The sequence below is a fragment of the Pseudomonas brassicacearum genome, assembly GCF_003732265.1.
In the GTDB taxonomy this organism is placed as follows: domain Bacteria; phylum Pseudomonadota; class Gammaproteobacteria; order Pseudomonadales; family Pseudomonadaceae; genus Aquipseudomonas; species Aquipseudomonas brassicacearum_D.
Window position 1 is genome coordinate 457,535 of sequence record NZ_MOBK01000006.1, and the last position, 115,343, is coordinate 572,877.

100 protein-coding genes and 2 pseudogenes (2 of these 102 running past the window's edge) are annotated in these 115,343 nt (G+C 60.1%); 49 read left to right on the top strand and 53 right to left on the bottom strand.

Features of this window, described 5'->3' with window-relative positions:
- The 4 genes from BK660_RS14850 to BK660_RS14865 form a co-directional block, all read left to right on the top strand.
- Positions 1-130: the 3' end of a class I SAM-dependent methyltransferase gene (locus BK660_RS14850; RefSeq protein ID WP_123433907.1), read on the top strand. Its footprint begins 533 nt before the window's first position; the window shows 130 of its 663 coding nt (coding positions 534-663); its start codon lies beyond the left edge, outside the window; it ends in the stop codon at positions 128-130.
- Positions 131-252: 122 nt separating this feature from the next.
- Complete coding sequence (gene rnd, locus BK660_RS14855) at positions 253-1,386, top strand: ribonuclease D (protein ID WP_123433908.1); 1,134 nt, start codon at positions 253-255, stop codon at positions 1,384-1,386.
- Complete coding sequence (locus BK660_RS14860; RefSeq protein ID WP_007898694.1) at positions 1,383-1,676, top strand: YcgL domain-containing protein; 294 nt, start codon at positions 1,383-1,385, stop codon at positions 1,674-1,676. Before rnd ends, BK660_RS14860 begins: the two co-directional genes overlap by 4 nt.
- 121 nt (positions 1,677-1,797) lie before the next feature.
- Positions 1,798-2,730: a D-2-hydroxyacid dehydrogenase gene (locus BK660_RS14865; protein ID WP_059181438.1), complete on the top strand. Its 933-nt coding sequence runs from the start codon at positions 1,798-1,800 to the stop codon at positions 2,728-2,730.
- Positions 2,731-2,855: 125 nt separating this feature from the next.
- Here BK660_RS14865 and BK660_RS14870 read toward each other — a convergent pair whose 3' ends face one another.
- The gene (locus BK660_RS14870) at positions 2,856-3,449 is read right to left on the bottom strand and encodes a nitroreductase family protein (protein WP_123433909.1); all 594 of its coding nucleotides are present in this window, start codon (positions 3,447-3,449) and stop codon (positions 2,856-2,858) included.
- A gap of 167 nt (positions 3,450-3,616) precedes the next feature.
- Between BK660_RS14870 and BK660_RS14875 the strand changes: the two genes are divergently transcribed.
- Together BK660_RS14875 and BK660_RS14880 are read left to right on the top strand one after the other, a co-directional pair.
- A complete protein-coding gene (locus BK660_RS14875; RefSeq protein ID WP_123433910.1) occupies positions 3,617-4,066 on the top strand; it encodes a YcgN family cysteine cluster protein in 450 nt (149 codons plus the stop codon).
- A gap of 142 nt (positions 4,067-4,208) precedes the next feature.
- Positions 4,209-5,438 (top strand): hypothetical protein, encoded by a 1,230-nt coding sequence (locus tag BK660_RS14880; RefSeq protein WP_123433911.1) that lies wholly within the window; start codon positions 4,209-4,211, stop codon positions 5,436-5,438.
- 133 nt (positions 5,439-5,571) lie between these two features.
- On the opposite strand, the gene BK660_RS14885 is transcribed toward BK660_RS14880, so the two are convergent.
- The 4 genes from BK660_RS14885 to BK660_RS14900 form a co-directional block, all read right to left on the bottom strand.
- Positions 5,572-5,949: a YgaP family membrane protein gene (locus BK660_RS14885; RefSeq protein ID WP_123433912.1), complete on the bottom strand. Its 378-nt coding sequence runs from the start codon at positions 5,947-5,949 to the stop codon at positions 5,572-5,574.
- Positions 5,950-6,041: 92 nt separating this feature from the next.
- The gene (locus BK660_RS14890) at positions 6,042-6,512 is read right to left on the bottom strand and encodes an RNA methyltransferase (RefSeq protein ID WP_008153126.1); all 471 of its coding nucleotides are present in this window, start codon (positions 6,510-6,512) and stop codon (positions 6,042-6,044) included.
- A 199-nt stretch (positions 6,513-6,711) separates the two neighbouring features.
- A complete protein-coding gene (locus tag BK660_RS14895) occupies positions 6,712-7,083 on the bottom strand; it encodes a YajD family HNH nuclease (RefSeq protein WP_007898702.1) in 372 nt (123 codons plus the stop codon).
- A gap of 49 nt (positions 7,084-7,132) precedes the next feature.
- Positions 7,133-7,819, bottom strand: a complete 687-nt coding sequence (locus BK660_RS14900; RefSeq protein ID WP_027925870.1) for a spermidine synthase — start codon at positions 7,817-7,819, stop codon at positions 7,133-7,135.
- A gap of 95 nt (positions 7,820-7,914) precedes the next feature.
- On the opposite strand from BK660_RS14900, the gene BK660_RS14905 reads away from it, so the two are divergent.
- Complete coding sequence (locus tag BK660_RS14905; RefSeq protein ID WP_123433913.1) at positions 7,915-8,205, top strand: hypothetical protein; 291 nt, start codon at positions 7,915-7,917, stop codon at positions 8,203-8,205.
- Here the strand turns inward: BK660_RS14905 and BK660_RS14910 are convergent.
- Entirely contained in the window at positions 8,202-8,675 is a 474-nt protein-coding gene (locus tag BK660_RS14910) for a cyclic nucleotide-binding domain-containing protein (RefSeq protein ID WP_007944003.1), read from the bottom strand. The genes BK660_RS14905 and BK660_RS14910 overlap by 4 nt on opposite strands.
- 210 nt (positions 8,676-8,885) lie before the next feature.
- Positions 8,886-10,940 (bottom strand): S9 family peptidase, encoded by a 2,055-nt coding sequence (locus BK660_RS14920; RefSeq protein WP_123433914.1) that lies wholly within the window; start codon positions 10,938-10,940, stop codon positions 8,886-8,888.
- Positions 10,941-11,188: 248 nt separating this feature from the next.
- Between BK660_RS14920 and BK660_RS14930 the strand changes: the two genes are divergently transcribed.
- Genes BK660_RS14930 through BK660_RS14940 form a run of 3 tightly spaced genes read left to right on the top strand, consistent with a single transcriptional unit; the run spans position 11,189 to position 13,051 of the window.
- A complete protein-coding gene (locus BK660_RS14930) occupies positions 11,189-11,686 on the top strand; it encodes an MFS transporter (RefSeq protein ID WP_123433916.1) in 498 nt (165 codons plus the stop codon).
- Between the two features lie 33 nt (positions 11,687-11,719).
- The gene (locus BK660_RS14935; protein WP_123433917.1) at positions 11,720-12,496 is read left to right on the top strand and encodes a class II glutamine amidotransferase; all 777 of its coding nucleotides are present in this window, start codon (positions 11,720-11,722) and stop codon (positions 12,494-12,496) included.
- Positions 12,497-12,508: 12 nt separating this feature from the next.
- Entirely contained in the window at positions 12,509-13,051 is a 543-nt protein-coding gene (locus tag BK660_RS14940; RefSeq protein WP_123433918.1) for a DUF2937 family protein, read from the top strand.
- Positions 13,052-13,130: 79 nt separating this feature from the next.
- Here the strand turns inward: BK660_RS14940 and BK660_RS14945 are convergent, their stop codons facing one another.
- The 4 genes from BK660_RS14945 to BK660_RS14960 all read right to left on the bottom strand — a co-directional run bounded on the left by BK660_RS14945 (position 13,131) and on the right by BK660_RS14960 (position 19,420).
- Complete coding sequence (locus BK660_RS14945; protein ID WP_123433919.1) at positions 13,131-15,242, bottom strand: TonB-dependent receptor; 2,112 nt, start codon at positions 15,240-15,242, stop codon at positions 13,131-13,133.
- Positions 15,243-15,255: 13 nt separating this feature from the next.
- On the bottom strand, positions 15,256-16,467 hold the full coding sequence (locus tag BK660_RS14950) for an MFS transporter (RefSeq protein ID WP_123433920.1): 1,212 nt from the start codon (positions 16,465-16,467) through the stop codon (positions 15,256-15,258).
- On the bottom strand, positions 16,457-18,379 hold the full coding sequence (locus BK660_RS14955; protein ID WP_123433921.1) for an IucA/IucC family protein: 1,923 nt from the start codon (positions 18,377-18,379) through the stop codon (positions 16,457-16,459). The genes BK660_RS14950 and BK660_RS14955 overlap by 11 nt, the downstream gene beginning before the upstream one ends.
- 111 nt (positions 18,380-18,490) lie before the next feature.
- On the bottom strand, positions 18,491-19,420 hold the full coding sequence (locus BK660_RS14960; RefSeq protein WP_123433922.1) for a LysR family transcriptional regulator: 930 nt from the start codon (positions 19,418-19,420) through the stop codon (positions 18,491-18,493).
- 148 nt (positions 19,421-19,568) lie between these two features.
- Between BK660_RS14960 and BK660_RS14965 the strand changes: the two genes are divergently transcribed.
- From BK660_RS14965 to BK660_RS14980, 4 genes are read left to right on the top strand one after another with little or no spacing between them, the layout of a single operon-like run.
- Positions 19,569-20,855: an MFS transporter gene (locus BK660_RS14965; RefSeq protein ID WP_027925862.1), complete on the top strand. Its 1,287-nt coding sequence runs from the start codon at positions 19,569-19,571 to the stop codon at positions 20,853-20,855.
- Positions 20,856-20,899: 44 nt separating this feature from the next.
- Positions 20,900-21,652: a 5-oxoprolinase subunit PxpA gene (locus BK660_RS14970; protein WP_123433923.1), complete on the top strand. Its 753-nt coding sequence runs from the start codon at positions 20,900-20,902 to the stop codon at positions 21,650-21,652.
- Positions 21,649-22,353: a 5-oxoprolinase subunit B family protein gene (locus BK660_RS14975; protein WP_123433924.1), complete on the top strand. Its 705-nt coding sequence runs from the start codon at positions 21,649-21,651 to the stop codon at positions 22,351-22,353. Before BK660_RS14970 ends, BK660_RS14975 begins: the two co-directional genes overlap by 4 nt.
- Entirely contained in the window at positions 22,350-23,276 is a 927-nt protein-coding gene (locus BK660_RS14980; RefSeq protein WP_123433925.1) for a 5-oxoprolinase subunit C family protein, read from the top strand. The genes BK660_RS14975 and BK660_RS14980 overlap by 4 nt, the downstream gene beginning before the upstream one ends.
- Before the next feature lie 119 nt (positions 23,277-23,395).
- Here the strand turns inward: BK660_RS14980 and BK660_RS14985 are convergent, their stop codons facing one another.
- Both BK660_RS14985 and BK660_RS14990 read right to left on the bottom strand, forming a co-directional pair.
- On the bottom strand, positions 23,396-24,574 hold the full coding sequence (locus BK660_RS14985; protein WP_027925858.1) for a vWA domain-containing protein: 1,179 nt from the start codon (positions 24,572-24,574) through the stop codon (positions 23,396-23,398).
- A gap of 12 nt (positions 24,575-24,586) precedes the next feature.
- Positions 24,587-25,432: an AAA family ATPase gene (locus BK660_RS14990; protein WP_028620815.1), complete on the bottom strand. Its 846-nt coding sequence runs from the start codon at positions 25,430-25,432 to the stop codon at positions 24,587-24,589.
- A gap of 202 nt (positions 25,433-25,634) precedes the next feature.
- Here BK660_RS14990 and BK660_RS14995 point away from each other — a divergent pair.
- A pseudogene (locus tag BK660_RS14995) lies at positions 25,635-25,864 on the top strand (DUF4160 domain-containing protein).
- Positions 25,852-26,355 carry a DUF2442 domain-containing protein gene (locus tag BK660_RS15000; RefSeq protein WP_123433926.1) on the top strand — a complete coding sequence of 168 codons (504 nt, stop codon included), beginning with the start codon at positions 25,852-25,854 and terminating at the stop codon, positions 26,353-26,355. Before BK660_RS14995 ends, BK660_RS15000 begins: the two are co-directional and overlap by 13 nt.
- Here BK660_RS15000 and BK660_RS15005 read toward each other — a convergent pair.
- The gene (locus BK660_RS15005) at positions 26,352-27,458 is read right to left on the bottom strand and encodes a DUF748 domain-containing protein (protein WP_473087012.1); all 1,107 of its coding nucleotides are present in this window, start codon (positions 27,456-27,458) and stop codon (positions 26,352-26,354) included. The two genes, BK660_RS15000 and BK660_RS15005, sit on opposite strands and share 4 nt — an antisense overlap.
- A 97-nt stretch (positions 27,459-27,555) precedes the next feature.
- Here BK660_RS15005 and cysK point away from each other — a divergent pair, with 97 nt between their 5' ends.
- Together cysK and BK660_RS15015 are read left to right on the top strand one after the other, a co-directional pair.
- Positions 27,556-28,530 carry a cysteine synthase A gene (cysK, locus tag BK660_RS15010; protein ID WP_123433928.1) on the top strand — a complete coding sequence of 325 codons (975 nt, stop codon included), beginning with the start codon at positions 27,556-27,558 and terminating at the stop codon, positions 28,528-28,530.
- 220 nt (positions 28,531-28,750) lie between these two features.
- A complete protein-coding gene (locus BK660_RS15015; protein WP_123433929.1) occupies positions 28,751-29,689 on the top strand; it encodes an aspartyl/asparaginyl beta-hydroxylase domain-containing protein in 939 nt (312 codons plus the stop codon).
- Between the two features lie 53 nt (positions 29,690-29,742).
- Here BK660_RS15015 and BK660_RS32595 read toward each other — a convergent pair whose 3' ends face one another.
- Together BK660_RS32595 and BK660_RS15020 are read right to left on the bottom strand one after the other, a co-directional pair.
- On the bottom strand, positions 29,743-29,904 hold the full coding sequence (locus tag BK660_RS32595; protein WP_185045088.1) for a hypothetical protein: 162 nt from the start codon (positions 29,902-29,904) through the stop codon (positions 29,743-29,745).
- Positions 29,905-29,939: 35 nt separating this feature from the next.
- A complete protein-coding gene (locus BK660_RS15020) occupies positions 29,940-30,485 on the bottom strand; it encodes a hypothetical protein (protein WP_123433930.1) in 546 nt (181 codons plus the stop codon).
- A 446-nt stretch (positions 30,486-30,931) separates the two neighbouring features.
- Here BK660_RS15020 and BK660_RS15025 point away from each other — a divergent pair, with 446 nt between their 5' ends.
- Entirely contained in the window at positions 30,932-31,795 is an 864-nt protein-coding gene (locus BK660_RS15025) for a DMT family transporter (RefSeq protein WP_123433931.1), read from the top strand.
- Between the two features lie 40 nt (positions 31,796-31,835).
- On the opposite strand, the gene BK660_RS15030 is transcribed toward BK660_RS15025, so the two are convergent.
- The 4 genes from BK660_RS15030 to BK660_RS15045 all read right to left on the bottom strand — a co-directional run bounded on the left by BK660_RS15030 (position 31,836) and on the right by BK660_RS15045 (position 35,976).
- A complete protein-coding gene (locus BK660_RS15030) occupies positions 31,836-32,777 on the bottom strand; it encodes a LysR family transcriptional regulator (RefSeq protein ID WP_123433932.1) in 942 nt (313 codons plus the stop codon).
- A gap of 70 nt (positions 32,778-32,847) precedes the next feature.
- The gene (locus BK660_RS15035) at positions 32,848-34,377 is read right to left on the bottom strand and encodes a tripartite tricarboxylate transporter permease (protein ID WP_123433933.1); all 1,530 of its coding nucleotides are present in this window, start codon (positions 34,375-34,377) and stop codon (positions 32,848-32,850) included.
- Positions 34,374-34,907: a tripartite tricarboxylate transporter TctB family protein gene (locus tag BK660_RS15040; protein ID WP_123433934.1), complete on the bottom strand. Its 534-nt coding sequence runs from the start codon at positions 34,905-34,907 to the stop codon at positions 34,374-34,376. Before BK660_RS15040 ends, BK660_RS15035 begins: the two co-directional genes overlap by 4 nt.
- Before the next feature lie 52 nt (positions 34,908-34,959).
- Entirely contained in the window at positions 34,960-35,976 is a 1,017-nt protein-coding gene (locus BK660_RS15045) for a Bug family tripartite tricarboxylate transporter substrate binding protein (RefSeq protein WP_123433935.1), read from the bottom strand.
- Positions 35,977-36,355: 379 nt separating this feature from the next.
- On the opposite strand from BK660_RS15045, the gene BK660_RS15050 reads away from it, so the two are divergent.
- The 6 genes from BK660_RS15050 to BK660_RS15075 all read left to right on the top strand — a co-directional run bounded on the left by BK660_RS15050 (position 36,356) and on the right by BK660_RS15075 (position 43,803).
- On the top strand, positions 36,356-37,696 hold the full coding sequence (locus BK660_RS15050; RefSeq protein WP_123433936.1) for an MFS transporter: 1,341 nt from the start codon (positions 36,356-36,358) through the stop codon (positions 37,694-37,696).
- Positions 37,689-38,645, top strand: a complete 957-nt coding sequence (locus BK660_RS15055; RefSeq protein WP_123433937.1) for an amidohydrolase family protein — start codon at positions 37,689-37,691, stop codon at positions 38,643-38,645. Before BK660_RS15050 ends, BK660_RS15055 begins: the two co-directional genes overlap by 8 nt.
- On the top strand, positions 38,642-39,646 hold the full coding sequence (locus BK660_RS15060; RefSeq protein WP_123433938.1) for a 4-hydroxythreonine-4-phosphate dehydrogenase PdxA: 1,005 nt from the start codon (positions 38,642-38,644) through the stop codon (positions 39,644-39,646). Before BK660_RS15055 ends, BK660_RS15060 begins: the two co-directional genes overlap by 4 nt.
- A gap of 330 nt (positions 39,647-39,976) precedes the next feature.
- Complete coding sequence (locus tag BK660_RS15065; protein ID WP_007943924.1) at positions 39,977-41,152, top strand: L-rhamnonate dehydratase; 1,176 nt, start codon at positions 39,977-39,979, stop codon at positions 41,150-41,152.
- A 53-nt stretch (positions 41,153-41,205) separates the two neighbouring features.
- Entirely contained in the window at positions 41,206-42,201 is a 996-nt protein-coding gene (gene araD1, locus BK660_RS15070) for an AraD1 family protein (RefSeq protein ID WP_123433939.1), read from the top strand.
- 21 nt (positions 42,202-42,222) lie between these two features.
- Entirely contained in the window at positions 42,223-43,803 is a 1,581-nt protein-coding gene (locus tag BK660_RS15075; RefSeq protein ID WP_123433940.1) for an aldehyde dehydrogenase (NADP(+)), read from the top strand.
- A gap of 122 nt (positions 43,804-43,925) precedes the next feature.
- Here BK660_RS15075 and BK660_RS15080 read toward each other — a convergent pair whose 3' ends face one another.
- Positions 43,926-44,834, bottom strand: coding sequence for a DMT family transporter (locus tag BK660_RS15080; RefSeq protein WP_123433941.1), 909 nt, complete (start codon positions 44,832-44,834; stop codon positions 43,926-43,928).
- A gap of 157 nt (positions 44,835-44,991) precedes the next feature.
- Here BK660_RS15080 and aceK point away from each other — a divergent pair, with 157 nt between their 5' ends.
- From aceK to BK660_RS15110, 5 genes are all read left to right on the top strand, one after another.
- Positions 44,992-46,710 carry a bifunctional isocitrate dehydrogenase kinase/phosphatase gene (gene aceK / locus BK660_RS15085; protein ID WP_123433942.1) on the top strand — a complete coding sequence of 573 codons (1,719 nt, stop codon included), beginning with the start codon at positions 44,992-44,994 and terminating at the stop codon, positions 46,708-46,710.
- Positions 46,711-46,926: 216 nt separating this feature from the next.
- Positions 46,927-50,838, top strand: coding sequence for an ATP-dependent RNA helicase HrpA (gene hrpA, locus BK660_RS15095; protein WP_123433943.1), 3,912 nt, complete (start codon positions 46,927-46,929; stop codon positions 50,836-50,838).
- A 331-nt stretch (positions 50,839-51,169) separates the two neighbouring features.
- A complete protein-coding gene (locus BK660_RS15100; RefSeq protein WP_123433944.1) occupies positions 51,170-52,291 on the top strand; it encodes a beta-ketoacyl-ACP synthase III in 1,122 nt (373 codons plus the stop codon).
- A gap of 144 nt (positions 52,292-52,435) precedes the next feature.
- A complete protein-coding gene (locus BK660_RS15105; RefSeq protein ID WP_123433945.1) occupies positions 52,436-53,050 on the top strand; it encodes an RNA polymerase sigma factor in 615 nt (204 codons plus the stop codon).
- The gene (locus BK660_RS15110; protein WP_123433946.1) at positions 53,044-53,280 is read left to right on the top strand and encodes an anti-sigma factor family protein; all 237 of its coding nucleotides are present in this window, start codon (positions 53,044-53,046) and stop codon (positions 53,278-53,280) included. The genes BK660_RS15105 and BK660_RS15110 overlap by 7 nt, the downstream gene beginning before the upstream one ends.
- Before the next feature lie 133 nt (positions 53,281-53,413).
- Here the strand turns inward: BK660_RS15110 and BK660_RS15115 are convergent, their stop codons facing one another.
- Positions 53,414-54,745, bottom strand: coding sequence for a putative porin (locus BK660_RS15115; protein ID WP_123433947.1), 1,332 nt, complete (start codon positions 54,743-54,745; stop codon positions 53,414-53,416).
- Positions 54,746-55,027: 282 nt separating this feature from the next.
- On the opposite strand from BK660_RS15115, the gene BK660_RS15120 reads away from it, so the two are divergent.
- A complete protein-coding gene (locus BK660_RS15120; RefSeq protein ID WP_123433948.1) occupies positions 55,028-56,152 on the top strand; it encodes a GNAT family N-acetyltransferase in 1,125 nt (374 codons plus the stop codon).
- Positions 56,153-56,167: 15 nt separating this feature from the next.
- Here the strand turns inward: BK660_RS15120 and aqpZ are convergent, their stop codons facing one another.
- The 5 genes and pseudogenes from aqpZ to BK660_RS15145 all read right to left on the bottom strand — a co-directional run bounded on the left by aqpZ (position 56,168) and on the right by BK660_RS15145 (position 61,377).
- Positions 56,168-56,866 (bottom strand): aquaporin Z, encoded by a 699-nt coding sequence (gene aqpZ / locus BK660_RS15125; RefSeq protein ID WP_123433949.1) that lies wholly within the window; start codon positions 56,864-56,866, stop codon positions 56,168-56,170.
- A gap of 288 nt (positions 56,867-57,154) precedes the next feature.
- Positions 57,155-58,987, bottom strand: a complete 1,833-nt coding sequence (locus tag BK660_RS15130; RefSeq protein WP_123433950.1) for an ABC transporter ATP-binding protein — start codon at positions 58,985-58,987, stop codon at positions 57,155-57,157.
- Between the two features lie 85 nt (positions 58,988-59,072).
- On the bottom strand, positions 59,073-59,630 hold the full coding sequence (locus BK660_RS15135; protein WP_123433951.1) for a peptidylprolyl isomerase: 558 nt from the start codon (positions 59,628-59,630) through the stop codon (positions 59,073-59,075).
- Positions 59,631-59,633: 3 nt separating this feature from the next.
- Positions 59,634-60,439 (bottom strand): annotated as a pseudogene (locus tag BK660_RS15140) (alpha/beta fold hydrolase).
- A gap of 14 nt (positions 60,440-60,453) precedes the next feature.
- On the bottom strand, positions 60,454-61,377 hold the full coding sequence (locus BK660_RS15145; protein WP_123433953.1) for a PA3225 family LysR-type transcriptional regulator: 924 nt from the start codon (positions 61,375-61,377) through the stop codon (positions 60,454-60,456).
- A 49-nt stretch (positions 61,378-61,426) separates the two neighbouring features.
- Here BK660_RS15145 and BK660_RS15150 point away from each other — a divergent pair, with 49 nt between their 5' ends.
- The 3 genes from BK660_RS15150 (at position 61,427) to BK660_RS15165 (ending at position 63,682) form a co-directional block, all read left to right on the top strand.
- Positions 61,427-61,741: a 3-phosphoglycerate kinase gene (locus tag BK660_RS15150; protein ID WP_123433954.1), complete on the top strand. Its 315-nt coding sequence runs from the start codon at positions 61,427-61,429 to the stop codon at positions 61,739-61,741.
- A gap of 163 nt (positions 61,742-61,904) precedes the next feature.
- The gene (locus BK660_RS15155) at positions 61,905-62,504 is read left to right on the top strand and encodes an FMN-dependent NADH-azoreductase (RefSeq protein WP_027925829.1); all 600 of its coding nucleotides are present in this window, start codon (positions 61,905-61,907) and stop codon (positions 62,502-62,504) included.
- Between the two features lie 311 nt (positions 62,505-62,815).
- Entirely contained in the window at positions 62,816-63,682 is an 867-nt protein-coding gene (locus tag BK660_RS15165) for a carboxylate/amino acid/amine transporter (protein ID WP_123433955.1), read from the top strand.
- A gap of 105 nt (positions 63,683-63,787) precedes the next feature.
- On the opposite strand, the gene BK660_RS15175 is transcribed toward BK660_RS15165, so the two are convergent.
- On the bottom strand, positions 63,788-64,675 hold the full coding sequence (locus tag BK660_RS15175) for a LysR family transcriptional regulator (protein WP_123433957.1): 888 nt from the start codon (positions 64,673-64,675) through the stop codon (positions 63,788-63,790).
- A 159-nt stretch (positions 64,676-64,834) separates the two neighbouring features.
- On the opposite strand from BK660_RS15175, the gene BK660_RS15180 reads away from it, so the two are divergent.
- Positions 64,835-65,479 (top strand): hydrolase, encoded by a 645-nt coding sequence (locus BK660_RS15180; RefSeq protein ID WP_027925826.1) that lies wholly within the window; start codon positions 64,835-64,837, stop codon positions 65,477-65,479.
- 137 nt (positions 65,480-65,616) lie between these two features.
- On the opposite strand, the gene BK660_RS15185 is transcribed toward BK660_RS15180, so the two are convergent.
- Positions 65,617-66,915: a mechanosensitive ion channel family protein gene (locus tag BK660_RS15185; protein WP_123433958.1), complete on the bottom strand. Its 1,299-nt coding sequence runs from the start codon at positions 66,913-66,915 to the stop codon at positions 65,617-65,619.
- 192 nt (positions 66,916-67,107) lie between these two features.
- On the opposite strand from BK660_RS15185, the gene BK660_RS15190 reads away from it, so the two are divergent.
- The gene (locus BK660_RS15190) at positions 67,108-68,454 is read left to right on the top strand and encodes a DEAD/DEAH box helicase (RefSeq protein ID WP_123433959.1); all 1,347 of its coding nucleotides are present in this window, start codon (positions 67,108-67,110) and stop codon (positions 68,452-68,454) included.
- A 68-nt stretch (positions 68,455-68,522) separates the two neighbouring features.
- Here the strand turns inward: BK660_RS15190 and BK660_RS15195 are convergent, their stop codons facing one another.
- The 3 genes from BK660_RS15195 to BK660_RS15210 form a co-directional block, all read right to left on the bottom strand.
- A complete protein-coding gene (locus BK660_RS15195) occupies positions 68,523-68,798 on the bottom strand; it encodes a hypothetical protein (protein ID WP_123433960.1) in 276 nt (91 codons plus the stop codon).
- A gap of 91 nt (positions 68,799-68,889) precedes the next feature.
- Positions 68,890-69,360 (bottom strand): AraC family transcriptional regulator, encoded by a 471-nt coding sequence (locus tag BK660_RS15200; RefSeq protein ID WP_123433961.1) that lies wholly within the window; start codon positions 69,358-69,360, stop codon positions 68,890-68,892.
- A 150-nt stretch (positions 69,361-69,510) separates the two neighbouring features.
- A complete protein-coding gene (locus BK660_RS15210; RefSeq protein ID WP_123433963.1) occupies positions 69,511-70,245 on the bottom strand; it encodes a DUF899 domain-containing protein in 735 nt (244 codons plus the stop codon).
- Between the two features lie 178 nt (positions 70,246-70,423).
- Between BK660_RS15210 and BK660_RS15215 the strand changes: the two genes are divergently transcribed.
- Positions 70,424-70,813 carry a transcriptional regulator gene (locus BK660_RS15215; RefSeq protein ID WP_123433964.1) on the top strand — a complete coding sequence of 130 codons (390 nt, stop codon included), beginning with the start codon at positions 70,424-70,426 and terminating at the stop codon, positions 70,811-70,813.
- A gap of 123 nt (positions 70,814-70,936) precedes the next feature.
- Here the strand turns inward: BK660_RS15215 and BK660_RS15220 are convergent, their stop codons facing one another.
- The 3 genes from BK660_RS15220 to BK660_RS15230 form a co-directional block, all read right to left on the bottom strand.
- Positions 70,937-71,806 (bottom strand): DUF6279 family lipoprotein, encoded by an 870-nt coding sequence (locus BK660_RS15220; protein ID WP_123433965.1) that lies wholly within the window; start codon positions 71,804-71,806, stop codon positions 70,937-70,939.
- A gap of 65 nt (positions 71,807-71,871) precedes the next feature.
- Entirely contained in the window at positions 71,872-72,588 is a 717-nt protein-coding gene (locus BK660_RS15225) for a TorF family putative porin (RefSeq protein WP_123433966.1), read from the bottom strand.
- Positions 72,589-72,796: 208 nt separating this feature from the next.
- Positions 72,797-72,985: a hypothetical protein gene (locus BK660_RS15230; RefSeq protein WP_017337097.1), complete on the bottom strand. Its 189-nt coding sequence runs from the start codon at positions 72,983-72,985 to the stop codon at positions 72,797-72,799.
- 353 nt (positions 72,986-73,338) lie between these two features.
- On the opposite strand from BK660_RS15230, the gene BK660_RS15235 reads away from it, so the two are divergent.
- Both BK660_RS15235 and BK660_RS15240 read left to right on the top strand, forming a co-directional pair.
- Positions 73,339-74,175, top strand: a complete 837-nt coding sequence (locus BK660_RS15235) for a CvfB family protein (RefSeq protein ID WP_123433967.1) — start codon at positions 73,339-73,341, stop codon at positions 74,173-74,175.
- Between the two features lie 97 nt (positions 74,176-74,272).
- Positions 74,273-75,205 (top strand): DMT family transporter, encoded by a 933-nt coding sequence (locus BK660_RS15240; RefSeq protein WP_123433968.1) that lies wholly within the window; start codon positions 74,273-74,275, stop codon positions 75,203-75,205.
- Here BK660_RS15240 and BK660_RS15245 read toward each other — a convergent pair.
- On the bottom strand, positions 75,150-76,331 hold the full coding sequence (locus tag BK660_RS15245) for an MFS transporter (RefSeq protein ID WP_123433969.1): 1,182 nt from the start codon (positions 76,329-76,331) through the stop codon (positions 75,150-75,152). The two genes, BK660_RS15240 and BK660_RS15245, sit on opposite strands and share 56 nt — an antisense overlap.
- A gap of 103 nt (positions 76,332-76,434) precedes the next feature.
- On the opposite strand from BK660_RS15245, the gene ptrR reads away from it, so the two are divergent.
- Both ptrR and BK660_RS33025 read left to right on the top strand, forming a co-directional pair.
- Complete coding sequence (gene ptrR / locus BK660_RS15250) at positions 76,435-77,328, top strand: putrescine utilization regulator PtrR (protein ID WP_123433970.1); 894 nt, start codon at positions 76,435-76,437, stop codon at positions 77,326-77,328.
- Between the two features lie 139 nt (positions 77,329-77,467).
- A complete protein-coding gene (locus BK660_RS33025; protein WP_007914492.1) occupies positions 77,468-77,596 on the top strand; it encodes a PA1414 family protein in 129 nt (42 codons plus the stop codon).
- Positions 77,597-77,853: 257 nt separating this feature from the next.
- Here the strand turns inward: BK660_RS33025 and BK660_RS15255 are convergent, their stop codons facing one another.
- The 4 genes from BK660_RS15255 to speB form a co-directional block, all read right to left on the bottom strand.
- Positions 77,854-78,105, bottom strand: a complete 252-nt coding sequence (locus BK660_RS15255) for an acyl carrier protein (RefSeq protein ID WP_123433971.1) — start codon at positions 78,103-78,105, stop codon at positions 77,854-77,856.
- Positions 78,106-78,160: 55 nt separating this feature from the next.
- A complete protein-coding gene (locus BK660_RS15260) occupies positions 78,161-78,886 on the bottom strand; it encodes an MBL fold metallo-hydrolase (protein WP_123433972.1) in 726 nt (241 codons plus the stop codon).
- Between the two features lie 85 nt (positions 78,887-78,971).
- Positions 78,972-80,351, bottom strand: a complete 1,380-nt coding sequence (locus tag BK660_RS15265; protein WP_123433973.1) for a sodium:solute symporter family protein — start codon at positions 80,349-80,351, stop codon at positions 78,972-78,974.
- A 223-nt stretch (positions 80,352-80,574) separates the two neighbouring features.
- On the bottom strand, positions 80,575-81,525 hold the full coding sequence (gene speB / locus BK660_RS15270) for an agmatinase (protein WP_027925808.1): 951 nt from the start codon (positions 81,523-81,525) through the stop codon (positions 80,575-80,577).
- A 356-nt stretch (positions 81,526-81,881) separates the two neighbouring features.
- Between speB and BK660_RS15275 the strand changes: the two genes are divergently transcribed.
- Together BK660_RS15275 and BK660_RS15280 are read left to right on the top strand one after the other, a co-directional pair.
- Positions 81,882-82,775 carry a LysR family transcriptional regulator gene (locus BK660_RS15275; protein WP_007945995.1) on the top strand — a complete coding sequence of 298 codons (894 nt, stop codon included), beginning with the start codon at positions 81,882-81,884 and terminating at the stop codon, positions 82,773-82,775.
- Between the two features lie 3 nt (positions 82,776-82,778).
- Positions 82,779-83,375: a tRNA-uridine aminocarboxypropyltransferase gene (locus tag BK660_RS15280; RefSeq protein ID WP_123433974.1), complete on the top strand. Its 597-nt coding sequence runs from the start codon at positions 82,779-82,781 to the stop codon at positions 83,373-83,375.
- A 139-nt stretch (positions 83,376-83,514) separates the two neighbouring features.
- Here the strand turns inward: BK660_RS15280 and BK660_RS15285 are convergent, their stop codons facing one another.
- From BK660_RS15285 to BK660_RS15295, 3 genes are read right to left on the bottom strand one after another with little or no spacing between them, the layout of a single operon-like run.
- Positions 83,515-84,882 (bottom strand): HlyD family type I secretion periplasmic adaptor subunit, encoded by a 1,368-nt coding sequence (locus BK660_RS15285; RefSeq protein ID WP_123433975.1) that lies wholly within the window; start codon positions 84,880-84,882, stop codon positions 83,515-83,517.
- Positions 84,883-84,891: 9 nt separating this feature from the next.
- On the bottom strand, positions 84,892-87,051 hold the full coding sequence (locus BK660_RS15290) for a type I secretion system permease/ATPase (protein WP_123433976.1): 2,160 nt from the start codon (positions 87,049-87,051) through the stop codon (positions 84,892-84,894).
- Positions 87,052-87,069: 18 nt separating this feature from the next.
- Positions 87,070-88,428 carry a TolC family outer membrane protein gene (locus tag BK660_RS15295; protein WP_123434613.1) on the bottom strand — a complete coding sequence of 453 codons (1,359 nt, stop codon included), beginning with the start codon at positions 88,426-88,428 and terminating at the stop codon, positions 87,070-87,072.
- 595 nt (positions 88,429-89,023) lie between these two features.
- On the opposite strand from BK660_RS15295, the gene BK660_RS15300 reads away from it, so the two are divergent.
- Positions 89,024-98,440: a retention module-containing protein gene (locus BK660_RS15300; RefSeq protein WP_123433977.1), complete on the top strand. Its 9,417-nt coding sequence runs from the start codon at positions 89,024-89,026 to the stop codon at positions 98,438-98,440.
- A 402-nt stretch (positions 98,441-98,842) separates the two neighbouring features.
- Here BK660_RS15300 and BK660_RS15310 read toward each other — a convergent pair whose 3' ends face one another.
- From BK660_RS15310 to BK660_RS15350, 7 genes are all read right to left on the bottom strand, one after another.
- On the bottom strand, positions 98,843-99,202 hold the full coding sequence (locus BK660_RS15310) for a DUF6124 family protein (RefSeq protein WP_123433978.1): 360 nt from the start codon (positions 99,200-99,202) through the stop codon (positions 98,843-98,845).
- Between the two features lie 403 nt (positions 99,203-99,605).
- Positions 99,606-101,528, bottom strand: a complete 1,923-nt coding sequence (locus tag BK660_RS15315; protein ID WP_185045093.1) for a hypothetical protein — start codon at positions 101,526-101,528, stop codon at positions 99,606-99,608.
- Between the two features lie 577 nt (positions 101,529-102,105).
- Complete coding sequence (locus BK660_RS15325) at positions 102,106-102,471, bottom strand: DUF6124 family protein (RefSeq protein ID WP_123433979.1); 366 nt, start codon at positions 102,469-102,471, stop codon at positions 102,106-102,108.
- A gap of 379 nt (positions 102,472-102,850) precedes the next feature.
- Positions 102,851-104,791: a cyclic di-GMP receptor LapD gene (gene lapD, locus BK660_RS15330; RefSeq protein ID WP_123433980.1), complete on the bottom strand. Its 1,941-nt coding sequence runs from the start codon at positions 104,789-104,791 to the stop codon at positions 102,851-102,853.
- A gap of 22 nt (positions 104,792-104,813) precedes the next feature.
- Positions 104,814-105,521 (bottom strand): cysteine protease LapG, encoded by a 708-nt coding sequence (lapG, locus tag BK660_RS15335; RefSeq protein ID WP_123433981.1) that lies wholly within the window; start codon positions 105,519-105,521, stop codon positions 104,814-104,816.
- Positions 105,522-105,823: 302 nt separating this feature from the next.
- Positions 105,824-106,219, bottom strand: a complete 396-nt coding sequence (locus BK660_RS15345; RefSeq protein WP_123433983.1) for a YbaN family protein — start codon at positions 106,217-106,219, stop codon at positions 105,824-105,826.
- A 10-nt stretch (positions 106,220-106,229) separates the two neighbouring features.
- Complete coding sequence (locus BK660_RS15350; RefSeq protein WP_123433984.1) at positions 106,230-106,817, bottom strand: UPF0149 family protein; 588 nt, start codon at positions 106,815-106,817, stop codon at positions 106,230-106,232.
- A 404-nt stretch (positions 106,818-107,221) separates the two neighbouring features.
- On the opposite strand from BK660_RS15350, the gene recQ reads away from it, so the two are divergent.
- The 4 genes from recQ to BK660_RS15375 all read left to right on the top strand — a co-directional run bounded on the left by recQ (position 107,222) and on the right by BK660_RS15375 (position 112,104).
- The gene (recQ, locus tag BK660_RS15360) at positions 107,222-109,348 is read left to right on the top strand and encodes a DNA helicase RecQ (protein ID WP_123433986.1); all 2,127 of its coding nucleotides are present in this window, start codon (positions 107,222-107,224) and stop codon (positions 109,346-109,348) included.
- 119 nt (positions 109,349-109,467) lie between these two features.
- Positions 109,468-109,902 carry a MarR family transcriptional regulator gene (locus tag BK660_RS15365; protein ID WP_123433987.1) on the top strand — a complete coding sequence of 145 codons (435 nt, stop codon included), beginning with the start codon at positions 109,468-109,470 and terminating at the stop codon, positions 109,900-109,902.
- Positions 109,903-110,029: 127 nt separating this feature from the next.
- On the top strand, positions 110,030-111,772 hold the full coding sequence (locus BK660_RS15370) for a motility hub landmark protein FimV (RefSeq protein WP_123433988.1): 1,743 nt from the start codon (positions 110,030-110,032) through the stop codon (positions 111,770-111,772).
- Positions 111,773-111,816: 44 nt separating this feature from the next.
- Positions 111,817-112,104, top strand: coding sequence for an Rdx family protein (locus BK660_RS15375; protein WP_123433989.1), 288 nt, complete (start codon positions 111,817-111,819; stop codon positions 112,102-112,104).
- On the opposite strand, the gene BK660_RS15380 is transcribed toward BK660_RS15375, so the two are convergent.
- Entirely contained in the window at positions 112,098-112,991 is an 894-nt protein-coding gene (locus BK660_RS15380) for a DMT family transporter (RefSeq protein ID WP_123433990.1), read from the bottom strand. The genes BK660_RS15375 and BK660_RS15380 overlap by 7 nt on opposite strands.
- Positions 112,992-113,069: 78 nt before the next feature.
- Positions 113,070-113,828, bottom strand: a complete 759-nt coding sequence (locus BK660_RS15385; protein WP_123433991.1) for a helix-turn-helix transcriptional regulator — start codon at positions 113,826-113,828, stop codon at positions 113,070-113,072.
- A gap of 129 nt (positions 113,829-113,957) precedes the next feature.
- Here BK660_RS15385 and BK660_RS15390 point away from each other — a divergent pair, with 129 nt between their 5' ends.
- Positions 113,958-114,773 carry a UDP-2,3-diacylglucosamine diphosphatase gene (locus tag BK660_RS15390; protein WP_027922292.1) on the top strand — a complete coding sequence of 272 codons (816 nt, stop codon included), beginning with the start codon at positions 113,958-113,960 and terminating at the stop codon, positions 114,771-114,773.
- A gap of 175 nt (positions 114,774-114,948) precedes the next feature.
- On the opposite strand, the gene BK660_RS15395 is transcribed toward BK660_RS15390, so the two are convergent.
- Positions 114,949-115,343, bottom strand: the 3' portion of a protein-coding gene (locus tag BK660_RS15395) for an HD domain-containing protein (RefSeq protein WP_123433992.1). 196 nt of this gene lie beyond the right edge of the window; the window shows 395 of its 591 coding nt (coding positions 197-591); its start codon lies beyond the right edge, outside the window; its stop codon occupies positions 114,949-114,951.

The window sequence follows — 115,343 nt, forward strand, 5'->3', positions numbered from 1 at the left end:
CCCGCAGCCGGTCAGCAAGGCTGAGATTGAAGCGGACTTCAAGCAAGCCGGTTTCCGGGTGCTGAGCCAGCAGGACGTCCTGCCGGGCTGTACGTGGATGCGGGTCTACGTACTCAGTAAGACCAGTTAGTCCCCGCTTGTCAGACATTTCTTGCTGTCGGGCAGGTCTTTTCGCTAAAGCTCTTGTTCAGTGATGCGCGGAAATCGCCGGGGGCGATATATACTGCGCGCCATTCTTCAAGGGAGAGCCGTGTGGCCATCGATATTCACTGGATTCGCGACAACGATAGCCTCGGTCAGTTTTGCGCCGAGTGGCAGCAGCTGCCATTCGTTGCCCTCGACACCGAATTCATGCGGGTCGACACCTTTTACCCGATTGCCGGCCTGCTGCAGATCGGCGATGGCGTACGCGCTTACCTGATAGATCCGCTGACCATCGACAACTGGCAGCCCTTGGCCGCATTGCTGGAAAACCCGGCGGTGGTCAAAGTCGTCCATGCATGCAGTGAGGACCTCGAGGTCCTGCTGCGTCTGACCGGTAGCCTGCCGGCGCCGCTGTTCGACACGCAACTGGCGGCGGCCTACCTGAACCTGGGTTTCTCCATGGGTTACTCGCGACTGGTGCAAGAGGTGCTGGGTATCGACCTGCCCAAGGGCGAAACCCGTTCCGACTGGTTGCAACGTCCGCTGTCCGACACCCAGATCAGCTATGCCGCCGAAGATGCTCTGCACTTGGCGGAAGTTTTCGTACAGCTTCGTCCGAAGCTGTCTGACGACAAATACAACTGGGTCCTGGACGACGGCGCCGAGCTGGTGGCCAACCTGCGCCGCGAGGTCGACCCGTACGAGGTCTATCGCGATGCCAAGCTGGCCTGGAAGCTGTCCCGCGCCCAACTCGCCGTGTTGCGTGAACTGTGCGCCTGGCGTGAGCGCGAGGCCCGTGCCCGTGATCTGCCGCGCAACCGCATTGTCCGTGAGCACTCCTTGTGGCCGCTGGCCCGGACTCAGCCGGACAACCTCGGCGCGCTGGCGAAAATCGAAGACATGCACCCGCGTACCGTGCGTCAGGATGGCGAGTTTCTGCTGGATCTGATCAAACGTGCCGCTAGTGTGTCGCCCGATCAATGGCCGCCCGCCGTGCCGGAGCCGTTGCCGGTGGATGCCGCCGTGCTGATCAAACAGCTGCGCGCCATTGGCCAGGCTGAAGCCGAACGCCTGAACATCGCGCCGGAACTGATGCTGCGCAAGAAAACCCTGGAAGCGCTGCTCAAGAGCGGCTTCCCCAATGGTCCTTACCAATTGCCTGATTCGCTGCGTGGCTGGCGCCGCGAATTGATGGGCCAGGCGTTGCTCGACAGCCTGGCCACCGCCGGAGAACAGCCTTGAAACGTATTTGCTCGATCTACCGAAGCCTGAAGAAAAACGAGATGTACCTCTATGTGCTCAAAAGCGATGCACTGGAGCGCGTCCCGGAATCATTGATGGCAGCCTTCGGCAAACCGCACCACGCCTTCGATCTGGTGCTGACCCCCGAGCGCAAGCTGTCGCGCGAGGACATCACCGTAGTTCTGGAAAACCTCGAAAAGCAGGGCTACCACCTGCAGATGCCACCGGCCGAAGACGAATACATCGAACACTTGCCGGAAGAATTGCTGCGCCGCAACGACCCGATGTAAGCAGCAGACAGGCTCTGTTCAGAGTCGGTGTGAAACACTGGAACGATTTTTGGCGATGACCGCGACGAGGGAGCCATACTCGCTCGGCGGTCGTCTGCACGGCTTTTGAAAGGTTTGAAACATGCGCGTTCTGATTGCTGAACACGACCACCCGGTGTATGCACAATTGCTGCGTCAGGCGGCGCCTGAGCTGGAAGTGCTCACCAGTGGCGACTCCGCTGAACTGGCCCGTCTGGCGGCTGATTGCCCGGTCTGGCTGGGTCAACCGGATCTGCTGGCCACCCTGTTGCGTCAGGGCCATGAGCCGCAATGGCTGCAATCGACTTGGGCAGGCATCACGCCGCTGCTGGTCGATGGCTTGCCGCGTCACTATCGCCTGACCCGCGCGGTCGGCATTTTTGGCCAGGTCATGGCCGAATACGTGCTGACCTACATGCTCGGCCACGAACGCGAAGTGCTGGCGCGACTGGTCAGTCAGGTCGAGCGCAAATGGGACAGCCGCCAGGGCCAAAGCCTGGCGGGTCGCAAAGTGTTGATCGTCGGCACCGGCGACATCGGCCAGACCGTGGCGAAGTTTCTGCTGCCGTTTGGCGTCGAGTTGTACGGCATTGCCAGCGAAGCCCGCGAGCAGGCACCGTTTATCGAAGTCGGCGCACTGGCGGACTTGCCGCGCCTGGTCGGCGAAGTGGATTACGTGATCAATCTGCTGCCGAACACCCCGAACACCCACGACCTGTACGACGCGGCACTGTTCAAGCAGTTCAAGCCGACCGGGTTGTTCATCAACGTCGGTCGTGGTGTGGCGGTGGTCGACGCCGATCTGGTCGAAGCCTTGAAAGAAGGGCATCTGGCGGGCGCGGTGATCGATGTCTGCCGTCAGGAGCCGCTGCCGCAACGTCATCCGTTCTGGACGGCCTGGGGCTTGCTGCTGACCGGCCACAGCTCGGCACCGACCTCGCCATCGATGATGGTGAATCTGTTTGTCGAGAACCTGCGGGCGTATGAGGCGGGTGAAGCGTTGCGCGGGGAAGTGGATTTCGAGCGCGGTTACTAAATCCAGCCTCAATCTAATGTGGGAGCGGGCTTGCTCGCGAAGGCGGTATGTCAGTCAGTGTTTGTATTGACTGATACACAGCCTTCGCGAGCAAGCCCGCTCCCACATTGGTTTTGCGGTGTTGATTAGAGGGTGAAGTCGCCTTCAGCCGCCAGTTCGCTCAACGGGCGACGCGGGCTCGGCTCTTCACGCGCTTGCAGGTAATCCGCCAGCGTCGCCTTATCCCCCAGTTTGCCCACCGCCACGGCCGCGTGCAGGGCATAACCCTCGGGAATGTTCAGCGCCTTGCGGGTCAGCTCCTGATCGAAACCGGCCATGCCGTGGGTGTGCCAGCCGCTGAGGCTCGCCTGCAACGCCAGGTGACCCCACGCCGAACCGGTGTCGAAGGTGTGCCACAACGCCGGGGTTTCTTCGGTCGCGCCCGGCACGGCGAAGGTGGTTTTCGAGATCACGATCACCAGCGCCGAGGCGTGTTGTGCCCAGCTGCGATTGAATTCGTTGAGCAGCCCCAGGTAACGCTCCCAGTTCGGCGTGTCGCGACGCGCGTAGAGAAACCGCCAAGGCTGCGAGTTGTAGGCCGACGGTGCCCAGCGCGCGGCTTCAAAGAAGCTCAACAGGGTCTCTTCAGGAATCGCTTCGCCGGTGAACGCGCGGGGCGACCAACGATCGGTGAACTGCGGGTGAATGGCATAGTCGGCAACGCGTGGATTAGCACTCATCAAGAGATTCCTTGCTACGTTTGAAAGTGAGGGGCGAGACGCGAAACCCTACTGGGCGGCGCAAAAACTGACAAGTCCGTTCTACCGGCAGTCGCCAATGCTTGGCCCGCAAGGGCCTTGGCACTAGACTGGCGGCCTTTTCACCACCTGATGTTGATGCTTGAGCCATGGCCGCCAAAGTCGAACCGTTCTGGATACGCAAAACCCTCGATCAACTGGATCAAGTGGAATGGGAGTCGCTGTGCGACGGCTGTGGCCTGTGCTGCCTGCAAAAACTCGAAGATGAAGACGACAACAGCGTCTATTACACGCGTATCGCCTGCAAACTGCTCGACCTGAAAACCTGCCAGTGCACCGATTACCCCAACCGGCGAGACTTCGTCCCGGACTGCATCCAGCTCACGCCGGGCAAGGCCGACGAGTTCAAATGGCTGCCACCGACCTGCGGCTATCGCCTGGTCAGCGAAGGCAAGGACCTGCCGCTCTGGCACCATCTGGTATGCGGTGATCGCGATGAGGTGCACCGCCAACGAATTTCACAATCCGGGCGCATGCTGGCCGAAGGCAGCGTGCCTGAAGATGACTGGGAAGATCACCTGATATTCCGCGCAGGTTAACTCTGGTGGGTGTTTTACCCTGTGGCGAGGGAGCTTGCTCCCGTTTGGGTGCGTAGCACCCACAAAACAGGTGATGATGACAAAAATCCAGGGCTGCCATGCAGCCCAGCGCGAGCAAGCTCGCTCGCCACAAGGAGTGTGTATGGCTGTGGGATTGCGGCTGGCGTTGGCAGTGGGGCTACTGGCCCTGAGTTCCTCCGTGTGGGCGGCGAAGAAAGTCGATCTGGATTACCTCGTGCGCCTGTTGCCGCAAAGCGATCAGGCGGAAATACGCTTGACGCTGGCCCAGGGTTCGGCGGTGCGCAGCCTGGATTTTGACCTGGGCGATGGCAGCCATTACAGCGACTTCAAGGCCGACGGCCAATGGCAACTCACCCCGGGCAAAGCCGCGCGGGGTGTCTGGCATCCATCCGCCGACAAGGCCAGCCTGACCTACCGCGTGCGCATCAGCCACGGGCGCAAAAACGGCAATTTCGACACGCGCATGACGCCAACCTGGGCGCTGATGCGCGGTGACGACCTGGTGCCGCCCGCCAGACTCGATCAAGAGGACGGTATCGAACTGGTTTCACGCCTTGAATTCGAGTTGCCCAGTGGCTGGAAAAGTGTCGAAACCGCCTGGCCGCGAATCGGCAAGAACAAATTCCGCATCGACAATGTGTCCCGACTGTTCGATCGGCCCACCGGCTGGATGCTCGCCGGCCACCTCGGCAGCCGTCGCACGCGGCTGGGGGAAACCGAAGTCACCGTTGCTTCGCCTCAGGGCCAGGGCATGCGCCGCATGGACGTGCTGACCTTGTTGACCTTCGTCTGGCCACAAGTGCAGGCCGTGTTCCCGCGTCATCCGGGCAAATTGTTGATTGTCGGCGCCAATGACCCGATGTGGCGCGGCAGCCAGGGCGCGCACGAATCGATTTACCTGAATACGCGTCTGCCGCTGGTCAGCGAAAACGGTAGCAGCGCGCTGGTGCGTGAACTGGCGCAGGTGTTCGCACGGATCAACGACACACAGCGCAGCGAATGGATCAGCGAAGGGTTTGCCGAGTATTACGCCATCGAACTGGTGCGCCGAGCCGGCGGCATGAGCGATGAGCGGTATGAAAGCCTGCACGGCAAGCTGATCAAGGACAGCCAGAAGGTCACGACCTTACGCGGTGATCAGATCAGCCCGGCGCAGGTGTCGAAAGCAGTGGTGTTGCTACAGGAGCTGGACCGCGAAATCCGCTTGAAGACGCGCAACAAGCGTTCGCTGGATGATGTGCTGCGCGGGGCGATGCCTCTGGAGAGTGTCGATACCAAGGCGTTTGTTCAGCTTGCCGAGAGCGTCATTGGCGAGCCTTCCAAAGTACTCGATAGCGAGTTGCTTCAGTAACACCGCCTTCGTCGGAACGCCGCCCGGACCAAGCCCGCTCCTACATTCGACCCCATTCTTTTGAAGGGACTCGGTCGAATGTGGGAGCGGGCTTGCTCGCGAAGAGGCCCTAAGTCCCGCTACAACTCTCGGATCAAACGCCAGTCTTCGGCGACTTCAACGAATCATTCCCCGTCACCGTAGCCGTGTTGGTCGCCGCCTCGGCATTCGCTTTCAACGTACGCAACTCTTCCCCGGCCCGCTCGATCTTCGCCCGTACGTTGTCCATGTCCTGGCGGCTCTTCTCGATCATGCTTTTGACCGAACTGTGCCCGGTAATCCCGCGGGCCAGTACCACACCGCCGATCGCCACTTGAATCAAGCCGAAAATCCCACCGCGACGCAGGCCCTTGCCCATCATCACCACGCCACCGGCCACGGAGCCGGCGCGCTCCCAACCGTAAACGTTGTGCTCGGAACGGCTCTGGAACGGGGTGGATTCAATACGTTCTACGCGTTTGAGTTCGCTCATGATCTTTCTCCTGGCAGGAAGGGCTGCTTCAATCGTGGATAGTTAAGCTGACTGCCAAGGCGGGCGGCTTGTTCCATCGAATGTGCGTCGAATCAGCGAAATTTCGCCCCGGAACGGGTGTTGAGCCCTTTGGACATGCGGTCGTAAAGCACGACGTTGACGGTGGCCGCCAGGTTCATGCAACCGGTGGTCGGGATGTACACCACGTCTTCGCACCAGTCGCGAATCTCTTTATCCAGCGAGCCGTCTTCCGGGCCGAAGATGTAGAGGGCACGATCGGGATGGGTGTATTCCGGCAGGGAGCGCGCACCTTCGACCAGTTCCACGGCCACCGGCACGCAGCCCAGCGGCAGGATTTTTTTCAGGTCGTCGATGCCGATCAGCGGGATGTCGTAGTGGACGCGCTTGGTGTCGGTGACGAAATCGGCGGCGCGTTCATAACGCTTGCCGGTGTAGAACACGGACGCCACGCCATAGCAGCCGGCGGCGCGCATGACCGAACCGACGTTTTCCGGTGATTTGGGGTTATACAAACCAATGCAGCTGTACCGTTTGTCTGCCACGAGCGGGGTGCCTTCGGGGAAAAAACGGCGATTATACGGGGATTGGGGGAGGGGTGTTCAGTTTGAGATTGGTGGTGCCTGGGCGATCGCCTTCGCGAGCAAGCCCGCTCCCACATTCGACCGAGTTCCGTCATGAAAATACGGTTGAAGGTGGGAGCGGGCTTGCTCGCGAAGGGGCCGGATCAGGCACTGAAAATCTTCAGTCTTCTTTTTTCATCAACCCAGCCAACGCCGCAAACGGGTTATGCGTCGCCTTGGCGATTTTCGGCGTGCTCAGCGAGCCTTCGTCGAAATACTGCTGATCGGTGTACCGCGAGTGTTCATTGTCGTGGCAGTACAGGCACAACAGTTCCCAGTTCGAGCCGTCTTGCGGGTTGTTGTCGTGGTTGTGGTCGCGGTGGTGCACGGTCAGTTCGCTCAGGCGCTTGCCGGAAAACTCACGGGCGCAGCGGCCGCACACGTGGGGGTACATCTTCAGGGCCTTGTCGCGGTAGCCCATTTCCTTGTCGCGCTGGTTGTCGGCGAGGATGCGGTCCAGCTTCGAAGTGTTGGTCGGGGTGGACGAACTCATGGGTTCACCTTTGCAAAAAGACTAATGACGGTTATGACGTGAGTTTAGCTCAGCCCTTGAGCTTCTCGGCAATCCAGATCGTGTGGCGCGTGCCCTTGTTGCCATGCGCGAAGACCTGGACTTCCTCGGCCTTGAAACCGGCCTTCTTCAATTTGTCGGAAAACTGCTTGTCGGCGCTGGCCGACCACACTGCCAGCACGCCTTTTGGCCGCAGGGCCTTGGCGCAGGCGCTCAGGCCACCGGCGGAATAGAGCCAACTGTTGGCTCTTTGGGTCAGGCCTTCAGGGCCGTTGTCGACGTCGAGCATGATCGCGTCGAAGCCTTGGGGCTCGGCTTGCAACACCTTGGCCACGTCTTCCATGCGAATCACGGTGCGCGGGTCAAGCAGCGGGTTACCGGCTTTCTCGCCCAGCGGCCCGCGGTTCCATTCCACCACGCCCGGCACCAGCTCGGCGACCACCACTTCGGCGGTCTTGCCCAAATGCTTGAGCGCCGAGGCGAGGGTGAAGCCCATGCCCAGGCCGCCGATCAGCACCCGCGAATTCGGCCGGCCGGCGACTTTGCGGCACGGAATCTCGGCCAACGCATCTTCGGAGCCGTGCATGCGGGTGTTCATCAGTTGCCCGCCGTCGCCACCCTGGATCTTGATGACGAAATCCTCACCGTATTCGAACAGGCACAGGGCACCGCCGTTTTCAGGGATAGGGGCAGTGTCGAGCAGAACGAAACGTTTCATGGGGCTCTCTTGAGAAGGATTGGCATAAACGGTGAGGGCAAACGGGCGCAGTTGGGAGTAGCCTGAAAGTGACAACAAGGCCAACGGAGCCATTGATGAAGCGCACTATTCTAACGGCCATTGCTCTGGCCGCGCTCTCGATTACTGCAGTGCAGGCGCAAATGCTGCAACCCATCCCTGTCAGCCCCGCGCCTACGTCTGGGGCGCCCGGCACCGCGACCCCGACGCCGTATCCGCAAATCAGCGCGCCGTCCATGCCCAAAGTCGGGCCGGGCAGTGGTGGGCCGCCGCTGGTGCCGATTGAAATGCCCAGCCCGCCGACCAAGGACCAGCCCGTGCCGGGGATCGAGCCAAACCCGTCGAAAGCCAAATCGCCGGGCGGTTAAACCTGCTGCGAAAGCAGTTGCCCGTCGGCCATGCGCAAGCGTTTGGAGAGGGAGACGGCAAGGGCGCGAATGATCTTGGCGGCGATTTTCGGCGCGTCATTGATCATCTTTTCCAGGGAGTCCTTGCCCAGGTTCAGCAGCTGACAGTTGCTCGCGGCCACGCAACTGGCTGAGCGTCGTTCGCCATCCAGCACCGCCATCTCGCCGAACGAACGACCGCTGCGCAACGTGGCCATGGTCACCAGTTGCCCGTCACCGTTGGTTTTTTGCACCGCCACCTGGCCGGTGTGGATGATGCACATGAAGCTGCCGGCATCACCCTCGTGGAAAATTTCCTCGCCCTGGGCCACGGTGCTGATGCTGAAATAGCCCGAGGCCGCCGCGAAGTCGACGGGCAGCAATTGGTCGAACAGGCCGCAGTCCATCAGCCAATCGCGAATTTCGTTGTTCAGTAAGGTCGGTTCTGACATGTCGTCACGGTCTTTTTCTTGTGTCTGATTCCGGTTTTCGGGATGTCCCCAATCCCTTGTGGGAGCGGGCTTGCTCGCGAAGGCGGTGTGACAGTCGGTACAGATGGTGACTGACACGACGCCTTCGCGAGCAAGCCCGCTCCCACATTGAAATTGTGTTGTGCCGGGCCCGGGGTCTGGTCTTAAGACCGGCACACCGGGCCAAGTTCCTCAGGCAATGCCCAAAACCTTGAACAAAAATGCGTATTCGAGCGCTACGTCACGCAATCCCTGATATCGACCGCTCATCCCGCCATGCCCGGCACCCAGTTCGGTCTTGAGCAGCAGGGGGTTGCTGTCGGTTTTGGTCGCGCGCAATTTTGCCACCCACTTGGCCGCTTCCCAGTACTGCACACGGCTGTCGTTGTAGCCGGCAATCACCAGGGTCGCCGGATAGGCTTGCGCGGTGACGTTTTCGTACGGGGCGTAGGCCTTGATCCGATCATAAACGTCCGGCTCCTCAGGATTGCCCCATTCGTCGTATTCCGTGACGGTCAGCGGCAGGTCCGGGTCGAGCATGGTGTTGAGCACGTCGACGAACGGCACTTCGGCAATCGCCGCACCGAACAATTCCGGGCGCTGATTGAGCACCGCGCCAATCAGCAAGCCACCGGCACTGCCGCCGCTGATCGCCAATTGCGGCGCGGTGGTGAAACGGTGGGTAATCAAATGTTCAGCACAGGCAATGAAGTCGCTGAAGGTGTTGTGTTTGTGTTCCTGCTTGCCGGCGCGATACCAGGCCTCGCCCAATTCACCGCCGCCGCGAACGTGTGCGATAGCGAAGGCCATGCCGCGATCCAGCAGGCTCAGGCGGGCGTGGGAGAACCACGGGTCGAGGCTTTCGCCATAAGCGCCGTAGCCGTACAGATACAACGGCACGGGTTGGCCCAGATGTTCGCGCTTGACCACCAGGCTGATCGGCACCTGTGTACCGTCCGGCGCGGTGGCCCACAGGCGCTGGCTGACGTAGGCATCGGCGTCGAACGGGCCGAGCACCGGGGTTTCCTTGAGCACTTTCTGCTCGCCGTTGCTCAGTTCCAGCTGGCGGATTTGTGCCGGACGGTTCAGGGCTTCGTAGCGCAGGCGGATCCTGTCGCTGACGAACTCCAGGCTGTTCTGGACGTGCAGGCTGTAGGCCGCGTCCGGTAATTGCACGCGATAAGGCGCCAGGCCTTGTGGGTGAACTTCGATGATCGGCAAGCCGCCTTCACGCAGGCTCAGGGTCATGGCGCCGGTGTTCAGGCTCATGCCCTCGATCATCACGCTGTCGCTGTGGGGGATCAGGTTCTGCCAGTCGGCTTCGGTCGGCGCCACGCCGGTATCGACGGCGCTGTACAGGGCAAAGTTGATGCCGTCGCGATTGGTGCGAATGAACCAGGCCCATTGGCCGTCGAGGGCGCCGTGATCGACGTCGTACTCATGGTCCTCGACCCGTGGCGCCAGGCAGGTGAAGGCCTGATGTGGCACGGCGGCATCCAGTGCCCAGACCTCACTGGTGGTCTTGCTGCCCAGGGACAGCAGCAGTTGCAGTTCGGAGCTGGAGCGGTAGCAATGCAGGAAAAAGCGTCCGTCCGGTTCATGGAACACTTCTTCGGCGGCTGTACCGTCGAGTCGATAGCGGAACAGTTTGTGCGGGCGATGGGTGTCGTCCAGTTCGCCGAAAAACAGGGTCAGGCTGTCATTGGCCCAGGTCATGCTGCCGTCACAGTCCTGGAACTCCAGTTCGCTGACGCGACCGTTGGAGAGTTCCTTCACGAACAGCGTGTAAATCTCATCGCCCGTGGAGTCGATACTGTAGGCCAGGCGCTGGTGGTCCGGGCTGATGCTGAATGCGCCCAGGGAAAAGAAACCACCGTTGGCCAATTCGTTCGGGTCCAGCAGCAGTTGTTCCTGGCTTTCGTCGAGTTGCAGGCTGTCATCGACCGGGCGCGGGCAGCGGTAGTGCCGGGCGTATTCATCACCGGCGGTGGTCCGCGTGTAATACAGGTACGGGCCCCAGGGGGAGGGCAGCGACAGGTCGGTTTCGAGAATCCGGCCCTTGATTTCTTCGAACAGGGTTTCGCGCAGTCCGGCCTGATCGGCGGTCAACGCCTCTTGATAGCTGTTTTCAGCCTTGAGGTAGTCGAGCACCGCGTCGGTGTCGCGCTCCTGCAGCCAGGCATACGGGTCATCGCCGTCAGCCTTGTGGGCAATCGGAGCGGCGGAAACGTTGGCGGATAAGGGCATGGATGGCTCTCGACAAAGTACGAAATTGGGCGCCTGGCAGCAGGCATGCAAATCTGGAGGCCTCTGCAAATCCTGTGGGAGCGAGCCTGCTCGCGAAGAGGCCATCACCTTCAACATCAATGTTGAATGACACACCGCTATCGCGAGCAGGCTCGCTCCCACAGGTTCTGTATCTTGACCGACAGGTATTGGGGCAAGCCTGATGGGCGAAAAGTCGTTACTATAAGCGCCTCTTTGCCTGCCTTGCCATGGACACCATGACCGAGAACGACTATCTGATCGCTTGGGGCTTCTACGCCTTTGCCGCTTTTGGCTGCCTGTTGGTGTGGATGCGCTTGACCCGCTGGATGTGGCGCTGGCTGCGCGAGCCGCTGCGGCTGCTGGTGGCGGTCTTGCTATTCAGCCCGACCATCATCGATCCAGTGAAAGATAAAGTTGCGCCGGCCATCGCCATCACGGCGCTCGACCTGTTGTTCAAGGTCGGCAACAACGCCTGGCGGGCGATTTCCGATCTGTTGATGTACGGCATGATCGCCTTCGGCCTTTATCTGGTCATGGTGGCGATCCGCTTCCCCATCGAGCGCGCTTCCAACGCTCGCAAGGAACAGGCAGCCGCCGCCAAGGCAGCGGCCAAAGCCGAAGACCCGGACGAAGATCTTCCTTTCGGCGGTGCCGGTGATGATCGCTACGGTCGCCCACCGGTGCCGAGCAATCCTCAGCGATTGCGCGTCGAGCCGCGTTTATAACCTTGCCCCTGCCTTTTCATCGAGAATCCGAGCATGTGTGAGTTATTGGGCATGAGCGCCAATGTGCCGACCGATATCGTGTTCAGCTTCACCGGGCTGATGCAGCGCGGCGGCCGTACCGGTCCGCACCGTGATGGCTGGGGGATCGCGTTCTATGAAGGTCGCGGCCTGCGTCTGTTTCAGGACCCGGCCGCCAGTTGCGAGTCTGAAGTCGCGAACCTGGTGCAGCGCTATCCGATCAAAAGTGAAGTGGTCATCGGGCACATCCGCCAGGCCAATGTCGGCAAGGTCTGCCTGTCCAATACCCACCCGTTCGTGCGCGAACTGTGGGGGCGCAACTGGTGTTTCGCCCATAACGGCCAGCTCGCGGACTTTCAACCGACCGCCAGCTTCTACCGCCCCGTCGGCGATACCGACAGCGAGGCGGCGTTCTGCGATTTGCTCAACCGCGTGCGCGCTGCCTTCCCGGAGCCGGTCGAGGTTGAAAAGCTGCTGCCAGACCTGGTGGCGGCCTGCGCCGAATACCGTAGCAAAGGCGTGTTCAACTGTCTGCTCAGCGACGGTGACTGGCTGTTCTGCTATTGCTCGACCAAATTGGCCCAGATCACCCGCCGGGCGCCTTTCGGCCCGGCGCGCTTGAAGGATGTCGATGTGATCGTCGACTTCCAGGCCGAAACCACGCCCAACGACGTGGTGACGGTGATTGCCACCGAACCCCTGACCGAAAACGAAACCTGGACCCGCTACGAACCGGGCCAATGGAGCCTCTGGCGACGCGGCGAATGCGTCAGCCAGGGCAAGACCGAATAAGGATCTCCCCCGATGTTGCTCAGTTATCTACGGCTGGTGTTGTTTGCGGCGGGCCTGTTGATCGGTGTCCAGGTGCCGGGTTTTATCAATGATTACGCGAAGCGGGTCGAGGCGCACCTGATTGAGGCGCAGACCGGGTTGAGCGGTTTCCAGGGGACGGCCAACGAGTTCTTCAAGGGCGACATGCAGGCGCTGGTCGCCCATTACCGCGCCAGTGAAGACCCGATCTTCCGCAGCGATGCCGACAGCCTGAGCAACCTGCTGACCCGCCAACTGGCGTTGGACAAGCAATTCCAGGCCATGCAGGGCCCGTGGTACATCCGCTTCCTGCAAGTGGTGCTGGCCGCCGACCCGGACATCCGCAAGGAAACCTGGAATGGCTACAGCTACCAGATCCTGTTGACCCCGGAAGCGATGATCTGGGGCATGAGCGGCGCGATGCTGCTGTCGTTCGGTATTGAATGCCTGTTCCGTTTGATCGACTGGGTGGTGCTGGGCGGCAAACGCCTGCGCCAGAGCCGGCCGATCGAAGACCGGGATGTGCGCGGGCTGTAACCCTGTAGCCGGTTTGCCAGCGATTGCTGCGACACGGTATGTCTGGCAGATCGTATCGCTGGCAAGCCGGCCCCAGCTTTTACCAGTCGACTGAGTAGCTCATGCTCAGCGTGCGGCCTTCGGCGTTGGCGAACGGCATTCTGGCGTTGGCCTGGGTGAACAGGTTTACGTAAGTGCGATTAGTCAGATTAAACACTCCGCCTTCAAGACGACCGACCGGCAGTTGCACGGAGCCGAGCAGGTCCACCAGCGTATAACCATCGATGTCGCGTCCGTTGTTGTCCTTGTAGGCGGCGTCATAACTGGACAAATGCATGCCTTGCAGGCGCAGGTTGTAATCGTCTTCGATATAGCCGACGAACAGCGTGGTCTTGGCCGGTGAGATGCGCGTGGCCGGCAGATCGATCCATTTGCCGTTCTGCTCGGTCTCGCCTTTGGCCCAGGCGTAAGTGCCACCCACCGACCACTGATCAGTCACGCGGTAGGTCAGGTTGTTTTCGATGCCGCGAACGCGCTCTTTCTGATTGATCAGACGCAATACGCGATCATTGGCATCGTAGAACTGGGTCACGTCCGAGGTGTTTTCATACACGGTGACGTCGGCCTGCCATTGGTCCCAATTACCGCGCCAGCCCAGCTCGTAACTGTTGACCTTGATGGCCTGGGCGTTGAGGCTCTGAATATCGAAGGTGCTGCTGACATCACGCATGAAGCGCTGGATATCCGGCAGCGAAAACCCCTGGCTGAAATTGGCGAATACATCCTGGTTTTCGCTCAGGTGGTAGACCGCCCCCAGGTTGTACAGCGTGTCATCATATTTCAGGGTGTCGCCGGGCAGTATTGCGCGTATGCCGGTCTGGACGATCTGACCATAAGCAATGCTGTCGGAGACGTCGCTTTCGATCCATTCGCGGCGCACACCACCTCGCAAGGTCCAGTCACCGATGTCCCAGGACATCTGTCCGAACAGCGATTTGGTGGTGGTTTCGATGTCCGGGCCCAGCTCGTAGGTGGTGCCGGTCTTGGTGTAGGTCAGGCCATTGAGCGTGTATTGATCACCTCGTTGGCGGGAGCGCTCATTATCATAGTCGGCGCCCCAGACCAAGTTACCCGTGGCGCTGCCGATGGCCGGCAGCGGCGTGTCGATGGCCGCGCGCAGGCCGTAGACATCCTGCACGCTGTTGTTGTCAGAGATCCCTGCCTTGCCCCGCGACAGGTCCGGGAAGAACAGTGCATCGGCGCGGCGCCAGTAGCTTTCCAATTGCAGGCCTTGGCCGTAGAAGTCGTTGTCGGTGTAGTTGAGGTTGGCCGCCTGGTTATGGGTATAAGGTTGATCATCCAGTTTCAGTCCCTTGACCGCCACGGCTTGCTGCGAGTTTTTCGGGTCTTTGGTGTAGCCAGTGTCCTGCTGATCCTTGTAGTCCTGTAGCGACAGGCTGATTTTTTTGTCGGCATCCAGTTCGTAACCGAAACGACCTTGCAGGTCATAGGTTTCGGTGTCCATGTTGCTGCCCTGAGAGGTGTCCTGAGGGATGCGGTTGCCGTTGCCGTCGTACTGATCGTTGCGCTGGGTCAGGTCGGCGGAGACGTACCAGTCCAGGGCATCCTTGCGCCCGGTCGCACTCTGAAAGGCTTCGTAGGCGAAGCCTTTGCTATTGAGGTTATTACCGCTGGTCAGGCCCAGTTTGCTGCTGTAAGCAATGTCCTGACCCTGATTGCGTTTGGTGATGATGTTGATGATGCCGCCTGAAGCACCGGCCCCATAAATGCTGCTGGCGCCGGAAACCACCTCGATGCGTTCGATACTGGCCGGTGCGATGCTGTTGAGCTGGCGGAAGTTGTCACGGGTGGCGTTCTGCGATACGCCGTCGATCAACACCAGCATGTTGCGCCCGCGCAGGGTTTGGCCAAAATTGCTCATCCCCCCGCTGGACGGCGCAAGACCGGGGACCAATTGCCCGAGTATGTCGGAGACCCGGCGACCTGCGCCGCTCTGCTCGCGGACCTGCTGTTCGTCGATCACCTGGACCGAACCTGGAATCGAGGCGATGGTCGCTTCGCTGCGAGTAGCGGAGACGACGGTGGCTTGCATGTTCAGAGTGCCGGGCTGCTGCTCGGTATCCTCGGCCTGGGACTGGGCGCTGAAGGTACCGAGCAGCGGGATCAGCAGGGAGAGTTTGGTTCGGGTCATGATGAGGACTTTTTTAGTTGTGATAAGTGTGGGTAGATGAGGTCGAGCGGTCAGGTGTGGCGTTGAGTGACCGCACGCAGCGGATCCCGATGGCGGCTATGGCGTAGGTCAGCGCTACCAGCCAGAAACTGTGTGCCAATCCCACCAGCCCCATGCCGACGCCTCCGACAACGGTACCGAGCAGTGCGCCAGCCTTGGCCGCGCTGTTGCCGAGACCGAGTGCAAAGCCCTGTTGGTTTGCGGATACGGTGTTGGCGATCAGTGCATAAGCCACCGGCAGCAGGGCGCCTTGCCAGATGCCCCAGACGAGTCGACTGACGAGAAATCCCATCCATTCGTTGGTCATTGCCGTGGCCGCCAGCGTCAGGGCACACAGCCAGGCCACGCCTTCGATGACGCGCAAGGTATAGGCCGGTTGCCAGCGATCGAACAGGCGTCCCCACAGCGGTGCGGAAACGGCCAGGCTCGCGGCGCTCGCCGCGTAGGTGGCGCCGATCAGCCAGCTTGGGGCGTGCAGAATGTTCGCGACGTACAGCGCGTAGAACGGTTGCGGCATCATCTTCGCGGCCTGAATCAGCACGATCACCAGCAGCATTGCGCCGAGCCAGCTTTTGGGCAGTGCCACGGGTTCAACCGGTTTGTTCTTCGAGGCCCGGGCCTTGTCGGCCGGCAGGAAAAAACTGCCCAGGGCGCACAGCAGGCAAATCGCCGTCGCGCCATAACAGAGCAGGGCAAACCCCGAGACATCCATCAGCCAGCCGCCGAGTACCGGGCCGATCAACGAGCCGATGGCAGTTGCCGACTGCAGGCGGGCCAGGGTGTGACCCCGTCTGGAACTGTCGCAACAGGCCAAGGCATAGGCTTGCGCGGCAGCGAGAAACCCGGCCAACGCGCCTTGCATCACGCGAATACCCACCAGCAGCCATGGGTCGAGGGTGATGGCCGCCAACCCTTGGCACAGTGCGAGTGCCAGCAACGCCCGAACAATCATCGGTTTGTGCCCGGTACGATCACCCAATCGGCCCCACATAGGCGTCAGGAGCATGGCGGCCAGCATTGGACCGGCATACACCATCGCCGATAACAGTCCGGTGTAGCCGGCGCCCTCCGGCCCGAGCAGATGCTGGATCTGCAGGGGCCAGAACGGGCCGCTCATTTCCATGGCACCCATGGAGACAAACTGGATGACGATCAGCAGTCGCAAGGCGCGACCGTCAGCGAGCATGGGTGACGGGACGCAACGGGTTACTCAGACGTCCGACGATGTCGGCATGACTGTCGAGCAAGCGCATGCGCATGAACGATTTGGCCGGCCAATCCTGTTCCAGCAGGGCCTGGCGCTCGCTTTCCCAGCGTGCCGGTTCAACGCGCTCGCGTACGCTCTCAAAGCACTGTTCAACGTACGCAGCCAAGCGCTCCCAAAGGATATTTTCCGGCACGTTCCAGTGGTGGGCACAGAGCAACGTCAATTCACCGAGGTGGCACATGAACGTGGTGTGCAGGAGCTTGTCGCGGACAAAACCGGCGTCGTCGTACAGGGTCATTTCCGGATCGTGCAACTGGATATCCAGGCCCTTGGCGTGCAGGGTTTTGCGATCGATACGAACGTCACCAAAGTCACGCAGTAACAGCCGATTCAACTGCCCGTCATCGCCCATCACCATGAAACTGTTTTGCTGGTGCGCTTCGAACGCCACGCCATACATCAGGTAAATGCCCAACAGACTCGGTACGGCAATCGACAGGTAATCATCGAAGAACGCCAGCATGGCCTCGCTGTCGTCACGACCCTGAGCCAGTCTTACCCAGTCACGCAGCAACGGTTGTTCGTATTCGTTGAAGGCGAACAGGCTGCCGACCGGCACCGCCAACTCGCCTTCTTGCAGTAAGGTCAGCGGGTTGTCGCGATACAGTACGGCGGCATGCCGGGAGCGTTCGTCATCGGCCGGTTGTGGCGCATAGTGCACGCCGATGCGCTCCGGAACGATGTTCAGCAGACGCTGAATCTGCGGCTCCTGATCAAGGATCTTCAGTATCAGTTGGCTGATGCGCGGCCCCATCCGGGCCGAACGCGGCGACACGGTGCGCTGCACACTGGTCAGTCGCAACGCCACCGGCAGTTTGACCATCGGCGCAACGCGGCTGGCGTCCGGCAGGACCGTGCGGAAGGACATGGTCGGGTGGCCGGTAAAAGCGACGATGTCAGTGACGATCAGCAGGTTGTCGGCTATCTCGTTGGCGAACGAATCCGGCAATTCTTCATGGGCTTGCCATGGGTGCGACGGCAGCGGGAGGTAGTCCTTTGCGTCCAGGCCCAGCTGCTGCAAATGGCGCTGCAATCGTGCGGCGGCCTGCGGGAAGTGACCTTGCCACCAATCCCAGTAATCGCCGGTACCCGCCAGCGCTTCGACGTGTGCGTACTGGCGGTGCAGAGCGCACAGCACAACCGGAAAACTCGCTTCGAATTCAGGCGAGAAAGCGATGACCTGAGCGGCGCTCAAACCCAGTTTGGTCTTGTAGTTCGGGTGCCATGGATGGCCAAGAGTGCCCCATTGTTCGAGCAGTGACGTAGGGTTCTGATGACTGGCGCCGGCTTTGAGCCAGGCGAGCAGGTTGTCGTCGTACTCGGTGTCGATCTGCTCTCTCAGGCGTTCGGTCCATCCATGGTGAAACGCCAGGCAAAGGGTGTCGTTGCCGAAGCTGTCATCCAGCTCCTGGGCCAGACGTTCGAGTACCTGAGGTGAGGCTGGCGGGTTGAGCTGAATGCTCAGGTGAGCGAGCAATTCGCTGGGTAGCTGGATTTTATGGGGCAGTCTGTCGGGGGTATGCAGGACGATGCTGCCGCGCATATCCCAGCCGTTCATTCGGGTGCCGGACAGGTGCTCGAAGCACAGGTGCGCGCCATCGCCAAGCGATAGCCAGCAATGGCTATCGTCATCGTATTCACAAGCGTCGGGGTTGATCAGACCTTCACGAAACAGCGCCTGGATCAGGCGTTGGAAACAGCGTTGGGCGGCGGGCTCCAGCGCGTTGCTCAAATGGTCGAGGGTGATGCGGTGGGCCTGGAAAGCCTGAGTGCCGAGGGCTTCGCTCCAGTGAGCGAGCAATAGCTGCTGTTTTTGCGTGTAGGCGCGCATCAAGTCCGGTTCCTTGTGGACAGTTGGTTAGCTGAAAGCGCGCCGAGAATACCTTCTGGAAAAATTAATGCAAATGATAGAGGTTCATATTTAGAATTCAGGAAATTTCCTTCAGATCCTGACTGGGGTTTTGCTCAAGACGATGTAGTGCTCGCCCACTTCCTGCGCATAGCGCTCCACGACGTGCTGACACAACGCCACAATCTCCTCGACCCACTCAACGCCCGTGCGCCACGACACCACCACCTGTAAATCCGGTGGCCGTTGATCGATGGCCAGTAGCGTCAACTCCCCGCGTGCCAGTTCCTCGGCCACCAGCACCGGCGGCAGCGCGCCAATGCCGAAACCATCGCGCAACAAACGGGTAATCGCCGACACCGAGTTCACGCAGTTCAGGCGTGGCGTCATCACGCCATTAGCCTGCATCAAGGCCAGCACCTCTTGATGCGGATGCGAGTTTTTCGAGTAGGTGATGACCCGCTCCCGCGCCAGGTCGGCAATGCCGGAATACTCGCGGTTGTAGAGGGAATTGCTCGCTGCGATCCAGCCCATGGGATGGCTGGCCAACTCCAGGCTGCGCACACTTTCCTGGCGCATCAAGTCGGTTTGCAGGATCAGGTCGAGAAAGCCTTTTTGCAGCTGATCGCAGAGGTTGAGCGAGGTATCGGCCACCAGCTCGATTTCCACCAACGGATACAGATCTGTCATCTGCGCCACCAACGGGCTCAGCCAGGTGTGGATCACCGTGTCCATGACGCCGATCCGCAACCGCCCAACCTTGCTAGAACGGGTCTCGATCGACTGTCTGAGCGCCTGCATGGTGTCCATCATCTGCTCGGCATAATCGAGCACTTTCAGGCCTTCTGGCGTCAGGCTGACGCCGCGTGAATCGCGCAAAAACAGTTTCACTCCCAGCTCGCTTTCGAGCACGGCGATGCGGCTGGATATCGAGGCCTGGGTGGTGAAGAGCTTGTCTGCGGTCAGGCGAAAACTCTTGAGTCGGGCGACCCAGACAAAGGTTTCAAGAAACTTCAAATTCATGGGGTCAAATTTTTCTTATGTCTGGAGCGGGTTTTTATTAGTTGGACGCAACAGGGCCAGGAACCCAAAAATCGGCGCATCCGGCTCCCACGATAGGCGTCGTCGGGGCTCAGAACAATACCAATAAAAACTAGCGCGGAGATTTGCCATGAGTGCGCCCGACACGCTCGACATCCCCAAAACCACGGCTCGTCCGGGACCTTTCGACTGGTACCGCAACATCAATCAGCAGGAACGCCGCACCTTCTGGAGCTGCAAGATCGGCTATGGCCTGGACGGCATGGACACCCAGATGCTCAGCTTCGTGGTGCCGACCCTGATTGCCATGTGGGGCATCACCACCGGCGAAGCCGGGCTGATCCATACCAGCACCCTGATCGCCTCGGCCATCGGCGGTTGGGTGGCGGGGATACTCTCGGACCGCATCGGTCGTGTGCGCACCCTGCAACTGACGGTGCTGTGGTTCGCCTTCTTCACCTTCCTCTGCGGCTTCGCGCAAAACTATGAACAACTGCTGATCAGCCGCACCCTGATGGGCTTCGGTTTCGGCGGCGAATGGACCGCCGGGGCGGTGCTGATGGGTGAAGTGATTCGCGCCAAGGACCGTGGCAAAGCGGTGGGCATGGTGCAATCGGGCTGGGCGCTGGGGTGGGGGCTGACGGCGATTCTGTATGCGCTGCTGTTCTCGGTGTTGCCACCGGAAGACGCCTGGCGTGCACTGTTCATTCTCGGCATCGTGCCGGCGATTTTTGTGATCTTCGTCCGTCGCCTGGTCAAGGACCCGGAAATCTATCGCGAGGCCAAGGCCAGGCAGGAACCGAGCAATCCGGCGAAGTTCTACGAGATTTTTGCCCCGGGCATTCTCTTCACCACGATTCGCGCTTCGGTGCTGACCACTGGCGCACTGGGCGGTTACTACGCGATCACTTCGTGGTTGCCGACGTTTTTGAAGAACGAACGGGGCTTGAGCGTACTCGGCACGGGCGGTTATCTGGCGATGGTGATCGTCGGTTCCTACGTCGGTTATGTCATCAGCGCGTATTTGACTGACATCCTCGGGCGCAAGAAGAACTTCATCCTGTTCGCTGTCGGCTCGTTCACCATCGTGCTGCTTTACACCCAACTGCCGGTCAGCAATGGCGTGATGCTCTGGCTGGGTTTCCCGCTGGGCTTCTTCGCTTCGGGCATCTTCAGTGGCATGGGCGCTTTTTTGACTGAGCTGTTCCCGACGCGGATTCGTGGCTCGGGCCAGGGTTTTTGCTACAACATTGGTCGGGCGCTGGCGGCACTGTTTCCGCTGCTGATCGGCTTGCTCAGCCAGAAGGTGCCATTGAGCGTCGGTATCGGGGCGTTTGCGGCAGTGTCCTACGGCGTGGTGATCCTTGCCGCGCTGAGCCTGCCGGAAACCCGTGGCAAACAACTGGATGCGCAGTAATCTGCCTACATCTGACAAGAACAATGCCTACAGGAGTGTTCATCGTGAACCGCCTGCTATTGAACTGCGACATCGGCGAGAGTTTCGGCAACTGGACCATGGGTCTGGACGCCGAGGTCATGCCCTTCATTGATTGCGCCAACATCGCCTGCGGCTTTCATGCTGGCGACCCCAGCATCATGCGCAAGACCGTCAGCCTGGCGCTGAGCAACGGCGTGCAGATCGGCGCGCACCCGGCCTATCAGGATCTGGTCGGTTTCGGCCGGCGCTCCATGGCGTACACCGCCCAGGAACTCCAGGACATCCTGCATTACCAGATCGGCGCCCTCGACGGCATTTGCCGTGCCCAGGGCGGACGTGTCAGCTACGTCAAACCCCACGGCGCGATGTACAACGACATGATGGGCAACCCGGCGCAATTGCGTGCGGTGCTTCAGGCTGTGGCGGCGTACGACCGCAGCTTGCCGCTGATGTTGATGGCCACCCGTGACAACAGCGCCGCGCAGCAACTGGGCGATGAATATGGCGTGACCTTGTGGTTCGAAGCCTTCGCCGATCGTGCCTACGACAGTGCGGGCATGCTGGTTTCGCGGCAACTGCCGGGCGCAGTGCATCATGACCCCGAGAAAATCATCGGGCAGGCACTGACCATCGCCCGTGGCGACCACCTCACTGCCAGCGATGGCAGCGCATTGCATTTGCAGGCCAACACCCTGTGCGTGCACGGCGACAACGCCAGTTCGGTGGCCGCCGTGCGACGGATTCGCGAGGCCCTCGATCAGCAGAGCACACCATGAAACTGCGGGTAGAGGTGGTGGCGCTGGATTGCCTGATGGTGCGTCTGTTCGATGAGATCAGCGAGGCCAACATGCCGTGGATGCTGGCCGCCAGCGAAAATCTGCGGGCCGCGTTCGGCGAACATCTCATCGATCTGGTGCCGTCCTATACGACGTTGATGGTGCATTACGATTTGATCGCGCTGAACCCGGCCCAGGCTCGTGAATTGATCGCTCAAGCGCTGATTGATCTGTCGCCCAATACCCGCACCGGCGGTCAATGCCATGTGCTGCCGGTGTGGTATGACCTGAGTGTCGGCCCGGAGCTGAGTCTGTTGTCGCAGCGCAGCGGGTTGGCGGTGGAGGAGGTGATCCGTCGTCACAGCGGGCGCGAGTATCAGGTGTTTGCCTTAGGGTTTGCGCCGGGTTTCGCTTTCATGGGATTGGTCGAGGAAGTGCTCGCCGCGCCACGTCTGAATACTCCGCGAAAAAAAGTCGCAGCGGGCAGCGTCGGCATTGCGGAGCGCCAGACCGCCGCCTATCCGGTGGTATCCCCGGGCGGCTGGAACCTGATCGGTCGCACCCCGGCCAAACTGTTCGACCGGGAACGCGACGGCTACAGCCTGATGCAGCCGGGCGACACGGTGCGCTTTGAAGCCGTCAGCCATGCTGAATTCATCCATCTGGGCGGTGACGACACGCCATTGGAGGCGCAGGTATGAGCCGCTTATCAATAGAAGCGAGCACGCCGTTGTGCCTGCTGCAGGATGCCGGTCGTTTTGGCGTGCGGCATCTGGGTGTGACCCAGGGCGGCGGGCTGGATTGGCGTTCGATGTCCTGGGCCAATTGGCTGTTGGGCAATGACCTGAATGCGCCGGTGATCGAAATCACCCTCGGCGGGTTCACCGTGGTGGCTGAAGATGATTGCGTGCTGGCGCTGGCTGGGGCGGATCTGGGAGCTCAAATCGACGGCCAGGTGCTGGCGCCATGGCGCAGTTTTCGGCTGCATAAAGGTCAGCGATTGCAATTCACCCAGCCGCTGCTCGGGGCTCGGGCTTATCTCGCGGCGCCGGGTGGATTTGAGGCGCCAAGCGTCTTGGGCAGTCGCTCGACCGTGGTCCGTGAGGAACTGGGCGGTCTGGATGGCCGGGGCCGGGCGTTGGCCAAAGGTGCGCAGCTGAGTTATGCCGGGAGTGCGTTGCTCCTGTTGCGGGAGTTACCGGCGGAACACCGCCCGGACTTCTCCGACGATTCGCCGCTGGATCTGGTGCTGGGCGCACAGATCGGCGAGTTCAGCGGGCAGAGTGCGTTCTACGCGTTCAACAGCGTGTGGACCCTCGACAGCCGCGCGGACCGGATGGGGATCCGCTTGCTAGGCACGGCGTTGCAGTACCAGGGCAAACCGATGATTTCCGAGGGCATCCCGCTCGGCGCGGTGCAGGTGCCGCCGGACGGGCAGCCGATTGTGCTGCTCAATGATCGACAGACCATTGGCGGCTATCCGCGACTGGGGGCGTTGACGCCGCTGGCCCTGGCGCGGCTGGCGCAGTGCTTGCCGGGGGCGAAGGTGCGGTTGCGGCCGGTGGTGCAGGAGGTGGCGCATCGGCAGCAGGTCGAGTATCTGGGTAGGTTTTCAAATAGCTAAAAACTTCGCGAGCAAGCCCGCTCCCACATTTGATCTCCAGTGGACACATACTTGTGTACGACAAAGATAAAGTGTGGGAGCGGGCTTGCTCGCGAAGAGGCCATCACTGGCAGCGAAGATTACTTGGAAAGAAACCGCATCCCTTCCTCCAACCCCCGAAGGGTCAGCGGATACATCTGGTCATCGATCAAGTCCCGCACAATATTGGTCGATGAGGTATAGCCCCACGTATCTTTCGGATACGGGTTGATCCAGATGAGTTTCTTGTACTTCTCCTTGAACCGCTGCATCCACACATAACCGGCTTCTTCGTTCCAGTGCTCGACACTGCCGCCGGCCTGGGTGATTTCATAAGGCGCCATGGCGGCGTCACCAATGAAAATCACTTTGTAGTCGGCGCCGTACTTGTGCAGCAAGTCCTGGGTCGAAGTGCGCTCGGAGGTGCGACGCATGTTGTTTTTCCACACCGATTCATAAATGAAGTTGTGGAAGTAGAAATACTCAAGATGCTTGAACTCGGTCTTGCAGGCCGAGAACAATTCCTCGCAAATCTTCACATGCGCGTCCATCGAACCGCCAATGTCGAACAACAGCAACAGCTTGACGGTGTTGCGCCGTTCCGGCCGCATCTGAATATTCAGCAAACCGGCATCTTTGGCGGTGTGGTCGATGGTGCCATCGATGTCCAGCTCTTCGGCGGCACCCTGACGGGCAAACTTGCGCAAGCGGCGCAGGGCCACCTTGATGTTGCGCGTGCCCAGTTCCACCGAATCGTCGAGGTTCTTGTACTCGCGCTGATCCCAGACTTTAACCGCCTTGCCCTGACGCTTGCCGGCATCGCCGACCCGAATGCCTTCCGGGTTGAAGCCGCCAGAGCCAAACGGGCTGGTACCGCCGGTGCCGATCCACTTGTTGCCACCGGCATGGCGTTCTTTCTGTTCTTCAAGGCGCTTCTTGAACTCTTCGATCAGTTTATCCAGGCCGCCAAGGGACTGGATCGCCGCCCGTTCCTCGTCGGTCAGGGAACGTTCGAATTCCTTGCGCAACCAGTCTTCGGGAATCAGGGCCTGAAGGTGATCGTCGAGTTTCTCCAGGCCATTGAAGTAAGCCCCGAACGCCCGGTCGAACTTGTCGAAATGCTTTTCGTCCTTCACCAGAATCGCCCGGGACAAGTAGTAAAACTCGTCCATGTCGGCGAAGGTCACGCGCTGTTTCAGCGCGTTGATCAGGTCGAGCAGCTCACGCACCGAGACCGGCACCTTGGCGGCGCGCATTTCATTGAACAGGTTGAGCAGCATGGCATCAGCCTCTTAGCGGGTGCCGCGACGGCTCATGAACGCCAGGCGCTCAAGCAGTTGCACGTCCTGTTCATTCTTCACCAGCGCGCCGGCCAGCGGCGGAATGGCCTTGGTCGGATCGCGTTCGCGCAGCACCGCCTCGCCAATGTTGTCGGCCATCAGCAGCTTGAGCCAGTCCACCAGTTCGGAGGTCGATGGCTTTTTCTTCAGCCCCGGCACCTTGCGCACGTCGAAGAACACATCCAGCGCTTCGCTGACCAGGTCTTTCTTGATGTCCGGGTAGTGCACGTCGACGATCTTTTGCAGCGTCGTGCGGTCCGGGAAGGCGATGTAGTGGAAGAAGCAGCGACGCAGGAAGGCGTCCGGCAGCTCTTTCTCGTTGTTGGAGGTAATGATGATGATCGGACGCTTCTTGGCCTTGATGGTCTCGTCGATCTCGTAAACGTAGAACTCCATCTTGTCGAGTTCTTGCAACAAGTCGTTCGGGAACTCGATGTCGGCCTTGTCGATCTCGTCGATCAGCAGAATCACCCGCTCTTCGGATTCGAACGCTTCCCACAGCTTGCCCTTTTTCAGGTAGTTGCGAACGTCGTGGACCTTTTCCGTGCCCAGTTGCGAGTCACGCAGGCGGCTGACCGCGTCGTACTCGTACAGGCCCTGATGCGCCTTGGTGGTGGATTTGATGTGCCAGGTGATCAGCTTGGCGCCGAAGGACTCGGCCAGTTGCTCGGCCAGCATGGTCTTGCCCGTGCCCGGCTCGCCCTTGACCAGCAGCGGACGCTCCAGGGTAATGGCGGCGTTGACCGCCAGCTTCAGGTCATCGGTGGCGACGTAGGCCTGGGTGCCTTCGAACTTCATCTGCTAATCCTCGAACGGTGACGCCGACCTGAACGGGGCAGGGCGGGACGCAATAATGGTGATGCCCGACTATACCGCGCTGCCCGGTCGACTGTGAACGCAGACGACTTATTCAGTCTCTGAATGGAGCGTCACATCTTGACTCAGTCTCGGCGGCTGGCCAGTATTGAGCTATCGCCATATTGGCGATAGCTTGCGGGGCATGTCTACTAAATATCGATTTCGCGATACGTACCGCATTCAGTTGGGCGAGAAGGATCATCCTCCGCCCCATGTCCACCTGACCGGTGGCGGGCTCGACGTGATGCTCAGCCTGGAAACCGTCGAAGTGATGGTCGGTAGGCCCCGCCGCTGATAATCAAGGAAGCGCTGGAATGGGTCAGGGCCAATCAAGTGCAATTGCTGGAGGATTGGAAACGATGTTACCCATGAAACGACCACGGCTCGCGGCCGTACAGGCGTTGCCGGATAACCGCCTGGCGCTGACCTTTATCGATGGTCAGCGATTGACCCTGGATTTGAGTCGAGACTTGCGCACCTATACCGGATTGCGGCCATTGCTGGAGGTGGGTGCATTCGATGGTGCAGCGTTGGGGGACGATGGCTGGACTGTCGAGTGGCCTGAGCAGGATATTCAGATCGGTGCCGACACTTTGTATCTGGATGCTCTCGCGCAAAATGCATCCGACGAAAATACCCGGATGTTCATTGAGTGGCGCGCTCGCACCGGCTTCTCGCTCAATCAAGCCGCAGAGGCGCTTGGGGTCAGCGCCCGCAGCATCACCCGATACAGCAGTGGCCGGGAAGCGGTGCCGCGATCATTGGCATTAGCCTGCCTGGGATGGGATTTTTTGCAGCAGCAATTGACGTCTACACGGGCGGCTGAAGAAACCGGTCGCTATACCGTCACACGCAAACCCTAACCCGCCTCAGGCTTCGGCCGCTCATACCGGGCGTTGAACGCCTGGATGAAACCATTGCGCAAAATCTGCAAAAACGCCTGGAACGCGCTGATGTCCTGGCGATGCACGTTGCCGCTCAGTTCCACTCGGGTTGCGAACTGGTTTTTGCCCTGGTTTTTCAGCACGGTTTCGGAGCCGCCGACGATGGCCTCCCAGATGGAGCGGAAAATCCCTTTGTCCTTGTTTTCCACGTCTTGCTGCCAGTTGAACACGTCGACGTCCTTCAACAGCGGTTTGATGTAGCCCGTCAATCGGGCTTTTTTCGCTTGCGCTTCGATGACCACGTCGCCGTGGCCGGCGTTGAAGTCGAACTTGCCGTAGGCCGAGGCGAAGTCGTTCATGCGTTTGAGTTCGATGTCTTTGGCACGCAGGCGGAATTCAAAGTCTTCAAAGTTGCTTAAAGGATCGAATGTTGCAGTGGTTTCCAGCGGCGCATGCCCAAGCAGCAGGGCCTTGCCTTCGAAACGGGCGTCACGCTTGCCTTCTTTGTCGACCACGTTGGTCAGGTTGTAAATGCTGGCATTGACTTGTGTGGCGTTCATGTTCACGGGAGGTTTGGAATTGAAGTTGCGAAAACTGAGTTTGCCGTCATAGATCCGCACTTCGTCCAGCGTGAAAGGGGCCAACTTACTCAGTTGCGAGCGCCAGTCAGTGCCCTGACCGGTTTGCGAGTTTTGCTTGTTGGCGCCGCCGTCGACGAAGTTCACCTCCGGATTGAAGAATTGCACCCGCGCCACCACCGCATGGTCGTACCACAGCGAATGCCAGCTGACGGAGAGATCGATCAGCGGCGCATTGACGAACGGCACCGGCACCTTGCCGTCGACCTTGACGATTTTCAGTCCGTTGATTTTGTAGGCGCCGCGCCACAGGGCCAGGTCCACATCGGTGACCTGGCCCCGGTAATCACCCATGTTCGCCAGTTTGTCGTTCAGGTAATCGCGCACCATGTAGGGCAGGGCGATGTGCAGGGCTATCAGCAACACAACGAGGCCGGCGAGGGTCCACAGGGGCCAGCTGTATCGACGCTTCATGATGGCAATTCTCCGGCGATGTAAAGCCATTGACTGCGCCTGCTTCAGGACGTTCGGTCGAACTGGACGACTACCGGCAACAGGCATACCTTTGTGGGCTTATTCAATGCTGTACAAGGACCCAGCCATGAGCCGTATTTTCGCTGACAACGCCCACTCCATCGGTAATACACCGCTGGTGCAGATCAACCGCATCGCCCCGCGCGGCGTGACCATCCTGGCCAAGATCGAAGGGCGCAACCCCGGTTATTCGGTCAAGTGCCGGATCGGCGCGAACATGATCTGGGACGCCGAAAGCACCGGCAAACTCAAGCCTGGCATGACCATTGTCGAACCGACCTCGGGCAATACCGGGATCGGCCTGGCGTTTGTCGCCGCTGCCCGTGGTTACAAGTTGATGCTGACCATGCCGGCGTCCATGAGCATCGAACGTCGCAAAGTGCTCAAGGCACTGGGCGCCGAACTGGTGCTGACCGAGCCTGCCAAGGGCATGAAAGGCTCGATTGAAAAAGCCGGTGAAATTGTTGCCAGCGACCCGGCCAAGTACTTCATGCCGGCGCAGTTCGACAACCCGGCCAACCCGGCCATCCACGAAAAAACCACCGGTCCGGAAATCTGGAACGATACCGATGGTGCGGTCGATGTGCTGGTGGCGGGCGTTGGAACAGGTGGAACCATTACCGGCGTTTCGCGGTATATCAAGAATACCCAGGGCAAACCGATTATCTCGGTGGCCGTTGAGCCTGCGGGTTCTCCGGTGATCACCCAGGCCATCGCCGGTGAAGAAATCAAGCCGAGCCCGCACAAGATCCAGGGCATCGGTGCCGGATTTGTACCGAAAAACCTCGATCTGTCGATGGTTGATCGGGTCGAGTTGGTCACTGACGACGAGTCCAAGGCCATGGCCTTGCGCTTGATGCAGGAAGAAGGGATTTTGTGCGGTATCTCGTGTGGCGCGGCCATGGCTGTTGCTGTTCGCCTGGCGGAAACCCCGGAAATGCAGGGCAAGACCATCGTGGTGATCCTGCCGGACTCCGGCGAGCGCTACCTGTCGAGCATGCTGTTCAGCGATCTGTTCACCGAACAGGAGAACCAGCAATAAGCGCGGCAGTGGACTGAGTATTCATTGATGAGTCGACAGGGCTGAATTCAGGTCAGCCCTTGTTCAGGAACCTTATGTTAAGAAGTGCTTTGTTGCGCAATCCTTAATACTGAATGTTGTGTCAGGCGGGTTTTTCCCGAGGTCGGTAATGTTTATCATGGCCGACTGCCACGTCGGGTAAATGGCGTTGTGCGTGAGCCTTAATCTCAAGGAGTCGTTGATGAGCTTTTCCTTTGCCGCGAAAGCGTCGGTGTTGTTGCTGTTTCTGGGCAGCACCCTCTATGTCCATTTGCGCGGCAAGGCGCGATTGCCGGTGTTACGGCAATTCGTCAATCACTCGGCGCTGTTCGCGCCCTACAACGCCTTGATGTACCTGTTCTCCGGTGTCCCGTCCAAACCCTATCTGGATCGCAGCAAGTTTCCGGAACTGGACGTGCTCAAGGACAACTGGGAAGTTATCCGCGACGAAGCGATGCATTTGTTCGACGAGGGCTACATTCGCGCTGCCGAGAAGAATAACGACGCCGGTTTCGGTTCGTTCTTCAAGAAAGGCTGGAAGCGCTTTTACCTCAAGTGGTATGACAAGGCACTGCCCTCGGCAGAAGCCCTGTGCCCGAAGACCGTGGAACTGGTCAACAGCATCCCCAACGTAAAGGGTGCGATGTTTGCGTTACTGCCAGGTGACAGCCACCTCAATCCGCACCGTGATCCGTTTGCCGGTTCCTTGCGTTATCACCTGGGGCTGTCGACACCCAACTCCGATGATTGCCGCATCTTCGTTGACGGCCAGGTCTACGCCTGGCGCGATGGCGAAGACGTGATGTTCGATGAGACCTACGTGCACTGGGTCAAGAACGAAACCGCGACAACCCGGGTAATTCTGTTCTGCGACATTGAGCGTCCGCTGAGTAATCGCATCATGACCCGCATCAACCGCTCGATCAGCGGTTGGCTCGGTCGTGCCACGGCCCCTCAAAACCTTGATGATGAGCGCGTGGGCGGGATTAACCGGGCGTATGCCTGGAGCAAGAATTCAAGCGACAGGGTCAGTGGTGTGGTTAAACGGTGGAAGCGTCGTCATCCCAAGGCCTACCGCGTACTGCGGCCGGTGTTGGCGGTGGTGGTGCTGACGTTGTTGGGGTATTGGTTGTTTGGCTGAGGCTTGTCAGGAAATGAAAAACCGCTCCTTGGAGCGGTTTTTTTTCGCCGTTTTCAAGGGCGCCCGGCGAGCAGGCTCGGTTCGTCGCCTTCGATCCCCGTCGCAATTATTTGCAGAATGCGCCGCTCACTGGCTGTCAGTTCGACAGCAACCTGCTTTCTTTCTGGTGAGGATGAGCGTTTTTTTGTGGGAGATTTCTTAATCAATTTACCCATCTTCCCTCCGTCATTGGTCATATATTGAACAGATTTCAAGATACTAGGCTCTCTACGGCTTTGACAAGTCGACGTTCTGCATCGAAGTAAAAACCGAATTGTTGGTAAATGGAAATGGCACCTTTCAGTGGCTCCTGAACTTCGATGAACCTGCTGCCAATAATTTTTGCGTACTGTTCAACGACCAATAGGGCCAATGGTGCAATACGTTTTTTCAGCGGATGGTCTTCCCCTGGTCTCCCCTCCAGCCTCACGATGCGGATTCGTTGCCGACTATTGTTTGGATTTGAGAAACATAGCCCGCACAGCTCTGCTTCAAACCAGATCGCGAGATCCAGAGCCAAAGGCTCACTTGCTTTCCATCCAGCTACTTCGTTCCATGCAAAGTGTGGATCCTGCCAACGCTCCCAGGCTTTCAGTGCCTGCACGTTGATCGCTTCAAAGCGTACCTTCGATAAATCGAGATCGGTTTGGCCAACCCGTTCAAGCTCATGTTGCAGTTGAGCAGTCTTGAGGCTTGCCAAAGTCCTGGCCCTTGATCTGTACAACTGATACCGCAGACACGTCCGTTCCCTTGGCATGTGATCTCTTGCATTCCCTGTCCTCCCAACGCGGGCGATTCCCTTTCACCCAGAGTAAGCAGCACTTTTCCGAATGTCGTTACTGGCCCTTTGTCCAAGTCATTGCAATCCATGTCACCCGCTGGTTATAGTCGGCCCACGGTGATTTCCACCCCACCGTCAACCTCATCAAAAAAGATCAGCCCATGCCTGCATCCCTCATCAACGCGGTCGTCGATTCAGCGGTCAACGCTGGCGTCATGCCGTGCGGGAATCAGCAGCCTGCGCAGATCAGTCATTACCCCCCACCTGTCCGTAGCACGCCGGTGTACGCAGTTGTATCACCGCCGGGCGTTGGCATTTCGGGCTGATCAGCTTCTTTTTGCTGTTGCCCTTTGCCCGCCAGAAAAAACTACGGAATTTCAGCTTCGGCTGAGTTGGCTTTTGCCTGACTACAGGTGGCATTCATGTTTGTCCTTTCGAAACAATCCGCGCTCGCGGCGGCGTCCACGAGCCTGTTCGTCCTGCTGTGGAGCAGCGGGGCGATCTTCTCCAAATGGGGCCTGGCGCATGCGTCGCCCTTTGCCTTTCTACTGGTGCGCTTCGCCATCGCCTTGTGCGGTCTGGTGTTGTTGGTGCCGTTGCTCAAGCTGAAGTTGCCCAAGGGCGGCAAGCCGATGCTGTATGCGATGGCCACGGGCGTGGTGTTGCTGGGGGCCTATCAGATTTTCTATCTGCTGGCCCTGGACCTGAAAGTCACCCCGGGCGTGATGGCGACGATCATGGGCGTGCAACCGATTCTGACCGTGGTACTGATGGAACGTCAGCGCTCCCTCAGCCGGATGTTCGGTCTGGGCCTGGGTCTGGCTGGATTGATCATGGTGGTGTATCAGGGTATCGGCCTGGCCGGCATGTCGATGGCCGGCATGCTCTTCGGATTGCTGGCGCTGGCGAGCATGACGTTCGGCTCGATCATGCAGAAACGCATCACCGACAATCCCCTCGGCACACTGCCGGTGCAATACCTGGCCGGGTTGTTACTGTGCGGCATTTTTGTGCCGTTCCAGCCGTTTCATTTTGAACACAGCACCGGGTTTATCGTGCCGGTGTTGTGGATGGGGCTGGTGGTTTCGGTGTTGGCGACGTTGCTCTTGTACCGCCTGATTGCCCGGGGCAACCTGGTGAATGTCACCAGCCTGTTCTACCTGGTGCCGGCGGTGACGGCGGTGATGGACTACCTGATCTTCGGCAACAAGCTGGCGGCGTTGAGCCTGCTGGGCATGCTGCTGATCATCGTCGGTCTGGTCTTCGTGTTCCGTAAAAACGCGTAAACCGAAAAAAGGCTCGGAGCACTCAATGCTCCGGGCCTTTTTATTTGGCCAGCGCGTGCTCGGCCCGCACCGAATTCATGAACGCCTGCATCGCCGACGATTGAATGCGATGACGCCGGGTGATCAGCCCATAAGGCGGCAGCCGTGCTTCGAACTTGATTGGCAAAATCGCCAGTAAATCCCGACCGGGATAGTCCTCCACCACCGACACCGGCGTGACGCCGAGCATGTCGGTCTGCTGCACCAACGAGAGCAAGGTCATGATCGAGGTGGTTTCGACAATGCTGCTGGGGATGTCGACCCGCGCGTTGTGGAACACCTGATTGATAATGGCGCGCATCGGGCTGGGATGCTGTTGCAGCACCCAGGTCATGTGCTGCAGTTCCGCCCAGCTCAGCTGCTTCTCCTGCGCCAGCGGATTTTTCGCCCCGGCGATCACGCACAAGGCTTCTTCACCGAGGCTGTCGAACAGCAACTCTTCGGCCCGCGCACCGGCCGGAATCCGCCCCAAGACGATATCCAGTTGATCCTGCAACAGCGCTTGCACCAGCACGTCGCTGGTGTCGACCTGGATGCTCATGGACAACCGCGGATGGCTCTGTTTCAAGGTCGCGATGGTGCGGGTCAACAAGCCCGAGGCCAGTGCCGGAATCGCACCGACCGCGACGCGGCCAAGGTTGCCGGACTCCAGCGCCACCAGTTCTTCACGCATGCCGCTGAGTTCGGCGAACACCATGCGTGCGTAGTAAATGACGGTTTCCCCGAACGGGGTGGCGCGCATGCCCCGGGGCAGGCGCTCGAAGAGTTCGACGCCGAGCAAGTCCTCGGCTTCGTGGAGCATTTTGGTCGCGGCCGGTTGGGTCATGCCGATGTGGTCGGCGGCGCGGCGCAACGAGCCGAATTCCTGCAACGCGAGCATCAACCGCAGTTGGCGCAGACGCAGTCGACTGTGGATCACATTGGCAGCAGGAATTCGGGTCATGGGCCGTGGCTCGCAAGGAAGTCTGCGGCAAGCCTGACAACAAATGTCAGGCGTTGCCAGCATTGCTGTGTCACAGCACCGATTTGGGTTTGGCGACGTGGGATTTGCGCAGGCCCATCAGGCCACCCAGCGCCTTGGAAATCAGCGGCCAGAACAGCATCAATAGCGCCGCCGTGGTCAGGCTGCCCACCAGTGGGTTGGACCAGAAGATCCCCAGATGACCGTCAGAAAACAGCATCGACTGACGGAACGCATCTTCAGCCTTGTCGCCCAACACCGCCGCCAGCACCAGTGGCGCAATCGGATAGCCGAGTTTCTTGAACAGGTAACCCAGCGCGCCGAAGCCGAGCATCAGCACCACGTCGAAGAACGAGTTGTGCACCGAGTAGGCACCGATGGCGCAGACCATGATGATGATCGGCGCGATGATCGAGAACGGAATCCGCAGGATCGAGGCAAACAGCGGCACGGTGGCCAACACCACGATCAGGCTGACCACGTTGCCCAGATACATGCTGGCGATCAGGCCCCAGACAAAATCATGCTGCTCGACGAACAGCGTCGGGCCAGGGTGCAGGCCCCAGATCATCAAGCCGCCGAGCATCACCGCCGCCGTGGCCGAACCGGGAATACCCAGGGTCAGCATCGGCAGCAGGGCGCTGGTGCCGGCGGCGTGGTCGGCGGTTTCCGGGGCGATCACGCCTTCGAGTTCACCTTTGCCGAAGTTCTCGCGGTTCTTCGAGAATCGCCGTGCCAGGCTGTAGCTCATGAACGACGCGGCAGTCGGGCCGCCAGGGGTGATGCCCATCCAGCAACCGACCAGCGTGCTGCGCACAATCGTCCACCAGTAACGTGGCAACTTGGCCCAGGTGCGCAGGATGATCATCGGTGTGATACGCGCATGCTCGCCGCGAAACACCAGGCCTTCCTCGACGGTGCAGAGGATTTCACCGATACCGAACAAACCGATCACCGCCACTTCGAAACTGATGCCAGTCATCAAAGTTGGCTGGTCGAACGTCAGGCGCAGGTTGCCGGACACCGTGTCCATGCCGACCGCCGCCATGGCAAAACCGATCATCATCGCCACCACGGTTTTCAGTGGAGGGTTCTTGCTCATACCGATGAAGGTGCAGAACGCCAACAGGTACACCGCGAAGAACTCCGGCGAGCTGAACGACATGGCAAACGCGGCAATTTTTGTCGACAGAAACGTCAGCAACAATACCCCGGCCAATGCGCCAATCAGCGCGGAACTGAACGCTGCCGTCAGTGCCTCGGCGGCTCGGCCTTCACGGGCCATCGGGTAACCGTCGAACGTCGTCGCCACCGATGAGGGCTCACCGGGAATGTTGAACAGAATCGAGGTGATCGAGCCGCCGAACAGCGCGCCCCAATACATGCACGACAGCAGAATGATCGCCGACACCGGCGACATGGTGAACGTCAGCGGCAGCAGCAACGCCACGCCATTGGGGGCGCCGAGGCCGGGCAACACGCCGACCAGAATGCCCAGCAGCACGCCGATCACCATCAGGCCGATGTGGCCCGGGGTCAGGATCAGGTTCATGCCTTGCAGCAGGGAATCGAACTCGCTCATTTGAAATTTCTCCCGGCCAGGGCAATCCAGTCGCCCATCGGGCCGGCATCCAGCGGGACCTTGAACCACAGCGCGAAAATCAGGTAGCTGGCGAGCACCGCGCCCAGCGACACCGTGCCGATCATCAGCTTGCCGTAGGGTTTGACGCGGACCTTGTCACGCCACATGAACCAGGCGATGAAACAGGCTGAGGCCACATAGATGCCGGTGAACGGCATGGCGCCGACAAATAGCGCAATCGGGATGAACACCGACAACACTTGCTTGAACGCGCTGCGGCTGACGAACGAAACGCTCAGGGCTTGCCAGCGCACCACGGTCAACACACCGTTGCCGACACTGGCGGCGCTCAACAGCAGGCCGATGTAGAAGGGAAAGTAACCCGGCTCGGGGCCGGAATCGCCCCAGCCGATACCTTGTTCGACGCTGCCGAACATCACCACCGCGCCGATCAGCGTGGTGAAGAGTGTCAGACCGAGTTCGACCCAGCGGGTGCCGACCAGCGCCGGTGAATCCGAAGATTGGGACATGAAACACCTCCAGCAGGTGACGGCCGCGCGCGTGCGGACGGCCGTTGGCGACTCAGTTTTTCAGCCAGCCGGCTTCTTTGAACACCGGGGTCACGCGCGCGGTGTCTTTCTCAATGTAGGCGGTCAGCGGCTCGCCTTCGAGGAAGGTCGGAACCAGCGCGTTCTGCTTCACGTACGCCTTGAACTCAGGCGTCTCGGTGACTTTGCGCATCAGCTCGACATAGAACGCGCGCTGTTCGGCCGTGACGTCGCCAGGCATGAACACGGTGCGCGGGAAGCGGTACTGATCGATGCCCAGGCCTTCTTCGTGGCAAGTCGGCACGTCGGCCCAGGATTTATCCCCGGCGACTTTCTCGGTGTAGTTCATGCGCTCTTTACTGAAGACGCACAGTGGCTCGACCTGGTCGCCACGCCATTGGCTGATGCTTTCGCTGGGGTTGTTGACGTTGGCGGCGATGTGTTTGCCGGCCAGTTGGGTCGCGGCTTCACTGCCGCTCTTGAACGGGATGTAGACGAGTTTGGCGTCGTTGGTCTGGTTCAGCAGCAGGGTCAGGGTCTGGTCGACATCCTTGGACTGGCTGCCGCCCATGCGCAGGTTCGACGGGTCAGCCTTGACCGCGGCGTAGAAGCCCTTGGCGTCCTTCCACGGCGCGTCTTTGTAGCTCCAGAGAATGAAGTCATCCTCGGCCACGGCGGCGACGGGCGTCAGTTCCTGCCATTGGTAACCGAGCTTGGACACCAGCGGCAACAGGTAGATGTTGTTGGTGCCGATCACCAGTTTTTCCGCGTCGCCCTTGTTCATTTTCAGGTCGAGAAAGGCTTCGGCACCATTGCCGCCGCCCTTGTTCAGGACGATGGTATTCACATCGAGAAATTTGTGGGTGGTGATGATCGACTGGATCAGGCGACCGAGTTGGTCAGTGCCGCCACCGGGACCACCGGCGACGACGATTTCGACATTCTTGTCCGGCTGCCAGGCAGCGTTGGCGAGAGCGGGAAGGGCGCCTGCGGCGATCAGTGTGCAGCCGAGAAACAAACGGGATGTGCGACGGACGAATGCATTTCGCATGATGGAAGGGCCTCGTTTTTGTAGTTGTTATGAGTGGCTTGTCGATGCTCGATTGCTGCAAGCCTGGCCTGAGTGTGTGAAGCCTCGGGGCCCGCGTCTAGTCAAAACAATACATACACCGATAGCCTGGGGTTATAGGTCTGTCAGTGAAAAGGAGGGCGATGGCTCTAGGCTTTGCTCCAGAGCACTTTACGAGGAAAGTCGAAAGCGCGATATCCGTTGAAAGCCGAGTGAAAGCCGGGCGTGCCATAACTCGAGGCTATCGCCTGATTTCAAGTTTTGATTAGACGGTTATCACTGAGCCTTCGATAGTGCTCATCAATGCCGCCAGTCAGCGGCAATGTCGTCACCACAAAAATAATAAAACGAGGTACGCACCATGGCTCGTCCCAGTGCTTCCCTGCATCTGTCTGACGCAGGTGTTCAATCAACGGCAGCGGTCACCCCGCTTACCGGTGCGACCAAAGCCAGCAGCGTACGCTGGCGGATTTTCGCGATTGTCTTTGCGTTGACCATGGTCAACCTGATCGATCGCGTGTCGCTGTCGATTGCGATGCCAACCATCGCCCATGAATTCTCCCTGTCGCCGAGCCTGCAAGGGCTGATCCTCAGCAGCTTCTTCTGGGCCTATGCGCTGTTGCAGATTCCCGGTGGCTGGCTGATTGACCGTTTCGGTCCGCATCGGGTGATCAGTTGGTCCACGGGGTTGTGGGGGACTTTTCAGGTCATCGCGGCTTTTGCCACGGGCGGCGTGTCACTGCTGTTCGCCCGCGTTGCATTGGGGGCCGCCGAGGCGCCCTTGTTTCCGTCCGGCGGCAAGCTGATTTCCCTGTGGCTGGCGCCGAGCGAGCGCAGTCGCGGCGCGGTGCTGATGGACAGTGGCAGCCCCTTGGGCGTGGCACTGGGCGGATTGATCATTGCGTATCTCATCGCTTCGCTCGATTCGTGGCGTCTGGCGTTCGTGATCGCCGGGATTGCAACGCTGGTGCTGGCCTGGGTGGCGCGGCGTTATCTGCGCGATGACCCGGCCACGCATCCGCAAGTGAATAGCCAGGAGCTGGAGAAGATCAATGCCGGACGCGCCACCCCGGCAGCCGAAGCTGCCCGTGCGCCGGTCAAGGGGCTGGGCATTGCGGCCCGTTCACTGACGGGGCTGCTGATCGGACGTGCGAGTTGGGCAATGGTCTATTTCGGTTTGCTGACCTGGGGCCCGAGTTATCTGGCGCAGGCTCGTGGTTTCGATATCAAGGGTATTGGCGCGGCGACCTTCGTGATTTTCATCTGCGGTGCGCTGGGTTCATTGACCGGTGGTTTCCTCTGCGATGGCTTGATTCGCAAAGGTGTGAGCCGCGGTGTGGCGGTCAAGAGCCTGCTGGCGTTTTCCGGTGTCGTGGCGTTGGGCGCGTTCCTGTTGCTGCCGACCCTGAGCGATCCTTTTGCGGCGGTGGCGCTGTTGGCGATGACCGCGTTTTTCCTGATGTGGGGCAGCCTCTACTGGAGCTTCCCGGCGTTGCTGGCGGCGCCGGCGCGGGTCGGTTTGATCGGCGGCGTGATGAACATGGCCGGCAGCACGGGCGGTATCGCGGTGCCGATTCTGGTGGGCGTCATTGTGCAAATGGCCGGCGGATTTGCGCCGGTGCTGGGGTTCTTTGCCGTGTGCTCGGCGGTCTTCGTGTTGGCCACATTGTTTATCAGCCTGGATGAGGTGCGTCATGACTAAGTTGTGGGACGGCCCGATCGTAGACGCCCATCACCATTTCTGGGACCCGGCGATCAATGACCATCCGTGGCTCGCGCCCGAGGCCAACATTCCGTTTCGCTACGGTGACTACAGCGCGATCAAGCGTCGCTATTTTCCCGATGACTACTTCGCCGATGCCGGTGCCCATAACGTCGTGCAAACGGTGTACGTCGAGACCGAATGGAACCCGCAAGACCCGATTGGCGAAACCCGTTTCATCGAGGGGCTGGCCGCTCGCTACGGCGTGCCAAATGCCATCGTCGCGCAAGCCTGGCTCGACCATCCGGACGCCATCGCGTTGCTGACCGAGCAAGCGGCTTTCAAGTACGTGCGCAGCGTGCGCCACAAGCCCGGTGGCCCGATTGCACCGGAACAGGTTGGGCACGTGCGCAGCCTGATGAGCGACGAACACTGGCGTCGAAGTTACGCCGCGCTCGAAGGCCTGGGCCTGCATTTCGACTTGCAGACGCCCTGGTGGAATCTGCACGAAGCCGAACGCCTGGCCCGGGATTTTCCCGGCATCACGCTGATTCTCAACCACGCCGGATTGCCCAACGACCGCAGTGCCGAAGGCCTGGCCGGTTGGCGCCTGGCGATGGCGCGGCTGGCGCAGTGGCCGAACGTGCGGGTGAAGATTTCCGGCCTGGGGCAGGGCGGTCAACGCTGGCGCGCCAAGGACAATGCCTGGATCGTGCGCGAAGTCATCGCCATGTTCGGCAGCGACCGGGCGATGTTCGCCAGCAACTTTCCCGTGGACAGCCTGTGCGGCTCGTTCGACGACATCTACAGCGGTTTCAAATCCATCGTTGCCGATTTTCCGAGTGCCGATCAGGAACGACTTTTCTACAGCAATGCGCAGCGGATCTATCGCTGCGAGCCTTGCGCCATTGACCGGGCGCGGCCTGAATCCTTGAGGAGTGAAGCATGAACAAAACCACCATCGCGATGGTCCTGGGCGACCCGGCCGGCATCGGCCCGGAACTGATCGCTCGCCTGCTCGCCGAGCCCGAAGTGCGCCGTCAGGCCAATGTGATTTTGATCGCCGACGAAGCAGAAATGCGTCACGGCATGCGCATCGCCGGGATGGAATTTCCGTACCGTCGCGTCGAGTCGCTGGAGCACCTTTCATTCGTTGATGACACGCCGCTGTTCTATGACTTTCGCGGCGACACGGTTGGCGAGTTTGCGCGCAATGAAGCCAGCATTGTCGGCGGTCGCTACAGCCTCGACACCCTGGAAAAAGCCCTGCGCCTGACCGAGGCCGGCATCACCGACTCCGTGCTGTTCGGACCGCTGAACAAGACCTCGCTGCACATGGCTGGCATGGCGCATAACGATGAGTTGCACTGGTTCGCCGAGTTGCTGGATTTCCATGGGCCGTTCTGTGAGTTCAACGTGCTCGATAACTTGTGGACGTCGCGGGTGACTTCCCACGTGGCGCTGGCTGAAGTGCCGGGCATGCTCACGCAGGCGCGGGTGGTGGCAGCCATTCAGTTGATCGACACCGCGCTCAAGCGTAACGGCCTGGAAAAACCGCGTATCGGCGTGTGTGGGCTGAACCCGCATAATGGCGACAACGGCTCGTTCGGTCGCGAAGAACTGGACATCATCGGCCCCGCCGTGCGCTCCGCCCAGGCGTTGGGGATTGCGGCGGAAGGGCCGTACCCGGGGGACACGATTTTCCTCAAGGTGCAGGGCGATGCCAGTGCCTTCGACGCGGTGGTGACGATGTATCACGACCAGGGACAGATCGCGATCAAGTTGATGGGCTTCTCCCGCGGCGTGACGGTACAGGGCGGCTTGCCGATACCGATCACCACCCCGGCCCATGGCACCGCATTCGACATTGCGGGGCAGGGCAAAGCGAATGTCGGCGCGATCCGCCAGGCGTTCGAAATCGCCTGCCGGATGGGCACCAACAACTACTGATCCACAATCACTCAATCAATATAGATCCCCTGTGGGAGCGGGCTTGCTCGCGAAAGCGGTGTGTCAGACAGCATTTATGTCGACTGACCCACCGCTTTCGCGAGCAAGCCCGCTCCCACATTTGTTTTGTACTGGGGCTGATAACCCGATCTGCCTGATAACTCGATTTTGCGATCACCCCAGGTTATCGCCGGATACGCATAAGTGATTATCCGCACCCCCGAGCGCTGGCTAAAGTCGCTCCATCGAATGCCTGGAACCTGCTACCCGAGCGGTTCTGCGCAGCGACCCAACAACTACAAGAAGCCGGCAGCGCAAGGAATTGTATTCATGAAAATCAAAGCCATCCGTACCCGCGTTTTTGAGTGGAAAGGCAAAGTCGTTCCGCCTCAAGCGCACTTCTGCACCAACGCCAGCGACATCCTGTTCGAGCGCGGCGACGCCATGGGCTCGTTCCGTTTTCACGGCTGGCTGGTGGTGGAAGTCGAGACCGATACCGGCCTCGTCGGCATCGGTAACTGCGCCCTGGCGCCACGGGTCGCCAAGGAAATCATCGACACCTACCTGGCACCGATTGCGATTGGCGAAGACCCGTTCGACAACGAATACATCTGGCAGAAAATGTACCGTCAGAGCCACGCCTGGGGCCGCAAAGGCATCGGCATGGCGGCGATCTCGGCCATCGACATCGCCATCTGGGACATCATGGGCAAAGCCGTCAACAAACCGGTGTTCAAACTGCTCGGCGGGCGGACCAAGGAAAAAATCTGGACCTACGCCTCGAAACTCTACGCCAACGACAACCTCGACCTGTTCCTCGAAGAAGCCCAGGGCTACCTGAACCAGGGTTTCACCGCGCTGAAAATGCGCTTCGGCTACGGCCCGAAAGACGGCCCGGCGGGCATGCGCAAGAACATCGAGCAAGTCCGTGCCCTGCGTAACCTGGCCGGTCCAGACATCGACATCATGCTCGAATGCTACATGGGCTGGACCCTGGAATACGCCCGACGCATGTTGCCCAAATTGGCCGAGTTCGAACCGCGCTGGCTCGAAGAACCGGTGATCGCCGATGACATCGAAGGCTACATCGAGCTGAAAAAAATGGGGATCATGCCGATCTCCGGCGGCGAGCATGAATTCACCTCCTACGGCTTCAAGGACCTGCTGGAACGCCGCGCCGTCGACGTGATCCAGTACGACACCAATCGCGTCGGCGGCATCACCGCCGCGCGCAAGATCAACGCCATGGCCGAGGCCTGGTCGGTGCCGGTGATCCCTCACGCCGGGCAGATGCACAACTACCACCTGACCATGTCTACCACCGCCTCGCCAATGGCCGAGTTCTTCCCGGTGTTCGACGTCGAGGTCGGCAACGAACTGTTCTACTACGTGTTCAAGGGCGAGCCGCAACCGGTCAACGGCTACATCCAGCTCGACGACAACACACCGGGCCTGGGCCTGGAAATCTCCGATGAGTACCTGAGCGACTTCAATATCATCGAGTGACCTTGAGGCGCCGTAAACGTACGGCGCCATCCCCGACTTTTCTGGAGGCCGTCATGCGCCTGATTCAATTTGAAAACACTGCCGGCGAGCGCCAGGTCGGCCTCGTCGAGGGTTCACAGGTCCAGGTGCTCAAAGATACCGGCAGCACCCGTGAACTGGCCCTCGCGGCAATCCGCGCCCAGCGTAGCTTGCAAGAAGAGGCCGCCCGACGCGGCACCGAGCCAGGTCCCGATTACGCGCAACTGTTACAGCAAGGCAAGGTCCTGCCCCCACTGGACCACGAAGACCCAGCCCATTGCCTGATCAGCGGCACCGGCCTGACCCATCTGGGCAGCGCCTCGGCGCGGGACAAAATGCACCAGCAGGACGGCGTCGTCGAAGCCGGCATGACCGACACCATGCGCATCTTCAAGTGGGGCCTGGAAGGCGGCAAACCCGCCGCCGGGCAGGTCGGCGCGCAACCGGAATGGTTCTACAAGGGCGACGGCAGCATCGTCGTGCGCCCCGGCGCGGACTTTCCAGTGCCGCCGTTTGCCGAAGACGCTGGCGAAGAGCCGGAGTTGACCGGCCTCTATGTCATCGGCGACGACGGCCAGCCGTATCGCCTCGGTTATGCGTTGGGCAACGAGTTCTCTGACCATGTGATGGAGCGACGCAATTACTTGTACCTGGCGCATTCGAAACTGCGTTTTTGCTCCTACGGTCCCGAGTTGCGCGTCGGTGAATTACCCAGGCATCTGGCCGGTACCAGCCGCATCAAACGCAATGGCGAAACGATCTGGGAAAAGGAATTTCTCAGCGGCGAAGACAACATGTGCCACAGCCTCGCCAACCTCGAATTCCATCACTTCAAATACGCGCAGTTCTTGTGCCCCGGCGATGTCCATGTGCACTACTTCGGCACCGCCACGCTGTCGTTTGCCGACGGGGTGAAAACCCAGCCGGGCGATCACTTCCAGATCAGCCTCGATGAGTTTGGTGCGCCACTGGTGAACGGTATCGGCGAAAGCGCCCAGCCGTTGGCCATCGGTCAGGTGCGTGCGCTTTAAGCCTTTCAAAAGGAACCCTTCATGACATTGCCACTGGGACACAACTACATCGGCGGTCGCCGCAGCGCCAACGGCACATTGCAACTGCAAAGCCTCGACGCGACCACCGGCGAACCGCTGCCGGGCACGTTCTTTCAAGCCTGCGAAGCCGAGGTGGACGCCGCCGCCAACGCTGCGGCCGCCGCTTACCCGGTCTATCGCAACCTGAGCGCGGAAAAGCGCGCACGCTTCCTCGACGCCATCGCCGATGAAATCGATGCACTCGGCGATGACTTCGTCGCCACCGTGTGCCGCGAAACTGCGTTGCCGGCCGGGCGTATTCAGGGCGAGCGGGGGCGTACCAGCGGGCAGATGCGCCTGTTCGCCAAGGTCCTGCGTCGCGGGGATTTCTATGGCGCGCGGATTGATCGGGCACTGCCGGACCGCCAGCCGTTGCCGCGCCCGGACCTGCGTCAGTACCGCATCGGTTTAGGGCCGGTCGCGGTGTTTGGCGCGAGTAACTTTCCCTTGGCGTTCTCCACGGCCGGCGGTGATACCGCGTCGGCATTGGCCGCCGGTTGCCCGGTGGTGTTCAAGGCGCACAGCGGTCACATGGCGACGGCCGAGTGGGTGGCGGACGCGATCATCCGTGCCGCTGAACGCACGCAAATGCCGGCCGGCGTGTTCAACATGATCTACGGCGGGGGCGTCGGCGAGTGGCTGGTCAAGCACCCGGCGATTCAGGCGGTGGGCTTCACCGGTTCGCTCAAGGGCGGCAATGCCCTGAGCCACATGGCCGCGACCCGCCCGCAGCCGATCCCGGTGTTTGCCGAGATGTCGAGCATCAACCCGGTTTTCCTGTTGCCCGAGGCGCTGGCGGTACGCGGCGAGCAAATCGCCGCACAACTCGCCGGCTCGGTGACATTGGGGTGCGGTCAGTTCTGCACCAATCCCGGCCTGGTCATTGGCCTGCGTTCCCCGCAGTTCAGTACCTTCCTGGAAACCTTTTGCGCCAGCATGAACCAGCAACCGGCGCAAACCATGCTCAACGCCGGTGCGCTGGCCAGTTACAGCCGGGGCCTTGGTGAGTTGCACGAACATCCAGGGCTGACGCACCTGGCGGGCCGGCCGCAACAGGGTCATCAGGCGCAGCCGCAAGTATTCCAGGCCGATGTCAGTCTGTTGCTCAAGGGCGACGAACTGCTTCAGGAAGAAGTCTTCGGGCCGACCACCATCGTTGTCGAAGTCGAGAGCCGTGCGCAGTTGGAAGAGGCGCTGCAGGGTCTGCGCGGGCAATTGACGGCGACGTTGATTGGCGAGGCCGAGGAGTTGCTGGAGTACCGCTGGCTCGCGGAGTTGCTTCAGGAAAAGGTCGGACGGATTCTGCTCAACGGCTACCCGACCGGGGTCGAGGTGTGTGAGGCGATGGTGCATGGCGGGCCGTACCCGGCGACGTCCGACTCACGGGGGACGTCGGTGGGGACGCTGGCGATCGATCGGTTCCTGCGGCCGGTGTGCTTCCAGAATTATCCGGATGCGTTGTTGCCCGAGGCGTTGCAGAACGCTAATCCGCTGGGGATTCGGCGGTTGGTGGATGGGGAGGTGAGTGACCAGGTTCTGTAATTTTTGGCGCCTGGACTACCGCCTTCGCGAGCAAGCCCGCTCCCACATTCGATCTGTGTCACGACGAAGATCGAATGTGGGAGCGGGCTTGCTCGCGAAGGCGTCATCAGCTACACCACAAATTACTTGGCAGTCACCTCAGCCACCTTCACCACCGCCGGCTTCAACACCAGCCACAACGCCGCCGCAATCAACACCCCGCCATAGATATGCGCCATGGACAACGGTTCATCCAGCAACAACGCCCCCCACAATACCCCGAACGGCGGGATCAGGAAGGTGGTGGTCATCGACCGCACCGGCCCCACCGAGCTGAGCAAACGGAAGTAAATGATGTACGCCAGCGCGGTACACACCAGCCCCAACCCCAGCAATGACAGCCAGACATTCCAGCCGCCCCAGCTCGCCGGCGGTTGACTGATCACGCTGTAGCCGAACAGCGGCAACAGAAACAGCGTCGCCCCGAGCATGCTGCCCAGCGCGGACAAACGGCTGTCGAGACCGCCGGCCTGATCCAGCCAGCGGCGGGCGAGGAAACCGGCGAAGCCGTAGCACGTCGTGGCCATCAGGCAGGCGAGGGCGCCCATCAGCAATTGCAGGTCGAACGCGACCGGGCCGGCGCGGGTCAGTACGCCCACACCGAACAATCCGAGGAATACCCCGCCAAGCTTGGCGGCGGTGAGTCGTTCATGGAAAAACAGTCCGCCGATCAACACGCCCATCAGCGGCGTGGTGGCGTTGAAAATGGCCGAGTACCCGGCCGGCAGCACCTGGGCGGCTACGGAATACAGGGTCGCCGGAATCCCGGAGTTGATCACCCCGAGCAGCATCACGGTCTTGAGTTTGCCTTTGAAATCCCAGCTGATGCGCATCAGCCCGAGAATAATCAGCAGGCCGGTCGCGGCAATCGACACGCGGAAAAACGCGGTGGGGATTGTGCCAATCACGGGGGCGATGATGCGCATGAACAGAAAACTCGCACCCCAAATGGCCGCTAGTGACAGTAAACGGACGATATCGACGGGGTTCACGCTGCTCTCCTTCCTTGCTGGGGACGAGAGTGTTGCCGAGTGCCTGATCGATGGCAACCGAAAAACGGGCAAATAACTGGAGCGAAAAATTACGCTTCTCCTGCACCCGGTTCACTGGCTAAGCTCAGGGCTCACGAATTCCCGCAGAGGTCTCACCATGCCGCAGCAATGGCCAGCCGCCGATATCGCCCGAATGATCCTCGATGGCTTTGACGATTACCGCGAGCATTTCCGTCAGATCACCGACGGTGCGCGAGCCCGCTTCGAGCAGGCCCAGTGGCAGGAAACGCAAATCGCGTCCGCCGCGCGGATCAATCTCTATGAAGAAAAAGTCAGTGAAACGGTGGAGCGTCTGCGTGTCGCGTTCGACAGCGACACGCTGGATGTCAGTTGCTGGCCGCTGGTCAAGAGCGCGTACATCACGCTGATCGACCTGCGTTTCGACGATGAATTGTCCGAGACCTGGTACAACTCGATTTTCTGCGGTTTGTTCAGCCACGACCTGATCAGCGACGGCTGCATGTTCATCCACACCACCCGTCCGAGCCTGCGTCGGGCCCGCGCCGCACAAACCCGCACGTACAAACCTCAGGGTCAGTTGTCCGGCATGCTCGCGAGCATTTTTGCCGACTACCGTTTCAGTGAGGATTACGCTGATCTGGCCGGCGACTTGAACCGCCTCGAAGCGCAACTGCGCGAGAACCTGCCGGACTGGGTGTGCAAGGACCCGGAATTAAGCGTCGAACTGTTTTCCTCGGTGCTCTACCGCAATAAAGGGGCGTACCTGGTCGGGCGCATCTACACCCGGGACGAGCAGTGGCCGCTGGTGATTCCGCTGCTGCACCGCGAAGGTCGCGGGATCCAGATCGATGCGCTGATCACCGATGAAGCGGACGTGTCGATCATTTTCTCGTTCACCCGCTCGTATTTCATGGTCGACGTGCCGGTGCCGGCGGAGTTCATCGGTTTCCTCAAACGCATCCTGCCGGGCAAGCACATCGCCGAGCTGTACACCTCGATCGGCTTCTACAAACACGGAAAGTCCGAGTTCTACCGGGCGCTGATCAATCACCTGGCCAACACCGACGACCAGTTCATCATGGCCCCCGGCGTGCGCGGCATGGTCATGAGCGTGTTTACCCTGCCGGGTTTCAACACCGTGTTCAAAATCATCAAGGACCGTTTCTCGCCGTCGAAGAACGTTGACCGCGCCACGGTGATCGAGAAATACCGTCTGGTTAAAAGCGTCGACCGCGTCGGGCGCATGGCTGATACCCAGGAGTTCGCCGATTTCCGTTTCCCGTTGAGCAAGTTCGACCCGGCGTGCCTGGAAGAATTACTCGAAGTGGCCGCGTCCACGGTGTCGGTGGAAGGTGACACGGTGCTGATCCGCCACTGCTGGACCGAACGGCGGATGACGCCGTTGAACCTGTACCTGGAAAACGCCAACGAGGCGCAGGTGCATGAGGCGCTGGAAGATTACGGCCTGGCCATCAAGCAACTGGCGGCGGCGAATATTTTTCCCGGCGACATGCTGCTGAAAAACTTCGGCGTCACCCGCCACGGTCGCGTGGTGTTTTATGACTATGACGAGATTTGCTTTTTGACCGAAGCCAACTTCCGGCACATCCCGCAGCCGCGTACGCCGGAAGACGAGATGGCGTCGGAGCCGTGGTATTCGATCGGCCCGCTGGATGTGTTTCCCGAGGAGTTTCCGCCGTTTTTGTTTGCCGATTCTGGGCAGCGGCGCTTGTTTGATCAGTTGCACGGCGAGCTGTACAACGCCGATTACTGGAAAAGCCTGCAGGAGGCGATTCGGGCGGGGAAGATCATCGACGTGTTCCCGTATCGGCGCAAAGGCCTTGAAAACGAATAACCCCCTGTGGCTAGGGGGCCTTTGTGGCGAGGGGGCTTGCCCCCGTTCGGCTGCGAAGCAGTCGTCTTCCGGCCATCGAGGTTTAGCTGAAACACCTTGGTGGATGGTTTCGGGGCCGCTTCACAGCCCAACGGGGGCAAGCCCCCTCGCCACAGGGCGGCGCAAATCTGCGACAATCGCCCCCCTGCGCCACTAGACGACTGAATTGCGTACCCGATGACCGACGAATCGCCCTCCATCGACAAACTGCTGAAAAACCTCGATCACGCCATGCTTGCCGACCGCCACCGGCTGCGGCGGCAGTTGCTTGAGCTGCGCAAGAAACCTGACGAGGCCAAACTGGCCCTGTGGGTGACGCGTATGCAGGCGTCCTGTGATCAGGTGTTGGCGCGGCGTGCCAGCCTGCCAGTGATTCGTTACGACGACAGTTTGCCGATCGCCGCCAAGCGCGATGAAATCAAGGAGGCGTTGCTCAAGCACCAGGTGCTGATCATCGCCGGCGAAACCGGCTCGGGCAAAACCACCCAGTTGCCGAAGATCTGCCTGGAAATCGGTCGCGGCCAGCATGGCCTGATCGGCCACACCCAGCCCCGTCGAATCGCGGCGCGCAGCGTGGCCAGCCGGGTGGCTGAAGAACTGGCGACGCCATTGGGCGCGCTGGTCGGTTATCAGGTGCGGTTCGAGGACCAGAGCGATTCCAACACCCTGATCAAACTGATGACCGACGGCATCCTGCTGGCGGAAACCCAGAACGACCGCTACCTCGAACGCTACGACACGATCATCGTCGACGAAGCCCACGAACGCAGCCTGAACATCGACTTCCTGCTCGGTTACCTGAAAACCCTGCTGCCCCGTCGCCCGGACCTGAAAGTCATCATCACCTCGGCCACCATCGACCTGGAGCGCTTCTCCAAGCACTTCGACGATGCGCCGATTGTCGAAGTCTCCGGCCGCACCTTCCCGGTGGACACCTGGTATCGGCCGCTGACCCTGGAGCAGGACGAAGAGGGCAACCGCGTCGAGGACGACTTGACCGTCGATCAGGCGATCCTCGCCACCCTCGACGAAATCGCCGCGTTCGAACGCAGCGAGCGCAAGAGCCCCGGCGATGTGCTGGTGTTCCTGCCCGGTGAGCGCGAGATTCGTGATGCCGCGGACATGCTGCGCAAGGCCCAGCTCAAGCACACCGAAATCCTGCCCTTGTATGCGCGACTGTCGCCCGCCGAGCAGCAGCGGATTTTCCAGTCGCACCCGGGACGCCGTGTCGTATTGGCGACCAACGTCGCGGAAACTTCGCTGACCGTGCCGGGCATTCGTTACGTGATCGACAGCGGCACCGCGCGCATCAGCCGTTACAGCTACCGCGCCAAGGTCCAGCGCCTGCCCATCGAGGCGATTTCCCAGGCCAGCGCCAACCAGCGTAAAGGTCGCTGTGGTCGGGTCGAGCCCGGCATCTGCATCCGCCTCTACGGCGAAGACGATTTCATGGGTCGTCCGGAATTTACCGACCCGGAAATCCTGCGCACCAATCTTGCCGCCGTTATTTTGCAGATGCTGCACCTGCGCCTCGGCGAGATCACCGACTTCCCGTTTATCGAACCGCCGGACGGTAAGGCGATCAGCGACGGTTTCAACTTGCTGCAAGAGCTTTCGGCGGTGGACCGCAACAGTCAGCTGACCCCGCAGGGGCGTAATCTGGCGCGTTTGCCGGTGGACCCGCGCATGGGGCGCATGTTGCTGGAAGCGGCGAAACTCGGCAGCTTGCAGGAAGTGCTGATCGTCGCCAGCGCCATGTCGATTCAAGACCCACGCGAGCGTCCGCCGGAGCGTCAGCAAGCGGCGGATCAGGCCCACGCCCAGTGGAAGGACGTGGACTCGGACTTCGCCGGGCTGGTCAATCTGTGGCGCGGTTTTGAAGAACAGCGCCAGGCGCTGACGGCGAGTCCGTTGCGCAATTGGTGCCGCAAGAATTTCCTCAATTACCTGCGGTTGCGCGAATGGCGCGACTCGCACCGCCAGCTGAGCCTGATCTGCCGCGACATGCAGCTGACCATCAACAAAGAGCCGGCGGATTACCCGAAACTGCACAAAGCCGTGCTCTCGGGCCTGCTCAGTCAGATCGGCCAGAAAACCGATGAAGGCGATTACCTGGGTGCGCGTCAGCGGCGTTTCTGGATTCACCCGTCATCCGGTTTGGGTAAAAAACGTCCGCAATGGCTGATGACCGCCGAGCTGGTGGAAACTACCAAACTCTATGCGCGCATGGTCGCCAAGATCGACGCCGACTGGATCGAGCCCCTGGCCGGGCACCTGATCAAGAAAAACCACTTTGAACCGCATTGGGAGAAGAAGCGCGGTCAGGTCGTGGCTTTTGAGCAGATCACCTTGTTCGGGCTGATCGTGGTCGGTCGCCGGCCGGTACACTACGGGCCGATTGATCCGGTGGTGTCCCGTGAGTTTTTCATTCGTGAAGGCCTGGTGCGCGGCGAAATTCAGTCCAAGGCCAAATGCTTGACGGCCAATGCGCAACTGCTGGAACAGCTCGACGAACTGGAAGCCAAGGCCCGTCGCCGCGACATTCTGGCGGACGAAGAAACCCTGTTCGCCTTCTACGATGCGCGGTTGCCGGCGGAGATTCACCAGACCGCGACGTTCGACAGTTGGTATCGGGTCAACAGCCAGAAAGACCCGCAGCTGTTGATCATGCGCGAAGAAGACGTGCTGGCCCGCGAAGCCAGCGAAGTCACCGCCCTGCATTACCCGGACACCTTGCACATCGGCGATCTGGAACTGTCGTTGAGTTACCACTTCGAGCCTAACCATCCACGCGATGGCGTGACCCTGCGGGTGCCGGCGCCGTTGTTGCCGATGCTGCCACCGGAGCGTCTGGAGTGGCTGGTGCCGGGTGTGATCGAAGCCAAATGCATCGCGCTGGTGCGCAACCTGCCCAAGGCCTTGCGCAAGAATTTCGTGCCGGTGCCGGACTTCGTCAAAGCCGCGCTGCAACGCATGACCTTCGCCGAGGGCTCGTTGCCGCTGGCGCTGGGCCGCGAATTGCTGCGCATGACCGGTGCGCGGGTCAGCGATGAGGCGTGGGCCGAAGCGTCGCAGCAGGTCGACAGCCATTTGCGGATGAACCTGGAAATCGTCGATGGCCAAGGCAAGTTCCTGGGTGAAGGGCGTGATCTGGCGGAACTGACCGCGCGTTTTGCCGAAGCCAGTCAGGCCGCATTGGCGGTACCGCAAACCGCGAAAAGCCAGCAACCGGTGGAGGCGAAAGTCTTTGCCGCGGTTGCCGAGAAAACCCAACAGAAGATTGCCGGGCTGTCGATGACGGTCTATCCGGCGCTGGTGGAAGAGGGCGGTACGGTCAAGGAAGGGCGTTTCTCGACGCCGGCCGAAGCCGAGTTCCAGCATCGTCGCGCGTTGCAGCGTTTGCTGATGCAGCAACTGGCGGAACCGGCGAAATTCCTGCGCGGCAAATTGCCGGGGCTGACCGAGCTGGGCCTGATGTACCGCGACATGGGGCGCGTCGACAGTCTGGTGGAAGACATTCTGCTGGCGAGTCTCGACAGCTGCATTCTCGATGGCGAAGACCCGTTGCCGCGTGATGGTGCCGCGTTGGCGGCATTGGCCGAGCGCAAACGTGGCGGCTGGACCGAACACGCCGAGCGTCTGGCGAAGCTGACCCTGGAAATCCTCAAGCTGTGGCATGGCCTGCAAAAACGCTTCAAGGGCAAGATCGACCTGGCGCAAGCCGTGGCCCTGAATGACATCAAGCAGCAGCTCAGTCATCTGGTGTATCCCGGTTTTGTCCGCGAAACACCGATGATGTGGCTCAAGGAACTGCCGCGTTACCTGAAAGCGGTCGAGCAGCGTTTCGAGAAGATCGCTGCCCAGGTGCAACGGGATCGGGTGTGGAGCGGCGAATTGTCCGGCCTCTGGACCCAATACCAGACCCGCGCCGGCAAACATGCCCAGGAAGGCAAGCGCGATCCGCAGCTGGAGCTGTACCGCTGGTGGCTGGAGGAATACCGGGTTTCGCTGTTTGCCCAGCAATTGGGGACCAAGGTGCCGATCTCCGACAAGCGCCTGAACAAACAGTGGACCCAGGTCGAACCGTAGAACCCCGGGCTTGCCACAAAACCTTGTGGGAGCGGGCTTGCTCGCGAAGGGGCCGTCAGCTTCAACATAAATGCTGACTGACACACTGCCTTCGCGAGCAAGCCCGCTCCCACATTCGATAGGCGTTTTATCCAGCAAAAGGCGCCAAAATCTAACGTTTATGGCAAACTTCGCGCCTATAAACGCCGGCCCCGCGGTTTTGAGCCCTTCAAGGTCCGGGCGCAACGGAATAAAGCGATGCCTGGTTGGTTTCCCGTGACGGGAACAGACCCTTTGTGTGTTGGTACGTCGGTGCCAATGCTTTCTGCCTGAACAGATTAGAGAAACGACCATGCATAACGTCGTCATCAGCGGCACCGGCCTGTACACCCCGGCCAACAGCATCTCCAACGAAGAGCTGGTGCAGTCTTTCAACGCCTACGTCGCGCAATTCAACGCCGACAACGCCGAGGCCATTGCCCGTGGCGAAGTCGAAGCGTTGACCGAGTCCAGCGCGGCGTTTATCGAAAAAGCCTCCGGCATCAAAAGCCGCTTTGTCATGGACAAGGACGGCATTCTCGACCCGCAACGCATGGCGCCACGCCTGCCGGAGCGCTCGAACGACGAATGGTCGGTGCTTTGCCAAATGGCCATCGGCGCTGCCGAACAAGCCTTGCAGCGCGCCGGCAAGACCGCCGCGGACATCGACGGCGTGATCGTCGCCTGCTCCAACCTGCAACGCGCCTACCCGGCCATCGCCATCGAAGTCCAGGAAGCGCTGGGCATCCAGGGTTTCGGTTTCGACATGAATGTTGCCTGCTCCTCGGCAACCTTCGGCATTCAGGCTGCCACCAACAGCGTGCAACTGGGCCAGGCCCGGGCGATCCTGATGGTCAACCCGGAAGTCTGCACCGGTCACCTGAACTTCCGCGACCGCGACAGCCACTTCATCTTCGGTGACGCGGCCACGGCCGTGATCATCGAGCGTGCGGACCTGGCGACCTCCAAGTACCAGTTCGACATCGTCAGCACCAAGCTGTTGACCAAGTTCTCCAACAACATCCGCAACAACTTCGGCTTCCTCAACCGCGCCGCGGAAGAGGGCATCGGCGCCAAGGACAAACTGTTCGTGCAGGAAGGCCGCAAGGTGTTCCGCGACGTGTGCCCGATGGTTGCCGAGCTGATCGCCACGCACCTGGATGAGAACAAGCTCAACATCGGTGACGTGAAGCGTTTCTGGCTGCACCAGGCCAACCTCAGCATGAACCACCTGATCGTCAAGAAACTGCTGGGTCGCGAGGCCACCGAAGAAGAGGCACCGGTGATTCTCGACACCTACGCCAACACCAGCTCCGCAGGTTCGGTGATTGCGTTTCACAAGAACCAGGACGATTTGGCCGCCGGCTCGCTGGCCGTGCTCAGCTCGTTTGGCGCCGGTTATTCGATTGGCAGCGTGATTCTGCGCAAGCGTTGAACCACACCTTTTTCCGTTGGATAGTTGGGATTTTTCCTACAGTCGAAACCGTCAGGACACTGTAACTTCCGGAAATAACGGCAGGACTGCGCAGCAGGCGAAGTCCTGCCGTTGTCATTTTCGACGTCTGAACAAGGGGATTGATTGATGGCGGCTGACGATTCGCAACTGCTTGAGCGATTACTGGCCGGCGAGCAAAAGGCTTTCAAGGAATTAGTCAGCACTTACCAGAGCGCCATGCGCGCGGTGGCCTATGCGATTGTGGGCAACCGGCATGCCGACGAAATCGTTCAGGATGCGTGGCTGTCGGTGGTGCGTAACCTGAGCAAGTTCGAGGCGCGTTCGAGCCTCAAGACCTGGTTGCTGACCATTACCGCCAATGCGGCAAAAGGTCGATACAAACAAAACCGTCGTGAAGTGCTCCTCGATGACCTGCCGTCGCCCCACGGCACCATCGATGACGATCGTTTCTCGCCCGGTGATGGTCATTGGCTGGTGGCGCCGTTTGCCTGGCACCAGGACACCCCGGAAGCGCTACTGACCGAAAACGAGCTGCGCGAATGCCTGGAACACACGCTGCTCAGTCTGTCGGAACTGCAAAGCAGTGTGTTATTACTTCGCGAGCGTCAGGGGCTGGAGCTGGAAGAGATCTGTAATCTTCTGGAAATCTCGCTCTCCAATGTTCGTGTGCTGCTGCATCGGGCACGGTTGAAGGTCTTTGCGACCGTAGAGCATTTTGAGGAAACCGGCGAATGCTGACCTGTAAGGAACAAGTGGCACGTTCCAGCGATTATCTTGACGGGCAGTTGAGTTTTCGTGAGCGGCTGATGGTGCGTCATCACCTGATGTTCTGCCCTAATTGCCGGCGGTTCATTCGTCAGATGCGGGTGATGCAGGCGACATTGCGCGCCATGCCAGAAGAAGCGGTGCCGGACGCCGATACGCTGGCCGAACGTCTGGCGGCTGAGCGTCGCAAGGACATTCCGTAGCAGAGGGGTTGATGGCGGGGGTCAAGAAACAGGCTCGCGTGGATGAATCGAACGGATGATGGGGATCAACCCATCCACGCCAGTCTGTAAAAGCAACCCGGGCTTCCTTGCCCGAGTCGTGTAGCGGGGTAAATCAGAACTTCGCTTCAGCATCCAGTTGCAGGGTGTTGATGTCTGAATCTTGCTTGTTGAGGCTGGCGTTGGTCTGGTCAGACGTGGCCATGAAGTACGTCGCGCCCAGGTTGAAGTTCTTGTCCAACTCGTAGCTCACTTTCAACTTGCTGCCGCGCGAACCGGTGAAGCCGTTGGCGAAGTCGGAGTCGGTGAAGGCGCCGACGACCGAGTTACGCTGTACATCGCGGTAGTTGTAGTCCACTGCGAAGCCGTAGAGCTTGGTCTTGACGCCGGTCAACCAGCCAGTGTCCTGGTCGTTGCTTGCGTCTTTGTTGTTGACGTACTGGCCGTAGAACGAGAGCGGTACCGGCAGGTTGTTGATGTCGAGTTGACCAAAGCCTTCATACAGTTTGAAACGTTCGTTCGGGCTGTTGCCGTTGACGGACAGGGCGCATGGCGCAGTGACGGTGCCGGTGGTCGGGCAGGCGCTGTTCGCGTCGTTGTCATACGAATAGATACTGCCGCCCACGGTCATTTTCAGGCTGTCGGTGATGGCAAAACGTGCACCCAACTGGCCGGCATACAGACGCAAGTCATGCTTGAACTGCACGCCTTCGCCGTCGACGTTGTCCTTGAGGGTGTAGTGACCGGCGCTACCGAACAGTTCGGTGCTGCCGCTTAACGGGTACTTGTAGGATGCCGACAGGCCTTCCGGGTTGATGTCGCTATCCCAGATGATGTCGCCCATGCTCACCCATTGTTGTGGCATCTTGCCGCCAACGAGGTGCAGGTTCTTGATCGCGTCCGGGTGGTAGTCGACGTAACCCTGGTCCAGCCAGATCTGCTTCTTGTCGAAGTAGTTGTTCAGGTCCTGGTTGGTGGAGCGAGCGTCGTCGTTGCTGCCGGTGGCGATACGGATACCGGTGTCGACTTGCGGGTTGATTTCGCTGTAGGCACCCAGGCGGGCACGAATGCGCTGGCGATCCTGGTCTTTGTTGTTTGGAACGCCATCGTTGTGGACGGTTTCTTCACGGAAACGAACGTCACCCTTGAATTGGGTCTTGGCCGCCCATGCCAGTTTCTGGTCGAAGGCGCTCAGCGTGTCGGTTTTCTTCGCAGTTTGTGCGATCTGCTCGTTGGTCTCTTGCTGAGCCTGACGGGCGATTTGCTGGTCTTTCTGATCCCGGGCCAGTTCGGCTTGCAGTTCGCCGTACTGTGCGTTGGTGATCGAGCCGTTAGCCTTGAGCATGTCGAGCAATTTGGCGTCGACTGCGGCGCTGGCCGGAACGCTCATGGCCAGCAGCAACCCGCCGCACAGGGCCGCCGCAGTTTTCGTGGAAGCAAGACGCATATCAATCTCCGAAGATGAGAGTGGATGACTGAGCCATCCAGGGCACAACCGACCATTGATGGACGGAAAACAGTGGCCGGGTAATAACCAGGCGCTCTAAAAACAGGCGCCAGTATCGCGACGGTTTATGACAAGGCAGTGGCAAAGTGATGGCTTCTTGATGACGATACAGAGGCTGTTTGAACTTTTTCTTTGACGATCTGTCGGCGAAACGCGGGTGTGGAACGCGAGCCGATAAGCGATACTCGCGAGGCTGTCTCGCAAGAAGTGGAGAGGAAGTTGATGCCGCTGCAACGATTGGAAAATCTGTCCGAAATCGCACCGCACACATGGGATGCGCTCGTTCCCGAGCGCCAGCCTTTTCTGCGCCATGCCTTTCTCAGTGCTCTGGAGGACAGCGGCAGTGTCAGCCCGCATTCCGGTTGGCAGCCCGAGCATTTGTTGCACATCGAGGGTGATCGGCTGATCGCCGCGCTGCCCAGTTATCGCAAGTGGCATTCCTATGGCGAGTATGTGTTCGATCACGCCTGGGCCGATGCCTGCGAGCGGGCCGGCATCGACTATTACCCCAAATTATTGAGCGCCGTGCCGTTTAGCCCGGTCAGCGGCCCACGCTTGCTGGCGGCCAGTGTCGAGGACGGTTTCGAGCTGCTCAACAGCCTGCCGGGCTACCTTGAGATCGAAGGACTGTCCAGCGCGCACATCAACTTCACCGACCCGTTCACCGATGCCGCATTGAGCGAACAACCCGGCTGGCTGCAGCGCATTGGCTGTCAGTATCACTGGCAGAATCGCGGCTACCGGGACTTCCAGGATTTCCTCGACGCCCTCAGTTCACGCAAGCGCAAGCAGATGCGCAAGGAGCGTGAGCAAGTGGCGGGGCAGGGCATTGATTTCGAATGGCTTGAAGGTCGGCAGCTGGATCAGGCGCAGTGGGATTTTGTTTATGCCTGCTACGCCAATACCTACGCGGTGCGTCGGCAAAGGCCTTATCTGACGCGCGAATTCTTCAGCCTGCTGGCCGAGCGTATGCCGGAATCGATTCGCGTGGTGCTGGCCAAACAGGGTTCACGGCCGGTGGCCATGGCGTTCAGCCTGGTGGGCGGCGACAGTTTTTATGGTCGTTACTGGGGCTGCCTGGCGGAGTTTGACCGCCTGCACTTCGAGACCTGTTTCTATCAGGGCATGGACTATGCGATTGCCAACGGCTTTCAGCGTTTCGACGCCGGTGCACAGGGCGAGCACAAGTTGATTCGCGGCTTTGAGCCGGTGATTACGCATTCCTGGCATTACCTGCGTCACCCCGGTCTAAAAGCAGCGGTCAAAGACTTTCTGCAGCAAGAGCGTGTCGGGGTGCTGGCCTATGCCGAAGAGGCGAGGACCGCCTTGCCTTATCGGCAAGACTGATCCTCGTCCAGGGCGTTAAGTGTCTTCCTTGCCCAGCCAGCGATAAACCACGCCGCCAATGACTGCACCGAGCAGCGGTGCGACCCAGAACATCCACAGTTGTTGAATCGCCCAGCCTCCGACAATCAGGGCCGGGCCGGTGCTGCGCGCCGGGTTGACCGAGGTGTTGGTGACCGGGATCGAGATCAGGTGGATGAGGGTCAGTCCCAGGCCGATGGCGATGGGCGCCAGCCCGGCCGGCGCGCGCTTGTCGGTGGCCCCGAGGATGATCAGGATGAACATCGCCGTCATCACCAGTTCACAGACAAACCCTGCCGCCATGGAGTAGCCACCAGGAGAGTGTTCGCCATAACCATTGGACGCCAGGCCCCCGGCCAGATCGAAACCGGGTTTGCCGCTGGCAATGAAGTACAGCAACGCGGCGGCAATGACCCCGCCGATCACCTGCGCAATGATGTAGGCCGGCAGTTCCTTGGCCGGGAACCGACCGCCGACCACCAGTCCCAGCGACACAGCCGGGTTGAGATGACAACCCGAGATATGGCCGATGGCGAACGCCATGGTCAGCACCGTCAAGCCAAACGCCAGGGACACCCCCAGCAAACCGATCCCCACATCCGGGAAGGCGGCGGCCAGCACCGCACTGCCACACCCCCCCAACACCAGCCAGAACGTGCCTACTAACTCTGTCGCAGAACGTTTGAATAGAGACATGAGAGCGTGTCCTTTCAAGGTTTTACTGCCTATCGCATCCAGTAGATGGACTGCAGAACCATCTCCAGAACCTTGGCTGAGTACAGCAGGGTTTTTTGAGAATTCCAGTGCCTGTAAAAAACCGCCAGAGCCCGTGGTTGATAGGCTGTGGCGGTTTTAGGCATGTAAATGGTCCCTGTGGGAGTGAGCCTGCTCGCGATGAGGGAGTGTCAGTCGACATCTGTGTTGAATGTCAGTCCGCTATCGCGAGCAGGCTCACTCCTACAGGGGAATTGTGGTGGTTTTGGGTTAATCGATTCCTACGAAACCGCCGGTCTGGTGCTGCCACAGCCGTGCATACAGCCCGCCATGGGCCAGCAGTTCGGCGTGGGTGCCGGTTTCGGCGATCCTGCCGTTTTCCAGCACCACCAACCGGTCCATCCGGGCGATGGTTGAAAGCCGGTGGGCAATGGCGATCACGGTTTTGCCCTGCATCAGGGTTTCCAGGCTTTCCTGGATCGCCGCTTCCACTTCCGAATCGAGGGCCGACGTGGCCTCGTCCATGATCAGGATCGGCGCATCCTTGAGCAACACGCGGGCAATGGCTATCCGCTGGCGCTGACCACCGGACAGTTTTACCCCGCGCTCACCGACATGCGCGTCAAAACCGGTGCGGCCTTCGGCGTCGGACAGTAACGGAATGAACTCGTCGGCACGGGCCTTGTGCACCGCTTCCCAGAGTTCGGCGTCGGTGGCGTCGGGTTTGCCGTACAGCAAATTGTCGCGAATCGAGCGGTGCAGCAGCGACGTGTCCTGGGTGATCATGCCGATACGCTCGCGCAGGCTTTCCTGGCCGACGTCGGCAATGTTCTGGCCGTCGATGAGGATTCGCCCGCCTTCCACGTCATACAGGCGCAGCAGCAGGTTGACCAAGGTCGATTTGCCGGCGCCGGACGGGCCGATCAGGCCGATCTTTTCACCGGCCTTGATGTTCAGGTTGAGGTCGCCAATGATCCCGCTCTTCTTGCCGTAGTGGAAATCCACGTGCTCGAAACGCACTTCACCACGAGCGACGGCCAGCGGTTTGGCTTGATCGCGATCGGTCACGCTGACCGGTTGCGAAATGGTCTGCAAACCGTCCTGGACCATGCCGATGTTTTCGAAGATGCCGGTGACCACCCACATGATCCAGCCGGACATGTTGACGATGCGGATCACCAGGCCCGTGGCCAGGGCAATCGCCCCCACGGTGATCAGCGACTGCGTCCACAGCCACAGGGCCAGGCCGGTGGTGGTGACGATCAGCAGGCCGTTCATGCTGGTGATGACCACGTCCATGCTGGTGACCACGCGGCCGGCCAGTTGCGCCTTCACCGTCTGCTCTTCGATGGCTTCCTTGGCGTACTGCTGTTCGAAATTGGTGTGGGCGAACAACTTCAGTGTGGTGATGTTGGTGTAGCCGTCGACGATCCGCCCCATGAGTTTGGAGCGCGCATCGGACGACACCACCGAACGCTCTTTAACCCGTGGCACGAAGTAATAGAGCGCACCCATGTACGCGGCGATCCAGCTCAGCAACGGGATCATCAGGCGCCAGTCGGCCTCGGCAAACAGCACCAGCGAACTGATCGCGTAGATCAGCACGTGCCACAACGCGTCAACCGCTTGCACTGCCGAATCGCGCAATGAGTTACCGGTCTGCATGATGCGTTGGGCGATGCGCCCGGCGAAGTCGTTCTGGAAGAAATTGAGGCTCTGTTTGAGCACGTAACTGTGGTTCTGCCAGCGGATCATGCTGGTCATGCTGGGGCTCAGGGTCTGGTGCACCAGCAGGTCATGCAGGCCAACGAACACCGGGCGCAGGATCAGCGCCACCACTGCCATCCAGGCCAGTTCGATGCCGTGTTCCTTGAAGAAATTGACGTTGGGCGTGCCTTGGGCGAGGTCGATGATGCGGCTCAGGTAGCTGAACAGCGCCACTTCGATCAGCGCACCAAACAGGCCGACGATCAGCAGGGCGGCGAAACTCGGCCAGACCTGCTTCAGGTAATAGGTATAGAAAGGGAGAACCCGATCCGGCGGAGCCGCCGTCGGTGCATCACGAAAGACGTCGATCAGTTTTTCAAAACGGCGATAAAGCATCAGTTCTCCGCCCGCGCACGGGCTCTCCTTTGAACAGTGTGAGCGGTGCCGAAGGCCGGCAACCGCTCAAGACTCCCTGTGAAGCTTAGTCGATGACCTTGGCCGACTTGATGAATACAGGATCGGCGGGCACGTCTTTCATGCCGCTTTTGGTGGTGGTCTGGGAATTGACGATGACGTCGACCACGTCCATGCCTTTCACGACTTTACCGAACACGGCATAACCATCACCGCTGTCGAGGAAATCGTTGTCCTTGACGTTGACGAAGAACTGGCTGGTGGCCGAATCCGGGTCGGAGGTACGCGCCATGGACAGCGTGCCACGGACGTTATGCAGGCCGTTTTTCGATTCGTTCTTGATCGGTGCCTTGGTTTCTTTCTGCTGCATTTGTTGGGTGAAGCCGCCGCCCTGGACCATGAAGCCCGGAATCACACGGTGGAAAATCGTGTTGTTGTAAAAGCCGCTGTTCACGTATTCAAGGAAGTTCTTGGTACTGATCGGCGCCTTGACCGGGTCCAGTTCGATTTCGATCTGGCCGTTGGTGGTGTCCAGCAAGACGTGCGGTGCCTTGGCTGGCGTGGCAGCCATCAGGTTGGCAGCAAACAGCACGGAACCGGCGACGAGGGCGATTTTTTTCAGCATGGGTCAGTGATCCTGATTGGGGTGGTATCGACTGCGGTGAGAAACTCGAGCAGTGTTTGGTTGAAGTGTTCGGGTTGGTCCAGCGGGGTGGCGTGGCGCGAATCGGCGATCACCACCAGCCGCGCATCGGGCAGCAGTTTTACATAGGTTTCCTTCAGCGCCACCGGCGTGTAATCACGGTCGGCGCTGACGATGAGGGTTGGACAGGCAACCTTCGAAAGTCGTTCCTGAACCCCCCAGCCAACGATGGCATCGAAGCTGGCGAGATAAGCATGTTTGTCGTTTTTTGCCCAGCGCTCGGCCATCTTTTGACGCAAATCAGCCTGATCCGGATTCGGGAACAACTTGCCGCCGAGGGCCTTGCCGATGGTGCCCAGGCCGAGGACGCGCATCAGGCTCCAGCGTTTGAACCACTGCCAGTAATCGTCACGACTGCGCAACTTGACCTCCGGCGCGCTATTGACGATGGTCAGGCTCTTGAGCAATTGCGGTTGGTCCACGGCCAGTTGAAAGCCGATCATGCCGCCCATCGACAGCCCCACGTAATGCACCGGGCCGAGGTTCAGATGCTCGATCAGCGCGATCAGGTCGGCGCTGAAACCGGCAATGCTGTAGCGCTCGCGGGGTTTGTCGGAACGACCGTGGCCGCGCACATCCGGAACGATCACCCGGTAGCGCGCGGACAGCGCCGGGATCTGCATTTCCCAGTCCAGCGTGCTGGACCCCAGTCCATGGACCAGGAGCAATGGCGTGCCATGGCCATATTCCTCGTAGTGCAGGTTGCAACCTTCATGTTCGAAATAGGCCATGCATTCACTCCTTGTCAGGCTTGTTCAGGGGCGGCGAAAGGCGCGTCCAGCGGTGCGGTGTCGAAGGTGCGCAGCAGTTCGATGAGAATCTGCGTCGCCGGTCCCAAGGGTTTGTCCTTGTTCGAATACAGGTAAAAGCTCGGGTTGCGACTGCCGCCCTGATCCAACGGTAGCAGCTTGAGCGTGCCTTCCTTGAGTTCCCGTTCAATCATGTGTCGTGGCAGCCAGGCGAACCCCAGGCCGCTGCCGACAAACGTCGCGGCGGTGGCCAGGCTGCCAACGGTCCAGCGCTGTTCGGCGCCGAGCCAGCCGACGTCGCGCGGCTGCTGCCGGCCGGAGTCACGGATCACCACTTGCATCTGGCTTTCCAGGTCCTGGAAATTCAGTTCGCGGTTGAGGCGGTGCAGCGCATGGTCGGGATGGGCGACCGCGACGAATTCGACGTCGCTCAATTCCGCGCCCAAATAGCCTGGAATGCTCAGGCCGGTGATTGCCAGATCAGCCACGCCCTCGAGCAGGACTTCCTCCACCCCCGACAGCACCTCTTCACGCAAGCGAACCCGGCAGCCGCGACTTTGCGGCATGAACGCGGTCAGGGCGCGGACGAGGCGGGCGCTCGGGTACGCCGCGTCGACCACCAGCCGCACTTCGGCTTCCCAACCTTGTTCCATGTGATGGGCCAGGTCTTCCAGTTGGCTGGCCTGTTTCACCAGTTGCCGCGAGCGGCGCAGCAAGACGCCACCGGCTTCGGTGAGCACGGCTTTGCGACCGTCGATGCGCAACAGCGGCACGCCGAGCTGATCCTGCATGCGCGCCACGGTGTAGCTCACCGACGATTGCGAACGGTGCAGCGCTTCGGCGGCCTGGGCGAAACCACCGTGGTCGACCACGGCCTGCAATGTTCGCCATTGATCAAGGGTCACGCGGGGCGCTTTCATGAATAGCTCCTCTTGTCCTAAGCTGGCAGCCCTTTATGGAGACTGCTGAATGAATAAATTCTGTTGTGTGCTGCTGGCGATGCTGCCGCTGACGGCATTTGCTTATCCGATCGATGTGAAGAAAGACCTCAACGGCTTGAAAGTCGACTACGAGACCTTCGACACGGATAACGACATCGGCTCCATCCGGGTGGCTAACTACGGCGACGTCGATGTCAGCTGCAAGGCAGTGTTCTTCAATGGCCCGGAAGCGCCACGTACCCGCAAGATCGATGTACCGGCGGGCAAGCATAAAAATGCCACCGCGAAGTTCACCCGCAGCATCATCAAGCTGCGTATCGAGCTGACCTGCACCCCGAAATGACGCTTCGCTCCCGTGGGGGCTGTCTCACCCCCACAGGGCATGCTCAGCTTATAAACGAATTTATTGATGGGTTATAGCAGTTATTTGCGCTTTTTCATCGATATGACTCTGTTTAACCTTCACTCCATCGCCTTACAGCATTCTCAGATGGAGCCTACATCCCATGTCACGCGTTCTGATCATCGAAAGCAGCGCCCGTCAGCAAGACTCGGTTTCCCGTCAACTGACCCAGACCTTCATCAGCCAATGGAAAGCCGCGCATCCGGCCGATCAGATCACCGTGCGTGACCTGGCCGTCAATCCGGTGCCGCACCTGGACATCAACCTGCTGGGCGGCTGGATGAAACCGGCCGAGCAACGCAGTGATATCGAACAGGCTTCGCTGGAACGCTCCAACCAGTTGACCGATGAGTTGCTGGCTGCCGACGTGCTGGTCATGGCTGCACCGATGTACAACTTCGCCATCCCCAGCACGCTCAAAGCCTGGCTCGACCATGTGCTGCGTGCCGGCGTGACCTTCAAGTACACCGACACCGGCCCGCAAGGCCTGCTCAGCGGCAAGCGTGCCTACGTGCTGACCGCTCGCGGCGGGATCTACGCCGGTAGCACGGCGGATCACCAGGAACCGTATCTGCGTCAGGTCATGGCGTTCATCGGCATCCACGACGTGACGTTCATTCACGCCGAAGGCATGAACCTGGGCGGCGACTTCCAGGAGAAGGGCCTGAACCAGGCCAACGCCAAGCTTGCCCAGGTCGCCTGAGCCTTTAATCGCCAGATAATCCCTTGATGTTCAAGTGACCTGGCGCAACCCCTTCAAGGCTTTACGCGCAACGAACCTCCCTTTGCACTTGTTGCTCCTGAGTGCTGTCGCCCGATTGAACGCTTTAGCGAGATCGGGCTTTTTTTTGCCCGTAATTCATGAACACCCCAAATCCCCTGTGGGAGCGAGCCTGCTCGCGAAGGCGTCATATCATTCAACATCTCCTTTAACTGACACACCGCTTTCGCGAGCAGGCTCGCTCCCACAATGGTTTTGTGTGTATCGTCGCCGCCATTCAAAACGAGGCGAACATGGGCTATCTACTTTTTGTCACGCTGATCCAGGCGTTTTCCTTCAGTTTGATCGGCGAATACCTGGCCGGTCACGTCGACAGCTACTTCGCGGTACTGGTGCGCGTGGTACTGGCTGGACTGGTGTTCATCCCGCTGACGCGCTGGCGTTCGGTGGAACCGGCGTTCATGCGCGGCATGCTGTTGATCGGCGCGTTGCAGTTCGGCGTGACGTACGTGTGCCTGTACCTGAGCTTCCGCGTGCTGACGGTGCCCGAAGTGTTGCTGTTCACCATCCTCACGCCACTGCACGTGACCTTGATCGAAGATGCGCTGAACCGGCGTTTCAATCCGTGGGCATTGATTGCCGCGTTGGTGGCGGTGATGGGCGCGGCGGTGATTCGCTACGACCGGATCAACCCGGATTTCTTCATGGGGTTCCTGCTGCTGCAACTGGCCAACTTCACCTACGCCGCCGGGCAGGTGCTTTATAAGCATCTGGTGGCGCGCCACCCGAGCGATCTGCCGCATTACCGGCGTTTCGGCTACTTCTACCTCGGCGCATTGGCCGTGGCATTGCCGGCATTCCTGCTGTTCGGCAAACAGAACTTCCTGCCCGAAGCGCCGCTGCAATGGAGCGTGCTGGTGTTCCTCGGCCTGGTCTCGACCGCGCTGGGTTTGTATTGGTGGAACAAGGGTGCGTGCATGGTCAATGGCGGAACGCTGGCGGTGATGAACAACCTGCATGTGCCGGTGGGGTTGCTGATCAATCTGCTGATCTGGAATCAGCATGAGGAGCTGGGGCGGTTGTTCCTCGGTGGGTCGGTGATTCTGATGGCGGTGTGGATCAGTCGGTTGGGTGTCCGCAAATCTCTGACCGCCACATAACCCCTGTAGGAGTGAGCCTGCTCGCGATAGCGGTGTGTCAGTCAGCATTCATATTGACTGACATACCGCTATCGCGAGCAGGCTCACTCCTACAAGGGATCGGCGTTATTTCTCTGCCAGCTGCGAGACCAAAAACTCAATAAACGTCCGGGTCTTCTGCGGGACCCGACGTGCCGAAGGGTACACCGCGTTGATCGTGATCGCGGGCGCCTGCCATTCACACATCACCGGCACCAGGCGGCCGGCCGCCAACGCATCCTCGACAATGAAATTGGGCAACAGGGCGATGCCCATCCCGGCTTCGGCAGCCTGGGCAAGCAAGTCGCCATTGTTGGCGTGCAATGGGCCGGTCACGTTGACCCGTTGAGTCTCCTTGCCATTGCACAGTTGCAGGCTGACGCCACTTTGCAGGTACCCGTAGTTGAGGCACTGATGGGCGCGCAAGTCTTGCGGGGTCTGCGGTATGCCGGCGCGTGCCAGATACGCCGGGGACGCCACCATGATGCGCGGGGCCGGCGCGAGTTGCCGGGCGATCATCGTCGAGTCGGGCATGCTCGCAATGCGGATGGTCACGTCGAAACCACCGCGCACCGGATCCACCTGCTGGTCGCTGAGCACCAGTTGCAATTCGATGTTCGGGTGCTGCTCATGAAACAGCGGGATCAGTGGCCCCAGTCGGCGCAAGCCAAATGACATCGGCGCGTTGACCCGCAACACCCCGCGCAACTCGCCAATGCCGTTACGCGCACGCTGTTCGGCCTCGTCCAGCGCGGCCAGCACTTCGCGTGCTGCATCGAAGTATTCGGCGCCAGCCTCGGTCAAGTGCAGGCTGCGGGTGGTGCGCTGCAGCAGTTGCACGCCGATAGCTTCCTCCAGCGCCTGAATCTGTTTACTGACTTTTGATCGCGGCACATCCATTGCCCGTGCAGCCGCGGCGAAACCGTTCTCGCCGACCGTGACGACAAAGGCGCGCATGCATTCGATGCGATCCATGATTGTCCCTATTTTAGAATCAATGATTCTCGATTTTAGGTAATTGTCCCTTTCTATGCCAGCCCCTAAAGTGACATCCAAGCCGACGACAACGCCGCTGACGGCAACGTTGACTCACCCATTACTCACTTTGAAAATCGACATCAAAAGGAACGCGCCATGTCTATTCGTGAACTGCTCAACCCAACCAACTCCGCCCTGATCCTGATCGACCACCAGCCACAAATGGCGTTCGGCGTACAGTCGATCGACCGTCAAACGCTGAAGAACAACACGGTAGGCCTGGCCAAGGCCGCCAAGATCTTCAATGTGCCGACCATCTACACCTCGGTGGAAACTGAAAGCTTCAGTGGTTACATCTGGCCCGAGTTGCTGGCGGTTCACCCGGAGCAAAAGCCGATCGAGCGCACCTCGATGAACTCCTGGGAAGACAAGGCACTGGTTGATGCGGTGAAAGCCACCGGCCGCAAGAAGCTGATCATTGCCGCGCTGTGGACCGAGGTCTGCCTGACCTTCCCGGCACTGGAAGCTTTGGCGGAAGGCTACGAGGTGTACATCGTCACTGACGCCTCTGGCGGCACCACCAAGGAAGCGCACGACATGTCGGTGCAGCGGATGATTCAGGCGGGTGCGGTGCCGGTCACCTGGCAGCAGGTTCTGCTTGAGTATCAACGTGACTGGGCACACAAGGACACTTACGAAGCGGTGATGGAGTTAGTGCTGGAACACAGCGGCGCGTATGGCATGGGCGTGGATTACGCTTACACCATGGTGCACAAGGCACCGCAGCGTCAGGTCAAGTAACCCGCCGATCTCGCAAACGATGCAACCCCCCTGTGGGAGCGAGCCTGCTCGCGAAGGCGGAATGTCAGTCGATATGAATGTGACTGTCAGACCGCTATCGCGAGCAGGCTCGCTCCCACATTTGGTTTTTGTGGTGTTTACATGATGTGTTTTTCGGCGTCGGGAATGTGGCTTGCGCCCAACATCGCCGGCAGCAACCCTGCACGCAAATCCGTGCCACTCGGCTGTTGATAAAGACTCAACCCGAACTCTGGCAGCACCGCCAGCAGGTAATCGAAAATATCCCCCTGAATCCGCTCGTAATCCGCCCACGCCGTGGTGCTGGTGAAGCAGTAGATTTCCAGCGGGATACCCTGCGCGGTAGTCTGCATCTGGCGGACCATGCAGGTCATGCCAGGCTGAATCTCCGGGTGACTCTTCAAATACGCCAATGCATAAGCACGAAAGGTCCCGATGTTGGTCATCCGCCGACGGTTGGCGGACATGGCCGCCACATTGCCCTGCGCTGCATTCCAGGCCTTGAGTTCGGCCTGTTTGCGACCGATGTAATCGGTCAGCAGATGCACCTGCGACAACTTCTGCTCTTCGTCATCGCGGATAAAACGCACACCGCTGGCATCGATGAACAGGCTGCGCTTGATCCGTCGACCGCCGGATTGCTGCATGCCGCGCCAGTTCTTGAACGACTCGGACATCAGGCGCCAGGTCGGGATCGAGACAATCGTCTTGTCGAAATTCTGCACTTTCACCGTGTGCAGCGTGATGTCGACCACGTCACCGTCGGCGCCGACCTGCGGCATCTCGATCCAGTCGCCCACCCGCAGCATGTCATTGCTGGTCAGTTGCACGCTGGCCACGAACGACAGCAGCGTGTCTTTGTAGACCAGAATAATCACCGCCGACATGGCACCCAGCCCCGACAGCAGCAACAGCGGCGAGCGGTCGATCAGGGTGGCGACGATGATGATCGCGCCCAGCACGTACAAGACCATTTGCGCCAGCTGCACGTAACCCTTGATCGAGCGGGTGCGGGCGTGTTCGGTGCGCGCGTAGATGTCCAGCAAGGCGCTGAGCAGCGCGCTGAACGCCAGCAGCAGGAACAGAATGGTGAACGCCAGCGCCACATTGCCGAGGAAATTCAGGCTGGTCTTGCTCAGCTCCGGTACCAGATGCAAGCCGAACTGAATCACCAGCGACGGCGTCATCTGCGCGAGGCGATGAAAGACCTTGTTGTGCCGGAAGTCGTTGATCCAGTGCAGCGCCGGTTGGCGGCCGAGCATTTTGGTCGCGTGAAGAATGAGGAAACGCGCCACTCGTCCGAGGACCAGTGCAATGACCAGCAACAGAATCAGCGCCAGGCTTGAATGCAGGAGCGGGTGCTGGTCGAGGGCACCCCAGAGGTCTTGGGCATTGAGCCAGAGCTGTTTGATATCCATGAGCTAAAACGATTCTCCTGAAGGACGCGATCGGGCGATTAGAGCATTTAAGAGGGTTTGGATGACGTTTGGAGACAAATCAGGCTACAAAAAGCCACTGTTTATCGTCGTTTTCGTAAAGAAACTCGGCCTGAGCGCTCGAAACCGTTACCCTATGCAGCTGTTTTTTTGTATTTCTTCGAGGTAGCACCCGTGTTTTCCCAATTCGCCCTGCACGAACGCCTGCTCAAAGCCGTGGCCGAGCTTAAATTTGTCGAGCCAACGCCAGTGCAAGCAGCGGCTATTCCGCTGGCGCTCCAAGGGCGTGACCTGCGGGTGACTGCGCAAACCGGTAGCGGCAAAACCGCTGCATTCGTTTTGCCGATCCTCAACCGTCTGATCGGCCCGGCGAAAGTCCGCGTCAGCATCAAGACCCTGATCCTGCTGCCGACCCGCGAGCTGGCTCAGCAGACCATCAAGGAAGTCGAGCGCTTCGCCCAGTTCACCTTCATCAAGTCCGGCCTGATCACCGGCGGTGAAGACTTCAAGGTCCAGGCCGCCATGCTGCGCAAGGTGCCGGACATCCTGATCGGTACGCCGGGCCGGATGATCGAACAACTGAACGCCGGCAACCTCGACCTGAAAGAAGTTGAAGTGCTGGTCCTCGACGAAGCCGACCGCATGCTCGACATGGGCTTTGCCGACGACGTACAGCGTCTGGTAGCCGAGTGCACCAACCGCCAGCAGACCATGCTCTTCTCCGCCACCACCGGTGGTTCGGGCCTGCGCGACATGGTGGCCAAGGTGCTGAACAACCCTGAGCACCTGCAGGTCAACAACGTCAGCGACCTGAATGCGACCACCCGTCAGCAGATCATCACCGCTGACCACAACGTGCATAAAGAGCAGGTCCTCAACTGGCTGTTGGCCAACGAGACCTATCAGAAGGCCATCGTGTTCACCAACACCCGGGCCATGGCCGACCGCATCTACGGCCGTCTGGTGGCACAGGAATACAAAGCGTTCGTGCTGCACGGTGACAAAGACCAGAAAGACCGCAAATTGGCCATCGACCGCCTGAAGCAGGGCGGGGTGAAGATCCTTGTCGCCACCGACGTCGCCGCCCGCGGCCTGGACGTGGATGGCCTGGACCTGGTGATCAACTTCGATATGCCACGCAGCGGCGACGAATACGTTCACCGTATCGGTCGTACCGGCCGTGCGGGCAACGAAGGCCTGGCGATCTCGCTGATCTGCCACGGCGACTGGAACCTGATGTCGAGCATCGAGCGCTACCTCAAGCAGAGCTTCGAGCGCCGCACCATCAAGGAAGTCAAAGGCACCTACGGCGGACCGAAAAAGGTCAAGGCCTCGGGCAAAGCCGTTGGCGTGAAGAAGAAGAAAGTCGACGCCAAAGGCGACAAGAAGAAAACCGGCGCCAAGGCACCGACCAAGCGCAAAATCGCCAACCGCCCGAAGACCGACGCACTGTCGCTGGTCAGCAAAGACGGCATGGCGCCGCTCAAGCGCCGCAAGCCGGAAGCACCAGCGGCTGAATAAGCCGTTGTCGTGACCCAAAAAAACCGGACAGATGTCCGGTTTTTTTATGCGCGGGATTTGTCGGTTGATCAGCTTTCGGCTTTTTTGTCTGCCGTCTGCAGTTCTTTCAAGCGCTGATCGATGAGCTGGCACTTGTCCGGCAGATCCTTGCTGGCCGTGCCCAGGTCCATTTTCTGCAGCTCGGCGTTGATCTCCTTGGCTTTGGCCGGATTCTGCTCGGTGAGCTTGGCCACTTCCTGGGCCAGTTGCTCGCGCTTGGCGGTGGCTTCCTCTGGGGTGCAGGCCCAAACGGGGAGGGCGCAGGCGAGAGTGGTGGCGAGGGTGATTTTCTGCAGGGTTTTCATAAGTGAGCCTCAGTTCCGGTTAAGGCGGGTTAACCGGTTGAGGGTTGAAGCCCTGGAAAAGTTCAGCTGGTTGACCGAATAGTCTTGGGTGTCATTGGTCTTTTATGGCGATGCACATGTCCATTTCCAGCACACCGCTGTTCTCATCGTAGGACGCCTCCACTGGGTAACGTTCAAACCCCGGACGCTGGTCGTAGGCCAATCCGCTTTGCGGCATCCACTGACCGCACAACTCTCCCCAAGCCGCCGGAATTTCACTGGCCGGGCCTTTGAAGTGGGCGACGGCGTAGCGGCCACCGGGCAGATGGGTGACGGCAAACGGGTATTTCGGTTCAAAGTCGGCGGGCACTTCGACGCAGGCGTCGTAGCGGCAGTAGTGCGCTGGTGTGGTGCTTGGGTCGTCGTGGCCAATGCCGTAGCGTACGCGGTTGAGCAGGTTGTTTTCGATCACCCACGGAGCGACGGTTTCGCGCCAGAAAGTGCCGATGTCCGGGCCGTAGGGGCCGGTGTAGCGCAGGTAGGCGACGCGGGCTGGGGGTAGGGTTTGCAGGGTGACGTTCATGTCTGGGGCCTTGGCGTCTGGTTCGTTCAGTGGACGTTGACTGGGCGGGCCTCTTCGCGAGCAGGCTCGCTCCCACAGGGGATTGGTGGCGTACGCAAATCCAATGTGGGAGCTGGCTTGCCTGCGATGGCCGCGCCTCGGCCTAAGAGGTTAGCCCCCATGGCAGCAGCTGGCTGCGGCCTTTTCTTCATAGCGGTCGTGATGCCGCACCCATTCCATGATCTCTTCTTCGTTGCGGCCCTTGGGCGTTAGGTCGAGGTAATTGTAGGCCCCAACCAGCATGTCCAGCCCTCGCGCATAAGTGGAATAGGTATGGAAAATATCACCCGCTTCATTGCGATAAAACACGCTCAAGCCGGGAAGTTCTTCTTCGGCGCCGTCGGTTTTTTCGTAGTTGTAGGTGGCTTTGCCAGCGGCGACCTCTTCGGCCCGTGCGGTGACGCCAAAGTCATAGTTGAAATCGCAGCCTTCTGACGACACCCAATCGAATTTCCAGCCCATGCGCCGTTTGAAGGCCTGGAATTCGGCGAACGGTGCGTGGGAAACCGCCACGACGGCGATGTCATGGTGCGCCAGATGCTGGTTGGCGCCGTCGATGTGGTCAGACAGGAACGAGCAGCCAGGGCAGCCTTCGTCCCATCCGGCGGCGAACATGAAGTGGTAGATCACCAGTTGGCTGCGGCCGCCAAACAGGTCGGCCAGTTTCAGTTCGCCGTGGGGGCCTTGGAAGTGGTAGTCCTTGTCGATTTTCACCCAGGGCAGGGCGCGGCGTTCGGCGCTGAGTTTGTCCCGCTCCTTGGTGAAGGCTTTTTCGTGGGCCAGGTGTTGTTTGCGCGCGGCGAGCCATTCTTCGCGGGACACGACGGGATGATTCTGAATGTTCATTGGCTTTTCTCCTGCGGGGGGCGGGGAGGTGACTTACACAGCCTAGTCGTTTGACCTGTGCCGGATTCGACATACCGCCGGTCGGTGCTCTTCAACGCCTCGGCTGAACGGCTGCGTGCGGTGCCGGTCACAACTTAAGAAGGCCATCACAATCACGCGGTCTGGAGGTTGAATCAGGATGACGACTTATAACTGGGATTTGATTGAACGCTTGCTGCACGAAGTGCAAAAGGGTGAGACCAGTTTCACGCCACGGCCCTATGCCGAGCAGTACGTGGCGGAGAAAACGGCGGAAGGCGAGCAGACGGAAAACCTCGATCACCTGAAAGCGGTGGCGGGTGAGTACGAAAAACTGCTGCTGGAGCGTGGCTACATCGAACCGCGGCCTGAGGATCAGGGAGGTAGCGGCTCGAACTACATTCTGACGCCGCGCGGCTCCAGTTTGTTGAGCCTGATCGACAGCAGCATTCCGGGTAATGACCATCCGCGGCAGGTGCTGGATGAGCAGGAAGATGCGCTGGATGAAATGACGTTTGATGAAGTGGCGTCTAAAGCGCAGATTGCCTGAAGTACACCACAAACCAATGTGGGAGTGAGCCTGCTCGCGATTGCGGTGTATCAGTTACCAATAATGTGACTGGTGTACCGCAATCGCGAGCAGGCTCACTCCCACAGGGGATTTGTGTTGGGTTCAGGATTGTTTGGCGGCCTTTAGGCATTTGAGGTCGTTGAAGTCTTTTCTCACGCCCTCGATTTTCTTCAATAACCGCTGACGCTGTGCCGGCGTGCTCTCGGCCATCAGATCCACGATCAACCCACGCGCCTGAGCCTCGGTATTGGCGTAGGCCTGACGATACGCCGGCGTCCACAAACTCTCGCGATTGACCAGAAGCGTCTCGATTCTCTGTGGGAATTCTGGACTTTGGCGCTGGGCAACCGCTGCGCTGAACTGCGTCTGCCAATGCGCGCGGTTGGCGATCCATTGGGTGTTCTGGTCTCCCAAGGCTTTCGACCAACTAAGCACCCGTTGTTGCTGGGTAGTGCTCAGCGGGCCGAGCCAGTCATCCAGACGTTTCTCCATGCGTTCAGCGCGTTGCTTGATCTGCTGATCGAGGGACGGTTTGAGGTATTCCTCCTGCCGTTTGCGCAGGTCCTTGGCGAAGGCGTCGTTCATTTCCGCGACTTGTTTGTCATCCAGTCCTTTTAGCAATTCGATGGCCGACGGGGTGATTTCCCGGGCGGTCTGGGCGATCGCGGCTTTGGCTTCCTGAGTGCGGGTTTGCAGTGCGGCGTCGGTGACCTGATTGGTTTCGACCATGGTTTGCAAGCGATCCAGCCAATCCAGATAACCCGGCAGTTGCGTGGTGCAGTGCCAGCTCAGGTGCTCTTTGAGGCGCTCGTTGAACCAGCCTTTTTGCTCGCCGTTCATGTCCAGGTAGTCGCTGAGCGTCCATGGAATGATCACGTCGAGGTTGCGGTAGGCCAGGCCCACGCGGCTGCATGCGCCGAGGACGAGGCTCAAAATGATCAAAGCGGCAAAGCGAATCAGCCAGCGCGACATGGGCGAATCCTTGCGAAAGCGTAGGTACTCATGTGAACGCAGGATGAGCCCGGCAGTTCAGCCGTTCAATAAAACGCGTGTTCAGCCTTGAGGGTGACCAGCCCGTCGCATTGGCCGTTGTGTCCGGAATAGGCTGAGCAGTTGCTGCCGCTCAAGTTGGAATCACTGTAGATCAGGTCCAGGTCGATGCCCATGAACGGCCGGGAAAGTTGCACCGACCAATCGGTAAAGCTGCCGACATATCCACCGTCGACCGATACCGGGGTGTAGAGCTGGTGGGTGGTGTACTTCATGCTGATCCCGATGCCGAACGGCTGATTGCCACCCAGGTCGGCGAACACTGTTTTGTTCAGTTTGTCCGGGTCGTTGCTGAACGCAGCACCAAAACGGCTGCCAAGCAGGGTCAGGCCGCCGAAGAGTTCCTGGCTGTCGAGGGTGTCCACTTTTGGATAGCTGTAGTGGATCATGCCGACTTCGTAGCCGAGGGTTTGATCGAAGGGTTGTTTAAATCCCGCGTAGGAATCGACTTCAAGGTTCTTGCCTGGACTCAACCCCATGCTGGGTGCCCATTGGCCGACGTAGAAGCCGCTGTCGTGGGTCAGGTCGAGGCCACCATGGAATGAACCGGTACTGGACGGCTTGACCAGTCCCTGGGCCATGCTGCGGCTGGGCGTGGTACCGAGCTTGAGGTCGAAGTCGCCCAATTCACGCTGGAAGATTTGCGCGTTGACGAGCGGACTGGCGAGCACTGTAAAGAGCAACAGGAGAAAGGGTTTGAGCATGCGTCACTCCATTGACAGCGAGGAGCAGGGATCGAAAACCTACTGAAACGCTTGTTCTAGACGTGTGCAAGGATACCGGCGAATGCGCGGCATTGAGGGCCGTTCGTCGATTTTTGAAATTTTGATGGGTTTGGCGGGGTGTTGCGGAAGGGTTCCAGTCCAAGCGCTTCGAAGCTCAAAGCGCTTTGGGACCAGTTAAAGCAGGGTGTTACTTTTTGCCGAGCGTGATCTGCTTGGACGGGCCGAACGTCTGGCCGCTGACGCCTTTGGCAATTTGCTGGATTTCACCACCGGACTTGAGGAACGCAGCGATCTGGTTGTTGATCGATTCGCTGGTTTCAACGGCTGGAGCTGGCTTTGCTTTGCTGTTGGATGCTTTTACACGCATGGCGGCCATTAACCTGTAGAAAATTAACTTGGCCAGGCATCGTACAGGAAATACTTGACAATTGCTTGGCTAATATCCCCTCAAAATACACAGCGCAGGGCCGGTATTTATCTCGGTGCATTATCAGAAATAGGTCGCTAACACGCTGTTTTAACTAAGAACATTGATAAAAATGGTCCGTGTCCGGGTGGGCTGGCAGGCGGAAAAACCGCCTCTTCGGGCTGACGAGTGGTGAAGCCGTGCGGGTCAACCCCTCAGGAAAATCAGGAATTGCGCAGTATTTTCGCCCGCCACCGGGCCGGCCGCCGAACGCCGCCCGCAAAACCGGGTAGAATGCCGCCCACGTAATGAGGGTATTTGAAATGGCTTTAGTCGGGCGTTACAACAGTTTGCAAGTGGTTAAACACACTAACTTCGGTTTATATCTGGACGGTGGGGCGGACGGCGAAATCCTCTTGCCTAATCGTTATATCCCCAAAGATATTCCCAGCGAAGATGAAGACTGGCTCAACGTTTTTGTTTATCTGGACAGCGACGACAAACTCATCGCAACTACCGAAAAGCCGAAAGTTCAGGTCGGTGAATTCGCCAGTTTGAAAGTCGTTGAAGTCAACAGCATCGGCGTGTTCCTGGATTGGGGTCTGCCGAAGGACCTGCTGCTGCCGTACTCCGAAGAAAAACGCCAGATGACCGCCGGTGAATATGTGGTGGTGCATGTCTACCTCGACAAGCACACCCGTCGCATCACCGCGACCGCGCGTCTGGATCGCTACCTGGACAAGTCCCCGGCCAGCTACACACCGGGCCAGGAGGTTGATTTGCTGGTGGCCGAAGCGACCGACATGGGCTTCAAGGCAATCATCAACAACAAGCACTGGGGCCTGATCCACAAGAACGAAATCTTCAAGTTCATGCGGGCCGGCAAAGAAGAGAAGGGCTTTATCAAGGAAGTCCGTGCCGACGGCAAGATCAGCCTGAGCCTGCAACCGGTGGGTGAAGAAGCCGCGACCAGTCTCAATTCGAAGATCCTCGCCAAGTTGCGTGAAAACAACGGCAGCCTGCCGGTCAGCGACAAGAGCGACCCGACGGTGATCACCAGCATGTTTGGCGTCAGCAAGGGCAACTTCAAGAAGGCTATTGGTGCGCTGTACAAGAATGGCCAGATCGTGATTCATGCGGATCGCATTGAACTAAGCTGAGCCTGCACCAACAGTAATGAAAAGCCCCGGCCCCGTGCCGGGCTTTGTTTTTTGACTACCGGGTTTCTGCCATGGATTGTGTTATCGAGGTATCACGGTGAGCGCCAGCCGGCGCAGCGCCGACGGGTTTGCCCTGCAGGTGATGATCGGGTTGTGCCTGATCTGGGGCGTGCAGCAGGTGATGATCAAGTGGGCGGCGCCGGACATCGCGCCGGTCATGCAGGCGGCGGGGCGGTCGGGCATGTCCGCAGTGCTCGTCGGTTTACTGATCTGCTGGAAGGGTGGCTGGGATCAGGTCGGCGCAACCTGGCGCGGCGGTTTACTGGCCGGTGCGCTGTTTGGCCTGGAATTCTTCTTCATCTCTGAAGGCCTGCAACTGACGACGGCCGCGCACATGTCGGTGTTCCTCTATACCGCGCCGATTTTCACCGCGTTGGGTGTGCATTGGTTGCTGCCGAGTGAGCGTTTGAGGCCGGTGCAGTGGCTGGGGATTTTCCTCGCCTTTGTTGGGATCGCCATCGCGTTTGCCGGTGGTGTGTCGTGGGACAACCTCGATCACCGCATGTTGATGGGCGATGCGCTGGGCGTGCTGGCCGGCGCCGCGTGGGGTGCAACCACGGTGGTGGTGCGCGCCTCACGGCTGTCGGAAGCGCCGGTGACGCTGACCTTGTTCTATCAATTGATCGTTGGTTTTGTCGGCCTGATGCTGATCGCGATCCTCAGCGGCCAGGTCACGCACGTCAGCCTGACCACCGTGGCGGTGGCCAGCGTACTGTTCCAGGGATTGGTGGTGTCGTTCTTCAGTTACCTGACGTGGTTCTGGTTGTTGCGGCGTTATCTGGCGGCGAACCTGGCTGTGTTCTCGTTCATGACGCCGCTGTTCGGCGTCACGTTTGGCGTGGTGCTGTTGGGCGAGGAGTTGAGCCTCAACTTCGTCATCGGCGCCGTGCTGGTCTTGCTCGGCATCACCTTTGTCAGCGCTGAGCAGTGGGTGCGCCGTCGTTTGCGCAAAGCCCTCGGGCAGTACTGACCGGGCGCAGCAACAGCCCGCCGGCAATGAGCAAACCGCTGCCGGCAACCACCAGAGCGGGCTGCAAACCACCACTGAAATGGCTGCTCAGGGCGGCCAGCAACGGCCCGGCGAGTTGACCCACGGCGAAGCACGCGGTCAGCATCCCGGCGTTGCGCTGGGTGGCGTGGGGCGCCAGTTCGCGGGAGCGTTGCATCACCAGTTGCATGCAGGCCAGGAACGGCGTGCCGCAGAGCAGCACGCCCAACGCCAGACCCGTTCCGCTGCCCAACAGGCACGCGAAGACCCCGACGGCTTGCAGCCACAACGTGATCATCAGCCAATGGCGTGTGCCATTCGGAGATTGTCGGCGCAGGCTCACCAGCACCACCCCGATAGCCGACGCCAGGCCGAAGCACGGCCAGAACAGGTCGGCCTGCCATTGCCCTTGAAACTGCGCATTGGCCATTTGTGAGAGGAACGTGGCGGGGATGATGTAACCCAGACCGTACAAGCCATAGATCACGCCCAGTCGAGCGATGCCCTGATTGTTCGATGTGGAGGCGACGGGCGCAGCAGCCACCGTCGCCGAGGGCCGTGGCAGGAACGGCAGAATCCCCAGCAGCATCACCAGCGCTACGCCGGCATACACCAGCCACAGCGTCGCGGAGGTTTGCCCCAGCAGGTTCGAACCCAAGGCCAATAAACCCGTGAGAAAAATCCCCAGGCCCGGCCCGGCAAAGACCAGGGCGCCCAACCGTGGACGACCGGCCGCGACCGCCAATGGCTGACTCAGCGCGGTGATCATCACCAACACCCAGGCGCTGGCCACGCCGGTGCCAAAACGCAGCAGCAGATGCGACCAGAACCCGTTGGCCCAGAATGACACCAGGGTCAGCAGCACACACAGCCACAACCCTCCCAGCAAGCGCTGACGGACTTGCGCCGGTTTGCGCGAGAACATCGCATCCAGCGCGCCGACGAAGTAGCCCAGGTAATTGGCGGCGGCAATCAGGCCCGCGGCGGTCAGGTCGATCTGACCTTCGCTGAGCAGGTGCGGCATTTGTGGGGTGAGGGCGAAGCGCCCGATGCCCATGGCCATCATCAGGGCGATAAAACTGGCGGTTAAGCGAATCAGCGGCGACATAGTCTGAGTTCCGGCAAAGGATCAATGACCGTCAGGCTAGGACTGATTGACTTTCTTTTAAAATGAATAATAGTGAGTAACTTGTTCTGATTTGGAGAATAACGTGGAGTTCAGCCAGTTACGGATCTTCCAGGCCGTGGCGCAGGAGGGGTCGATCACCCGTGCCGCCGAGCGATTGCATCGGGTGCCGTCCAACCTGTCGACGCGTCTTAAACAACTCGAGGAGCAACTCGGCGTAGAGCTTTTCGTCCGCGAGCGTCAGCGTTTGCAGTTGTCGCCTGCAGGAAAAGTCCTGCTGGACTACACCGCCAAGCTGTTCGCCCTGCATGACGAAGCCAGTGCGGCAGTGCAGGGCGGGCAACCGGCCGGGGACTTCGTGCTCGGCACCATGTACAGCACGGCGGCGATTCATCTGCCGGGGTTACTGGCGGGTTATCACCGCAAATACCCGGCGGTAAACCTGCAAGTGCAATCCGGGCCGAGCGGTGAATTGCTTGAAGGCCTGCTCACCGGCCGACTGGATGCGGCGTTGGTGGACGGGCCGCTGGAGCTGGCGGGGCTGGATGGCGTGCCCTTGTGCGACGAACGGCTGGTGCTGATCACGGAGGCCGATCACCCGTCGGTGCGCAGCGCGCTGGATGTGGAGGGGCGTTCGGTGTTTACCTTTCGTCAGGGCTGTTCCTACCGCATGCGCCTGGAGGCCTGGTTCGCCCACGACCATGCTGCGATGGGCCGGGCAATGGAGATCGAATCCTATCCTGGGATGCTTGCGTGTGTAATTGCCGGCTCGGGCGTGGCGTTGATGTCGGAGTCGATGCTCGCCAGCCTGCCGGGCCGCGAGAGTGTCTTAGCGCACCCGTTGGCCGAGCCGTTCGCCCGGGCGACGACGTGGCTGATGTGGCGCAAGGGCATGGTCGGGGCCAATTTGAATGCCTGGATCGAGCAGCAGCAGACGGTCTATCCGTGGGCACCGGTTGAGGCCCAGGCGATTGCTTGAACGAACGGTCAGGTATTTTGTTCAATTCAGTAACAGATCATTGCGACTTTAGATGAGCATTGCGTAGGACTTCGGACTATTATCAGTGCGAAGCGGCCTCAGAATTCCGGCCGCTCGGCACTACCCTGAAGGGGGCACCATGAAAGAGAAAATCCAAAACTGGCTGCACGACTTGGGTGTTGCACTCGGTTTGATCGAACCGCCTCTGCAACCTGTGCCAATTCGTACGGACGACGAACAGCGCCGACGCCAGCAGCGCCGCCGGTAAAAGCCGGTTAGGGCCTGTCGCGAACCGGCTTAACGGTCTTGTTCTGGCAAGGAGGCTTGTCTGTGGCGAGGGGGCTTGCCCCCGTTCGAGTGCGCAGCACTCGTAAATCCGCCTAATGCGGGGTTCCAGATAAAACACGCCCCAAGATGGTGAATGGACTGGGGCTGCTTCGCAGCCCAACGGGGCGATGCGGCGTTCCGACAAGCCCCCTCGCCACAAAGGCACCTACAACAAGTAGGGGTGTTTGAAAATCCATCTCAATGCCGCCCGATCTCCAGCAAAAACCGACTCAAATCATTCGCCGTCCTGGCGGTCTTGAGCATCCGGTCTTCTTCCGCCGTAAACGCCGTCAACCCCAGCTCATCTTCCAGATGGAAGATCAGGTCTTCGATGTCCGCTTTATCCAATCCCAACTCCACCAGGCTGGCGTCGTCGCTGAAGTCATTCCGACCCTCCAGCAAGCGGCTGATGAACTGATGCACGGCGAGGCGAACGGCAGCTCTTTTCATGGTTGCTCTTGGAGGGCGTTATTGTTGTTGTCCCTGCGCTTGAGTACAGCAGGCTTCAGCCATGTGAGCGCTGCCACTCGTCAATCATCGTGCGCAAATGCTCACCGGAAAAACTGCCGAAATGCCCGCCATGCACCATACGGATCGGCAAGGCACGCAAGCGTTGCAAGCTGCAGGCGTAGTCGTCGAGATTGGAATGGTAAGCGTCTTCGATCAGCGGTCCGTCATAGATGATGTCGCCGCTGAACAGCGTCTGCGTCGCGGCTTCATACAGGCTGATGCCACCCGGTGAATGACCCGGTGTATGCAGCACTTGCAGCACGCGGTCACCCAAATCCAGCACATCACCTTCTTCAATCAGGCCGGTGGCCGGCGCAGCCTTGACCCGGTATTCGGCGTAGCACAACGGGCAGTCGGGGTGAGCCTCGAACATGTCGTCGCCGACGAAGGCTTTGCTCAAATCGTTGTCGCCGTCCGGTGCGGCGAGGATATCGGCCTCAGCCGGGTGCACCAGCCGTTCAGCAAACTCGTGATGCCCGGCAATGTGGTCGAAATGGCAATGACTCGCCACCGCCATCAGCGGCCGTTCAGTGATCCACGGCAATTGCTCGCGCAGGCTGACCAGTCCCGAACCGCTGTCCAATAGCAGGTCCTTGTCGCGGCCCTGAACGTGCCAGAGGTTGCAGCGGTAGAAAGGCCGAATGTACGGCTCGTGAATCAGGCGAATGCCGTCGCTAAGCTGTTTGACTTCGAACCACTGATCGCGGCTGACGATCTTCATAAGCAGTTTCCTTCAGGCGAAAAAAAACGGGTGTGGCAACCGACGCCACACCCGTCGAAGAAAGCATCAAGTCGTTATATTCAGCTTAGGCGGCGCTGGCCACCATTGCCGGGCGACGGGACATCAGGCTGACCAGCACGAAGCTCACCAGACCCACACCCAGGCTGTAGTAGATCGGGGTGTTGGCTTCCAGGCCATCCTTGAACATGAACACCAGTGCCGTGGCGAAGCCCATGCCCATACTGGCGATAGCGCCAGCGGTGGTTGCGCGTTTCCAGAAAATCGCACCGATCAGCGGGATCAGCATGCCGCCCACCAGCAGGTTGTAGGCCAGGGTCAGTGCGCTGATCACGTCATGTACGACCAGAGCGATGCCGAGTACCACGATGCCGGTCAACAGGGTGAACAGGCGGTTCATGCCCAGGCTCGACTGTTTACCGCCACGCAGTTTCGGCAGCAGGTCTTCGGTCAAGGTGGTGGCAGCGGCGAGCAGGCCGGCGCTGGCGGTGGACATCATGGCGGCCAGGGCAGCAGCGATCACCAGGCCACGAATACCGTCCGGCAGGGACAGTTTGACGATGGCGGCGAAGGCGTTGTTGACGTTGTCCAGGTCCGGGATCAGCACGTGAGCGGCCATGCCGATCAGGGCGCAAGCCAGCCCGTAAAGAATGCAGTAGAAGCCTGCGAAGGTACCGGCGACCTGAGCCACCTTGGCGCTCTTGACGGTGAATACACGCTGCCAGATGTCCTGGCCGATCAGGATCCCGAAGAAATAGATCATGAAGTAGGTGATGATGGTGTCCCAGCCAATAGTGGTGAAGCTGAAGGCAGTGGCCGGCAGTTTCAACACCAATTCATCCCAGCCGCCAACGCGGTACAGGCAGATTGGCAACAGGATGAACATCAAGCCCACGGTCTTGATCACAAACTGGACGATGTCGGTCAGCGTCAGGGACCACATGCCGCCGATCGCCGAGTAGATCACCACCACACCACCGCCGACCAATACCGAGACCCAGAACGGCAGGTCGAACAGCACTTGCAGCACGGTGCCGATGGCGAGGATCGAAACCACGCCGATCATCAGCGCATATGCCAGCATGATCACCGCACTCGCGGAGCGCGCCATCGGGTTGTAGCGTTTTTCCAGGACCTGGGTAACGGTGTAGATCTTCAGTTTCAGCAGCGGTTTGGCGAGGAACAGGTTCAGCGCCACGATCCCGCAACCGAGGGCCGCGCAGAGCCAGAAGCCGGAGATGCCATGGACGTAGCCCAGGCGCACGGTGCCGACGGTGGACGCGCCGCCCAGAACGGTGGCAGCCATGGTGCCCATGTACATGCTCGGGCCGAGGTTGCGACCGGCGACCAAAAAGTCTTCGTTGGTCTTGGCCTTGCGCATGCCGTAATAGCCGAGCATCAGCATCGCGGCGGCGTAGATGAGTACGACGAATAAATCCAAAGCCATGATGGCGTGTCTCCGATTGTCTTTTTTATAGTGAAACAAAGGTGATTCTGTTCTCTGTGGGCGCAAGCCTGCCCGCGAAAACGGTTTTTCGGTCACATCACTGTTGGATGTGCCGCCGTCATCGCGAGCAGGCTCGTTTCCACAAGGGAACAGTTGTCAGGTTGACTGACGCAGTTCAGGATTTTCCGTGCTGCTGGTGATCACGTACGTTCGTGCCCAATCCTCAGCGGTGGACGACGCCAGGCAGTACGCAGAGCATTTCGTACAGCAGGTTGGCGGCCAGCAGCGAGGTGTTGCCGGTGGTGTCATAAGCGGGCGAGACTTCTACCAGATCGCAACCGACCAGGTCGAGGCCTTGGCAGCCGCGAACGATTTCAATCGCCTGAATGGTCGTCAGACCACCGATTTCCGGGGTGCCGGTGCCAGGTGCCCAGGCCGGGTCGATGCCGTCGATGTCGAAACTCAGGTACACCGGACCGCCGCCGACTTTCTCGCGAACTTCGGCCATCAACGGGGCCAGGGATTTGTGCCAGCACTCTTCGGCCTGAACCACACGGAAGCCCTGATTGCGGCTCCAGTTGAAGTCGTCAGCGGTGTAGCCCTGAGCGCGCAGGCCGATTTGCACCACGCGGTCGCAATCGAGGAGACCTTCTTCGACAGCGCGACGGAAGGTGGTGCCGTGGGCGATTTTCTCGCCGAACATGTGATCGTTCACGTCAGCGTGAGCGTCGATGTGCACCAGGCCGATCTTGCCGTGCTTTTTATGGATGGCACGCAGGATAGGCAGGGTGATGGTGTGGTCGCCGCCCAGGGTCAGGGGTATCACATCGTGTTCGAGGATCTTGTGGTAGGACTCTTCGATGATCCGTACCGCGTCCAGCAGGTTGAACGTGTTGATCGCGATGTCGCCGATGTCGGCCACCGACAGCGAATCGAACGGCGCAGCGCCGGTTGCCATGTTGTACGGGCGGATCATGACCGATTCAGCGCGGATTTCGCGAGGCCCGAAGCGGGTGCCGGGGCGCAGCGAGGTACCGATGTCCAGTGGCACGCCAACGAAGGCAGCGTCCAGGCCGGCTGCGGTATCGAGGTGGGGGAGTCGCATCATGGTGGCGATGCCGCCGAAGCGCGGCATTTCATTGCCGCCCAGTGGTTGGTGAAGAATCTTGTCCACGGGTAGGGCCTCATCGTCGTTGTTTTATTTATGTCGGTTGCACAGGTCAGGACAGACACAGGCACCGTTGGAGGCTGATTCTGCAAAATGTAGTGGCCGGGAAGAATCGCTACGGGCAAATACTTAGTTCAGATTTTTCTAAACTAATGGCTGCGGCGACGATAGACTCGTGATCGTTCACGAACCCCTGTGGCGAGGGAGCTTGCTCCCGCTGGGATGCGAAGCGGCCCCAAAGCCATTCACATCGTTGAATCAGACGGACCGCTTCAGCAGGATTACGACTGCTGCGCAGCCGAACGGGAGCAAGCTCCCTCGCCACAAAAGCAACATGCATTATCTTGCGATCGGAGTGCCCCATGGCCAACGCTTTACCCGACCTGAAACTATTGCGCATCTTCGTCAGCGTGGTCCGCCATCAGGGGTTCGCCAACGCCCAGCAAGAGCTCAACCTCTCGACCTCGGCCATCAGCACCTACATGAGCCAGCTCGAAGCGGCCCTCGGCCTGGTGCTGTGCCATCGCGGTCGCGGTGGGTTCAGCCTGACCAGCAAGGGTGAACTGTTCCATCAGGAAACCCTGCGTCTGTTGGGCGAGCTCGAAGGCTTCGAGCAATACGCCGCCGCACTCAAGGGCGAACTGCGCGGCACCTTGAACCTCGGCGTGATCGACTCCACCGTCAGCGACAAGGCCTTGCCCTTTGCCGAAGCCATCGGCGCCTACAGCCAGGAACACCCGGCGGTGCATTTGCACTTGTCGGTAATGAGTCCCTACGAACTGCAACTCGGTGTGCAGGACAATCGCCTCGACCTGGCCATCGGCGCGTTCTCCACACGCATGAGCGGCCTGGTCTACATGCCGCTCTACCGCGAACAGCATTGGCTGTATTGCAGCAGCCGTCATCCGCTGTTCACCGAGCGGCGTATCCCCGAGCAAGTCATCACCCAGCAACGCATGGTCGGCCGAGGCTACTGGAGTCAGGCGGAACTGGCGCGACACGGTTTCAAACACAGCGCGGCCACGGTGGAAAGTATGGAAGCGCAGCTGATTCTGGTGCTGTCCGGTGCCTACATCGGCTACCTGCCGGAGCATTACGCTCAGGCCTGGGCGGACAAGGGTGATTTGCGCGTGTTGTTGCCGGCGACCTTTGGTTATCAGGCGCCGTTTTCAATGATCGTGCGCCGTGGCCGCAGCCGCGAACCGCTGATCCAGACCTTTCGCGATTTGCTCAAAGCACAACTGAATCAGGCTTGATCGATGTCCAGAATCCAGTGTCCCCGTTGCCTGCGCCCGCAAACCCATTGTTTATGCCCGCTGATCCCGAGCCTCGACAGCCGCACCCGAGTGTTGCTGTTGCAGCATCCAAGCGAAGTGAACCATGCGCTGAACACCGCACGTTTGGCCGCGTTGGGCTTGAACAATGCCGAGCTGATTGTCGGCGAGGTGTTCGAAGAGTTGCCGGTGCTGTTGAATCAACCGGGGTATCAGGCGCGGTTGTTGTTTCCGGGCGAGGACGCGCAGCCGATGCCGACCTATACGGCGACAGACGAACCGCTATTGCTGGTGGTTCCGGACGGCACCTGGCGCAAGGCGCGCAAGATGCTGCACCTCAATCCGTTGCTGGCGGCGTTGCCGAGGGTGACATTGGCGGATGGCGGGGTGTCGCGATATCGACTGCGCAAGGCGCCGGGGCCGGGGGCGTTGTCGACGGTGGAGGCGATTGTTCAGGCGCTGCAGACACTGGAAGCGCCGAGCACGTTCGAGCTGTTGTTGAAGCCGTTCGAGGCGTTGATCGAGGGGCAGATTGCGGCGATGGGGGAGGAGACCTTTCAGCGTAATCATGGGCCGAAATAGTTGTTGTGATTGAGTGCCTCTTCGCGAGCAAGCCCGCTCCCACATTCGATCGGGTTCCTTCAGAAGAAATGCGATCAAATGTGGGAGCGGGCTTGCTCGCGAAGAGGCACTGACAAACACAGAAAATTCAGACCAGAAACTACCTTTCTCGCATCGCTTCGGTCCGGGCTTTAAGCACCGGTTTGAGCAAGTAATCCAGCACGCTTTTCTCCCCGGTAATAATGTCCACCGTCGCCACCATCCCCGGAATGATCAGCAGCGGTTTCACATCCCCGCCCAAGTGGTTTTTATCTGTCCTTACCTGAATCAGATAGAAACTGTTGCCCTTGTCATCGGTGATGGTGTCGGCGCCGATCAGTTCGAGCTTGGCGCTCAACCCGCCATAAATCGTGTAGTCATAGGCACTGAACTTCACCATCGCCTTCTGCCCCGGATGCAGGAACGCCACGTCCTGTGGCCGCACCTTGGCTTCGATCAGCAGGTTGTCTTCCAGCGGCACGATTTCCACCATGTCACTGCCAGGCTGGACCACGCCGCCGATGGTGTTGACCTTCAAAACTTTGATAATCCCGTGCACCGGCGACACCACGGTCGTGCGGGTCACGCGGTCATCGATGGCGATGCTCGATGCCGTGATTTTCGACAGGTCGGTGCGTTTCTCATTCAGCTCTTTCGCTGCGTCGGACCGGAAGGATTGTTCTGACTCGTCAATCTTGCTTTTGATCTCGTTGATCGCCGATTCCGCCCGGGGAATCGCCAGTGTCGTTGCGTTCAGCGAGCCGCGGATCTCCACTGCGCTGCGTTTGAGCCGGAGAATTTCCACTGGTGAAACGGCGCCGGTGCCCACCAGTGGCGTGGACATGTTCATCTCTTGTTGCAGCAATGCCAGGCTGGAGCTGAATTGCCCCTGTTTGGAGCGGAACTCTGCCAGTTCCTGGGTTTTTTGCCGAAGTTGTTCGCTCAGCGTGCGCTGCTCACTGGCGAGCCGGCGCTGGCGTTGGTCGTACAGCGAACGTTCGTCCTCGGCCACTTGCGGAGCCTTGGCGATCACTTCTTCTGACAGCTTGAAGGGGCGACCTTCCGCTTCCGCCGACAGGCGTTCAACCTGCGCGGTCAGTGCATAGCGATCCGCTTCGCTCTCACCCTTGTTCGACAGAAAGCGCGTGTCATCCAGGCGCAGCAAGGTATCGCCCTTGTTCACCATTTGCCCTTCGCGCACGAAGATCTCGGTGACGATGCCGCCTTCAAGGTTCTGGATCACCTGGACCTTGCTCGACGGAATCGCCTTGCCTTCGCCCATGGTGACTTCCTGGAGCACCGCAAACTTGGCCCAGACCACGGCGCTGATAATCAGTCCGGCGGCCAGCCACACGGTAATGCGCGACCAGCGCGGGGAATCCTGCAACGAGGCGCCGGCCGTTTCCGGCATGAACTCGCTCTCAGCGGTTTTGCCGAAGCTGCCGAAGTAGCCGCGGTCCTTGGAGGTGTCGGACGATGAACGGGCCATGGGTCGCTCCTAGACAGCCGCAGAGCCGACGCGGCCCTTGCGCAGTGCATCGATGACCGCTTCTTTGGGACCGTCGGCGACGATCCGTCCGCTATCCAGCACCACCAGTCGATCCACCAGGCTGAGCATCGAGGTGCGGTGGGTGACCAGGAGCAGGGTTTTGCCCTGGACCCAGGTGTGGAGTTTTTGCCGCAGAATGTCTTCGCTGCTGTTGTCCATCGCGCTGGTCGGTTCGTCGAGCAGCATGATCGGCGGGTCGAGTAACAAGGCCCGCGCCAGCAACACGGCCTGACGTTGCCCGCCCGACAGCAATTGCCCGCGTTCGCCGACCGGGCGATCAAACCCTTGCGGATGCTGGCGGGCGAGTTCAGTGACGCCGGTCAACTCGGCCACTTCGAGCATCCGTGAATCGCTGATGTAGCGGGCGCCGAGGGTCAGGTTGTCGCGCAGGCTGCCGGCCAGTAGTGGCAGGTCGTGGGCGACGTAGCCGATCTGTTGGCGCAGGTCGGCGACGTCCAGTTGCCGCAGGTCCAGGCCGTCGAGCAGCAACTGGCCTTCCTCCGGCGCGTAGAACCCCATCACCAGTCGCGCCAAGGTACTTTTGCCCGAACCGCTGCGACCGATGATGCCGATGCGTTCGCCCGGCTTCATGCTGAAACTGACGTTGGACAGCGCTGGCGCGTTCTGGCCGTTGTAGTGGAAGGTCACGCCGCTGACTTCGAGGGCGCCTTGCAGTTGTGTGCGCTCCAGCGGCCGCTGTTTCGCGTCGCGTTCCTGCGGCAGGCCCATCAGCGCATCGGTGCTTTTCATGGTCAGCTGCGCTTGCTGGTAGCGGGTGATCAAACCGGCAATCTGCCCCAGCGGCGCGAGCACGCGGCTACCGAGCATGTAGGTCGCCACCAGCGCCCCGACGCTGAGGTTGCCGGCAATGATGCTGTAGACCCCGGCGACAATGGTCGCCATGCCGGAGAACTGCTGGATGAACAGCGTGCCATTGGTGGCCAGCGCCGAGAGGTTACGCGCATGGCTGTCGAGGCGGGTGAGGGCGCCGTGGGTGCTTTCCCATTTGTGCTGGCGCTCGCTTTCGGCGCTGCAGGCCTTGAGGGTTTCCAGGCCGCCGAGGGTTTCGATCAGCAAAGCCTGGCGTTCGGCACCCAGGCTCAGGCTTTTTTGCACGGTGTCGCGCAGGCGCACCTGAATCACCATCGCGAAGATGATCGTGATCGGAAACGCCAGCAGCGGAATCACCACCAGCCAGCCGCCGAGCAAACCGATCACCACCAGCATCAACACGGCGAAGGGCAGGTCGATCAGGCTGGTGAGGGTGACCGCAGTCAGAAACTCGCGCAGGCCCTGGAAGTCATGAATGCTCTGGGCAAAGCCGCCAATGGTCGCCGGGCGGGCTTTCATCGACATGCCGGTGATGCGCTCGAACAAGGTCGCCGACAGGATCACGTCGGTTTTCTTGCCGGCGGTGTCCAGCAAATGTGCGCGCACGACGCGCAGCACCAGTTCGAAACCGGTGCCGATCAGCAAGCCGATCGACAGCACCCACAAGGTCGAGGTCGCCTGGTTCGGCACCACCCGGTCGTAGGTCTGCATCACGAACAGCGGCACCATCAACCCGAGCAGATTGATCAGGAAACTCGCAAGGATCGCATCGCTGTACAGCCACTTCGACAGTTTCAGCGTGTCGCGAAACCACGCTTCCACCCGGGGCACCAGGGGCGAGCGCAAGTCTTCGAGTTCATGGCGTGGCCGGGCAAACAAAGCCTGGCCACTGTAATTTTCGGCCAGCTCTTCACGGCTGACCCATTGTTCGCCGCCGTCGGCTTCGCTGGGCAGGATCAACACCTGACCGTCTTCGCCGAAGCGTCGCAGGATGGCCGTGCGGCCGTTATTGAGGATCAACATCACCGGCAGGTTGAGGGCGGAAATATCCCCCAGTTCCCGGCGCAGCAGTCGCGCCTGCAAACTGGCCCGGGCCGCTGCGCGGGGCAGCAGGTCCAGGCTCAAGCGTTGTTTGTGCAGGGGAAGCCCGGCACTCAGGCTGGCGCGACTGACCGTCGCGCCGTGGAGTTTGCAGAGGATCAACAGACCGTCCAGAAGCGGGTCATCGAAGCTCAGCCGCGGATCGACACCGGTGTTGCCGGATTCCATGCTGGTCACATTGATCGCTCCAGTGAGCTACTTCAGTTCAGGCAGACGGGCTTCGTTCTTCACTTCGGTGGAGGCGATCGCATCGGCGGGCAACACCACCCGTTGCTTGCTCAACAATTCACCCATGCTCGCCAGCACGCGGTACATCGAGTATTCCTCGGTGTAGCGCACTTCGGTGTAGCGGCGGTTGGCGTTGTAGAGTTCGTTTTCGCTGTCGAGCAAGTCGAGCAACGTGCGTTGACCGAGACCGAACTGGTCCTGATACGCCACGCGCACCCGTTTACTGGTTTCAGCGTATTCGCGCGCGGTCGGGGTTTGCTTCTTCGCATTGACCATGGCGTTCCAGGCCAGGTGAATGTTCTCGTTGAGTTGGCGCAGGGCGTTGTTGCGGATGTCCATGGCCTGGTTGATCTGGTGCGCATCGGACGCCAGGCGTGCCTTGTCGCTGCCACCGCGGAACAGGTTGTAGTTCATCACCACACCCACGCGCCACTCGTTGTCGTGGCCTTCATCGCCTTGCACGTTGTTGTTCGCGCCCACCGCGGCTTCGGCGTCGAAGCGTGGGTAGAACGGCGACTTGGCAACTTCGTACTGGCTTTCGGCCGATTGCACGTCGGCCTGGGCGGATTTCAGGTACGGGTTGTTTTCCACCATGCTCTGCTGGGCTTCCTGCAGGGACGTAGGCAGTTCACCGCGGGTCGACGGCGGTGTTTCGAGCTCATCGGGCAGGCGTCCGACAACGGCGGCGAAGTTCGACTCGGCGTCCGCCAGATCGACTTCGGCGGTGTCGAGGTTGTTTTGCGCCAGTGCACGGCGAGCGCCGGATTGATCGGAGTCGGCGTTGCTGCCGACGCCACGCTGGGTGCGCAGGCCGATCTGGTCGTTGACGCGCAAGTGCGCTTGCAGGTTGTTCGTGGCCAGGGTCACCAGTTCGCGGCGCTTGAGCACTTCGAGGTAGACCTCGATGGTGCGCAGGGCCAGGTCCTGGGCGGTGCCTTGAGCGTAATAGGCCCGGGAGTTGACCACGCCTTTGGTGCGCTCGACTTCGTTCGCGGTGTTGAAACCGTCGAACAGCATCTGCCGCAGGCGCAATTCCGACTGGGTGTAGTTGAGGATTTCGGTGTGGTGATTGCCGAATGCCCGGGTGTTGGTGTTATCGCTGTACCCGCGCCCGTAGGCGGCGTTCAGATCAACTGATGGATAAAAGCCCCCCTTGGCCACTTTCACCTGTTCATCCGCGGACAGGCGCGAGTCCACGCGCGAGGCCAGTTCCGGATGGGTTGCGATAGTGTTCTGGATTGCCTCGGTCAACGACATGGCTTGAGCGCCGGAAGTGCAGGCCATGGCCAGCAGAACCGCGCTGCAGAGGGGGGTAAAAACGCGCATGGGGTGCATCTCCCTGAATTCCTGATGGTGCTTATCAGTCGCCAATTATTTGACGGCATTTATAGGTAAAACCGTTTCACCCTTGTAACAACAGAGCTAAGAACATTCTAGAGAATAGCTAAGAAATTTTTCTCATAACCCTTATGCCAAAAAAAACTTATGCCGTCAGCAAAATCCAGCACATTGTTCAATACGAAAGCCTTTGAATTACGAGCTTTAGGGAGCTTTCAAAGGTTTAAGGGAAAGTTCCATCCACTTATCGACATAGGGCGGAGAAGTGCTGGAGGGGAGGGACGCGTAACGGTTCGAGGTGACGGTTTTTTGTCACTTTGATGAGTCGGAATCGTTACGCAGCGCTCACCGGGCAAGTGCGACGCAGTTGGGCCTCCGAAGCCATTGATTGCAGAGGGGTTTATCCCACAGTCGCGGACATTGCCGGTGAGCGCCACGCTGGGCGAGGACATCGCCAGGGCAGCGGCTTACTCAGGTAAACGCGCCCTGCAGGCGATCCGCGCAGCCACCTGCTTTCAAACCATGAGCACGTTCTTCGCTAATAACAGGATGCCGACAGCGGTTGGCAGCGGAGGAAATGCACATGGCTACGCTCATCGGTATCGTCAGTAAAGTCATTGGTCAAGTGTTCGTGGTCGCGAGCGACGGTACCCGGCGCGCGGTGATCGAGGGCGATCGATTGTTCGCCGGCGATCAACTGGTCACCGGGGCCGAAGGCGCGGTGGCGGTCCATCTGCAAAATGGCCAGGAACTGACCCTCGGGCGTGGCAGCAGCATGGAGATGAATCCCCATCTCCTCGCCAATGAATCACCGCATGTCGGCACTTCAGAAGCGGTAACACCGAGCGAAGCACAACTGACCGATGTCGAGCAGCTGCAAAAAGCCATCGCGGCGGGCGCTGACCCGACGCAGACCGGTGAAGCCACTGCGGCCGGGCCAAGCTTCACTGCGGCTCCCAATGGTGCGCAGGGCGGTGGCCACAGTTTTGTCATGCTCGAAGAAGTGGGCGGGCGGGTCGATCCGACAATTGGCTTCCCGACCGCTGGATTTGGCGGCATTCCCGAATTCCCTGAAGAACGCCATAACGCCGACGTCCAGCAGAACGCCGACGGCACCCCGGCCGTTATCGCGCCACCGGTAACGCCGGTCAACAACCCGGTCACGCTCAATGGCCTGTCGGTGGCGGGTGGCGAACTGACCGTCAACGAAGCCAACCTGGCCGACGGTTCCGCGAGCAATCCGGGCGCGCTGACCCAGAACGGCACGTTCACTGTGTTGGCACCGGACGGGCTGAACAGCCTGAGCATCGGCGGTATCAACGTGATCACCGGTGGCGTGGCGATTGGCTTTCCGCAGTCGATCACCACACAACTGGGCAACACCCTGACCATCACCGGCTACAACCCGGCCACGGGCGTGTTGAGTTACAGCTACACCCTCAACGGCAACGAAACCCATTCGGCCGGCGACGGCGCGAACGCCCTCAGCGAGCAGTTCACCGTAGTCGCTGGCGACAACAACGGCGACACCGCCACCGGCACGCTGGACGTCAACATCACCGACGATGTGCCCAAGGCTGTCGATGACAGCAACGCCAATACCGCCTCGGAAACCCTGCTGACCCTGACCGGCAGCGTGCTGCCAAACGACACACAAGGCGCCGACCGCATTCCGACGGGGCCCAACAGTGGGCCAGTGATTGGCGGCACCTTCACCGGCACCTACGGCACCCTGGTGCTCAATCCCAACGGCACCTACACCTACACGCTGAACACCAGCGATGCTGATTTCAAAGCATTGCATGGCGGTGGCAGCGGCACGGAAACCTTCACCTACACGCTGACGGATGCTGATGGCGATACCAGCACGGCCAACCTGGTGCTGCAGATCCATAACAACGATGACCCGGTCACGATTGGTGGCCTCAACATCGAGGGCGGCGAACTTTCCGTCTTCGAGAAAAACCTGAGCCTTGGCAGCTCACCGGATTCTGCTGCGCTGACCCAAAGCGGCACCTTCACCATCACCGCCCTCGACGGCGTGCAGACCCTGAGCGTCGGCGGGATCAACGTGGTGGTCGGCGGTGTGTCGTCCGGCTTCCCGCAATCCATCACCACCCCGCTGGGCAGCACGCTGACCATCACCGGTTTTGACGCCACCACCGGCGTGGTCAGTTACAGCTACACCTTGGCCGATAACGAAGCCCATCCGACCGGCAACGGCGCGAACACGCTGCCTGAGCAATTCGCCGTGACCGTGGTCGACGACAACGGCACCACCGCCAACGGCACGCTGGATGTGAACATCGTCGACGACCTGCCCAAAGGCGTGGACGACAGCAACGCCGGCACCGCGTCGGAAACCCTGCTGACCCTCAACGGCAACGTCCTGACCAACGACGTGCAAGGCGCCGACCGCGTGACCGTCGGCGAAAATGCCGGTCCGATCACCCCGGGTACTTTCGCCGGGACTTACGGCACTTTGGTGCTGAACGCCAACGGCACCTACACCTACACCCTGAACACCACCGACGCCGATTTCAAAGCGCTGCACGGCGGCGGCAACGGCACCGAGAATTTCACCTACACCATCACCGATGCCGACGGCGACACCAGCACCGCCACACTGGTGCTGCAAATCCATAACAACGACGATCCGGTGACCATCGACGGCCTCAACGTCAACGGCGGCGAACTCACCGTCTACGAGAAAAACCTCGGCGACGGCAGCAGCCCCGATGCGCCAGCGCTGACCCAAAGCGGCACCTTCACCATCACCGCCCTCGACGGCGTGCAGACCCTGAGCGTCGGCGGGATCAACGTGGTGGTCGGCGGTGTGTCGTCCGGCTTCCCGCAATCCATCACCACCCCGCTGGGCAGCACGCTGACCATCACCGGTTTTGACGCCACCACCGGCGTGGTCAGTTACAGCTACACCCTGGCCGATAACGAAGCCCATCCGACCGGCAACGGCGCGAACACGCTGCCTGAGCAATTCGCCGTGACCGTGGTCGACGACAACGGCACCACCGCCAACGGCACGCTGGATGTGAACATCGTCGACGACCTGCCCAAAGGCGTGGACGACAGCAACGCCGGCACCGCGTCGGAAACCCTGCTGACCCTCAACGGCAACGTCCTGACCAACGACGTGCAAGGCGCCGACCGCGTGACCGTCGGCGAAAATGCCGGTCCGATCACCCCGGGCACTTTCGCCGGGACTTACGGCACCCTGGTGTTGAACGCCAATGGCACCTACACCTACACCCTGAACACCACCGACGCCGATTTCAAAGCGCTGCACGGCGGCGGCAACGGCACCGAGAATTTCACCTACACCATCACCGATGCCGACGGCGACACCAGCACCGCCACACTGGTGCTGCAAATCCACAACAACGACGATCCGGTGACCATCGACGGCCTCAACGTCAACGGCGGCGAACTCACCGTCTACGAGAAAAACCTCGGCGACGGCAGCAGCCCCGATGCGCCAGCGCTGACTCAAAGCGGCACCTTCACCATCACCGCCCTCGACGGCGTGCAGACCCTGAGCGTCGGCGGGATCAACGTGGTGGTCGGCGGTGTGTCTTCTGGCTTCCCGCAATCCATCACCACCCCGCTGGGCAGCACGCTGACGATTACCGGTTTCGACGCCACCACCGGCGTGGTCAGTTACAGCTACACCTTGGCCGATAACGAAGCCCATCCGACCGGCAATGGCGCCAACACATTGCCAGAGCAATTCGCCGTCACCGTGGTCGACGACAACGGCACCACCGCCAACGGCACGCTGGATGTGAACATCGTCGACGACCTGCCAAAAGGCGTGGACGACAGCAACGCCGGCACCGCTTCGGAAACCCTGCTGACCCTCAACGGCAACGTCCTGACCAACGACGTGCAAGGCGCCGACCGTGTACCCACCGGCCCCAACGCCGGCCCGATCACCGCCGGTACGTTCACGGGGACTTACGGCACTTTGGTGCTGAACGCCAATGGCACCTACACCTACACCCTGAACACCAGCGATGCCGATTTCAAAGCGTTGCACGGCAATGGCAACGGCACGGAAACCTTCACCTACACCATCACCGATGCCGACGGCGACACCAGCACCGCCAACCTGGTGCTGCAAATCCACAACAACGACGATCCGGTGACCATCGACGGCCTCAACGTCAACGGCGGCGAGCTCACCGTCTACGAGAAAAACCTCGGCGACGGCAGCAGCCCCGATGCTCCAGCACTGACTCAAAGCGGCACCTTCACCATCACCGCTCTCGACGGCGTGCAGACCCTGAGCGTCGGCGGGATCAACGTGGTGGTCGGCGGTGTGTCGTCCGGCTTCCCGCAATCCATCACCACCCCGCTGGGCAGCACGCTGACCATCACCGGGTTCGACGCCACCACCGGCGTGGTCAGCTACAGCTACACCCTGGCCGATAACGAAGCGCATCCAACCGGCAACGGCGCCAACACATTGCCAGAGCAATTCGCCGTGACCGTGGTCGACGACAACGGCTCCACCGCGAATGGCACGCTCGACGTCAATATCGTCGACGACCTGCCAAAAGGCGTGGACGACAGCAACGCCGGCACCGCTTCGGAAACCCTGCTGACCCTCAATGGCAACGTGCTGACCAACGACGTGCAAGGCGCTGACCGCGTACCGACCGGCCCCAACGCCGGCCCGATCACCGCCGGTACCTTCACCGGGACTTACGGCACCCTTGTGCTGAACGCCAACGGCACTTACACCTACACCCTGAACACCACCGACGCCGATTTCAAAGCGCTGCACGGCAATGGCAACGGCACGGAAACCTTCACCTACACCATCACCGATGCCGACGGCGACACCAGCACCGCCAACCTGGTGCTGCAAATCCATAACAACGACGATCCGGTGACCCTCAACGGTCTCGATGTGTACGGCGGCGAGTTGACCGTCTACGAGAAAAACCTCAGCGACGGCACCAGCCCGAACACCCCGGCACTGACCCAGAACGGCACCTTCACCGTGACCGCGCTCGACGGCCTGCAAACCCTCGATGTCGGCGGCATTCATGTAGTGGCCGGCGGCGTGGCGGCTGGCTTCCCGCAGTCGATTGTCACGGCATTGGGCAACACGCTGACCATCACCGGGTTTGACCCGGTCACTGGCGTGGTCAGCTACAGCTACACCCTGGTGGATAACGAAACCCATCCAAACGCCAACGGTGCCAACAGCATCACCGAAAACTTCAATGTGGTGGCAACAGACACCGACGGCAGCACCGCGAGCAACCAGCTCAACGTCAACATCGTCGATGACCTGCCCAAGGCCAACCCGGATCACACTTCGGTGGCGGAAGGCGCAACAGTCACCGGCAACGTGCTGGATAACGACATCGGCGGCGCCGATGGTCCGGCGGCCAGTGGCGCGGTGATCGGTGTGCGGGCCGGCAGCGACACCTCGACCTCGGCCATCGGTGGCCTGGGCTCGAACATCAATGGCACCTACGGTTACCTGACGCTGGATGCCAACGGCAACGCGACCTATCACAGCAATCCCAATGCGGTGAACGGTCCGGGCGCCACCGACGTGTTCACCTACACCGTGCGCGATGCCGACGGCGATGAAAGCACCACCACCATCACCATCGACGTCTCGAACAGCTGCATCGTCGCGGCCAGCGACACCGACGTGACGGTCTACGAAAAAGCCCTGGACCTGACCAAGGACGGGCAAGACCTGGCCGCTGGCACCGTCACCGGCAGCGACCCGACCAGCACCGGCGAAACCGCCAAGGGCACGCTGGTGGGTTCGGTCACCGGCGCGGTCGGCGCGATCACCTACACCCTGGTGAGCAGCGCCACGGGCAACTATGGCCAGATCCAGCTCAACCCAAATGGCACGTACACCTACACCCTGACGTCGCCAGCGACGACCACGCCGCACGCGAACGACGGCGCCAATACCCTGACCGAAAGCTTCACCTACCAGGCCACCGATTCGCTGGGCAACAGCACCACCAGCACCATCGTGGTGAGCATCGTCGATGATGTGCCAAAAGCCGTAAACGACACGAACCTGGCCACCGCGACGGAGAACGCGTTGACCCTCACTGGCAACGTCCTGACCAACGACACTCAAGGCGCGGACCACGTCGCGACCGGACCGAATGCCGGGCCGATCACGCCTGCCACGCTGAATGGCACCTACGGCACCCTGGTACTGAATGCCAATGGCACCTACACCTACACGCTTGACACCAATGATGCCGACTTCAAAAACCTGCACGGCGGCGGCAATGGCACCGAAACCTTCACCTACACCCTCACCGATGCCGACGGCGACACCAGCACCGCCACGCTGGTGCTGAACATCCAGAACGCCAACGACCCGGTGGTCCTTAACGGCCTGAACGTCAACGGCGGCGAACTCACCGTCTACGAGAAAAACCTCAGCGACGGCACCAGCCCCAACACCCCGGCGCTGACCCAGAGCGGTACTTTCACCGTGACCGCGCTCGACGGCCTGCAAACCCTCGACGTTGGCGGCATTCATGTGGTGGTCGGTGGCGTGGCGTCGGGCTTCCCGCAGACCATCACCACGGCGCTCGGCAGCACGTTCACCGTCACCGGATTCAATGCCACCACAGGCGTTGTGAGTTACAGCTACACCCTGGTGGATAACGAAACCCATCCAACCGCCAATGGCGCCAACAGCATCACCGAAAACTTCAACGTGGTGGCCACCGACACCGACGGCAGCACTGCGTCGGGTCAGATCAACGTCAACATCGTCGATGACCTGCCTACCGCCGCGCCGAACACGGCGAGTGCGGCCGAAGGCGCGACGATCAACATCAGTTTGCTGGGCAACGACGTGTTTGGCGCCGACGGTCCGGCTGCCGCTGGCGCGGTGATTGGTGTGCGAGCGGGCAGCAACACGTCGACCTCGGCGGTCGGCGGGCTGGGCACCAATATCAATGGCACCTACGGCTACCTGACCCTGGATGCTGCCGGTAACGCCGTGTACCACAGCAACCCGAACTCGGTCGGGCCAGCGGGCGCCACCGACACGTTCACCTACACCATTCGCGATTCCGATGGCGACGAAAGCACCACCACCATCACCATCAACGTCTCCGACACCGGCCTCAAAGCCGTGGTGGACCAAGATGTGACGGTCTACGAAAAAGCCCTCGACCTGAACCAGGACGGTCAGGACCTGGCACCGGGCACCGTCACCGGCAGCGACCCGGGCAATACTGGCGAGACTGCCTCCGGGACGCTGGTCGGTTCGGTCACCGGCGGCAGCGGCGCGCTCACCTACAGCCTGGTCGGCAGCGCCACGGGCACGTACGGGCAACTCTTGCTCAACCCGAACGGCACGTACACCTACACCCTGACCTCGGCGCCGAAAACCGCGCCGAACGCCAACGACGGGCCCAACACCCTGAGCGAAAGCTTCACTTACAAAGCCACCGATGCCCTGGGCAACAGCACCACCAGCACCATCGTCGTCAACATTGTCGATGACGTGCCGAAAGCGGTGGCATCGGATCGCTCGGTGGCGGCGGTGGAAATCGACACCAACCTGCTGATCGTGCTCGACATCTCCGGCAGTATGGTCGACCCCTCTGGCGTGCCGGGCCTGTCGCGGCTGGAGCTGGCCAAACAGGCCATCAGTGCCTTGCTCGACAAGTACGACGACCTGGGCGATGTGAAAGTGCAGCTCGTCACCTTCAGCAGCAACGCCACCGACAGAACCACGGTGTGGGTCGACGTGGCGACCGCGAAGTCGATCCTTGCCGGTCTGACAGCAGGCGGTGGCACCAACTACGATGCGGCTGTGGCCACCATGCAGACGGCGTTCAATACGTCCGGCAAACTCACGGGTGCACAGAACGTCGGCTACTTCTTCTCCGACGGCAAACCCAACGAAGGCGACATCGGCACCGCTGACGAAACGGCGCTCAAAGGCTTCCTCGACGCCAACGGCATCAAGAACTACGCGATCGGCCTGGGCAGCGGCGTGAGTAACGCCAACCTCAACCCGTTGGCCTATGACGGCAGCACCCACACCGACACCAATGCGGTGGTGGTGACCGATTTAACCCAACTCAACTCGGTGCTCTCGGGCACTGTGGTCGGCGCGCCGGTCACCGGTACGTTGTTGGAGAACGGTACGTTCGGCGCCGATGGCGGCTTCATCAAAACCCTCACGGTCGACGGCACCACGTACACCTTCGACCCGAAAGGCAACGCCAACCAGGGTTCGCTGAACTTCAGTGGCGGCGCCAACCACGGCACCTTCAACACGGTGAACAACAGCATCAGCATCGCCACCAACAATGGCGGCACGCTGGTGGTGAACCTCGACACCGGCGAGTACAACTACACCTCGCAAAAAACCACCGCGGTGGTCATCACTGAAAACATCGGCTTCACCGTCAGCGACAACGACGGCGATCTGGCCAGCTCCACGCTGACGGTCAAAGTCATTCCGAACGCGGCACCGGTGGCGGTCGATGACCACATCATCACCAACGTGCTGTCGGGCAACATCGTGGTGCCGGGCGAGCTGTTGCTGGCCAACGACACCGATGCCGACAAGGATCCGCTGACCGCATCGCCGACCAACTTCACCACCGGTTGGGTGGCCAAGGGCGCGGACTTCACCGGCAGCGGTGCGATCAATTTCAAAGGCACCAATGACAACGCGGCCAACCAGGCCCTGGCGGACGTGCGCAGTGCCTTTTCCGCCAACACCGCCGCGATGACGGCGCTGCTGGTGGTCAGCGGGTATCTGGGGCAGGTGGCTGCCAACAACGCCAATGATGAAGACCTCATCACCGTGAAACTGAAAGAAGGTGAAACCCTCAACCTGGATCACAACCTGGGGGCCGGGCATATCACCATGGAGTACTCCGTCAATGGCGGCGCCTTCATCAGCATCGCGGACGGCCAGACGATCACTGCGACCTCGGATGCGACCTATCAGATCCACATCACCAACATCGAAAACACCAGTGGAGGCAACGCCAAAGGATCCGAAAACTACCAGTTGACCATGACCGTCAACTACGCCGGCGCCCACGACATCGCACCGGACGCCCACGGCACCTACACCGCCAGCGACAACCATGGCGGCAGCGACACGGCGGGCGTGACCATCAGCTACCAGGATGGCCACACCCTCACCGGCACTGCGGGCGATGACACGTTGATAGCAGGCACCGGCAACAACGTCATCAATGCCGGCGACGGCAACGACGTGCTCACCGCCGGCACCGGCAACAACGAACTGCATGGCGGCGCCGGCAATGACTTGCTGTTCAGCGGCACCGGTAACGACCTGCTCGACGGCGGTACCGGCATCGACACTGTGAGCTACGCCCACGCCACGGCCGGGGTCACCGTCGACCTGAGCCTGCTCACCCCGCAAAACACCGGCGGCGCTGGCACCGACACCCTCACCGGAATCGAAAACCTGGTCGGTTCCAACTTCAACGACAGCCTCACCGGCGACAACAACAGCAACATCATTAATGGCGGTTTGGGCGATGACATCCTCAACGGCGGCGGTGGTGATGACTTCCTGATCGGCGGTCTGGGCAACAACACCCTCACCGGCGGAGCAGGGGCCGACACCTTCCAGTGGCTCAAAGGCAACAGCGGCCACGACGTCGTCACCGACTTCACCCCCGGCACCGACAAGCTCGATCTGTCGCAACTGCTGCAGGGTGAAAACGGTACGTCGGCGTCGCTGGATGACTACCTGCACTTCAAAGTCACCGGCAGCGGCGCTTCACTCGTCACCAGCATCGACGTCAGCGCCATGGCCGGCGCCACGCCGAACCAGACCATCGACCTGGCCGGCGTCAACCTCGCCAGCCACTACGGCGTCACGCCGGGGGCGGGCGGTGTAGTGGCGGGCGGGCACGATACGGCGACCATCATCAATGGCATGTTGAATGACCATTCGTTGAAAGTGGACACCGTGTGACCTGAGGGCTGAAACGACAAAACCCGCCATTCCTGGGTCAGGAGTGGCGGGTTTTTGGTTGTCTGTGAGAACGCAATCGCGAGCAGGCTCGTTCCCACAGTTGTTTGATGTCGTTCACATATTTTATGTTCACTGAAGGTCCAGTGTGGGAGCGAGCTTGCTCGCGATGAGGCCCGACCAACTCCCACAAAACTCTACTACCAACCCGGTCATTGTGGCGAGGGGGCTTGTCGGAATGCCGCATCACCCCGTTCGGCTGCGCAGCAGTCGTAATCCAGATAGTTGCGGTTTAACTGACAAACTGCGGTGAATGGTTTTAGGGTCGCTTCGCAACCCAACGGGGCGATGCGGCGTTCCGACAAGCCCCCTCGCCACAGTCCAGCTCCTGACCATGGAATATGGCTAGCTGTGCGGGTCGATGTTATCCAGCATCCGGTTCACCGCCATTTCTCCCAACATCACGGAGTTTTGAATGCCCAGCAGTGTGTGGCGCTGTGTGCCGTTCAACTGCCCCGCGAAATCACTCAACATCACACTCGCCGACGCCAACGTTTCACAGGCATTCACCAGCAAGGTTTCGTTATCGGTGTCGGGCCCGACGAAGTAGATCGTGCTGGGTTTGCGCGGGGTGTCTTTGGGGATGACCGGTTTGAGGTAGTAATCGAGGGCGCGGTCGGCGGCGGTGTTGAGCTTTTTGGAATCGGTGGATTCGTAGGGGGAAACGTCGTCGGTTTCGGGTGGGTTGGGTGTGATCTTGAACATGGTGAAACTCCTTGATGATTTGGAGCCTTCACCCATCGCTGCTAAACGAAGAGGTGGCGGCTGTACGCGGGTTAGCAGACCAGGGCATCAAGGAACCCGGCGCACCGAAGTGCCCCACGCATAGCCGCCATAACGTATGGCGATACTGATGCACCTTGATGTTTCCGAGCTGCTAAACCCGATCACTGATTTGTCAGCGACCGGGAAACAATAGAGACCCGAGTCAAGGCGCACAAGCCGGCGGATTCTGGCGCAGTCGTAGGCAACGGCGCAAGGATGTGTAGCCTGAGTGAGTGTCTGGAGGTGTCTTTTAAACATCGATGTTTAAAACTTACTTAGCTACTGGGGACGAAAGAAGGGCGGGTAAATAAATGCACTCCCCACTTTCTCCCCATTAATGGATTTATCGCACAGTGATGACATCCAGGAACAAGTCATTTTTATTGGTTACTTGAAATGATTTTATTCTGCCGTCTGGGTCCGTGAAGGTAACGTACGCGCTTTCGAATAACTTGGTGTAAGGCAAGTGCGCATAACCCAAGGTATTACCCGCTTCGTCCCAGTAAATGACCGCGTTATTTTCTTGTAGTTGGTGAGAGTCGATCAAGAAACTTACATAGGAAGCTGGTTCGGGGAAAGTGAAGCGCACGGTCCCTAGCATGCCAAGCGTTACCGCTCCAAGTAAAGCTGTGTAATGTTGGCCGGGCTGGAGGTGGGAGTTTGTTAAATATATCGTCCCCCCTAAATGTAAGAGGCTGATTTTGCTAGGGAGGGTATATGGGACATTCGGCGTAAAATCAACAAGAGGTGAACTGTCGAAGTTCTCGAAAGCGGTAAATGAAGCCCGTTTATCACCAAACATTAGTTGCAGCAATCCGGAAAACACTTCCACTTCACCCGGGTTGGTTACTGTGCTTTGCACGGTCAAAGGGGTACTGGCGTAGGGGGCGATGTATTTGGCTGGCACCCCGAAGGTGATGGGTTGTGTTGAGTCGGTAACGATCTGTTGGAAAATGAACAGTGCCTTGATCCCGTCCTGATCGGTGGTTTGCCAGTAAAGTTTGACGATCGCGCCTTTTTTCAAAGGCCAGTATTCGGCGACCTGCACCGTGGCCGTTGCGGTGTCGACCGGCAGCTTGTTGTCTACCAGTGGTGCAACAATCGGCAGACCCAATGGTTGGGACGTGCCAGTGAACGTGGCATCGGCGGGCTTCGAGCGCTGGGTCTTGCCTGCCTTGGTCAATGTGTAGGTGGCCCGCGCTGAACCGCCAATCAGGTTGCGCACCCACTCGTTCGATACCGGAAAGTCCACGGATCTGCTCGCAGCGGCCAGCCTTACGCTGAACGTGTGGGTGAGCGGGTCGCCACCTTTGGTGAGCCCTTCCAGGGTCAGTTCGATCAGATCGCCGATTGCAAAGACACCGGTGACCAGGATCACCATGGCTTCGCCTGCGAGGCCGTCGTGGTTCACCACATTATCTGGATCGGCCTGTTCAAAAATCGGTGCGGTCAGCAACACCATGCCGGGTTTGAACGTAAGGATGAGCGCATCCGACCAGCCGCTGGTGTTCTCCACCTTGTCGGACACTTCCCAGCGCACCATCAGGCTGTTAGTGGGCGCCAGCTTGGCGAGCAGTTCCGGGGTTAGCTCAAAGACTACATCGCCTAATTCGGTGACTGTGCTCTCCAGGAGCAAAGACCCGAAGGCAAGCACCACCACATCACCGATGGACTGATTGAAATACTCCAGCACGGTCACGAACATGCCGTCATCGATCACTGTCTGATCGACGACGCTTTCCGAGGCGACAGGCAATTTGAGGCCTTGGTTGAAAGGCTTTCCGCCGTCGGGGTCCGCTTCACCCGGCGGCGGGTGTTTGTAAAGCAACAGAACGGGCGGCGATTGTTCATTGCCGTTGCCGCTCACGCGCTCCATAGCGAACCAGAATGGCTTGTTCTCGGATTGGAGGAACTTGGCTTCCATGACTGTGGTGGGAATATAGAAGGGAATGTTTTTCGCGATACCTTCAGCATCGAAATGCGCTTCTGTGACCGGGAACTCAGCGACGGGCGCGTTTGTTGTTTCGATGTAAACCCTGATGTAGTCGCCGATGGCCATATTCAGATAGGCGAGGATGTACACCAGCAAGCCGTCACGGTCGCCGTGCACCATATTGATATTGATCCCCAATGCACCGTCGTTCTGCGGTTTGAAACCAACAGGGTAGGGCGGAGCGACGGCCAGCACACCAATGCCGGGCTCGGGCGGGAATACAACGACTTGTCCATTGGTCGCGAGGTCAGCGTTGGTCATTGGGCTATTCATGAGTACGCACCTTCCATAGAGGCGCCTGGCTGTCTGAATGGGCGGCACCGATTGAATGGATTAGATAGTCGGAATAAGTGTTTGCCTACTGTCAGATCTGACAGGTGAGACCCTGTTTAAGACGAGCGGTCTCGTCACTATTCATTGAAGGTGGACATTGTGTGACCGGAAGTCTGAAGCGACAAAACCCGCCATTCCTGGGTCAGGAATGGCGGGTTTTTGTTGTGTGTGACACCGCTATCGTCGGAACGCCGCCCGGAGCAAGCTCGCACACAGGGGATTTTTGTCGTTCACATATTTTGTGTTCAACACTAAAACCTGTGGGAGCGAGCTTGCTCGCGATGAGGCCAGACCAACTCCCACAAAACTCTACTACCAACCCGGTCATTGTGGCGAGGGGGCTTGTCGGAATGCCGCATCACCCCGTTCGGCTGCGCAGCAGTCGTAATCCAGATAGTTGCGGTTTAACTGACAAACTGCGGTGAATGGTTTTAGGGTCGCTTCGCAACCCAACGGGGCGATGCGGCGTTCCGACAAGCCCCCTCGCCACAGTCCAGCTCCTGACCATGGAATATGGCTAGCCGTGCGGGTCGACGTTGTCGAGCATTCGGTTCACCGCCATTTCTCCCAACATCACGGAGTTTTGAATGCCCAGCAGTGTGTGGCGCTGTGTGCCGTTCAACTGCCCCGCGAAATCACTCAACATCACACTCGCCGACGCCAACGTTTCACAGGCATTCACCAGCAAGGTTTCGTTATCGGTGTCGGGCCCGACGAAGTAGATCGTGCTGGGTTTGCGCGGGGTGTCTTTGGGGATGACCGGTTTGAGGTAGTAATCGAGGGCGCGGTCGGCGGCGGTGTTGAGTTTTTTGGAATCGTTGGATTCGTAGGGGGAAACGTCGTCGGTGTCGGTTTCTGGCGGGTTGGGTGTGATTTTGAACATGGTGGAGCTCCTTTGAAAAACAAGACCACCAGAACCTGTCGCTAAACAGGTAAGGGTGGCGACTGTATGCAGGTTAGCGAACCGGTCAAAGGCAACCCGGTAGACCCGAAGGTCTCCCGCATACAGCCACCATAACGTAATTGCCGACGTCAAAAGTCTGCAACAAAGTCTGGAGCACTGATGCACTTTGAATAGTCCGGGTCGCTAAACCCGATCGCTGATTGGCAGCGATGCGGAAACGATAAAGATCAGGGTCAAAGCGCACAAGCCGGCAGATTCTGGCGCAGTCGTAGGCAACGGCGCAAGAATATGTAGCCTGAGTGAGTGTCTGGAGGTGTCTTTTAAACACCGGTGTTTACTGCCCAATCATCGCGTCCGGCTACATCGGCTCCGGCGGCCCGATCAACCGTCCCATCACCCCAAACAACCCCAGTTCCCGAATCATCTCCAACTCCCCCTGCGTCTCCACCATCTCCGCAATCAACGGCAGATCAATACTGTTGGTCGCCCGGAAAATCGCATCAATAAACAGCCGCTTGTCAGGCTGCACATCAATGCTGCGGATGTACGCGCCATCGATTTTCAAATACGCCAACCCGAGCTGCGTCAGGTTGCCGATCTGGCTGAAGCTGCCCCCAAAGTGCTGCAAGCCGATGCGGTAACCGGTGTCGAGCAGGCTATGGCTCAGGCGCTGCAACTCTTCGGGCGGCGGCAGTTGGCGTTCGTCAATTTCCAGGGTCAACAGCGGTGCCAGTTCCGGTAGTGAGTCGAGCAAGTCGATGATCTGTCGCAACTGTGCTGGATCGCGCAGGGTGCTGCCGGACAGGCTCAGCGCCAAGGGCCAGCGGTTGACGACGAGGTAATCGAGGGTCGCTTCGAGCATCGCCAGGTCAAACCGCGCTGACCAGCCGAGGCGCTCGATCCACGGCAGGAAATGCCCGGCGGCAATCGCTTCGCCGGTCGGGTCGAGCAGACGCGCGAGGACTTTGTGGTGCAGCACCTGGCTGGTGTCGGCGCATTGCACTACGGGTTGGAAATACAGCTGCAGTTTGCCGTGGGTCAGGGCGTCGTCGATCCAGGCGCGCCAGTCGTGCTGGGAGTGGTTGTTCGCGGTGCTGGTATCGGCCAGATGTGCCCAAGGTCGCTCGGGGTGTTGCCGTGCTTGCGTCAGCGCCTGATCGAGACGCAGCAGCACGTCGCTGGCCGGTTCGCCGGGGTGGTAGGGGACGATGCCCAAATGCGCCACCGGCATGCAATCGCTGGCGCCGGTCAGGCGCAGGTTTTCCAGGGTCGCACTGATTTCCGAGGCCAGGCGTTCGGCGTCGGCGCCGTCCAGGCCCGGTGTCAGCAGGCTGAACTCACCACCGCGATTGCGCGCCGCCAGCCAGGTACGACGTTCCGGCAACTGCGTCAGGCGCTTGAGCAGTTCGCCGACGGCGCTGATCAACGCATCGGTGCGCTGACCACCCAGGCGCTGGTTGAGGCCGATCAGGTCGTTGACCCGCAGCATCAGCAAATGGCCGGCGCTGCTCTGTTCGCTGATCAGCAGTTGATCGGCCAGTTGTTCATCCAGCAAACGGCGATTGCCCAGTCCCGTGAGACTGTCCTGATAGGACTCGGCCCGCAGTTTTTCACTGCGCGTGGCTTCTTCGGCGAACAGCGCCTTGAGCTTCTCGACCATCTGGTTCATGGCCAGCACCACGCGCCGCAATTCCGGGGTGCGCGGCAGCTTCGGCAGGCTCAGGAACTCGCGTTTGCTGATGGCTTCGGCCTGTTTGACCATTTTGTCGAGCGGGCGCAATTGCCGACGCAACAACCAACCGCCGAACACCGCGCTGAGCAATCCGCAGACCAACAACCACAGCAGACTGCCGAGCGTGCTGTCCCAGAGTTTGGCCAGGGCGAATTGCGGATTGCTCAACACTTCGACCCGCGCCACCTGTTCCCAGCCGCGCATGATCAGCGCGTCGCCACCTTCGGGGCGCAAATTAACGAGCCTGACGAACCAGCCTGGAACGCCGTCGATTTTTTCGGCGGCGCTGCGTTCCACCAATACCTGGTCATCGACGATATTGACCACGCGGATGCTGCGGAAATAGCCGCTGTCGTAAATCGAGCTGACCATCAACTCGATCATGGCCGGGTCGTCGATTTGCGCGGTCAGCGATAAACCCAGTGCGGTGGCGGCGTCCTGGGCATGGGAGCGCAACTGGCCGAGCATTTGTTCGCGGGAGCTTTCCAGGCTGACAAAAAAACTGCCGCTGAAGGCCACCAGCAGGAACAGGCAAATGGCGAGAAACAACTGTTTGCGCAGTGACATAAATCGCTCCTTGCTATGAAGGCTAGCCTTCGCCCACGGCGAATCCTTCGGTTTGCATCTTTTTCAACACGTCTTGCCAGCGCGACAGTTTTTTTGTGTCGCCGCTGCGTTTTCCACCATTGGCCCCGGGCAAGTACAGGCCCTCGGCGTTGAAGGCGTACACCGGCAACAGGTCTTTACGCTGGGATGCGGGGCGGATTTCGCTGATCAGGTTGTCCAGCACCAGCGGTTCGGCCGTGGGGCTGCTGTAGAAGGTCAACACCATGTGCGCCTGGTTTTGGGCCAGTGCCTTGACGTAGGTGATGCGCAATTTTTCGCTGGGAACGCCGAGGTAACGCAGGCTGAAATACTTCGCCAGCGCGTAGTCTTCACAGTCGCCGGCGCCCTTGATAAGCGATTCTTCTGGCGTGGCCCAGTAATCGGTCTGACGCCAGATACGCATGTCGTCCTGAAAATTCAGCTGCTGGTTGAAGAACTGATTGACCGCATTCAGTTGCTCGCGCTCGGGTTGCTTGAGTTCGCTTTTGAGCATTTGACTCCACGCCTCGATTCTTCCTTGAGCGGGGCCGAGAGGACCGTAGCGTTTTTCGGCGGTTTGCAGGATCAGGGAAAAATCCCAGTCGGCAAGGACACTGCCCAACCCTGTCAGCAGAAAACTGACCAACAGCAGCCACCCGCCGAGCCGAAGTCGGAGCGTTGACCATCCTGGACTACGCGGACGACGTGACATGTCTGGCTGCTCGCGTGCAGATGACTGAAGTCTAGGCGGTGTTTTCAGCGAGGACGGACAAATTGTCGGGCTGCCTTTTGTAGCGAGGGGGCTTCAATAGTGAGGGGGCTTTTGTGGTGAGGGGGCTTGTCGGAATGCCGCATCACCCCGTTCGGCTGCGCAGCAGTCGTAATCCAGTCCTCGTGGTGTGTCAGGAGAAATTCGGTCTGCCGGATTGGGGTCGCTTCGCAACCCAACGGGGGCAAGCCCCCTCGCCACAAAAGCCCTATAGCCACAGAAGTGAACTGGCTACAGAAATCGGGTCAGGGTGTTTTCAGGGTTTTTTGCTTGAGGATGTAGAACGTGACGAGCACGGCGCTGGTCAGCATGAAGCCGCGGGCCCATGGCAGGGGCACCAGGTAGCAGGAGAACAGGATGCTCGCCCACATCAGCCCGATGGCGTAGACCTTGCCTTTGAGGGGAATGCCGTTGCCGTCGAGGTAGTCGCGAATCCACGGGCCCAGCCGTGGATGCTCCACCAGCCACTGATAGAAACGCGGCGAACTGCGCGCGAAGCACGCGGCGGCCAGCAACAGAAAGGGCGTGGTGGGCAAAACCGGCAGGAAAATCCCGATCACCCCCAGCGCTACGCTCAGCCAGCCGATGGCCAGCAGCACGTAGCGCAACATCAGGGAGCGGTTGCCTATGGGGTTGTCCATAGGCAAGACCTTAGTGATGACGTGGCTTGAGGATCGCCGGTTTTTCGTCTGGCGCGTTGCACAACAGGTACAGCGCGGTCAGGGCTTCCGGAATCTGTACGATCATGTCGTCCATCAGGTTGGCATCCTTGGCGATGTCTTCGAACTCTGGCTGTTCGTCGAACAGGCCCGAACCGACCATGATCGGCAGGAGCATTTCGCTGACTTCGTCTTCGGCGGTTTCGAACCAGGCGGCTTCGCGCAGGAACACGCCTTCCATGAAACCGATGCACCAGCCGCGCAGGTCGGAGTCATCCGGTTCTTCGCCCAGGTCCAGCTCGCAAGGCAGCTCGAACTCTTCGTCGGACGCCAGTTGGCGGGCGATGTGAGCCTTGAGGGCGAGCAGGGTGGATTCGATGGCTTCGCGCTCGGTGTCGTCGGCGTAGTGCGGCTCTTCGGCGAAGAGGGCGTCGATCCATTCACGATCCGGAACTTCTTCGGAACAGATCGACAGCGCGGTGAGGTAGCCGTGGGCGGCCACGTAGTCCAGCGCCTCGTCATGCAGTTCGTCGGCGTCGAGGAAGACTTGCAAACGGGTTAGTTGCTCAGCGAAGGACATTAAAGGGCTACCTTGGGAAATAAACAGATGCGGGAATTCTAGGCCTTCTTGAGCGCTCAGGCCAGCCGCGCGGCATATTTACAGCCTCAGAACAACGCGTTCCCTGTAGGAGTGAGCCTGCTCGCGATGTCGGTGGGTCAGTCAACATTGATGTCGAATGTAGTACCGCTATCGCGAGCAGGCTCACTCCTACAAGGGTTCTTTATTGCATTGGGCTCATGTGTCTTATCAGCGGTGCCCTGCGCAAGGGAGGCCTCGGGTATACTCGCGCGTTTTGTGATGCCCTGCCGGCGTCGCGGCTGGAATGTGAAGCGTCATGCAACGCGCACTTACGATTTGTCAGTGCAGCGTGCGTGGTTCTGAACCAGCCTTGCAGGGATGTTTTTGTGATTTTTGGAGTTTTTATGCTCGAACAGGCTCAACGCGTCCTCAAGGACATCTTCGGCTACGACAGTTTTCGTGGCCGTCAGGGTGCAATCATTGAGCGCGTGGCCAGTGGTGGCGACGCCCTGGTACTGATGCCTACCGGTGGCGGCAAATCCTTGTGTTTCCAGGTGCCGGCGCTGTTGCGCGAAGGCCTGGCCGTGGTGGTATCGCCGCTGATCGCATTGATGGACGACCAGGTCGCCACCCTCGAAGAGCTGGGTGTCGCGGCCGCGGCCTTGAACTCCACGCTGAGCGCCGAACAACAGCGCGACCTGGCGGCCCGCATCAAGCGCGGCGAAGTGAAGATGCTCTACCTCGCGCCCGAGCGTCTGGTCCAGCCGCGCATGCTGGCCTTCCTGCAAAGCCTTGAAATCGCCCTGTTCGCCATCGACGAGGCGCACTGCGTGTCGCAATGGGGTCATGACTTCCGTCGCGAATACCTGCAACTGGGGCAGTTGGCGGAGTTGTTCCCGAATGTCCCGCGCATCGCCCTGACCGCCACGGCCGACAAGCGCACCCGCGAAGAAATCGTCGATCGCCTGCATCTGCAAGACGCCGAACGCTTCCTGTCGAGCTTCGACCGCCCGAATATTTTCTACCGCATCGTGCCCAAGGAGCAGCCGCGCAAGCAGTTGCTCGCGTTCCTCGCCGAGCGGCGCAGCGATGCCGGCATCGTTTACTGCCTGTCGCGCAAGAAAGTCGACGAAGTGGCGGTGTTCCTCAGTGAACAAGGCTTTCCGGCGCTGCCGTATCACGCCGGCCTGCCCAACGAAACCCGGGCCCATCACCAGAAGCGCTTCCTCAACGAGGAAGGCCTGATCATGGTCGCCACCGTGGCGTTCGGCATGGGCATCGACAAGCCTAACGTGCGCTTTGTCGCGCACCTCGATTTGCCGAAATCCCTTGAAGCCTATTACCAGGAAACTGGTCGTGGTGGCCGTGATGGCCTGCCGGCAGACGCCTGGATGGCCTACGGCCTGCAAGACGTGGTGATGCTCAAGCAGATGTTGCAAAACTCCGAAGGCGACGAGCGCCATAAGCGTCTGGAGCAGCACAAGCTTGACGCGATGCTCTCGCTCTGTGAGGAAACCCGCTGCCGTCGCCAGACGTTGCTGGCCTACTTCGACGAAGACATGCCTGAGCCGTGTGGCCATTGCGACAACTGTGTCGACGGCGTGCAGACCTGGGACGCCACCGAGCCGGCCCGTCAGGCACTCTCGGCGATTTATCGCACCGGCCAGCGTTATGGTGTCGGGCATCTGGTCGACGTGTTGCTGGGCAAGGACAACGAAAAGATCCGCAGCATTGGTCATCAGCACCTGTCCGTGTTTGGCGTCGGCAAGGCCATGGGCGAGAGTGAATGGCGCTCGCTGTTCCGACAGCTGGTTGCCCGTGGACTGGCCGACATCGACCTCGAAGGCTACGGCGGCCTGCGCCTGAGCGACACCTGTCGGCCGCTGCTCAAGGGCGAAGTGACGCTGGAACTGCGCCGCGACCTGAAGCCGCAAACCACCGCGAAAAGCAGCAAGAGCCAGGCGAGCCAACTGGTGCGTGGCGAAGAGCGCGAACAATGGGAAGCCTTGCGTGCCCTGCGACGCAAACTGGCCGAAGAACATGGCGTGCCGCCGTACGTCATCTTCCCCGACTCAACGTTGCTGGAAATGCTCCGCAGCCAGCCAACGTCGCTGGCAGAAATGGCCACGGTCAGCGGTGTGGGTGCGCGCAAGCTCGAGCGTTACGGCGAGGCCTTCCTCGAAGTGCTGGGCGGTCAGGTCGAGGCACCGAAAGTCGTGGCCGACGTGCGCCACGAACTGATCACCCTGGCTCGCGCCGGCATGACGCCGGTGCAAATCGCCGGCCAGCTGCAATGCTCGGAGAAGAACGTCTACACCATGCTCGCCGAAGCGATTGGCAAGCAGCAGTTGTCGCTGGAGCAAGCGCTGGACCTGCCGGAAGAACTGATGGGCGAAGTCCAGGATGCGTTCCTCGACGGCGAAGGTGAATTGCCAGCGGTATCGGAGATCGCCGCGCTGTTCGCCGGGCGGGTGCCGGAAGGCGTTTTGTACTGCGTGCGTGCCGCCCTGCAATCGGAATTTGAGGTTTAAGCGGTCCTGTAGGTTGATGTAACGATTCACTACAGACCAAACCTTGCCTCAATCCAACGGCCATGCTTAGCTGACTAATAATTAGTTTTAATTAATTTCAGTCTAATCATGAGTGTTTTATGCCGTTAACCGATCAACACCGTTTTGGCATGCAACTGGCCCAGATGTCGCGTGGCTGGCGTGCCGAACTGGACCGTCGTCTCGCCGGTCTGGGACTGTCCCAGGCGCGCTGGCTGGTGCTGTTGCACCTGGCCCGTTTCGAGGAAGCCCCGACCCAACGTGAGCTGGCGCAAAGCGTCGGTGTCGAAGGGCCGACCCTGGCCCGTCTGCTAGACAGCCTGGAAACCCAGGGCCTGGTACAGCGTCAGGCGGTGCTGGAAGACCGGCGGGCGAAAAAAATTGTCCTCTGTGCGCCGGCGCTTCCCCTGATCGAACAAATTGAAACCATTGCCACGCAACTGCGCCTCGAGTTGTTCGCAGGCGTCGATGAGGCGGATTTGAAGGTGTGCATGCGGGTTCACGGGCACATTCTGGGCAACCTGGAAAAATCTTGAGGCATAACCACTCGCCAGACTTTTGAGATACCCCGTTGGGCAGACTATAAAGAACTACTACGCAATATCGTGTTCGTACCGGATGTGCAAACACGCATAGGTTGGTTCTGTTATCTAAGGGATGCTCATGCTCCAGAGTTGGCGGTTGGTTTTACGGTGTGGCGTCAGGTCGCTTCTGCTCAGTGGCGCTATCACCTACTCGGCATTGGCACCTGCGTTGGGCCTGGGGGACATCACGCTCCACTCCGCGCTGAACCAGCCGTTGAGTGCCGACATCGCCCTGGTGGATGTCGGTGGTCTGGAGGAGGGCGAGTTGTCCGTCAGCCTGGCGACGGCGGATGAATTCAGCCGAGCCGGCGTCGAGCGGGTGTTCTTCCTCAACAATCTGAAGTTCACCCCGATCCTGCGAGGCAATCGCAACCTGATCCGGGTGACCTCCAGCAAAGCGGTCAAAGAACCTTTTCTGAATTTCGTGGTGCAGCTCAATCAGCCCAACGGGCGCTTGCTGCGCGAATACACGGTACTGATCGATCCGCCGGGCACGCCGGGGATTGAACCCGTGGCTGATGAGCCGATTGCCGAGCCTCAGCCTTCTGCATTTCCGGTCGTCAAACCGGCCAGTGCACCACCAGCCCCTGTGAAGAAGCCCACTGCCGCGCAACCTGCCGTCGCGCCTGCGAGTGATCCCGTTGTGGCCGAGCAACCGGCCGCCAGTGTCCTGCAAAACCAGCAACTGCAAAAAACGGTCGATGAGTTGAATGCGAAGCTGGCGGCTCAGGACGAGCAGATCGCCGGTCAGAAAAAACAGATCACCGAACTGCAAACCCAATTGGCTGAAGTCAAACAAACGCCAGCCGAGCCCTCTGCGCCGGTGGCTGTCGCGCCCGCGCCTGTGGTTGTCGAGGAAGCGAGCCACTGGCCATTGATTATCGGGCTGCTGGCACTGGTGGCTTTGGTGCTGCTCGGGCTGTTCCTTCGTCATCGACGTCAGCAGATCGCGGCCTTGCCCGAGGCCGCCCCCGATTTGCCGTCACGGCAGGAGCCGATGCTTGATCCTCCTGTGCAGCCGTTGGTCCAAAAGCCCCTGCTCAAACCAACCTCTGATCATCGTGAAGAAACCCCCGCGGGCGATGTGCTGGAAGGGGTCGGCATCTACCTGACCTATGGCCGATTTTCCGAAGCCGCTGCCATGTTGCGAGAAGCGCTGGTCAAGGAACCTCAGCGCACGGATCTGGCGGTGCAGTTGCTGGAGGTGCTCGGCAAACAAGGCGATGTAACCGCCTATGACGCGCAGGAAAGCAGGCTGCGAAACGCCGGGTTCGACCCAGAAAAACTTCAGGACATCCGCGCCAGCCATCCGAAGCTGAGCAGTGCTGCACCCGTGGTGGCCGCGCCCATAGTCGCCCCGGTGGAAGCTGTGCCCAACGATGAATTTCAGTTGAACCTGGATGAATTGTCGATGGATTCAAATTGGGATCTGGTCAGCCCCTTCGACAGTCCACCGCCCGCTGCCAAACCCTCGGACGAGCTGACCTTCACCTCGAACCTGCACGTGATGCCCGACGTGTACGAATTGCCTGACGAGTCGTCGCGCCAAGCGCCTGAACTGGAATGGGACCCCGTGCCTGACACGCCGTCACTGGATGACGACTTCCTCGACGAATTCAACGATGCGCCTCCGTCGCTGGAACTTGAACCGCTGAGCCTGGCCCCGGCGGCGGCTTCCAACGCCGGCAAACTGGAACAAGCCCAGACCTGCATCGACGATGGCGACCTGGACCGCGCGATCAAGCTGCTCAACGAATTGCTCAAGGACGGCGACGAGCCGCTCAAGCAGACCGCCCGCAGCCTGTTGGCCGGTATCGGCTGAGACTCTATGATGGTTGCGCCTCCAGACTCAGAGACTTGCCTGTCATGACCGCGCACAAACCGGAAATCGTCATCACCTACTGCACGCAATGCCAATGGCTGTTGCGTGCCGCCTGGTTGGCCCAGGAACTGCTCAGCACCTTCGGCGATGACCTGGGCAAAGTGTCGCTGGTGCCCGGCACCGGTGGGGTGTTCCATATTTTTTGCGACGACGTGCCGCTCTGGGAGCGTAAAGCCGATGGCGGCTTCCCTGAAGCCAAGGTGCTCAAGCAGCGGGTCCGCGATCAGATCGATCCGGACCGCGACCTGGGCCACAACGACCGCACTCAGTGAGACGCCGCTTCAGCCGCCACGGTCTTTTTGCTTGAACCACCGGACAGCCGGCTGGAGACCACGATCGCGACGATGATCAGCGCACCGCCGATCAGCATCCGCAACGTCGGGTTTTCATTGAACAACAGCCACGCCATGGTGATCCCGTAAACCGGTTCCAGTGCGAATACCACCGCCGCCGTGCGGGCCTTGATCACCGCCAGGCTGGCGACGAACAGACTGTGAGCGACGCCGGTGCAGAACACCCCGAGCAGACCGATCCACAGCCAGTCGAGGCCACGCACTTCGCTCAACTGTGGCACTGCCACGGGCAGCAGGCATAGCGCGACCACCACGTTTTGACACAGCGCGGCCTGTACCGGCGGGATCCGTCCGGAACTGGCCCGGTTGGTCAGCGACAGCAGGGCAAACAACAACCCGGAACCGACAGCCCAGAGCAGGCCAGTGGTGGCGCCGCTCGCCAGATCGAAGTCCGGTGTGACCAACACCAACCCGACACTCACCAACACCACCAGCAGGATTTCATTGGCGCGAATCCGCTCGCGGAAGATCAGCCCTTCGAGGATCACGGTAAACGCCGGGAAACTGGCAAAGCCCAGGGTCGCAATCGCCACACCCGCCACCTTCACCGCAATAAAGAAGCTCACCCAGTGCCCGGCCAGCAGCAAACCGCTGAGCAGCAGGCGGCGCCAGTCCACGGCTTCAAGTTTCTGCCAACGGGTGTTGCTGGCGAATCGCGCGAAAACCGCGAGCGCCAGCACCGCAAACGCAGCCCGGCCAAAGACGATGACAGCGGGGGAGGCGGCGGCGAGTTTGCCGAACACACCGGTCAGGCCAAACATCAATGCGCCGATATGCAGGGCGCCAAGGGCGGTACGGGGAGTCATTGCAATCCTTGATCAATACAACCAACAGAGGTGCAGTCTAGAGCGCTGGCGGCGCACCTGTCTGTCGTCAGACTCGCCTCATTTGTCGCCAGCCTCGCGCCGCAGTTTGCCGGGGGAGGCGCCAAACTCGCGCAACACTGCGGCGGCGAAGGCGCTCTGGGAGCTGTAGCCGACCCGACTGGCAATCTCGCCGATGGGCAATGGCGAATCCCGAAGCAATCCCACCGCAATATGCAGCCGTCGACTGCGGATGTAGTCCATCGGCGTCTGCCCGCATTCAGCGACAAACCGTGCATGCAGCCGGGCGCTGGACAGCCCGGCGATCCCGGCCAGGTCTGCCACTTGCAGCGGATAGGCTGCATGCCGGTCAATGTGCGCATTCATCGCTGCATACGGCAGGCGTCGTCCGCCCACGCTGGCTGGCTTGGCGTTGTTGAGGCTGGCCAATAACAACACCGCGCCTTGCTGCGCGATAAACGGATCGTCGACCTGACTGCCCGCCAGCCAACTGACCAATTGGCTCTGCCCTGCATCCAGCGGCAAGCGTCCGGCGTTGTCGAGCAGACGGCGGCTGGCCACGGCGTGATCGCCCAGCGACTGTGAAACCCATTGATCGCTCGGCACATCCAGCACCAGGCAGCGGCTGCCATTGCTGCTGCCGCAGGCGTGATGGAAACCGGACGGCACCACCACGAAGCTCTGCTGCACCACCTGACTGCCACGCCCGTCGACTTCGAAATCCAGCGCGCCCGACAAGCCGAACACCAGTTGGGCGTGGTCGTGGCTGTGGACGATCAGGTCGTGGGTGTACTGGCGTAGTGTGAGGATCGGTCGCATCACTGCTCTCCCGGGCAAGATGAGGCCAGTCTACACCGGCCGGTTGCTGTCACAGGAATGACTCACCACTGTCATGGCCGATTAACCCGACCGGCGCAAGCTTGGAAAAACCATCGCAGAGGGTTGCCCATGACCAGCGCCGAGCTCGCCAAACCCAGTCGTAAGCAACGTGTGCGGACCTTGTGGATTTCTGATGTGCATCTGGGCACTCGAGACTGCCAGGCCGAGCACCTGTCGCAGTTTCTCAAGGGCTACCACGCGGACAAGATTTACCTGGTCGGCGACATCATCGATGGCTGGAAACTGCGCGGCGGCATGTACTGGCCTCAGGCGCACACCAACGTCATTCGTCGTTTGCTGACGATGAGCAAACGTGGCACCGAAGTCATCTACGTCACCGGCAATCATGACGAATTCCTGCGTCGGTATTCCAAGCTGATCCTGGGCAACATCCAGTTAGTCGACGAAGCCGTGCACGTCACCGCCGATGGCCGTCATCTGCTGGTGATCCACGGCGATCAGTTCGATGTCATCACCCGCTACCACCGCTGGCTGGCCTTCCTCGGGGATTCGGCCTACGAATTCACCCTGACCCTCAACCGCTGGCTCAACCATTGGCGCGCGCGTTATGGCTACGGCTATTGGTCGTTGTCGGCGTACCTCAAGCACAAGGTGAAGACGGCGGTCAGCTTCATCAGCGACTTCGAGGAAGCCATTGCGCACGAATGCGTGAAGCGCGAGTTGCATGGCGTGGTGTGCGGGCACATTCACCATGCCGAGATTCGCAAGGTCGGCGAGGTGGATTACCTCAATTGCGGGGATTGGGTGGAGTCGTGCACGGCGCTGATCGAGCATTGGGACGGGTCGATCGAATTGTATCGGCTGGCGGATGCGCAGGCGCGGGAAGCGGAGTTGAAGGCGCTGAAGGTTGCCGAGCCTGCCTAGGCATGGCCTTTGTGGCGAGGGGGCTTGTCGGACCGCCGCATCGCCCCGTTCGGCGGCGAAGCCGTCGTAAACCGACGCATGAGGTCTGTCAGGAGTAACCGGCTGAATGGTTTTGGGGGGCGCTTCGCACCCCAACGGGGGCAAGCCCCCTCGCCACAGGGTCCCCTGAGGTCCATCAAGCCGGCGAATATTCTTCCATCGCCGCTTTGTAGATCGAGTTCTTCGGCTGCGCAAACAAGCGTTCCATCATCGGCTCAAAGAATCTCAACGGCAGCGTGTCATACGCCGGGTCAAACGCCGCCGCATCGTATTTGGCACAGAACTCGATGGTCGCCTGATACTGCGGATGCTCGCTGAACTGCTCGCGCAGGTGCCGATCCATGCCCAAATGATGGAAAAAGTAATAGCCCTGGAAAATCCCGTGTTTTTCCACCATCCACAGGTTCTCGGCACTGACGAATGGCTTGAGAATCGCTGCCGCAATGTCCGGATGGTTGTAGGAACCCAAGGTGTCGCCGATGTCATGCAGCAACGCGCACACCACATATTCCTCATCACGGCCATCGCGCC

Bases quoted from the DNA above. Each gene is read 5' to 3' on its own strand.
- BK660_RS14865 (WP_059181438.1), top strand. From the start codon at position 1,798: ATGCGCGTTCTGATTGCTGAACACGACCACCCGGTGTATGCACAATTG.
- BK660_RS14870 (WP_123433909.1), bottom strand. From the start codon at position 3,449: ATGAGTGCTAATCCACGCGTTGCCGACTATGCCATTCACCCGCAGTTC.
- BK660_RS14875 (WP_123433910.1), top strand. From the start codon at position 3,617: ATGGCCGCCAAAGTCGAACCGTTCTGGATACGCAAAACCCTCGATCAA.
- BK660_RS14880 (WP_123433911.1), top strand. From the start codon at position 4,209: ATGGCTGTGGGATTGCGGCTGGCGTTGGCAGTGGGGCTACTGGCCCTG.
- BK660_RS14885 (WP_123433912.1), bottom strand. From the start codon at position 5,949: ATGAGCGAACTCAAACGCGTAGAACGTATTGAATCCACCCCGTTCCAG.
- BK660_RS14895 (WP_007898702.1), bottom strand. From the start codon at position 7,083: ATGAGTTCGTCCACCCCGACCAACACTTCGAAGCTGGACCGCATCCTC.
- BK660_RS14900 (WP_027925870.1), bottom strand. From the start codon at position 7,819: ATGAAACGTTTCGTTCTGCTCGACACTGCCCCTATCCCTGAAAACGGC.
- BK660_RS14905 (WP_123433913.1), top strand. From the start codon at position 7,915: ATGAAGCGCACTATTCTAACGGCCATTGCTCTGGCCGCGCTCTCGATT.
- BK660_RS14910 (WP_007944003.1), bottom strand. From the start codon at position 8,675: ATGTCAGAACCGACCTTACTGAACAACGAAATTCGCGATTGGCTGATG.
- BK660_RS14920 (WP_123433914.1), bottom strand. From the start codon at position 10,940: ATGCCCTTATCCGCCAACGTTTCCGCCGCTCCGATTGCCCACAAGGCT.
- BK660_RS14930 (WP_123433916.1), top strand. From the start codon at position 11,189: ATGGACACCATGACCGAGAACGACTATCTGATCGCTTGGGGCTTCTAC.
- BK660_RS14935 (WP_123433917.1), top strand. From the start codon at position 11,720: ATGTGTGAGTTATTGGGCATGAGCGCCAATGTGCCGACCGATATCGTG.
- BK660_RS14940 (WP_123433918.1), top strand. From the start codon at position 12,509: ATGTTGCTCAGTTATCTACGGCTGGTGTTGTTTGCGGCGGGCCTGTTG.
- BK660_RS14945 (WP_123433919.1), bottom strand. From the start codon at position 15,242: ATGACCCGAACCAAACTCTCCCTGCTGATCCCGCTGCTCGGTACCTTC.
- BK660_RS14950 (WP_123433920.1), bottom strand. From the start codon at position 16,467: ATGCTCGCTGACGGTCGCGCCTTGCGACTGCTGATCGTCATCCAGTTT.
- BK660_RS14955 (WP_123433921.1), bottom strand. From the start codon at position 18,379: ATGCGCGCCTACACGCAAAAACAGCAGCTATTGCTCGCTCACTGGAGC.
- BK660_RS14960 (WP_123433922.1), bottom strand. From the start codon at position 19,420: ATGAATTTGAAGTTTCTTGAAACCTTTGTCTGGGTCGCCCGACTCAAG.
- BK660_RS14965 (WP_027925862.1), top strand. From the start codon at position 19,569: ATGAGTGCGCCCGACACGCTCGACATCCCCAAAACCACGGCTCGTCCG.
- BK660_RS14975 (WP_123433924.1), top strand. From the start codon at position 21,649: ATGAAACTGCGGGTAGAGGTGGTGGCGCTGGATTGCCTGATGGTGCGT.
- BK660_RS14980 (WP_123433925.1), top strand. From the start codon at position 22,350: ATGAGCCGCTTATCAATAGAAGCGAGCACGCCGTTGTGCCTGCTGCAG.
- BK660_RS14985 (WP_027925858.1), bottom strand. From the start codon at position 24,574: ATGCTGCTCAACCTGTTCAATGAAATGCGCGCCGCCAAGGTGCCGGTC.
- BK660_RS14990 (WP_028620815.1), bottom strand. From the start codon at position 25,432: ATGAAGTTCGAAGGCACCCAGGCCTACGTCGCCACCGATGACCTGAAG.
- BK660_RS15000 (WP_123433926.1), top strand. From the start codon at position 25,852: ATGTTACCCATGAAACGACCACGGCTCGCGGCCGTACAGGCGTTGCCG.
- BK660_RS15005 (WP_473087012.1), bottom strand. From the start codon at position 27,458: ATGGCTTTACATCGCCGGAGAATTGCCATCATGAAGCGTCGATACAGC.
- cysK (WP_123433928.1), top strand. From the start codon at position 27,556: ATGAGCCGTATTTTCGCTGACAACGCCCACTCCATCGGTAATACACCG.
- BK660_RS15015 (WP_123433929.1), top strand. From the start codon at position 28,751: ATGAGCTTTTCCTTTGCCGCGAAAGCGTCGGTGTTGTTGCTGTTTCTG.
- BK660_RS32595 (WP_185045088.1), bottom strand. From the start codon at position 29,904: ATGGGTAAATTGATTAAGAAATCTCCCACAAAAAAACGCTCATCCTCA.
- BK660_RS15020 (WP_123433930.1), bottom strand. From the start codon at position 30,485: ATGCCAAGGGAACGGACGTGTCTGCGGTATCAGTTGTACAGATCAAGG.
- BK660_RS15025 (WP_123433931.1), top strand. From the start codon at position 30,932: ATGTTTGTCCTTTCGAAACAATCCGCGCTCGCGGCGGCGTCCACGAGC.
- BK660_RS15030 (WP_123433932.1), bottom strand. From the start codon at position 32,777: ATGACCCGAATTCCTGCTGCCAATGTGATCCACAGTCGACTGCGTCTG.
- BK660_RS15035 (WP_123433933.1), bottom strand. From the start codon at position 34,377: ATGAGCGAGTTCGATTCCCTGCTGCAAGGCATGAACCTGATCCTGACC.
- BK660_RS15040 (WP_123433934.1), bottom strand. From the start codon at position 34,907: ATGTCCCAATCTTCGGATTCACCGGCGCTGGTCGGCACCCGCTGGGTC.
- BK660_RS15045 (WP_123433935.1), bottom strand. From the start codon at position 35,976: ATGCGAAATGCATTCGTCCGTCGCACATCCCGTTTGTTTCTCGGCTGC.
- BK660_RS15050 (WP_123433936.1), top strand. From the start codon at position 36,356: ATGGCTCGTCCCAGTGCTTCCCTGCATCTGTCTGACGCAGGTGTTCAA.
- BK660_RS15055 (WP_123433937.1), top strand. From the start codon at position 37,689: ATGACTAAGTTGTGGGACGGCCCGATCGTAGACGCCCATCACCATTTC.
- BK660_RS15060 (WP_123433938.1), top strand. From the start codon at position 38,642: ATGAACAAAACCACCATCGCGATGGTCCTGGGCGACCCGGCCGGCATC.
- BK660_RS15065 (WP_007943924.1), top strand. From the start codon at position 39,977: ATGAAAATCAAAGCCATCCGTACCCGCGTTTTTGAGTGGAAAGGCAAA.
- araD1 (WP_123433939.1), top strand. From the start codon at position 41,206: ATGCGCCTGATTCAATTTGAAAACACTGCCGGCGAGCGCCAGGTCGGC.
- BK660_RS15075 (WP_123433940.1), top strand. From the start codon at position 42,223: ATGACATTGCCACTGGGACACAACTACATCGGCGGTCGCCGCAGCGCC.
- aceK (WP_123433942.1), top strand. From the start codon at position 44,992: ATGCCGCAGCAATGGCCAGCCGCCGATATCGCCCGAATGATCCTCGAT.
- hrpA (WP_123433943.1), top strand. From the start codon at position 46,927: ATGACCGACGAATCGCCCTCCATCGACAAACTGCTGAAAAACCTCGAT.
- BK660_RS15100 (WP_123433944.1), top strand. From the start codon at position 51,170: ATGCATAACGTCGTCATCAGCGGCACCGGCCTGTACACCCCGGCCAAC.
- BK660_RS15110 (WP_123433946.1), top strand. From the start codon at position 53,044: ATGCTGACCTGTAAGGAACAAGTGGCACGTTCCAGCGATTATCTTGAC.
- BK660_RS15115 (WP_123433947.1), bottom strand. From the start codon at position 54,745: ATGCGTCTTGCTTCCACGAAAACTGCGGCGGCCCTGTGCGGCGGGTTG.
- BK660_RS15120 (WP_123433948.1), top strand. From the start codon at position 55,028: ATGCCGCTGCAACGATTGGAAAATCTGTCCGAAATCGCACCGCACACA.
- aqpZ (WP_123433949.1), bottom strand. From the start codon at position 56,866: ATGTCTCTATTCAAACGTTCTGCGACAGAGTTAGTAGGCACGTTCTGG.
- BK660_RS15130 (WP_123433950.1), bottom strand. From the start codon at position 58,987: ATGCTTTATCGCCGTTTTGAAAAACTGATCGACGTCTTTCGTGATGCA.
- BK660_RS15135 (WP_123433951.1), bottom strand. From the start codon at position 59,630: ATGCTGAAAAAAATCGCCCTCGTCGCCGGTTCCGTGCTGTTTGCTGCC.
- BK660_RS15145 (WP_123433953.1), bottom strand. From the start codon at position 61,377: ATGAAAGCGCCCCGCGTGACCCTTGATCAATGGCGAACATTGCAGGCC.
- BK660_RS15150 (WP_123433954.1), top strand. From the start codon at position 61,427: ATGAATAAATTCTGTTGTGTGCTGCTGGCGATGCTGCCGCTGACGGCA.
- BK660_RS15155 (WP_027925829.1), top strand. From the start codon at position 61,905: ATGTCACGCGTTCTGATCATCGAAAGCAGCGCCCGTCAGCAAGACTCG.
- BK660_RS15165 (WP_123433955.1), top strand. From the start codon at position 62,816: ATGGGCTATCTACTTTTTGTCACGCTGATCCAGGCGTTTTCCTTCAGT.
- BK660_RS15175 (WP_123433957.1), bottom strand. From the start codon at position 64,675: ATGGATCGCATCGAATGCATGCGCGCCTTTGTCGTCACGGTCGGCGAG.
- BK660_RS15180 (WP_027925826.1), top strand. From the start codon at position 64,835: ATGTCTATTCGTGAACTGCTCAACCCAACCAACTCCGCCCTGATCCTG.
- BK660_RS15185 (WP_123433958.1), bottom strand. From the start codon at position 66,915: ATGGATATCAAACAGCTCTGGCTCAATGCCCAAGACCTCTGGGGTGCC.
- BK660_RS15195 (WP_123433960.1), bottom strand. From the start codon at position 68,798: ATGAAAACCCTGCAGAAAATCACCCTCGCCACCACTCTCGCCTGCGCC.
- BK660_RS15200 (WP_123433961.1), bottom strand. From the start codon at position 69,360: ATGAACGTCACCCTGCAAACCCTACCCCCAGCCCGCGTCGCCTACCTG.
- BK660_RS15210 (WP_123433963.1), bottom strand. From the start codon at position 70,245: ATGAACATTCAGAATCATCCCGTCGTGTCCCGCGAAGAATGGCTCGCC.
- BK660_RS15215 (WP_123433964.1), top strand. From the start codon at position 70,424: ATGACGACTTATAACTGGGATTTGATTGAACGCTTGCTGCACGAAGTG.
- BK660_RS15220 (WP_123433965.1), bottom strand. From the start codon at position 71,806: ATGTCGCGCTGGCTGATTCGCTTTGCCGCTTTGATCATTTTGAGCCTC.
- BK660_RS15225 (WP_123433966.1), bottom strand. From the start codon at position 72,588: ATGCTCAAACCCTTTCTCCTGTTGCTCTTTACAGTGCTCGCCAGTCCG.
- BK660_RS15230 (WP_017337097.1), bottom strand. From the start codon at position 72,985: ATGGCCGCCATGCGTGTAAAAGCATCCAACAGCAAAGCAAAGCCAGCT.
- BK660_RS15235 (WP_123433967.1), top strand. From the start codon at position 73,339: ATGGCTTTAGTCGGGCGTTACAACAGTTTGCAAGTGGTTAAACACACT.
- BK660_RS15245 (WP_123433969.1), bottom strand. From the start codon at position 76,331: ATGTCGCCGCTGATTCGCTTAACCGCCAGTTTTATCGCCCTGATGATG.
- BK660_RS33025 (WP_007914492.1), top strand. From the start codon at position 77,468: ATGAAAGAGAAAATCCAAAACTGGCTGCACGACTTGGGTGTTGCACTC.
- BK660_RS15255 (WP_123433971.1), bottom strand. From the start codon at position 78,105: ATGAAAAGAGCTGCCGTTCGCCTCGCCGTGCATCAGTTCATCAGCCGC.
- BK660_RS15260 (WP_123433972.1), bottom strand. From the start codon at position 78,886: ATGAAGATCGTCAGCCGCGATCAGTGGTTCGAAGTCAAACAGCTTAGC.
- BK660_RS15265 (WP_123433973.1), bottom strand. From the start codon at position 80,351: ATGGCTTTGGATTTATTCGTCGTACTCATCTACGCCGCCGCGATGCTG.
- BK660_RS15275 (WP_007945995.1), top strand. From the start codon at position 81,882: ATGGCCAACGCTTTACCCGACCTGAAACTATTGCGCATCTTCGTCAGC.
- BK660_RS15280 (WP_123433974.1), top strand. From the start codon at position 82,779: ATGTCCAGAATCCAGTGTCCCCGTTGCCTGCGCCCGCAAACCCATTGT.
- BK660_RS15285 (WP_123433975.1), bottom strand. From the start codon at position 84,882: ATGGCCCGTTCATCGTCCGACACCTCCAAGGACCGCGGCTACTTCGGC.
- BK660_RS15295 (WP_123434613.1), bottom strand. From the start codon at position 88,428: ATGCGCGTTTTTACCCCCCTCTGCAGCGCGGTTCTGCTGGCCATGGCC.
- BK660_RS15300 (WP_123433977.1), top strand. From the start codon at position 89,024: ATGGCTACGCTCATCGGTATCGTCAGTAAAGTCATTGGTCAAGTGTTC.
- BK660_RS15310 (WP_123433978.1), bottom strand. From the start codon at position 99,202: ATGTTCAAGATCACACCCAACCCACCCGAAACCGACGACGTTTCCCCC.
- BK660_RS15315 (WP_185045093.1), bottom strand. From the start codon at position 101,528: ATGAATAGCCCAATGACCAACGCTGACCTCGCGACCAATGGACAAGTC.
- BK660_RS15325 (WP_123433979.1), bottom strand. From the start codon at position 102,471: ATGTTCAAAATCACACCCAACCCGCCAGAAACCGACACCGACGACGTT.
- lapD (WP_123433980.1), bottom strand. From the start codon at position 104,791: ATGTCACTGCGCAAACAGTTGTTTCTCGCCATTTGCCTGTTCCTGCTG.
- lapG (WP_123433981.1), bottom strand. From the start codon at position 105,521: ATGTCACGTCGTCCGCGTAGTCCAGGATGGTCAACGCTCCGACTTCGG.
- BK660_RS15345 (WP_123433983.1), bottom strand. From the start codon at position 106,219: ATGGACAACCCCATAGGCAACCGCTCCCTGATGTTGCGCTACGTGCTG.
- BK660_RS15350 (WP_123433984.1), bottom strand. From the start codon at position 106,817: ATGTCCTTCGCTGAGCAACTAACCCGTTTGCAAGTCTTCCTCGACGCC.
- recQ (WP_123433986.1), top strand. From the start codon at position 107,222: ATGCTCGAACAGGCTCAACGCGTCCTCAAGGACATCTTCGGCTACGAC.
- BK660_RS15365 (WP_123433987.1), top strand. From the start codon at position 109,468: ATGCCGTTAACCGATCAACACCGTTTTGGCATGCAACTGGCCCAGATG.
- BK660_RS15370 (WP_123433988.1), top strand. From the start codon at position 110,030: ATGCTCCAGAGTTGGCGGTTGGTTTTACGGTGTGGCGTCAGGTCGCTT.
- BK660_RS15375 (WP_123433989.1), top strand. From the start codon at position 111,817: ATGACCGCGCACAAACCGGAAATCGTCATCACCTACTGCACGCAATGC.
- BK660_RS15380 (WP_123433990.1), bottom strand. From the start codon at position 112,991: ATGACTCCCCGTACCGCCCTTGGCGCCCTGCATATCGGCGCATTGATG.
- BK660_RS15385 (WP_123433991.1), bottom strand. From the start codon at position 113,828: ATGCGACCGATCCTCACACTACGCCAGTACACCCACGACCTGATCGTC.
- BK660_RS15390 (WP_027922292.1), top strand. From the start codon at position 113,958: ATGACCAGCGCCGAGCTCGCCAAACCCAGTCGTAAGCAACGTGTGCGG.